This is a genomic window from Gottfriedia endophytica, from assembly GCF_017814275.1.
GTDB classification, from domain to species: domain Bacteria; phylum Bacillota; class Bacilli; order Bacillales; family Bacillaceae_G; genus Gottfriedia; species Gottfriedia endophytica.
This window is the reverse complement of the sequence record NZ_JAGIYQ010000002.1, coordinates 173,015-288,357: the sequence shown is the minus strand read 5'-3', so window position 1 is coordinate 288,357 and position 115,343 is coordinate 173,015. Positions and strand designations below refer to the sequence as shown.

The 115,343-nt window shown below is 32.7% G+C and carries 122 protein-coding genes and 2 riboswitches (2 of these 124 running past the window's edge); of the genes, 82 read left to right on the top strand and 40 right to left on the bottom strand.

Translation table 11 applies throughout. The annotated features are described in order from the left end of the window. From mce to J5Y03_RS04090, 3 genes are all read left to right on the top strand, one after another. Window positions 1–359: the 3' portion of a methylmalonyl-CoA epimerase gene (gene mce / locus J5Y03_RS04100; protein WP_209402803.1), read on the top strand. Its footprint begins 52 nt before the window's first position; the window shows 359 of its 411 coding nt (coding positions 53–411); the start codon falls outside the window, past its left edge; the stop codon is at window positions 357–359. Then, window positions 352–1,893, top strand: coding sequence for an acyl-CoA carboxylase subunit beta (locus J5Y03_RS04095; RefSeq protein WP_209402801.1), 1,542 nt, complete (start codon window positions 352–354; stop codon window positions 1,891–1,893). The genes mce and J5Y03_RS04095 overlap by 8 nt, the downstream gene beginning before the upstream one ends. Window positions 1,894–2,039: 146 nt before the next feature. Beyond that, a complete protein-coding gene (locus tag J5Y03_RS04090; protein WP_209402799.1) occupies window positions 2,040–3,158 on the top strand; it encodes a M20/M25/M40 family metallo-hydrolase in 1,119 nt (372 codons plus the stop codon). A 57-nt stretch (window positions 3,159–3,215) separates the two neighbouring features. On the opposite strand, the gene J5Y03_RS04085 is transcribed toward J5Y03_RS04090, so the two are convergent. After that, window positions 3,216–3,617 (bottom strand): thiol-disulfide oxidoreductase DCC family protein, encoded by a 402-nt coding sequence (locus tag J5Y03_RS04085; protein WP_209402797.1) that lies wholly within the window; start codon window positions 3,615–3,617, stop codon window positions 3,216–3,218. A 24-nt stretch (window positions 3,618–3,641) separates the two neighbouring features. Next, on the bottom strand, window positions 3,642–4,004 hold the full coding sequence (locus tag J5Y03_RS04080) for a globin domain-containing protein (RefSeq protein ID WP_209403138.1): 363 nt from the start codon (window positions 4,002–4,004) through the stop codon (window positions 3,642–3,644). Window positions 4,005–4,191: 187 nt separating this feature from the next. Here J5Y03_RS04080 and J5Y03_RS04075 point away from each other — a divergent pair, with 187 nt between their 5' ends. Further along, window positions 4,192–5,427, top strand: a complete 1,236-nt coding sequence (locus J5Y03_RS04075) for a DNA polymerase IV (RefSeq protein ID WP_209402795.1) — start codon at window positions 4,192–4,194, stop codon at window positions 5,425–5,427. A gap of 49 nt (window positions 5,428–5,476) precedes the next feature. Here the strand turns inward: J5Y03_RS04075 and J5Y03_RS04070 are convergent, their stop codons facing one another. Together J5Y03_RS04070 and J5Y03_RS04065 are read right to left on the bottom strand one after the other, a co-directional pair. Continuing rightward, the gene (locus J5Y03_RS04070) at window positions 5,477–6,085 is read right to left on the bottom strand and encodes a DsbA family oxidoreductase (RefSeq protein ID WP_209402793.1); all 609 of its coding nucleotides are present in this window, start codon (window positions 6,083–6,085) and stop codon (window positions 5,477–5,479) included. A gap of 880 nt (window positions 6,086–6,965) precedes the next feature. Continuing rightward, window positions 6,966–8,066 (bottom strand): BMP family lipoprotein, encoded by a 1,101-nt coding sequence (locus J5Y03_RS04065; RefSeq protein ID WP_209402791.1) that lies wholly within the window; start codon window positions 8,064–8,066, stop codon window positions 6,966–6,968. Between the two features lie 656 nt (window positions 8,067–8,722). Between J5Y03_RS04065 and rnz the strand changes: the two genes are divergently transcribed. The 4 genes from rnz (at window position 8,723) to J5Y03_RS04045 (ending at window position 11,726) form a co-directional block, all read left to right on the top strand. Then, window positions 8,723–9,646 (top strand): ribonuclease Z, encoded by a 924-nt coding sequence (gene rnz / locus J5Y03_RS04060; protein WP_209402789.1) that lies wholly within the window; start codon window positions 8,723–8,725, stop codon window positions 9,644–9,646. Window positions 9,647–9,718: 72 nt separating this feature from the next. Continuing rightward, on the top strand, window positions 9,719–10,465 hold the full coding sequence (locus J5Y03_RS04055) for a polysaccharide deacetylase family protein (protein WP_245208729.1): 747 nt from the start codon (window positions 9,719–9,721) through the stop codon (window positions 10,463–10,465). A 297-nt stretch (window positions 10,466–10,762) separates the two neighbouring features. Then, window positions 10,763–11,086, top strand: coding sequence for a lmo0954 family membrane protein (locus tag J5Y03_RS04050; protein ID WP_209402787.1), 324 nt, complete (start codon window positions 10,763–10,765; stop codon window positions 11,084–11,086). 19 nt (window positions 11,087–11,105) lie between these two features. Continuing rightward, complete coding sequence (locus J5Y03_RS04045) at window positions 11,106–11,726, top strand: PspA/IM30 family protein (RefSeq protein WP_209402785.1); 621 nt, start codon at window positions 11,106–11,108, stop codon at window positions 11,724–11,726. 270 nt (window positions 11,727–11,996) lie between these two features. On the opposite strand, the gene J5Y03_RS04040 is transcribed toward J5Y03_RS04045, so the two are convergent. Continuing rightward, on the bottom strand, window positions 11,997–12,200 hold the full coding sequence (locus J5Y03_RS04040; protein ID WP_209402783.1) for a hypothetical protein: 204 nt from the start codon (window positions 12,198–12,200) through the stop codon (window positions 11,997–11,999). A gap of 71 nt (window positions 12,201–12,271) precedes the next feature. Beyond that, complete coding sequence (gene proC / locus J5Y03_RS04035) at window positions 12,272–13,114, bottom strand: pyrroline-5-carboxylate reductase (protein ID WP_209402782.1); 843 nt, start codon at window positions 13,112–13,114, stop codon at window positions 12,272–12,274. A 279-nt stretch (window positions 13,115–13,393) separates the two neighbouring features. Here proC and J5Y03_RS04030 point away from each other — a divergent pair, with 279 nt between their 5' ends. Further along, window positions 13,394–14,365, top strand: a complete 972-nt coding sequence (locus J5Y03_RS04030) for an MBL fold metallo-hydrolase (RefSeq protein WP_209403134.1) — start codon at window positions 13,394–13,396, stop codon at window positions 14,363–14,365. 12 nt (window positions 14,366–14,377) lie between these two features. Beyond that, window positions 14,378–15,166 carry an SDR family NAD(P)-dependent oxidoreductase gene (locus J5Y03_RS04025; RefSeq protein ID WP_209402779.1) on the top strand — a complete coding sequence of 263 codons (789 nt, stop codon included), beginning with the start codon at window positions 14,378–14,380 and terminating at the stop codon, window positions 15,164–15,166. Window positions 15,167–15,417: 251 nt separating this feature from the next. Here the strand turns inward: J5Y03_RS04025 and J5Y03_RS04020 are convergent, their stop codons facing one another. The 3 genes from J5Y03_RS04020 to J5Y03_RS04010 form a co-directional block, all read right to left on the bottom strand. Further along, on the bottom strand, window positions 15,418–16,059 hold the full coding sequence (locus J5Y03_RS04020) for a polysaccharide deacetylase family protein (RefSeq protein ID WP_245208727.1): 642 nt from the start codon (window positions 16,057–16,059) through the stop codon (window positions 15,418–15,420). A gap of 93 nt (window positions 16,060–16,152) precedes the next feature. Further along, the gene (locus tag J5Y03_RS04015; protein ID WP_209402775.1) at window positions 16,153–17,328 is read right to left on the bottom strand and encodes an MGDG synthase family glycosyltransferase; all 1,176 of its coding nucleotides are present in this window, start codon (window positions 17,326–17,328) and stop codon (window positions 16,153–16,155) included. A gap of 32 nt (window positions 17,329–17,360) precedes the next feature. Beyond that, window positions 17,361–17,978, bottom strand: a complete 618-nt coding sequence (locus J5Y03_RS04010) for an undecaprenyl-diphosphatase (protein WP_209402773.1) — start codon at window positions 17,976–17,978, stop codon at window positions 17,361–17,363. A gap of 251 nt (window positions 17,979–18,229) precedes the next feature. On the opposite strand from J5Y03_RS04010, the gene J5Y03_RS04005 reads away from it, so the two are divergent. The 4 genes from J5Y03_RS04005 to J5Y03_RS03990 all read left to right on the top strand — a co-directional run bounded on the left by J5Y03_RS04005 (window position 18,230) and on the right by J5Y03_RS03990 (window position 22,587). Next, window positions 18,230–18,937 (top strand): response regulator transcription factor, encoded by a 708-nt coding sequence (locus J5Y03_RS04005; protein ID WP_209402771.1) that lies wholly within the window; start codon window positions 18,230–18,232, stop codon window positions 18,935–18,937. Further along, window positions 18,930–20,324 carry a sensor histidine kinase gene (locus tag J5Y03_RS04000; protein ID WP_209402769.1) on the top strand — a complete coding sequence of 465 codons (1,395 nt, stop codon included), beginning with the start codon at window positions 18,930–18,932 and terminating at the stop codon, window positions 20,322–20,324. The genes J5Y03_RS04005 and J5Y03_RS04000 overlap by 8 nt, the downstream gene beginning before the upstream one ends. A gap of 363 nt (window positions 20,325–20,687) precedes the next feature. After that, complete coding sequence (locus tag J5Y03_RS20085; protein ID WP_322099544.1) at window positions 20,688–21,167, top strand: PH domain-containing protein; 480 nt, start codon at window positions 20,688–20,690, stop codon at window positions 21,165–21,167. Beyond that, complete coding sequence (locus J5Y03_RS03990) at window positions 21,157–22,587, top strand: PH domain-containing protein (protein ID WP_209402764.1); 1,431 nt, start codon at window positions 21,157–21,159, stop codon at window positions 22,585–22,587. The genes J5Y03_RS20085 and J5Y03_RS03990 overlap by 11 nt, the downstream gene beginning before the upstream one ends. Before the next feature lie 185 nt (window positions 22,588–22,772). Here the strand turns inward: J5Y03_RS03990 and pdxK are convergent, their stop codons facing one another. Beyond that, entirely contained in the window at window positions 22,773–23,588 is an 816-nt protein-coding gene (gene pdxK / locus J5Y03_RS03985; RefSeq protein WP_209402762.1) for a pyridoxine/pyridoxal/pyridoxamine kinase, read from the bottom strand. Window positions 23,589–23,832: 244 nt separating this feature from the next. After that, window positions 23,833–24,010: riboswitch (Lysine riboswitch) on the top strand. 152 nt (window positions 24,011–24,162) lie between these two features. On the opposite strand from pdxK, the gene J5Y03_RS03980 reads away from it, so the two are divergent. Continuing rightward, window positions 24,163–25,635 (top strand): amino acid permease, encoded by a 1,473-nt coding sequence (locus J5Y03_RS03980; protein ID WP_209402760.1) that lies wholly within the window; start codon window positions 24,163–24,165, stop codon window positions 25,633–25,635. A 421-nt stretch (window positions 25,636–26,056) separates the two neighbouring features. Continuing rightward, complete coding sequence (locus J5Y03_RS03975) at window positions 26,057–26,563, top strand: GNAT family N-acetyltransferase (RefSeq protein WP_209402758.1); 507 nt, start codon at window positions 26,057–26,059, stop codon at window positions 26,561–26,563. Between the two features lie 69 nt (window positions 26,564–26,632). Here the strand turns inward: J5Y03_RS03975 and dltD are convergent, their stop codons facing one another. The 5 genes from dltD to dltX are packed head-to-tail and all read right to left on the bottom strand — an operon-like array spanning window position 26,633 to window position 30,932. After that, entirely contained in the window at window positions 26,633–27,856 is a 1,224-nt protein-coding gene (gene dltD, locus J5Y03_RS03970) for a D-alanyl-lipoteichoic acid biosynthesis protein DltD (protein ID WP_209402755.1), read from the bottom strand. Then, entirely contained in the window at window positions 27,853–28,092 is a 240-nt protein-coding gene (gene dltC, locus J5Y03_RS03965) for a D-alanine--poly(phosphoribitol) ligase subunit 2 (protein WP_209402753.1), read from the bottom strand. Before dltC ends, dltD begins: the two co-directional genes overlap by 4 nt. A gap of 12 nt (window positions 28,093–28,104) precedes the next feature. Further along, complete coding sequence (gene dltB / locus J5Y03_RS03960; RefSeq protein WP_209402751.1) at window positions 28,105–29,256, bottom strand: D-alanyl-lipoteichoic acid biosynthesis protein DltB; 1,152 nt, start codon at window positions 29,254–29,256, stop codon at window positions 28,105–28,107. Further along, complete coding sequence (dltA, locus tag J5Y03_RS03955; RefSeq protein WP_209403132.1) at window positions 29,253–30,770, bottom strand: D-alanine--poly(phosphoribitol) ligase subunit DltA; 1,518 nt, start codon at window positions 30,768–30,770, stop codon at window positions 29,253–29,255. The genes dltB and dltA overlap by 4 nt, the downstream gene beginning before the upstream one ends. Window positions 30,771–30,785: 15 nt before the next feature. Then, complete coding sequence (gene dltX, locus J5Y03_RS03950) at window positions 30,786–30,932, bottom strand: teichoic acid D-Ala incorporation-associated protein DltX (RefSeq protein ID WP_209402749.1); 147 nt, start codon at window positions 30,930–30,932, stop codon at window positions 30,786–30,788. A 314-nt stretch (window positions 30,933–31,246) separates the two neighbouring features. Here dltX and J5Y03_RS03945 point away from each other — a divergent pair, with 314 nt between their 5' ends. After that, on the top strand, window positions 31,247–32,404 hold the full coding sequence (locus J5Y03_RS03945) for a serine hydrolase domain-containing protein (RefSeq protein WP_209402747.1): 1,158 nt from the start codon (window positions 31,247–31,249) through the stop codon (window positions 32,402–32,404). A gap of 64 nt (window positions 32,405–32,468) precedes the next feature. On the opposite strand, the gene J5Y03_RS03940 is transcribed toward J5Y03_RS03945, so the two are convergent. The 3 genes from J5Y03_RS03940 to J5Y03_RS03930 form a co-directional block, all read right to left on the bottom strand. Further along, entirely contained in the window at window positions 32,469–32,846 is a 378-nt protein-coding gene (locus tag J5Y03_RS03940; RefSeq protein WP_245208725.1) for a VOC family protein, read from the bottom strand. 62 nt (window positions 32,847–32,908) lie between these two features. Beyond that, window positions 32,909–33,583, bottom strand: a complete 675-nt coding sequence (gene bshB2, locus J5Y03_RS03935) for a bacillithiol biosynthesis deacetylase BshB2 (protein WP_209402745.1) — start codon at window positions 33,581–33,583, stop codon at window positions 32,909–32,911. A 15-nt stretch (window positions 33,584–33,598) separates the two neighbouring features. Next, window positions 33,599–33,943 carry a YojF family protein gene (locus J5Y03_RS03930; protein ID WP_209402744.1) on the bottom strand — a complete coding sequence of 115 codons (345 nt, stop codon included), beginning with the start codon at window positions 33,941–33,943 and terminating at the stop codon, window positions 33,599–33,601. A 665-nt stretch (window positions 33,944–34,608) separates the two neighbouring features. Here J5Y03_RS03930 and J5Y03_RS20080 point away from each other — a divergent pair. Further along, a complete protein-coding gene (locus tag J5Y03_RS20080) occupies window positions 34,609–34,998 on the top strand; it encodes an FtsB family cell division protein (protein WP_209402742.1) in 390 nt (129 codons plus the stop codon). Between the two features lie 253 nt (window positions 34,999–35,251). Then, a complete protein-coding gene (locus J5Y03_RS03920; RefSeq protein ID WP_209402740.1) occupies window positions 35,252–35,572 on the top strand; it encodes a hypothetical protein in 321 nt (106 codons plus the stop codon). Between the two features lie 281 nt (window positions 35,573–35,853). Here J5Y03_RS03920 and tatC read toward each other — a convergent pair whose 3' ends face one another. Further along, entirely contained in the window at window positions 35,854–36,588 is a 735-nt protein-coding gene (gene tatC, locus J5Y03_RS03915) for a twin-arginine translocase subunit TatC (protein ID WP_209402738.1), read from the bottom strand. A 229-nt stretch (window positions 36,589–36,817) separates the two neighbouring features. On the opposite strand from tatC, the gene J5Y03_RS03910 reads away from it, so the two are divergent. From J5Y03_RS03910 to J5Y03_RS03900, 3 genes are read left to right on the top strand one after another with little or no spacing between them, the layout of a single operon-like run. Further along, the gene (locus J5Y03_RS03910) at window positions 36,818–37,420 is read left to right on the top strand and encodes a metal-dependent hydrolase (RefSeq protein ID WP_209402736.1); all 603 of its coding nucleotides are present in this window, start codon (window positions 36,818–36,820) and stop codon (window positions 37,418–37,420) included. A 46-nt stretch (window positions 37,421–37,466) separates the two neighbouring features. After that, window positions 37,467–37,949 (top strand): hypothetical protein, encoded by a 483-nt coding sequence (locus tag J5Y03_RS03905; protein ID WP_209402734.1) that lies wholly within the window; start codon window positions 37,467–37,469, stop codon window positions 37,947–37,949. A 12-nt stretch (window positions 37,950–37,961) separates the two neighbouring features. After that, entirely contained in the window at window positions 37,962–38,255 is a 294-nt protein-coding gene (locus J5Y03_RS03900; RefSeq protein ID WP_209402732.1) for a DUF2653 family protein, read from the top strand. Between the two features lie 392 nt (window positions 38,256–38,647). On the opposite strand, the gene J5Y03_RS03895 is transcribed toward J5Y03_RS03900, so the two are convergent. Next, complete coding sequence (locus J5Y03_RS03895; protein WP_209402730.1) at window positions 38,648–38,839, bottom strand: YqzH family protein; 192 nt, start codon at window positions 38,837–38,839, stop codon at window positions 38,648–38,650. Window positions 38,840–39,122: 283 nt separating this feature from the next. Here J5Y03_RS03895 and J5Y03_RS03890 point away from each other — a divergent pair, with 283 nt between their 5' ends. Together J5Y03_RS03890 and J5Y03_RS03885 are read left to right on the top strand one after the other, a co-directional pair. Continuing rightward, window positions 39,123–40,385: a Y-family DNA polymerase gene (locus J5Y03_RS03890; protein WP_209402728.1), complete on the top strand. Its 1,263-nt coding sequence runs from the start codon at window positions 39,123–39,125 to the stop codon at window positions 40,383–40,385. 85 nt (window positions 40,386–40,470) lie between these two features. Further along, on the top strand, window positions 40,471–40,806 hold the full coding sequence (locus tag J5Y03_RS03885) for a YolD-like family protein (RefSeq protein WP_209402726.1): 336 nt from the start codon (window positions 40,471–40,473) through the stop codon (window positions 40,804–40,806). Window positions 40,807–40,907: 101 nt separating this feature from the next. On the opposite strand, the gene J5Y03_RS03880 is transcribed toward J5Y03_RS03885, so the two are convergent. After that, on the bottom strand, window positions 40,908–41,072 hold the full coding sequence (locus J5Y03_RS03880) for a hypothetical protein (RefSeq protein WP_209402724.1): 165 nt from the start codon (window positions 41,070–41,072) through the stop codon (window positions 40,908–40,910). Between the two features lie 456 nt (window positions 41,073–41,528). On the opposite strand from J5Y03_RS03880, the gene J5Y03_RS03875 reads away from it, so the two are divergent. Next, window positions 41,529–42,365, top strand: a complete 837-nt coding sequence (locus J5Y03_RS03875; protein WP_209402722.1) for a Cof-type HAD-IIB family hydrolase — start codon at window positions 41,529–41,531, stop codon at window positions 42,363–42,365. 98 nt (window positions 42,366–42,463) lie between these two features. On the opposite strand, the gene J5Y03_RS03870 is transcribed toward J5Y03_RS03875, so the two are convergent. The 3 genes from J5Y03_RS03870 to J5Y03_RS03860 all read right to left on the bottom strand — a co-directional run bounded on the left by J5Y03_RS03870 (window position 42,464) and on the right by J5Y03_RS03860 (window position 44,727). Further along, window positions 42,464–42,976 (bottom strand): hypothetical protein, encoded by a 513-nt coding sequence (locus J5Y03_RS03870; protein WP_209402720.1) that lies wholly within the window; start codon window positions 42,974–42,976, stop codon window positions 42,464–42,466. Between the two features lie 151 nt (window positions 42,977–43,127). Further along, entirely contained in the window at window positions 43,128–43,733 is a 606-nt protein-coding gene (locus tag J5Y03_RS03865; RefSeq protein WP_209402718.1) for a class D sortase, read from the bottom strand. A gap of 4 nt (window positions 43,734–43,737) precedes the next feature. Beyond that, a complete protein-coding gene (locus tag J5Y03_RS03860; protein WP_209402716.1) occupies window positions 43,738–44,727 on the bottom strand; it encodes a processed acidic surface protein in 990 nt (329 codons plus the stop codon). 502 nt (window positions 44,728–45,229) lie between these two features. Here J5Y03_RS03860 and J5Y03_RS03855 point away from each other — a divergent pair. Further along, entirely contained in the window at window positions 45,230–45,826 is a 597-nt protein-coding gene (locus tag J5Y03_RS03855; RefSeq protein WP_209402714.1) for a GNAT family N-acetyltransferase, read from the top strand. A gap of 200 nt (window positions 45,827–46,026) precedes the next feature. On the opposite strand, the gene J5Y03_RS03850 is transcribed toward J5Y03_RS03855, so the two are convergent. Continuing rightward, window positions 46,027–46,470: a GNAT family N-acetyltransferase gene (locus J5Y03_RS03850; RefSeq protein WP_407648402.1), complete on the bottom strand. Its 444-nt coding sequence runs from the start codon at window positions 46,468–46,470 to the stop codon at window positions 46,027–46,029. 287 nt (window positions 46,471–46,757) lie between these two features. On the opposite strand from J5Y03_RS03850, the gene J5Y03_RS03845 reads away from it, so the two are divergent. Further along, window positions 46,758–47,921: an iron-containing alcohol dehydrogenase gene (locus J5Y03_RS03845; protein ID WP_209402712.1), complete on the top strand. Its 1,164-nt coding sequence runs from the start codon at window positions 46,758–46,760 to the stop codon at window positions 47,919–47,921. A 271-nt stretch (window positions 47,922–48,192) separates the two neighbouring features. Next, window positions 48,193–48,660 (top strand): DinB family protein, encoded by a 468-nt coding sequence (locus J5Y03_RS03840; RefSeq protein ID WP_209402710.1) that lies wholly within the window; start codon window positions 48,193–48,195, stop codon window positions 48,658–48,660. Window positions 48,661–48,776: 116 nt separating this feature from the next. Here J5Y03_RS03840 and J5Y03_RS03835 read toward each other — a convergent pair whose 3' ends face one another. Then, complete coding sequence (locus J5Y03_RS03835) at window positions 48,777–49,700, bottom strand: alpha/beta hydrolase (RefSeq protein WP_209402708.1); 924 nt, start codon at window positions 49,698–49,700, stop codon at window positions 48,777–48,779. Window positions 49,701–49,992: 292 nt separating this feature from the next. Between J5Y03_RS03835 and J5Y03_RS03830 the strand changes: the two genes are divergently transcribed. Then, window positions 49,993–50,244: a YqkE family protein gene (locus J5Y03_RS03830; protein WP_209402706.1), complete on the top strand. Its 252-nt coding sequence runs from the start codon at window positions 49,993–49,995 to the stop codon at window positions 50,242–50,244. A gap of 115 nt (window positions 50,245–50,359) precedes the next feature. Here the strand turns inward: J5Y03_RS03830 and J5Y03_RS03825 are convergent, their stop codons facing one another. From J5Y03_RS03825 to mciZ, 3 genes are all read right to left on the bottom strand, one after another. Beyond that, complete coding sequence (locus J5Y03_RS03825) at window positions 50,360–51,760, bottom strand: amino acid permease (protein WP_209402704.1); 1,401 nt, start codon at window positions 51,758–51,760, stop codon at window positions 50,360–50,362. A gap of 144 nt (window positions 51,761–51,904) precedes the next feature. After that, a complete protein-coding gene (locus J5Y03_RS03820; protein ID WP_209402702.1) occupies window positions 51,905–52,813 on the bottom strand; it encodes an aldo/keto reductase in 909 nt (302 codons plus the stop codon). 37 nt (window positions 52,814–52,850) lie between these two features. Continuing rightward, window positions 52,851–53,000 carry a Z-ring formation inhibitor MciZ gene (mciZ, locus tag J5Y03_RS03815; RefSeq protein WP_209402700.1) on the bottom strand — a complete coding sequence of 50 codons (150 nt, stop codon included), beginning with the start codon at window positions 52,998–53,000 and terminating at the stop codon, window positions 52,851–52,853. An 89-nt stretch (window positions 53,001–53,089) separates the two neighbouring features. Here mciZ and J5Y03_RS03810 point away from each other — a divergent pair, with 89 nt between their 5' ends. From J5Y03_RS03810 to J5Y03_RS03800, 3 genes are all read left to right on the top strand, one after another. Beyond that, window positions 53,090–53,629: an NUDIX domain-containing protein gene (locus J5Y03_RS03810; protein WP_209402698.1), complete on the top strand. Its 540-nt coding sequence runs from the start codon at window positions 53,090–53,092 to the stop codon at window positions 53,627–53,629. Between the two features lie 71 nt (window positions 53,630–53,700). After that, window positions 53,701–54,429, top strand: coding sequence for a DUF975 family protein (locus tag J5Y03_RS03805; RefSeq protein ID WP_209402696.1), 729 nt, complete (start codon window positions 53,701–53,703; stop codon window positions 54,427–54,429). A 174-nt stretch (window positions 54,430–54,603) separates the two neighbouring features. Continuing rightward, entirely contained in the window at window positions 54,604–55,449 is an 846-nt protein-coding gene (locus J5Y03_RS03800; protein ID WP_209402694.1) for an alpha/beta fold hydrolase, read from the top strand. A gap of 441 nt (window positions 55,450–55,890) precedes the next feature. On the opposite strand, the gene J5Y03_RS03795 is transcribed toward J5Y03_RS03800, so the two are convergent. Beyond that, complete coding sequence (locus J5Y03_RS03795) at window positions 55,891–57,174, bottom strand: methyl-accepting chemotaxis protein (protein ID WP_209402692.1); 1,284 nt, start codon at window positions 57,172–57,174, stop codon at window positions 55,891–55,893. Window positions 57,175–57,365: 191 nt separating this feature from the next. On the opposite strand from J5Y03_RS03795, the gene spoIIM reads away from it, so the two are divergent. The 10 genes from spoIIM (at window position 57,366) to J5Y03_RS03745 (ending at window position 67,186) form a co-directional block, all read left to right on the top strand. Continuing rightward, window positions 57,366–58,016, top strand: a complete 651-nt coding sequence (gene spoIIM, locus J5Y03_RS03790) for a stage II sporulation protein M (protein WP_209402690.1) — start codon at window positions 57,366–57,368, stop codon at window positions 58,014–58,016. A gap of 70 nt (window positions 58,017–58,086) precedes the next feature. Further along, entirely contained in the window at window positions 58,087–58,530 is a 444-nt protein-coding gene (fur, locus tag J5Y03_RS03785; protein ID WP_209402688.1) for a ferric iron uptake transcriptional regulator, read from the top strand. A 315-nt stretch (window positions 58,531–58,845) separates the two neighbouring features. After that, window positions 58,846–59,064 (top strand): YqzK family protein, encoded by a 219-nt coding sequence (locus tag J5Y03_RS03780; RefSeq protein ID WP_407648393.1) that lies wholly within the window; start codon window positions 58,846–58,848, stop codon window positions 59,062–59,064. A gap of 4 nt (window positions 59,065–59,068) precedes the next feature. Further along, window positions 59,069–59,995, top strand: coding sequence for a site-specific tyrosine recombinase XerD (xerD, locus tag J5Y03_RS03775; RefSeq protein WP_322099543.1), 927 nt, complete (start codon window positions 59,069–59,071; stop codon window positions 59,993–59,995). Window positions 59,996–60,118: 123 nt separating this feature from the next. Then, window positions 60,119–60,874 carry a type I methionyl aminopeptidase gene (map, locus tag J5Y03_RS03770; protein ID WP_209402684.1) on the top strand — a complete coding sequence of 252 codons (756 nt, stop codon included), beginning with the start codon at window positions 60,119–60,121 and terminating at the stop codon, window positions 60,872–60,874. Between the two features lie 169 nt (window positions 60,875–61,043). After that, complete coding sequence (locus tag J5Y03_RS03765) at window positions 61,044–61,745, top strand: TerC family protein (RefSeq protein WP_245208723.1); 702 nt, start codon at window positions 61,044–61,046, stop codon at window positions 61,743–61,745. Window positions 61,746–62,023: 278 nt separating this feature from the next. Continuing rightward, a complete protein-coding gene (locus tag J5Y03_RS03760) occupies window positions 62,024–62,728 on the top strand; it encodes a TerC family protein (RefSeq protein WP_209402682.1) in 705 nt (234 codons plus the stop codon). 638 nt (window positions 62,729–63,366) lie between these two features. Next, window positions 63,367–64,551 carry a phosphopentomutase gene (gene deoB, locus J5Y03_RS03755; protein ID WP_209402680.1) on the top strand — a complete coding sequence of 395 codons (1,185 nt, stop codon included), beginning with the start codon at window positions 63,367–63,369 and terminating at the stop codon, window positions 64,549–64,551. A gap of 13 nt (window positions 64,552–64,564) precedes the next feature. Further along, window positions 64,565–65,383, top strand: coding sequence for a purine-nucleoside phosphorylase (locus J5Y03_RS03750; protein WP_209402677.1), 819 nt, complete (start codon window positions 64,565–64,567; stop codon window positions 65,381–65,383). A 504-nt stretch (window positions 65,384–65,887) separates the two neighbouring features. Next, window positions 65,888–67,186 (top strand): NCS2 family permease, encoded by a 1,299-nt coding sequence (locus J5Y03_RS03745; protein ID WP_209402675.1) that lies wholly within the window; start codon window positions 65,888–65,890, stop codon window positions 67,184–67,186. A gap of 18 nt (window positions 67,187–67,204) precedes the next feature. Here the strand turns inward: J5Y03_RS03745 and J5Y03_RS03740 are convergent, their stop codons facing one another. From J5Y03_RS03740 to J5Y03_RS03720, 5 genes are all read right to left on the bottom strand, one after another. Continuing rightward, on the bottom strand, window positions 67,205–67,825 hold the full coding sequence (locus J5Y03_RS03740) for a DedA family protein (RefSeq protein ID WP_209402673.1): 621 nt from the start codon (window positions 67,823–67,825) through the stop codon (window positions 67,205–67,207). 530 nt (window positions 67,826–68,355) lie between these two features. Beyond that, complete coding sequence (locus J5Y03_RS03735) at window positions 68,356–68,625, bottom strand: YesK family protein (protein ID WP_209402671.1); 270 nt, start codon at window positions 68,623–68,625, stop codon at window positions 68,356–68,358. A 286-nt stretch (window positions 68,626–68,911) separates the two neighbouring features. Further along, window positions 68,912–69,913, bottom strand: a complete 1,002-nt coding sequence (locus tag J5Y03_RS03730) for an ABC transporter permease subunit (protein ID WP_209402669.1) — start codon at window positions 69,911–69,913, stop codon at window positions 68,912–68,914. After that, on the bottom strand, window positions 69,906–70,784 hold the full coding sequence (locus J5Y03_RS03725; protein WP_209402667.1) for an ABC transporter ATP-binding protein: 879 nt from the start codon (window positions 70,782–70,784) through the stop codon (window positions 69,906–69,908). The genes J5Y03_RS03730 and J5Y03_RS03725 overlap by 8 nt, the downstream gene beginning before the upstream one ends. Then, window positions 70,771–71,169 carry a GntR family transcriptional regulator gene (locus J5Y03_RS03720; RefSeq protein WP_209402665.1) on the bottom strand — a complete coding sequence of 133 codons (399 nt, stop codon included), beginning with the start codon at window positions 71,167–71,169 and terminating at the stop codon, window positions 70,771–70,773. Before J5Y03_RS03720 ends, J5Y03_RS03725 begins: the two co-directional genes overlap by 14 nt. A 185-nt stretch (window positions 71,170–71,354) precedes the next feature. On the opposite strand from J5Y03_RS03720, the gene J5Y03_RS03715 reads away from it, so the two are divergent. From J5Y03_RS03715 to J5Y03_RS03665, 11 genes are all read left to right on the top strand, one after another. After that, entirely contained in the window at window positions 71,355–72,518 is a 1,164-nt protein-coding gene (locus tag J5Y03_RS03715) for a D-alanyl-D-alanine carboxypeptidase family protein (RefSeq protein WP_209402663.1), read from the top strand. Window positions 72,519–72,658: 140 nt separating this feature from the next. Continuing rightward, window positions 72,659–73,009, top strand: a complete 351-nt coding sequence (gene spoIIAA, locus J5Y03_RS03710) for an anti-sigma F factor antagonist (protein ID WP_209402661.1) — start codon at window positions 72,659–72,661, stop codon at window positions 73,007–73,009. After that, window positions 73,009–73,449, top strand: coding sequence for an anti-sigma F factor (gene spoIIAB / locus J5Y03_RS03705; protein ID WP_209402659.1), 441 nt, complete (start codon window positions 73,009–73,011; stop codon window positions 73,447–73,449). The genes spoIIAA and spoIIAB overlap by 1 nt, the downstream gene beginning before the upstream one ends. 12 nt (window positions 73,450–73,461) lie before the next feature. Further along, window positions 73,462–74,220 carry an RNA polymerase sporulation sigma factor SigF gene (gene sigF, locus J5Y03_RS03700; protein WP_209402657.1) on the top strand — a complete coding sequence of 253 codons (759 nt, stop codon included), beginning with the start codon at window positions 73,462–73,464 and terminating at the stop codon, window positions 74,218–74,220. A 994-nt stretch (window positions 74,221–75,214) separates the two neighbouring features. After that, the gene (locus J5Y03_RS03695; RefSeq protein WP_209402655.1) at window positions 75,215–75,841 is read left to right on the top strand and encodes a stage V sporulation protein AA; all 627 of its coding nucleotides are present in this window, start codon (window positions 75,215–75,217) and stop codon (window positions 75,839–75,841) included. Further along, window positions 75,819–76,247, top strand: a complete 429-nt coding sequence (locus tag J5Y03_RS03690; RefSeq protein WP_209402653.1) for a stage V sporulation protein AB — start codon at window positions 75,819–75,821, stop codon at window positions 76,245–76,247. Before J5Y03_RS03695 ends, J5Y03_RS03690 begins: the two co-directional genes overlap by 23 nt. A gap of 20 nt (window positions 76,248–76,267) precedes the next feature. Continuing rightward, the gene (gene spoVAC / locus J5Y03_RS03685; RefSeq protein WP_209403124.1) at window positions 76,268–76,723 is read left to right on the top strand and encodes a stage V sporulation protein AC; all 456 of its coding nucleotides are present in this window, start codon (window positions 76,268–76,270) and stop codon (window positions 76,721–76,723) included. Window positions 76,724–76,739: 16 nt separating this feature from the next. Continuing rightward, window positions 76,740–77,747 (top strand): stage V sporulation protein AD, encoded by a 1,008-nt coding sequence (gene spoVAD / locus J5Y03_RS03680; protein ID WP_209402651.1) that lies wholly within the window; start codon window positions 76,740–76,742, stop codon window positions 77,745–77,747. Between the two features lie 11 nt (window positions 77,748–77,758). Next, window positions 77,759–78,109, top strand: coding sequence for a stage V sporulation protein AE (spoVAE, locus tag J5Y03_RS03675; protein WP_209402649.1), 351 nt, complete (start codon window positions 77,759–77,761; stop codon window positions 78,107–78,109). Window positions 78,110–78,115: 6 nt separating this feature from the next. Continuing rightward, window positions 78,116–78,685, top strand: coding sequence for a stage V sporulation protein AE (locus J5Y03_RS03670; RefSeq protein WP_209402647.1), 570 nt, complete (start codon window positions 78,116–78,118; stop codon window positions 78,683–78,685). Next, window positions 78,675–80,135, top strand: coding sequence for a spore germination protein (locus tag J5Y03_RS03665; protein ID WP_245208722.1), 1,461 nt, complete (start codon window positions 78,675–78,677; stop codon window positions 80,133–80,135). Before J5Y03_RS03670 ends, J5Y03_RS03665 begins: the two co-directional genes overlap by 11 nt. 475 nt (window positions 80,136–80,610) lie before the next feature. On the opposite strand, the gene J5Y03_RS03660 is transcribed toward J5Y03_RS03665, so the two are convergent. Then, the gene (locus J5Y03_RS03660; RefSeq protein WP_209402643.1) at window positions 80,611–81,480 is read right to left on the bottom strand and encodes a DUF1002 domain-containing protein; all 870 of its coding nucleotides are present in this window, start codon (window positions 81,478–81,480) and stop codon (window positions 80,611–80,613) included. Between the two features lie 182 nt (window positions 81,481–81,662). Between J5Y03_RS03660 and J5Y03_RS03655 the strand changes: the two genes are divergently transcribed. Then, window positions 81,663–82,100, top strand: coding sequence for a peptidylprolyl isomerase (locus tag J5Y03_RS03655; protein WP_209402640.1), 438 nt, complete (start codon window positions 81,663–81,665; stop codon window positions 82,098–82,100). A 246-nt stretch (window positions 82,101–82,346) separates the two neighbouring features. Then, window positions 82,347–82,706: a GNAT family N-acetyltransferase gene (locus J5Y03_RS03650; protein ID WP_209402638.1), complete on the top strand. Its 360-nt coding sequence runs from the start codon at window positions 82,347–82,349 to the stop codon at window positions 82,704–82,706. 301 nt (window positions 82,707–83,007) lie between these two features. On the opposite strand, the gene J5Y03_RS03645 is transcribed toward J5Y03_RS03650, so the two are convergent. Both J5Y03_RS03645 and J5Y03_RS03640 read right to left on the bottom strand, forming a co-directional pair. Next, complete coding sequence (locus J5Y03_RS03645; protein ID WP_209402636.1) at window positions 83,008–83,532, bottom strand: DUF309 domain-containing protein; 525 nt, start codon at window positions 83,530–83,532, stop codon at window positions 83,008–83,010. A 115-nt stretch (window positions 83,533–83,647) separates the two neighbouring features. Further along, window positions 83,648–83,767 carry a YjcZ family sporulation protein gene (locus tag J5Y03_RS03640; protein WP_209402634.1) on the bottom strand — a complete coding sequence of 40 codons (120 nt, stop codon included), beginning with the start codon at window positions 83,765–83,767 and terminating at the stop codon, window positions 83,648–83,650. Window positions 83,768–83,975: 208 nt separating this feature from the next. Between J5Y03_RS03640 and J5Y03_RS03635 the strand changes: the two genes are divergently transcribed. The 14 genes from J5Y03_RS03635 (at window position 83,976) to J5Y03_RS03570 (ending at window position 98,442) form a co-directional block, all read left to right on the top strand. Further along, window positions 83,976–84,746, top strand: a complete 771-nt coding sequence (locus J5Y03_RS03635) for a segregation/condensation protein A (protein WP_209402632.1) — start codon at window positions 83,976–83,978, stop codon at window positions 84,744–84,746. Next, window positions 84,746–85,327, top strand: coding sequence for an SMC-Scp complex subunit ScpB (scpB, locus tag J5Y03_RS03630; RefSeq protein ID WP_209402630.1), 582 nt, complete (start codon window positions 84,746–84,748; stop codon window positions 85,325–85,327). Before J5Y03_RS03635 ends, scpB begins: the two co-directional genes overlap by 1 nt. Window positions 85,328–85,401: 74 nt before the next feature. Next, a complete protein-coding gene (locus tag J5Y03_RS03625) occupies window positions 85,402–85,800 on the top strand; it encodes a hypothetical protein (RefSeq protein ID WP_209402628.1) in 399 nt (132 codons plus the stop codon). A gap of 210 nt (window positions 85,801–86,010) precedes the next feature. Beyond that, the gene (locus J5Y03_RS03620; protein WP_209402626.1) at window positions 86,011–86,970 is read left to right on the top strand and encodes an aromatic acid exporter family protein; all 960 of its coding nucleotides are present in this window, start codon (window positions 86,011–86,013) and stop codon (window positions 86,968–86,970) included. Between the two features lie 115 nt (window positions 86,971–87,085). Next, window positions 87,086–88,009, top strand: coding sequence for a superoxide dismutase (locus J5Y03_RS03615; RefSeq protein WP_209402624.1), 924 nt, complete (start codon window positions 87,086–87,088; stop codon window positions 88,007–88,009). 452 nt (window positions 88,010–88,461) lie between these two features. Then, window positions 88,462–89,592, top strand: coding sequence for a D-alanyl-D-alanine carboxypeptidase family protein (locus J5Y03_RS03610; protein ID WP_407648401.1), 1,131 nt, complete (start codon window positions 88,462–88,464; stop codon window positions 89,590–89,592). After that, on the top strand, window positions 89,585–90,178 hold the full coding sequence (locus J5Y03_RS03605) for a nucleoside recognition domain-containing protein (RefSeq protein WP_209402620.1): 594 nt from the start codon (window positions 89,585–89,587) through the stop codon (window positions 90,176–90,178). Before J5Y03_RS03610 ends, J5Y03_RS03605 begins: the two co-directional genes overlap by 8 nt. 1 nt (window position 90,179) lies before the next feature. Further along, a complete protein-coding gene (locus J5Y03_RS03600; protein ID WP_209402618.1) occupies window positions 90,180–90,713 on the top strand; it encodes a spore maturation protein in 534 nt (177 codons plus the stop codon). Between the two features lie 138 nt (window positions 90,714–90,851). Further along, complete coding sequence (locus tag J5Y03_RS03595; protein ID WP_209402616.1) at window positions 90,852–91,772, top strand: PLP-dependent cysteine synthase family protein; 921 nt, start codon at window positions 90,852–90,854, stop codon at window positions 91,770–91,772. A 1-nt stretch (window position 91,773) separates the two neighbouring features. Continuing rightward, window positions 91,774–92,910: a bifunctional cystathionine gamma-lyase/homocysteine desulfhydrase gene (locus J5Y03_RS03590; protein ID WP_209402614.1), complete on the top strand. Its 1,137-nt coding sequence runs from the start codon at window positions 91,774–91,776 to the stop codon at window positions 92,908–92,910. 18 nt (window positions 92,911–92,928) lie between these two features. Continuing rightward, on the top strand, window positions 92,929–93,570 hold the full coding sequence (locus J5Y03_RS03585; protein WP_209402612.1) for a class I SAM-dependent methyltransferase: 642 nt from the start codon (window positions 92,929–92,931) through the stop codon (window positions 93,568–93,570). Between the two features lie 26 nt (window positions 93,571–93,596). Then, window positions 93,597–94,070 carry an S-ribosylhomocysteine lyase gene (locus tag J5Y03_RS03580; protein WP_209402610.1) on the top strand — a complete coding sequence of 158 codons (474 nt, stop codon included), beginning with the start codon at window positions 93,597–93,599 and terminating at the stop codon, window positions 94,068–94,070. Window positions 94,071–94,457: 387 nt separating this feature from the next. Beyond that, entirely contained in the window at window positions 94,458–95,975 is a 1,518-nt protein-coding gene (exaC, locus tag J5Y03_RS03575; protein WP_209402608.1) for an acetaldehyde dehydrogenase ExaC, read from the top strand. A gap of 412 nt (window positions 95,976–96,387) precedes the next feature. Continuing rightward, window positions 96,388–98,442 carry a tetratricopeptide repeat protein gene (locus J5Y03_RS03570; protein WP_209402606.1) on the top strand — a complete coding sequence of 685 codons (2,055 nt, stop codon included), beginning with the start codon at window positions 96,388–96,390 and terminating at the stop codon, window positions 98,440–98,442. 97 nt (window positions 98,443–98,539) lie between these two features. Here J5Y03_RS03570 and J5Y03_RS03565 read toward each other — a convergent pair whose 3' ends face one another. Next, the gene (locus J5Y03_RS03565) at window positions 98,540–98,812 is read right to left on the bottom strand and encodes a hypothetical protein (RefSeq protein ID WP_209402604.1); all 273 of its coding nucleotides are present in this window, start codon (window positions 98,810–98,812) and stop codon (window positions 98,540–98,542) included. 70 nt (window positions 98,813–98,882) lie between these two features. Further along, window positions 98,883–99,083, bottom strand: a complete 201-nt coding sequence (locus J5Y03_RS03560; protein WP_209402602.1) for a hypothetical protein — start codon at window positions 99,081–99,083, stop codon at window positions 98,883–98,885. 448 nt (window positions 99,084–99,531) lie between these two features. Between J5Y03_RS03560 and rluB the strand changes: the two genes are divergently transcribed. The 13 genes from rluB to J5Y03_RS03495 all read left to right on the top strand — a co-directional run. Continuing rightward, the gene (gene rluB, locus J5Y03_RS03555; protein WP_209402600.1) at window positions 99,532–100,260 is read left to right on the top strand and encodes a 23S rRNA pseudouridine(2605) synthase RluB; all 729 of its coding nucleotides are present in this window, start codon (window positions 99,532–99,534) and stop codon (window positions 100,258–100,260) included. 655 nt (window positions 100,261–100,915) lie between these two features. Next, window positions 100,916–101,443 (top strand): thiol-disulfide oxidoreductase ResA, encoded by a 528-nt coding sequence (gene resA / locus J5Y03_RS03550; protein WP_209402598.1) that lies wholly within the window; start codon window positions 100,916–100,918, stop codon window positions 101,441–101,443. A gap of 19 nt (window positions 101,444–101,462) precedes the next feature. Then, a complete protein-coding gene (gene resB, locus J5Y03_RS03545; RefSeq protein ID WP_209402596.1) occupies window positions 101,463–103,112 on the top strand; it encodes a cytochrome c biogenesis protein ResB in 1,650 nt (549 codons plus the stop codon). Continuing rightward, window positions 103,099–104,265 (top strand): c-type cytochrome biogenesis protein CcsB, encoded by a 1,167-nt coding sequence (gene ccsB / locus J5Y03_RS03540; RefSeq protein ID WP_209402594.1) that lies wholly within the window; start codon window positions 103,099–103,101, stop codon window positions 104,263–104,265. The genes resB and ccsB overlap by 14 nt, the downstream gene beginning before the upstream one ends. A gap of 400 nt (window positions 104,266–104,665) precedes the next feature. Further along, window positions 104,666–105,385, top strand: a complete 720-nt coding sequence (locus tag J5Y03_RS03535; protein WP_209402593.1) for a response regulator transcription factor — start codon at window positions 104,666–104,668, stop codon at window positions 105,383–105,385. Beyond that, window positions 105,385–107,160 (top strand): ATP-binding protein, encoded by a 1,776-nt coding sequence (locus tag J5Y03_RS03530; RefSeq protein WP_209402591.1) that lies wholly within the window; start codon window positions 105,385–105,387, stop codon window positions 107,158–107,160. The genes J5Y03_RS03535 and J5Y03_RS03530 overlap by 1 nt, the downstream gene beginning before the upstream one ends. A 332-nt stretch (window positions 107,161–107,492) precedes the next feature. Further along, window positions 107,493–107,668: riboswitch (cobalamin riboswitch) on the top strand. A gap of 176 nt (window positions 107,669–107,844) precedes the next feature. Beyond that, the gene (locus J5Y03_RS03525) at window positions 107,845–108,813 is read left to right on the top strand and encodes an ABC transporter substrate-binding protein (RefSeq protein ID WP_209402589.1); all 969 of its coding nucleotides are present in this window, start codon (window positions 107,845–107,847) and stop codon (window positions 108,811–108,813) included. Further along, window positions 108,779–109,831 (top strand): FecCD family ABC transporter permease, encoded by a 1,053-nt coding sequence (locus J5Y03_RS03520; protein ID WP_209402587.1) that lies wholly within the window; start codon window positions 108,779–108,781, stop codon window positions 109,829–109,831. Before J5Y03_RS03525 ends, J5Y03_RS03520 begins: the two co-directional genes overlap by 35 nt. Then, window positions 109,828–110,616, top strand: coding sequence for an ABC transporter ATP-binding protein (locus tag J5Y03_RS03515; protein WP_209402585.1), 789 nt, complete (start codon window positions 109,828–109,830; stop codon window positions 110,614–110,616). Before J5Y03_RS03520 ends, J5Y03_RS03515 begins: the two co-directional genes overlap by 4 nt. A 43-nt stretch (window positions 110,617–110,659) precedes the next feature. Next, window positions 110,660–111,235: a cob(I)yrinic acid a,c-diamide adenosyltransferase gene (locus J5Y03_RS03510; protein WP_209402583.1), complete on the top strand. Its 576-nt coding sequence runs from the start codon at window positions 110,660–110,662 to the stop codon at window positions 111,233–111,235. Window positions 111,236–111,355: 120 nt separating this feature from the next. Further along, window positions 111,356–111,499, top strand: coding sequence for a hypothetical protein (locus J5Y03_RS03505; protein WP_209402581.1), 144 nt, complete (start codon window positions 111,356–111,358; stop codon window positions 111,497–111,499). A gap of 911 nt (window positions 111,500–112,410) precedes the next feature. Next, complete coding sequence (locus J5Y03_RS03500; protein WP_209402579.1) at window positions 112,411–113,679, top strand: S-layer homology domain-containing protein; 1,269 nt, start codon at window positions 112,411–112,413, stop codon at window positions 113,677–113,679. A 27-nt stretch (window positions 113,680–113,706) separates the two neighbouring features. Then, on the top strand, window positions 113,707–115,343 hold the 5' portion of the coding sequence (locus tag J5Y03_RS03495) for an ABC transporter substrate-binding protein (RefSeq protein WP_209402577.1). 10 nt of this gene lie beyond the right edge of the window; the window shows 1,637 of its 1,647 coding nt (coding positions 1–1,637); the start codon lies at window positions 113,707–113,709; the stop codon falls past the right edge of the window.

The window sequence follows — 115,343 nt, the reverse complement described above, 5'->3', positions numbered from 1 at the left end:
GTCTTTCACAATATGAAAAATTAGGTCTTAAATGTACACATCAAGAAACTGTTGACAGTCAAGGGGTTAATGTTGCATTTTTTCCTACAAATGGGACAAGTATTGAATTAATCGAACCATTTGAATGTAATAAATCCTTACAATCTTTTTTGCAAAAAAGAGGAGAAGGGTTACATCATATTGCATTTGAAGTTCAGAATATTGAAACAACAATTGTGGATTTAAAGGAAAAAGGTGTTCAACTGATTAATGAAACACCTCAAAAAGGAAGCCATGGATCTAAGATTGCATTTATTCATCCAAAAGCATTTGGCATGTTAATTGAACTTGTTGAAAAAGGGGATTTCCAAAATGAATAAGTACGAAGCTATTTATAATTTATATGATCGTAAAGCAGAAATAGAGTTAGGTGGCGGAATCGATCGAATTGCTAAGCAACATGAGCGTGGGAAATTTACAGCAAGAGAACGGATAGACATGTTATTAGATGAAGGATCATTTGTGGAACTCTATTCTTTTGTTCAGCATCGCTGTACAGAATTTGGTATGGCAGATCAAGACGGAGCTTGTGATGGAGTAGTAACCGGGTATGGAAAAATAAATGGTAGAACAGTTTTTGTTTTTTCCCAAGATTTTACTGTATTCGGTGGTGCACTTGGAGAAATGCACGCAAAAAAAATAAGCCAGTTAATGGATTTAGCAGTACAAAACAAAGCACCGATTATTGGACTGAATGATTCTGGAGGTGCAAGAATCCAAGAAGGCGTACTGTCATTAGATGGCTATGGACACGTCTTTTATCGTAATACAATTTATTCTGGCGTTGTTCCCCAAATATCTGTCATAATGGGACCTTGTGCTGGTGGAGCAGTATATTCTCCAGCAATTACTGATTTTGTCATCATGGTAAAAGAAAGTAGCCAAATGTTTATCACAGGACCTAAGGTTATCGAAAGTGTAACTGGAGAAATTATTTCTGCAGAAGAATTAGGTGGAGCAAAAGTACATAATGAAGTAAGCGGGAATGCTCATTTTCAAGCAAATAATGAACAGGAAGCTTTAGACTTAGTACGCGATCTTTTATCTTATTTACCTCAGCATTGGGAAGAAAGTTTACCGTTATCTGAAGAGAACCAAAAAGATTGTTCAGAATTGCTTAATCATATTCCAGAAGAATCCAATCGCCCATATGATGTTAAAAAGATCATAGGTGACTTAGTTGATGATGAGTCATTTTTAGAAGTACAAGAACATTTTGCGAAAAATTTAGTAGTCGGATTTGCTAGATTAAATGGAAAAGTAGTGGGACTTGTATGTAACCAACCAAAAGTAATGGCGGGTGGACTAGATTTACATTCATCTGATAAAGGTGCACGATTTATTCGTTTTTGTGACTCCTTCAATATTCCACTTATTACATTTGTTGATGTAACAGGTTTTTTCCCTGGTGTAAAACAAGAGCATGGTGGAATTATTAGACATGGAGCTAAGCTTTTATACGCTTATTCAGAGGCAACTGTTCCTAAAATAACTGTTATTACGCGAAAAGCGTACGGCGGGGCATACGTTGCTTTAAATAGTAAATCAATCGGTGCTGATATGGTCTTTGCATGGCCGAATGCAGAAATTGCAGTAATGGGCGGTGCTGGAGCAGTTAACATTCTTTATGGAAAAGATATTGAAAAAAGTGAAAATCCTAATCAGTTAAGAGAAGAGTGGATTCAAACATATACTGACACATTTTTAAACCCATATGTAGCGGCAAGTTATGGATTAGTAGATGATATCATTGATCCAGTTGAAACGAGAGAGAAATTGATTCAAGCATTAGATCTATTAAAAAATAAAAGTGAACATCGTCCTATGAAAAAGCACGGGAATATTCCGTTATAAGAATTTTGGAAAAGTCTAAATTTCGATATATTGTAAATTTTTAATGAATAACTTAAATAATGTTTTATACTGTATTATAAAGAATGCTATGTGTTATTATAGCATTATAAGATTTTTTACATACATATGATGGAGGCGTAGAAAACATGGTAAATGAACAACGCTTAGTTGATGAATTTTTAGAATTAGTACAAGTTGATTCTGAGACAAAATACGAGGCTGAAATTGCTAAGGTTTTAAAGAAAAAACTTGAAGATTTAGGGTTTAATGTTTTTGAGGATGACACAATGGGAATTACTGGTCACGGTGCTGGTAACTTGATTTGTACGATTCCTGCAACAAAAGAAGGAGTAGATGGTATCTTCTTCTCATGTCATATGGATACAGTAACTCCAGGTAAAGGAATTAAACCATCTATCGTTGACGGTAAAATTGTAACTGATGGTACAACAATTTTAGGTGCTGACGATAAAGCAGGAATTGCAGCTTTCCTTGAAGCAGCAAAAATTTTAAAAGAAAAAAATATTGAGCATGGTGAAATTCAATTCATTATTTCAGTTGGTGAAGAATCAGGACTTCACGGTGCAAAAGCAATTGATCCTAAATTAATTACAACTAAATTTGGTTATGCTTTAGATAGTGATGAAGAAGTAGGGAACATTATTGTTGCTGCTCCAACACAAGCTAAAGTAATTGCGAAAATTTATGGAAAAACTGCACATGCTGGTGTTGCACCTGAAAAAGGTGTTTCTGCAATTACAATTGCTTCAAAAGCGATTTCTAAAATGCCATTAGGTCGTATTGATGAAGAAACTACAGCAAATATTGGCCGTTTTGAAGGCGGATCTGCAACAAATATCGTATGCGATTACGTTCAAATCCTTGCAGAAGCTCGTTCATTAATTAATGAAAAAATGGAAGCCCAGGCTGCTAAAATGAAAGCTGCTTTTGAAGAAGCTGCAGCTGAAATGGGTGGCAAAGCTGAAGTGGAAGTTATTGTAATGTATCCAGGTTTCAAATTTGGAGAGGGAGATCATGTAGTTGAAGTAGCAAAACGTGCTGCTCAAAACATTGGTCGTACACCTGCATTAAAACATAGTGGTGGTGGATCTGATGCAAACATTTTTGCTGGCCACGGATTACCAATTGTAAACCTTGCTATTGGATACGAAGAAATTCATACTACAAATGAAAAAATGCCTGTTAAAGAGCTTGTGAAAACTGCTGAGTTAGTTATTTCGATCATTGAAGAAGTAGCTAAATAATTAAATAGTTCTACACAAAGAAACCCGTACTAGAAAATTACTAGTACGGGTTATTTACTATATTAAAAAGCGCTTTTTTATCTCTTTTGTAGGAACCATGCAAGTATCAATTTTACCGAACAGACGATAGCGATTTTTCGCTACTAGTTTATAAACAAAGTCTCTTATTGGCTTTGGAACTAAAATAAACGCATAAAGAAATTTCCATTTCCACTTTAACTGTTTAACAATTTTTAATGCAGCAGTTGAATAGATAAAATAATGTTCGTTTTCAAGTAAAACGAGAGAATCAACATTATTTAATTCTGGATGATTTTGAAGGAATTGACTACCAAATTCTGATTGTAATGGTGCAAAAAGAAATTTTTGTTTAACGTCTTGTTTAATGATAAAGTTAACGGATCCATTACAGAACTGGCATACTCCATCGAATAGAATGATCTTTCGACTTTCTTTCATATCATCTTCTCCAATTTTCTCTATCTATTCTTGGTTTACCATATGATATGCTACATTTTTTAACTGGCCTAATAAAGGGATTTTTATTTCATCTTCAAGTCCTACATCATTCATAGCTCTTTCCATACAATCAAGCCAATCATGTGCACGTTCGATCGTAATTGGAAATGGTAAATGGCGAGCTCTCATTCGTGGATGTCCTCGTTCCATGCTATAATATTGTGGTCCACCTAAATATTGAGTTAAAAACAGTTTTTGTTTTCTAGCAGTCTCTTCCCAATCGCCAGGAAAAATAGGAGATAATTTCTCGTGTTTTGAAACATATCCGTAAAAAGTATCAACAAGCTCCTCTAGTTTTTCTTTTCCTATATATTCATACATTGTCATATTTTGTTCATTACTCAAATGATTTCATTCCTTTCTATAAACAAACATATGTTATATCATCTATTTTAATTTAAAGTTATTATCTTTCAATTTTTTCTTTATTTATGCTACTTTAATAATACATACTCATCATATCTTTTTTTCGTTTTTAAGGAAAGGAAATAAACTTGTAAAAAGGAGGGGCATAATGAATTCCTGGGTACCAAAAAATGGTCGTGTAATATTACATGTTGATATGAATGCATTTTTTGCGTCCGTTGAGATTGCAAATGATCCTTCTTTAAAAGGAAAACCTTTAGTTATTGCAGGTAATGAAAAAGAGCGTAGAGGCATTATTGTTACAGCAAGTTATGAAGCTAGAGCATACGGTTTAAAAGCTACAATGCCACTTTGGGAGGCTCGAAAAAAATGCCCAAACATGGTTGTTAAACTACCTAACCATGAATTATATCGTAAGGTTTCACGACAAATGTTTGCAAAATTAGGTACGATCACACCTTTAGTAGAGGCTGCTTCAATTGACGAAGGATACTTGGATATAACTGATTGTAGAGATTTAGGTCATCCAATTGAAATCGCAAAAAAAATACAACAAATTCTATTGGATGAATTAGGGTTACCATGCAGTATTGGAATTGCACCCAATAAGTTTTTAGCCAAAACTGCCTCTGACATTAAAAAGCCACAAGGGATAACAATATTACGAAAAAGAGATGTTCCACTTACGTTATGGCCAAAGAAAATAAGAGAAATGCATGGAGTCGGACTAAAGACAGAAGAAAAATTAAATACAATTGGAATCTATACAATAGAAGATTTGGCGAAAAGTGATATAAATAAAATTCAGGCATTGTTAGGGAGTAATGGTATTTCGTTAAAGAATCATGCTAATGGAATTGATGAAAGGGAAGTAGATCCAAGTAGGATGTTATCCTATCGAACGATTGGGCATTCTTCAACTTTTTCAAGTGATGTTTCAGATGAACATATAATAGCATCTTCTTTTGAAAAATTATCGAATCGTGTTTGTGATAGGCTACGAAAAAAGGGATTAAACGCTGAAACAATCAGTATTACACTCCGCTTCAAAGATCGCAAAACTATCACACGAAGCATGACAACACAATCTCCTATCCAAGAAGGAAGTTCAATTTTTAAAGAAGTTATGAAGCTGTGGAAAAATAATTGGAATGGAGAACCCCTCAGGTTAATTGGGGTAACTACTTCGAATTTAGTTGCACATGATGAGGTAACGAAACAGTTAGATTTATTCTCATATGAACAAGATGCTAAGCAAGAGCCATTAATGGAAACGATTCAAAAATTAAAAAATAAGTTCGGTGAGGATATAATTGGTCTAGGGAGAAGTAAACAAAAAATTAATTCAAAAAATATTTTAGATGTCTTAAAAACGACAGAGTAAAAGGCTATCCACTAAATAGTGATGATAGCCTTTTTTATGTGGAAATGGATTAACAACCTTCTATTCCACAAAAATCTCCAGATTGTGGTGTACTTTGTTTTTTTAATGCATTTAAAAATGCTTCTTTACTTTGTGCACCTTGTAAAACTGTATCCCCAATGATAAAGGTTGGTACAGCATTTATGAATGAAGGATTTTGTATTTCAGAATCATTTGTAGTTTGATTAATTGCTTCTACAAATTCATTTGTAGGTAATCCGATTTCATTTGCAATATCAGTTAGAACATTGACATCTCCAATGTTTTTTTCGTATTTCCAAAATGCTGTTAATACTGCCTTTGCATAATCATCGCCTTTACCCTTCGATTGTGCAAATAAAAATCCTCTATGAGCAAGTAATGTTGATGGATGTGGATCCATTGAAGGTAAAACCATATCAACACCTAATTTTTCTGCAAGAGGTTTAACTCCAAAATTCCATCCTTGTTGAATATATGAACTTTTTGGGCTTAATGGTTCAGTTCCTTCAGGACGTAATTGAAATGGTTTCCACTCAACTTCAACTTCCTCATTTATTTCTTTTAAAGCATTTTCAAGTGATTGTTCCCCAAGATAACAAAATGGGCAAACATAATCAGAATATACAGTGACTTTCATTATTCTTCCTCCAATCTTATAACGAGAGTATAGTATGTAAATAAAAATTATACAATTAAAATGCTTATATTTTGTAATTTAATATATTTTTTAAAGCTACTATCGAATTGTAAGTATGACTGCCTTAATTTTTGGCTGTTTTTTTATTCATTGTTGTTAATTGTAGTATGTGTTAATTGATTGGAACGTAGGAATACTCATGCCATGCGGAAAGCGAGCAACCTGGAGTTGTAATTAACTACGTATTCTAAAATAACAACAATGTATACAAAAAAAACTTTATTTTAAGAGAAAAGGACAGCAGAATTATTTTTGCTGTCCTCTTTACGATAACTTATAGTACTGTTCAATTTACATAAGAGTTATTATTATTCCTCATCATCAATAAAAATATGGCTTGTATAAAAAGATTTCCGTCCTAACAGTGACAAAGTAAGAAAAATCAACACACTTATAAAGGCTAAAACTATTCCTATAACGATGCCTCCAAGAAAAATAAAAAAATTTAGATTGCTAATGAGGAATGTCCAAATATTAATCGAAAGAAGTCTGCAAAGTAAAAAAAGTAATATTACAAATATGAAGACATAAAAAGTGTTTTGTATTATTTTTGACAATGACTTGCACCTCATTAATTTCTTTCATAATGCTATGTTATGATACGAAATTAATGTGGTAGCAAATAAAAGAAAAAACAGGCTTGTTCTACTTGAAAATGACAAGCCTGTTTATCCCGCATTAACGGGCAATACCTCCTCACCTCAAGTTTGAGAGAGGTAAGGAAGAAGATTGTTGATTACTTCCCGTAAAAGCCCGATTGGAGGGGCTAACCATCAGTGGAGCTGAAGAACCTCCCCACTGATGGAAGTTTCACTTTATGTTATTTTTTTGGCTTTGTTTTTAGTTTTGGTTTAGGTTGTGGCTTAGTAGGTACAAAGTTTTGTAAATCTTTAGCTGTTTTTGGGACAACAATTGTGCCTGATCTAATGGTGTCTTTATAAAGGTTAATTTGTTTTAGTTCTTTTTCAGTTAGATTTTTATTTTCTTTTGGTAATCCTACTCCATGTTCCTTTATCCCAAAACGAAAAATTTTTCCTCCAGGGAAGTTTTCTTTTTTTGTGTTATTTATTACCTTTTTTAAGGCAATGTCAATATGCTTTACGGCAGAGGTTAATGTAACATTTTCAGGAAGACCTTCACCGTATTGATCACGGTCAACTCCGATAACCCATACTTGTTTTCCGATTCTCTTACGATTTTTAGCTTCTGTAAATACTCCATTTCCGGTAGCGCCAGCAGCTTGAAATATTACATCAGCCCCTTTATCATAAATTGAAGCAGCTAATGAAGTTCCTAGTTCAGGCTTATCAAAAGCATTTGCATAATTTGAAATAACTTTGATACCAGGGTCTATAGATTGAATACCTGCTTGAAATCCGTATTCAAATTTTTCAATTATGTCTGTTTTGACGCCACCGATAAAACCTATTTTGCGTGACTTCGTTTTGAGTGCTGCTGCAACTCCAGCTAGAAAAGATACTTCTTCTTCTTTAAAAGTGATGCTTGCAACGTTTGGTTTTTCAACAATACCATCAATAATAGCAAAATCAGCGTCCTTTTTTTGAGCAGCAACCTTTCTAAGTGAATCAATAAAAGGATAACCAACTCCGATAGTAAGATCATAGCCTTTACTTGAAAAATTTTTTAAATTTGGGATAAAGTCTTTACTAGATGTAGATACTATATATTTATAGTTTTTATTTTCTTTCCAACCATTTTTCGTTCCGATTTCTTTAATTCCTTCCCAGGTAGCTTGATTAAAAGATCGATCATCTATTCCTGTTTTATTTGTAACAATCCCAATACGAAACTTCTTTTCTTTATTCGGTTCATTGATATTATTAATTGATTTACCGCATCCCGTAAAAATTAAAACAATTACAAAAGATAATATGAATATGGAAAAAAACTTCTTTTTCATCTCCTCACCTCCGAATCACCGTATTATTGACTTTATCCTATATAAACGGGCTGTAAAAATCCTTACTTCAAGGTTGAGAGTGAAGATTGGAGAAGGATAACTGCCCGTAAAGCCCGATTGGTTTAACAAACCATCATTAAGGGATGAAGCTTCATACTGATGGAAGTTTCACTTTATCAACTAAATTTCCCTGAATTAATAGGTTTCATTCACTTCTTTGGTTAGAGAAGATTCAATATAAAGGCTATCCTGAAAATATTAAAGAACGATGATTAGGATGAATTCCTTATTTTCATAGGCCATCGTGCGAATGTTATAAGCATGGATGTCTCTTTTCTAAAAGGTTGTTGTTTTTTTAGATTTTGTTAAAACAGTTGATAATTAAGTTGATTGGAGAGGAAGGTGCGAGACTCCTATGGGAGCAGCGGGACAGGTGAGACCCCGCAGGAGCGATAGCGACGAGGAGGCTCACCGCCCGCCCCATGGAAAGCGAGCGTACTGGAGCGGAAATCAACTTAACACATTGTTAAATAGCAACATTGTTTACGAATACAGCCTATATAAAACATTTTAAGAAAGCTGATTGTTGGAATGATTGGCATTTCCTTTTACTCATGATAATGTAAATAAATAGATAGAATGATGGAGGAAATAGTGTGGAATTAGTATTTTTAGGAACAGGTGCAGGAATGCCTTCGAAATCAAGAAATGTAAGCAGTGTTGCTTTGCAATTATTAGAAGAAAGAGGGACTACTTGGTTATTTGATTGCGGTGAAGGAACTCAGCATCAAATTTTACATACAACAGTTAGACCTGGGAAAATCGAAAAAATTTTTATAACCCATTGTCATGGTGATCACTTATTTGGGTTACCTGGGTTATTAAGCAGTCGTACATTTTTGGGTGGTGATGAACCAGTAACAATCTATGGCCCAAAAGGAGTTAAAGAATTTGTAGAAACTTCATTTCAAGTGAGCCATACATATGTGAAATATCCAATTTCATTTATAGTGGTTGAAGAAGGAATCATATTTGAGGATGAAAAATTTAAAGTAGAATGTATTGAACTAGAGCATGGTATTCAATCATTTGGATACAGAATAATTGAAAAAGATTTGCCAGGAGAACTACTAGTTGAAGAATTAAAAAAGATTGGGATAAAGCCAGGACCTATATATAAATATCTTAAAGAAGGAAGAAAAATTACACTTGAAGATGGACGAATAATAGATGGAAATAACTTTTTAGGACAATCCAAGGCTGGTAGAAAGATTGCGATTGCAGGAGATACACGAATGACAAATAAAAGTAATCTCTTAGCTGAAGGAATGGATGTCCTTGTACATGAAGGTACTTTTTCAAAAGATGAAGCAAGGCATGCATACGATTATTTTCATAGTACAAGTACCCAAGTTGCAAATGTAGCACAATCGGAACAAATTAAATTGTTGATACTCACCCATATAAGCGCAAGATATCAAGGTGAAGATACTGAAATGTTACTTCAACAAGCGAAAGAAATTTTTTCAAATACTCAAATTGCAAAAGATTATGATCGAATTCCTATACCAAGGTATTAAGAGTATTTAAGGCATAAAATACGGCTTTCCGGTCAAAATAATTGTATTATGTATTAAAGGAAGGTCGCCTCATTGAAACAGATAATTTATCTTTTTTTAATTTTGTTATCCTGTAGCTTGATGCCAATTTCAACTGAAAAAGTGAATGCTTCTGAAAAGAATCGGTATTATTTTGAGAAAAAAGGAACGGCAATATGGGAAGTACCTGTCAAAGAAAAGGTCATTGCAATTACATTTGATGATGGGCCAAATGTTGAATATACCCCGCAAGTTTTAGATTTATTAAAACAATATAATGCCAAGGCAACCTTCTTTTTGATTGGTGAACACGTTCAGTTGCATCCGGAACTTGTCCAGCGTGAGATTGATGAAGGTCATGAGGTTGCAAATCATACTTATAATCACGCAAGATTAAAAAATTTAAATGAAAAGGAAATAAAAGAACAAATAAAGAAAACACATGATGCTATTGTTGAGGCGGTAAATGTAGAGCCAACTCTTTTTCGCCCACCTTACGGGTATTATAGTGAGCGTTCAATTAATGTGGTACATGAATTAGGTTACCTAACTGTAATGTGGTCTTGGCATCAGGATACTTTTGATTGGAAAAATCCTGGTGTTCAGAAAATTGTTTCAAAGGTTTTATCAGCAACGCGAAAAGGGGATATTGTGCTCTTTCATGATCATGGCGGTAATCGTAGGCAAACCATAGAAGCTTTAAAAAAAATCCTACCAGCTTTAACAAATAAAGGCTATGAATTTGTGACCGTATCACAATTATTACAAATAAAAGCAGGGGTAAAAATACCTAGCTTTTAAAAAGGCTCTGTATTTCAGTGAATCTGAGACATTCTGCAGATAAACAGACAGTAGAGATATTGAATGGAACGAATGACGAGGATTGTAAGTTCTTACGTAGAAGAGAGCGGATTACCTTGACTATCATTGTGAAGACTTTAAAAGAAGCTATCCAAAGAAAATTTTGGACAGCTTCTTTTTTTCATCACTGCATTATTAAACTCATCCTTAAGTCGTAGAAGAAACCATTCTAGAGGCCATTATTGGAGTAATCAAATGTGAGTAAAATAAGGATATAAGTTGAAAGGAGGCAATGTAATGAAGAAATTTTTATTCATTTTGCTAGTGTTAATTTTAATTGGCGTCACATTAGCGTCTCTAGGTGGGGTTATATCATTAGCGATCGGTTTAGTTATTGCATATTACAGCTTTAGACGTTTTATTCGTACAGATTCCTTATTTGTCAAAATTGTTTGGGTAATCATTGGATTAACTGGACTGTCAATTGCGATTAGTGGAATTCCATCCGTATTTGGAATAGCCGCGGCAATTCTACTTTATTATTTATACCAAGATTATCAAGAAAGAAAACATTGTGTAAAACATGATAAAGAATTTGAAGACAATTGGAAAACACTTTAATTAAAAGGGGATAGAAAAAATGACTAATTTATTTAAACGTATTAAAAATCAAATTTCTGCTGATTTAAATCACTTATTAGATGAGAAGGAACAAAAAAATCCAATTTCACAACTAAATTATTTTGTTAAGCAATCAGAGAATGAATTAAATAAAGTAAGAAACCTTTTAGAGCGTCATTATTCACTGAGAACGAAGTTTCAAGTAGAAAAAGAAAGTGCACTTCAATCTATTTTGAAAAGAGAAGGGCAATTAAAAATTGCAACTGAAGCAGAAGCCGAAGACTTAGTTAAACGTGCAAATGAAGATATACTTTTTTACCAAAATCAAGTAGATCAATTTTCTGCTCTTATCCAAAAAACGGAAGAAGAAATTCAATTTATGCATGAGCAAGTTGAACAAATTGAAAAAAAGTTGAAGGAGTTACACACAAAAAAATACGATCTTATGTCCCGTCAAAATATGGCACAGGCAACTAAAAAAATTAATGAAACAAACAATTTTTTAAATAGTAAAATGCCATCAATTGATGTAAATTACTTCGAAAAACAAATACGTGATCTTGAATTGCGTGTACGTTCTGAATTTGATCTTCAATCATTTGATTATAAGATTGAACAATTGAAACGAAAATTATCATAATTCTTTCTTAATCAGTATAAACAAACAGTACTTTTAGGTTTTGTTCCTATTAGTACTGTTTTTTATTGAAAATCGAGATAAGTTGATTTCCGCTCCAGGATGCTCGCTTTCCGTGGGGTGGGCGGTGAGTCTCCTGCGGGGTCTCACCTGTCCCGCTTCTCCCATAGGAGTCTCGCACCTTCCACTCCAATCAACTTATTTTTCATCAGTTTCTTATACCAAATCCTTTTAAAATAACAATCACATAGAAAAGAACCATTTTAGTTTAAATTAAACATTATCGCTAATATGATGCGATTTTAAAGAAGTGCTGACAAATAATACAGTTCTAATGAGAGGGTGTACAAGAGAATCTCCAACAAGATAACTAATTGTAACGATAAATATGAGGGCTAAAATGATTAGTATCACCGCAATTGTTGTAATGATTCTCTTAAAACTAGATAATAAGATGTCTTTACTTGCCCATTTCATAAATAAATTCCCCCTCAAAAGCCAATGTTTACTGATTAATTTTATTGTCTGGGAGAATACTTCATGACAAATTAAGTAGACTTCATCCATTTTTTATATTCAATTTCAATTTCCTCTGATCGCTCAGTAGCTCTTAAAAAACACCGTTGAAATGAATTAGAAACTTCATTATCCTCAAGGATCGAAATTCCTGCTTGAGTTGTTCCGTTTGGACTAGTTACCTTTTTTCGTAAAGTAAGTGGTGAATTGTTTGTTTCTTGAAGCATTGAAACTGCACCAACTAGTGTTTGTTGTATGAACGGCTTTGCAATATCTCTATGAACGCCAAGGCTCATCGCAGCTCGTTCAAATTGTTCTACAATATAATAAATATAGGCTGGTCCACTTCCGAAGAGTCCTGTCATCGCATGCAATTCTTCTTCTTCAACTTTTGCAGTGATTCCAACCTGTTTAAAAAGTTGTTCGACTAACTGCGCTTTTTCAAAGGCTACTTCATGATCAAAAGATAAAGCAGTTGCGGATTTCAATACAAATGATGAAGTTGTTGGCATAGCCCGAACAATATTTAAGTTGTCTTTACCTATTAAATTTCTTATCGTTTGGATTGAAACACCTGCTGCAAGAGATACGATTACTTGCTCCTCATGAAGGAAGTTTTTACAATCGTCAATTGTAACGGTTAGATCTTTTGGTTTTACTGCAAGAATAACAATATTTGCACCAGTTATAGCAAGTTCCTTGTTTGTTGTTGTTAATACTCCATAGTTTAAGTGAAGATGATTAAGACGTCCTAAATCCTCTCGATTTGAAACAACGATTTGTTCACTTTCTACAAATTCACTTTTCAATAATCCAGCTACGAGAGCTTCAGCAATAGCACCAGCACCAATAAATGCAATCTTTCCATCAAACATGGAATTCCTCCTAATCCATAAATGTGATAGATATTTATATTCACTTAGATGGTGAGTTATGCCTAGTATCATAAAAGCAATAGGTGAAAGATAACTTGTGGTATAATGTGGGAAAATCAACAAAGATTTAACTATATTTTTAATTGTTAATGATTCGAATAAAGGTTTTTTTATGTTAAAGATGGTAAAATAGTTTTTGAGAATTCGATTAATTATTCTTTTAATATGAAATAGTTTAAACTGACTTCATTAAATTTTAGGAGGTCATATATGATCCCAATAAATAAAATCCATTGTTTATCTATCCCAGTTCCATATTCAATGCAAACGGTAAATGTTTATTTGATTGAAGGAGACTGCTTGACGTTAATTGATACGGGAACGAATACAACTGAATCATTGGAAGGGTTAAAACTTGGTTTAAAAGAGTTAGGCTATAAAATAAGTGACGTAGAACAAGTTATTTTAACTCATCATCATCCTGATCATAGCGGACTTTTAGAAGTATTTCGTGATGATGCACTCATTATTGGTCATGACCGAAACATCCCTTATTTAATTCAGGAAGACTCTTTTTTAATTTCGTATGTTCACTTTTTTACGAATCTTGCAAGAAAATTAGGTGTACCAGAAGAATTTATAAAACTAATGCCTCGTTATGACCGGAAGATTCCTTATTCAAGTAAGAGAAAATTAACTCATACTGTGACTGAAGGAGATTCCCTTACTAGCTTAGAAGGATTTACTGTCATTTATACTCCTGGACATGCGACATCTCATATTGCACTTTATCGTGAAAGTGATGGGTTATTATTTGGTGGAGATTTACTGTTAGAAAAAATATCTTCAAATCCGCTTTTAGAGCCACCTTTAAATGGAGAGATACATCGTCCTAGACCATTACCACAATATAATCAATCACTTAAACGAATCGCTTCAATGCCGATTCAACAAATCTATACTGGTCATGGAAACCCTGTCGTAGACGTACAATCTTTAGTAGAATATAGATTGGAAAAACAACAGTTACGTGCTAATAAAGTATATGATTTATTAAAAGGAAGTCCTTTAACAGCTTATGAAGTATGTAAAGAAATTTTTCCAAAGGTTTATCAAAGACAGTTATCATTAACGATGTCTGAAACAGTAGGTCAACTTGACTACTTAGAAGACTTAGGGAAAATTAAATTAGAAGAACGTGAAGATGGAACGCTTGTTTATAAACCGAATGAGCATTCAGTCAGTAATTGAGGTGGAAAGTTTTTGGACTTGTTAGGTAAAACGATTGTGATAACAGGTGCTTCCAGTGGACTTGGAAGTGAACTTGCTTTTCAAGCTGCAGAAAAAGGAGCAAATCTTGCTTTACTTGCACGTCGTGAAGAGGAACTAAAAAGATTAAAGGAACGTTTAGTTGAGCAATTTCCAATTAAATGTCATTATTTTGTTGTTGATATTACGAACGAGCATAAACTTAGAGAAGTGTTTTTACAGATTGAAGATCAATTTAATGGAATTGATGTACTGATCAATAATGCAGGATATGGAGTGTTTGAAACGGTTGAGCAAACATCATTAGATGAAATGAAAAAAATGTTTGAAGTGAACGTTTTTGGACTAATTTCATGTAGTAAATTTTCAATTCCTTCAATGCGACTTAAAGGCAAAGGTCATATTATTAATATTGCTTCCATGGCAGGGAAAGTTGCAACTTCCAAAGCAGCTGCTTATGCATCAACAAAACATGCAGTTTTAGGTTTTAGTAATGCTTTACGCCAAGAATTAATAAATGATCATATCTTTGTTACAAATATCAACCCAGGACCAATGGATACACCTTTTTTTGAGATTGCAGATGATTCAGGTAGTTATGCAAAATCTGTGCGTAAAATTATGTTAGATCCTCAAAAGGTAGCAGGGAAGGTTATTTCCCTAATAGGTAAGAATGTTTTTGATGTTGATTTGCCTTGGTGGATGGGTACTGGTTCCAAATTGATGGCCTTATTCCCTAGGATTTCGAATAAACTTTTAATAAAATTTGGTAATAAAAAATAAATGCTATTTTCTAATGTGATTGTTTTTAGACCTTTTTTAAGATTATTCTTTTTGGTTCTGTAATTTAAAAGACAGAGGTTGATTGGAACGGAAGGGTGCCAGGCTCCTGTGGGAGCTCACGCCCCTAGGAAAGCGAGCAACCTGGAGTGGAAATCATACACATACTGAAATTGCAACAAAGTTTACGAAAACAGTCAAAATAAAAAACAAACATTGTTGAACAGTTTATTCCGTTCAATAATGTTTGTTTTTTATTTTTGTAGAAAATAGTCAAGACGAACAAATTCAAAGTCTTTTAAAACATTCTCATCAAGTAAATTCTCTAAAGCTTTAATCATTTGTCCAGGCGCATCTTGATCAGCCCCAAAAGTTTCACCACTATCATGTAAAACAATAATTGATCCATTTTTTATATTAGTTTTTAATTCGCTTTTAATTCGCTGACTACCACCTTTTAATTTCCAATCTCCTACCATAACAGACCATAATATTATTTTATATTTACTTGGAAAAATAAGATGATAAAGATTGAGTATCCCCCATGGAGGACGATAATAATTAGGGCTCTCTCCAGTTATTTCATTTATAAGTTTTGCCGTTTTGTCTATTTCATTTTTTGATCTTAATGGAGAGTTAAACCAATTAAACGTATGGTCGTAATTGTGTATCCCTATTAAATGTCCTTCGTTACTCATTCTTTTAATTATGTCAGGATACTTTTTAGCTTTCGCACCAACAATAAAAAAAGTCGCTTTAATCTTATATTTTTTTAATAGATCCAATAATAATGGGGTGTATATTGGATCTGGTCCATCATCAAAAGTCAATGTTATTTCATTTTCCGCTTTTGGGTTCTTTTTAACCACAAGGAAATTGAAAATGCGTGTTAACAAAAAAGGTAACACGCAATATAGAGTAAAAATAATAAGAATTATTTTAAATAGTGTTATTATCATAATTGTTTCCTTTTTTGATCAATAAACAAGTTATTTAGCATAAACAACCATTTCACCTTGGTTGTCGTAAAGTATTTGATCGATAGATCGCATTGAGCCTAATTGCAAATACCTTTTTAGAATATCAAGAGAAACAAGACTACTCTTAAGTTGCTTTGCTTTCATTTGCATTGAAATGAGCTTTTCTTTATTTTTAATTAGCTCATTTAAAGTTAGTTTTAAGTCATCATGGCTAGTTGCTAAAATTGCAATTCCTGATTCTGTTAGGAAAGAAGCGTTATCTTCTTCTTGCCCTGGTAGTGGATCAATTAAAAGCATTGGTAAGTCCATTGCGATCGCTTCTGATGAAGTGACCCCACCTGGTTTCGTAATTAATAAATCAGAGATTGCCATTAATTCATTTACATAAGTAACATACTTTTTAAGAATGATTCGATGTTTTGAATTTACAATTCTTTTCTTTAACCGATGAAACAGCTTTTGATTATGACCACAAACAATTATTATTTGAAGAGTTTTTTCAATTTCTTCTATTTTATCTAGAATTTTTAGATTCTGTCCAAAAAGACCACAACCTCCCCCCATTAAGAGGAGAGTTGGTGTCTTAGGATCTATACCGTGCTTTGCTTGTAATTCTTTAACAGAATACTGTTGTAAGAATTCACTTTTAACAGGAATACCTGATACTGTAATCTTTGACAGTGGTACTCCTTTTTTTTGTAAATTCTTCCTTACAGAATGTGAACCAACCAAGTAATGATCAGTAAATTGATTAATCCATGAACTATGATCAGTATAATCTGTAAGAGAAGTAATTGTTGGTATATTTATGAGATTTAATTCCTTTAGTCTTGATAAAATAGCCTCTGGATATGGAAATGTAGATACGATTAATGTTGGTTTAACTTCTTTTATTAATTGAAGCATTCGATCCATTTCAGATGAAATTAACCAATTAAGTCTTTTGCTAGATGAAGAGTAGCGTGTTTTTTGAAATACATATCCATAGAGACTGGGAAATAACTTTACACTATTCAGATAAAAATGTTGGATTGTACGAAATAATAAAGGATGTGACCATGCAATAAAATCAATAATGATAGGGTTACATGATTGATCTTGAACTTTTATTTTTTCGGCAATCGCTTTAGCAACTTGTTGGTGACCTTCACCGTATGAACTTGATAAAATTAATACGTTCTTCATAAAAATCACCTATCATTTCAAATTTTAAAAGATTAGTTTTTACTATTGTATTCAGTTTTATTTTTGTTTAAAACTCTTGAGAAAATACGTTCATATACAGTAATGATTTGAGAAATCATTTTTTGATAAAATTTATTATTTTGATTTAAATTGTAAAGGAACAGTGAAACAATAATTCCCACTAAAGCACCAGCAGTAACATCTAATGGATAATGTACGCCTACCCATACACGTGAAAATGCAATTCCACATGCTAAAAGTAACCAGCTAACTCCATGTTTTTTATTGTATAAAAAGAAGGTAGCTGCTATCGAAAATGCAAATACAGAATGGTCGCTAGGGAAAGAAGAATCAGCTGAATGCTGTATCAATTTATGAACATGATGACCTACAAATGGTCGAGCGCGATAAATAAAATGATGAAGAATGGCATTAACTCCTAATGAGAGGACAACTGATAAACCAGCCTGTATAACCATTATTCCATATTTATTTCGATTTATAAACCAATAAAATATAAATCCTAGGATTAAAAATATCACAGCGTCATTGGCCAAAAACTCCATAAATCGATCAAGCCAATGGTGAGTCCCTGCTAAATCATTTATATCCTTAAAAATGTGATAATCAAATTGATTAATTTTTGTCATGTGAAACTCCAATCTTACTATATTTTTTTTTTAAAGTACATATTTATGGTAGAATCTTATCAGATAAAGTATAAAGATTAGGAATTAAAAAATATGTAAATGTTTATTAGAAGAACATTAAAAAAGATTGTTTTTCTTTTCATGCTAGTTATGTTGGGTAATTTCTTGAAAATAGGTAAAATATATACAATAATTAATTATATTTTATTATATCAATAGTTAAAAAAGAAACATATAAAGGGGAGCTAAAATTGTCAAAAACATCGGTATTATTGGTTGAAGATGAAGAGAATGTCTCAACCTTTGTAGCACTAGAATTAAAATTTGAAGGATATGAGGTTGATGTAGCAGAAGATGGGGAAAAAGCTTTTCATTTCGCTCAAAATAAACAGTACGATATTATCTTATTAGATTGGATGATTCCAAAATTAGATGGTCTTGAAGTTTGTCGAAGAATTCGAAAGTCAAGTAATGTACCAATCATTTTATTAACTGCTAGAGATTATATAGGTGATAAAATTGCAGGCTTAGATGCTGGTGCAGATGATTACATTACAAAACCTTTTGAAATTGAGGAGCTATTAGCTCGCATTCGTGCTGTATTAAGACGTACTCAAAATGAACGAAATCGAGAAAATGCTGATATATTATCAATTGATACTTTATCAATTGATTTGAAAAAACGTTCAGTACAACGTGAAGGAAAGAATATTGAGCTGACTCAAAAAGAATTCGATTTACTATACTTGTTGATGCGTAATGAAGGTGAAGTTCTTTCTAGGGAACGCATTCTATCAGATGTATGGGGATATGACTTTATGGGTCAAACAAATGTAGTTGATGTATATATTCGTTACTTACGTAATAAAATTGAATTTGATCAACAAGCAAAACTAATTCATACTGTTCGCGGTATTGGATATGTTATTCGTTTTGCAGACGCTAAGGAAAATGAATAAATTCAGCTTAAATTCAGTTGATACATTAAAAAATAAAAAATCAAATTCTCTAATGTATCAATATACTTTTTGGTATGTTGTTGATTTATTACTTGTCGTTCTATTAATGGGTATAACATTAATTGTTGCAGTAAGTTTATTTTTATTTCAAGATCTGAAAAATGATATAACTGCTGTACAACCGGATCTTGTTAGAATTACAAATAAACCGTCAAACCAATGGGAAAAACAAATCAACTACCTATTATATCCTGAATTTACAAAATTTAATGTTGAAATGAAAGATACTAAAACTGGTGAAATAGCTCATTCTCAAGGATGGGAAAAAATAATTTCCAATGATAATAATAAATTTCATTATTTAAATATTAAAAATTTCTTGATTATAAAAGATCAGGGATTATTTTACAAACACCAGATTTCTTTTGGCCAAAATGGAAAAATAATCATTTTTGCTAAATTAAGTGTCATTACTGATTTTATTAAATTAATGGTAAATATCTTAATTGTCACTACACTTCTTGCACTAATTTTTGGAATATCTTTTATATTGTTTATTACGAAAAGAAATATAAGACCTTTACTTTCAATCACAACTGCAGTAAATGAAATAAAGAGTATTTCAAATTTATCTGGTGGAGTTCCCGTTCCAGAGAAACCACAAGAGCTTACAGATTTAGGAACATCGATTAATCGCTTATTATTCCAATTACATCTTCAAATTGAACGAGAAAAAGGATTTGTCTCAGATGCTTCTCATGAATTAAGAACGCCTCTTGCTGCCCTGCGTGGTCATATTAATTTGATAAAGAGAAGGGGAAAGGCTCATCCTGAAATTTTAGAACAATCGTTAACAGCGATAGACCAAGAATCTGAGAGAATGCAAAATTTGATTCATCAATTGTTGGCAATGGCACGTTCTGAGCATTATGAGTTGGAATTAGTAGATGTTAATATGTCTGAATTGGTAAGAGATGTTTTACGAACCTACTGGAAAGAAGATCGTAATATTACATTAGAGTTGAATATCGATAAAGATATACATCTAAATGGGGATGTAGGGCAGCTTAGTCAAATTTTAATAATACTAGTTGAAAATGCTCAAAAATATACAGAGAGTGGCGGGAAAGTTATTGTTGAATTAACGAAAAATAATAAAGAAGTTCATTTAACAGTAAAAGACACTGGTATTGGTATTCCAAAGGAGCATTTAGATAAAATTTTCCATCGGTTCTACCGAGTGCATAAAGACCGTTCACGTCAAACAGGAGGCTCCGGGTTAGGTCTTTCTATCGCCAAACAGCTGGTTGCCTTTAACGGAGGAGACATTTCTGTAAAAAGTGAAGTTGGAAAAGGTAGCGAATTTAAAGTGATTTTTAAAAAATAGTCACAGATCTATTTATGCTTGTTTTTTAGATAGCTTGATTAAAAGAATTTGTGAATCTTCTGGTGAAAAACCGACTTCCAAGACCCATTAGTGAAAAAAGAGTAAAGAGGCTTGGTAGTTCGTTCAAGGAAAGGGAGCAAATTCTCAAGAATATAAAAAATGTAGATTAACAAATCAACATAATAAATAACGTATAGGATAATCTTTCCTATACGTTATTTTATTATGTTCCGTTCTGGCTAGTTCAGTCTATTAGCCCTAAGTGCTTTTTAATATTTCGCTAAGTCGAAAATTTGGGTTTTCACTCGATGTGTGACGTATGGTATGATTAAAGAAAAAAAGAATTAATAGAAAGGTGATTAGATGAGGTCTGAACCATCACTAAGACCTTCCCCTAGAATGAGGTCTGTATGGAAAATAACAGCGCTTCTTAATAGCATAACACTACTTATTCTCCCAATAACATATTTTTACTTCATGAACCGATATCATTTACCAAGTATATGGCTAACCATATTATCCTGTTTCGTTTTTATTGATATAATCTTCCTAACTTGTTTTCTCCCTTCTTTACGAATGAAATATACAGCATACGAAATCTATGAAACAGAATTGGAGATTCAAACAGGAATATTTATTATTAAACGTGTAGTTATTCCAATGGTACGGGTTCAACATGTAACAACTGAAGTAGGTCCACTATTAAGAAAATACGGTTTATCGACTATTAATATTTCAACAGCAGCTACTGTTCATAAAATTGCAGGGTTAGAGCATGAAATTGCTGAAGAACTGAGAGATAAAATCATTTTCCTAGCGAGGATAAGTGAAGATGATGTGTGAACCAAAGAGACAACATCCATCCTATATTTTGATTGTATTTCTTGAACAGATTAAAAATGTTTTTATATCTCTACTAATTTTGCTATTACCTGGTCATAAGAGCCAGATGTTTCAATATATTTTTACAGCTCTGGTGATCATTTTACCTGTAGTAGCTGCTTTGATTAAATGGTATCGATTTACTTATATAGTGACAGATGATGAAATTCGTATTAAGTCAGGCTTGTTTGTAATCGAGAATACATTCATTAAAAAAGAGAGAATACAGTCTGTTTCAATAACAGAAGGTATTATTCAACAAATTTTTCGTGTAGTGAGTGTAAAAATAGAAGTTGCAGGCGGGAAAAAAACTGAATGCATAATCAATGCCATTTTAAAAGAAGATGCCAAAAAGCTTCTTAAACAATTGCATCTATCAAAAAAGATTCCAATCGACAAGGATATCGATACTAAGGAAAAGAAATTTGAGGTTGATTCAGATAATATAACATCAAATGCAGTTTTGTCTGTCAGTATAAAGAGGTTGATTTTAGCTGGTATAACTTCTTTTGAAGTAGGGATAGGTGCTGCAATTTTTGCCTCTATTTTTTCGAATATTGAGGATCTGATTCCAGCGGGTGTTTTCCGTTCAATTTATATTCAACTCCAGTCTTTTTCATTTCTTATGTTTTTTTTGTTATTTATCAGCTGTTTAGTTTTTGCATTGTGTTTTACAACTTTAAGGTATGTATTGAAATTTGCAAACTTTAAATTAAGCTTTTCTGGAACACATTTGAAAATTAGTCGTGGTTTGTTCGAGAAAAATGAATTTTCGTTATCTACAAAAAGAATTCACGGTATTGTTATTCAAGAGGGATTTTTTAGACAGTTGATCGGTTTTGCATCTGTCTATGTGGAGGCTGTTGGCGCTTCGGATACACAAGAAAACAAAAGGCATGTCATTCATCCTTTTATTAAAAAGAAAGATATTCCTATGTTCCTTCAGACATTTATCCCGATGATTGATTATACTGAGGCGATTCATTCTCCCCCGTCAAGAGCAAGAAAAGGGTATTATGGATGGACAGTAATAATTTTTTTCTTGATTTCCTTACTATTAGTGTCTATTCCATTTATTCATACATGGATATTTAGTATTTTGCTAGTTGGTTTATTTATTGGAGAAATTCGATATCGATATGCAGGATTCTCTCTAATTGGACGTACATTGATCTTAAGATCCGGATTTATTTCAAAAACAACTGCAATTATACCAAAAGATCGAATTCAAGTTCTTACCCAGCAACAAAGTATTCTTCAAAAAAATTCGAAGTTAAAAACAATTTCTGCAACTATTCTTTCAAGTCAATTTGGTCGAACTTATAAAGTAAGGAGCCTCGATGAACTCGATGTGAATAATATAATGAATTGGTTTAGTTAATATGGTCAAATTGCCTGGCGTTACCTCAGGGTGGACTAGCTCTACTGAGGGACGTCTTTTTTATTTTTAGGGAAATAAAAGAAAAGTGCATAATTTTATCTAAGGTAAGATAAAATTATGCACTAGTTAATCTGTTACAAATTAATTGAAAGTTAGACCCAAATATGAGAAGCCCAGTTTAGTGATTATTTTTCACCATATAAACGATATGCCATGTGGTTTGTTGGACCTACATACTCATTCAATGGGAATGAATGACGAATTGCTTCAGTTATAAATTTTTTCGCTGTATAAATTGCTTCTTTTGGTTCAGCACCTTTTGCTAATTCAGCTGCAATAGCTGCTGAGTAAGTACAACCAGCACCATGTGTGTATGTAGTTTCAATACGATCTGATTCTAATAATTCAATTGTTTCACCATCGAATAGGACATCAACTGCTTTTTCATGCTGAATTTTGCTTCCACCCTTTACAAGGACGTATTTAGCGCCATACGCATGAATTTTTCGTGCTGCTTCTTCCATTTGTTCTATTGTTGTGATTGGATTCATACCAGCTAGCTGAGCAGCTTCAAATAAGTTAGGAGTAACAACTGTAGCTTTTGGTACTAGAATTTTTCCTAAAGCTTCATCGATTTCTGGATGAAGAGCTTCATCAGCGCCTTTACATACCATTACTGGATCAACAACCACACGTTGAATGTTGTGTTTAGCAATCGTTTCTGCTGCCAACTCGATAATTTCAATTGATCCAAGCATTCCAGTCTTCATTGCATCAATTCCAACACCTACTATGATTGTTTCAAGTTGAGCTTTTATCGTTTCAATATCTATTGGAAATACTTGATGGTGCCAATTGTTATGAGGATCCATTGCAACAAGGGTTGTAATTGCGCTCATTCCATATACATTACGTTCTTCAAATGTTTTTAAATCAGCCTGTAAACCTGCTCCACCACTACTATCTGATCCAGCAAGAGTAAGTGCTTTATAAATAGTCATTATTTTTCCCCCTGTTAATAATTTATTTATGCTTAACTGCATTATGATGAATCAAAGAAAAAATAGCTACTTATTAACTATTCTACAGTCATTTTTTATTATATCAAAAATGATGCGGAAGTATATAAATGGAGTTTAAGATATTACCATCATTCTAATGAAATTTGATGATAGCTATTGACAAACTGATTTGCTAGATTGTATATTTATTATATTATTTTAAAAAAAATACAAATCTTTTATCTCAAAGGGTAGAGGAGCAGTTTACAACAGTACATGCTTAGAGGTTATGGGCCAATGAAAAGTATGGAAAGGGTAAACTGCCGAAGTGAGCAAGTTGCCATACAACTAGATTACTGGGCCTACAGCTGAACAAGCTTAGGACTGTCACAAGGTTATTATTGTGGAGGGCTATTGAAGAGATGTTGATGATGTTTGAGACTTTTTTATGTCTATTAAAACACGTGAGCATACTTCACGTGTTTTTTTGCATTTAAAAACACACGTCAATTTATTTTTCGACCAACCCTAATTCTTAGAAGAGTATGAAGAGAATATAGAGGAGGAACAACAAATGGGATTAGCTAATACCGAAAATACTGGTCAGCAATCAACATCAGGTCAACAAAATTCATTAAATAGAGGGTTAAAAGCACGTCATTTAACAATGATCTCTATTGGTGGATCAATTGGAACTGGCCTATTTTTAGCAAGTGGCGCTTCAATCAGTGAAGCTGGTCCAGGTGGAGCACTATTAGCATATGGATTAATCGGATTAATGGTTTACTTTTTAATGACAAGCTTAGGTGAAATGGCAACTTATTTACCAGTTTCAGGTTCATTTAGTACTTATGCGTCTCGTTACGTTGATCCAGCATTTGGTTTTGCAATGGGGTGGAACTATTGGTATAACTGGGCAATCACATTAGCATTTGAATTATCTGCTTCTGCAATGTTAATGAAATATTGGTTCCCTCATTCACCGGCTGTTTTATGGAGTGCAATTTTCTTAGTTATTATTTTAGGAATTAATTTATTATCAGTTAAAGCGTATGGAGAATCTGAATTTTGGTTCTCATTAATAAAAGTAGTTACTGTAGTTGTTTTTCTAGTAGTAGGAATTGCAATGATTTTTGGAATTATTGGAGGACACTCAGTAGGGTTTAAAAACTTTACAATTAAAGATGCTCCTTTCCATAATGGTTTCTTAGGGGTATTATCTATTTTTATTGTCGCTGGGTTTTCATTCCAAGGTACTGAACTTGTAGGTGTAGCAGCTGGAGAAACAGATAATCCGGAAAAAAATGTTCCTAAAGCCATTAAACAAGTATTTTGGCGTATTTTATTATTCTATGTTTTAGCAATTTTTGTTATTGGCTTATTAATTCCATTCACTGATTCAAGATTAATGCATGGAGACGTAGCTGTAAGTCCGTTTACATTAGTGTTTGAAAAATTAGGAGTTGCATTTGCTGCTTCTGTGATGAATGCAGTTATATTAACATCTGTATTATCTGCTGGAAACAGTGGAACATATGCATCAACACGTATGCTTTATACGTTGGCAGTTGAAGGGAAAGCACCAAAATTCTTAGCAAAAATAAATAAACGTGGTGTACCAATTTATGCATTAATTGCAACTCTTTTAGTAGGTTCATTAGCTTGCTTATCATCATTTTTTGGTGATGGTCAAGTTTATACTTGGCTATTAAATCTTTCAGGTCTATCTGGGTTTATCGCATGGTTAGGAATTGCAATTTCACACTATCGATTCCGTAGAGCATTTGTTGCACAAGGGAAAGATCTAAATGAATTACCATACCGAGCAAAACTATTCCCACTTGGACCAATACTAGCATTTCTAGCTTGTATGTTTATCGTACTAGCACAAAATTACCAAGCATTTACGGGGAAAGTAATTGACTGGCAAGGCATAATTGTTTCATATATTGGTATTCCTGTTTTCCTAGCGGTTTGGTTAGGCTATAAATTCATCAAAAAAACAAAAGTAGTACCATTAAAAGAAGTGGATTTAAGTAGAGAGTAGTAAGAAAAACGGAAGCACCTTGCTCACCTCCGACAGACATTGGAGCAAATACCAAGAGAAGTGTGTTTTTCACTTCACTTGGTATTTGTGAAATGGCCGAGGAGGTAGGTGCTGAAGTTAGACATGATAGAAAAGTGAAGAAGACTTGTTTAGCTCCGACCGACGTTGGAGCAAAAACCAAATGAAGTGTGCTTTTCACTTAAAAGAATTGCTTAATTACTAGGCGAACAACTCATAACAGGGTTGTTTGCCTTTTTGTTTAGCTAGAGAAGAAACTAGTAGATGTTACAAATATTTAATAAAATAATTTAAAAAATCAGAAAAATCTTGCTATAATGGAAATATATTACATAGTTTTTTGTAAATTGTAATACATCATTATTTTAATCGTATAGAAGATACCCATAATGAGGTGGTAATAGTGACAAGTACTGTAAAAATAGAAGAATTAATAATAATTGAAGAACATATAGATCAGCTTTCAGACCTTCTTGTAAAAGTAGTTGATGATGGTGCCTCAATTGGTTATTTACCACCACTTAAATTAGATGAAGCTAGAATATATTGGGAAACTTTATTAAAGCCTGAAGTTGTTTTATTTGTAGCTAAAATAGATGAAGAGATTGTAGGTAGTATACAATTACATTTATGTACTAAACAAAATGGTAGGCACAGAGGTGAAATTGCAAAATTAATGACACTTCCTACAATGAGACGAAATGGGATTGGTCGCTTATTAATGCTTGTAGCTGAAGAAAGAGCAAAAGAGGAGGGAATTTCTCTATTAGTTTTAGATACTAGGGAAGGGGATCCTTCAAATCAACTTTATATATCTTTAGGGTTTATTGAATTTGGGAGAATACCTTACTATGCCAAGTCTGCTAATGGAGAACTACATCCAACTGTTTTTTATTATAAATTACTATAATTACAATAGGTTATTAAAAATAAAAAATGGCTGTTAATATGTGTAGTTCACATATTAACAACCATTTTTTTAAAAAGCATCGCTTTGATAAGTTTTTCCTGCTGTATTAATTGGATGAGAACCTGTATAAAATTGATTTAATGAACGGTCAATATATACCCAGCCCTTCCAACCAATATGGATGGTGTCTTCTAAGAAATATTTATCATATTCATGATTTGAAAAGTCTGCTACTGGGAAACCAGCTTGCTCAACTTGTTTTTTAACTTTTTGATAATAAACTTCTCTTCCTTGTTTAGGGAAACCTGCATAGTCATACCATGCTCCATTTACAGGGACCGATACGAAAAGCGCTTTTGTGTGTTGTTTTTTTAGGATATCCAACACCATTTGTAAATCTCCGTATTCAGGAGATACACCATAACTACTATTACGTTTATAGTTTTTTAATGATAATAGTTGGTGTCCGATGTGCTTTTGGTAATATGAATCTAAAATACCAAATTGATTTGATTTTGTTGCCTGTTTACCCATTTCATCAGCTACTTGAATATCCTTATTCCAACATGAATGTTCATATTTCGATTTTTTTAAATTATATCGTTTACCTGGACTTTTAATTACAGTTTGGAAAAAGTCTTTCTTTTCAAGAACCTTTAAGTAGGTATAGGCTACTGGTTTTTCTAACTCAGCTTTAAGCTTGATTGCTTTGTTGTCAGTTGAAAGAGCTTTTAACTGTGTCACAAGCAGGGGATCCTTTTTTACAATTGATAATTGTAATAATCTGTTAGCTGCTTGTTTTTTTATTTTTGGATCAATCTCATTTGAAAGAACAAATGAATAAGTTTGTAAAGCTGAGTAATTTGGTGAAAAATGCTTATCGTCAATTCCACTTGGAATAAACCATTGTGGAGATAAAACAAATACGATTTTTCGATTTTTCAACTCATCTTGTACAGCTGCAAGGTCTAAGAAATGAACTAAACTTTGGGACCCACCACGTCCAATTAAAAAAGGTGTAAATTCATTTTTTTCATCCATAAAATATCTAGAAGGATGAAATGAATCTCTTCTAGATAGTTCAGAGGACCCGAAGATTGGTAAATATTTTGGATCCTTTAACATTTTTTCTTGAAGTAAAACTCCTTGAAACGTTTTAGGATTTAAGGAAGCTGCTGTATAATCTAATTTATTTTTTGTAATAAACAATTCATAAAAAGAATTTGGTAGATATAAAGCTATACCAAAAAGTAGAATAGCTGTCATCATTCCCCAAAAACGAGCCGTTTTCATCTTCTTGCCTCTAAGATAGAAATAATTTTATTTGGAGTCGCCCATTCTTCACGATCAAAATCCGAAATTGTAACTGGAATGTCTAAACGATCTTCAATTTCTACTAATAAGTTTACTGTTCCAAATGAATCTAATAATCCTTCTTCAAAAATTTGAATATCTGGATTATCTTTCACTTCATCCGTATTACATAAGTCTGCTAAAATTGTTAAAACTTCTTCACGTAAATTTTCCATTGTAATTCTCCTTTATTTGAATAAATGTCCTGAAAAGATTAAAAAGCCAAAACAGATAAAATGGAATGTAATAAGCACAGAAATTACATGTGTTACTTTATTGTTTTTCCAAATTTTTCTTTTTTTGTTGAATTGTTCAAACCAATCAAAGCTACACATTATGATCGCTTGGTACAATCCATAAACAATATAATTCCATTGTAATCCATGCCACAAGCCCATTAGTAAAAATAGAGTAAAATATCCAATATACGAAATCGCTTGTCGATTTTTTATAACTTTTTTCTTTGTTAAGAAAAATACCATTCGCATATAAACATAATCTCGGAACCAAAATGATAAACTCATATGCCATCTATTCCAAAAATCTTTTATATTTCGGCTAATAAATGGCATATTAAAGTTTTCTGGTGTTCGAACACCGATCAAATAACTAACTCCAATAGCAAAGCAACTGTAGCCAGCAAAATCAAAGAACAAGTATAGGCTATATGCATACATGTAAATGACGTTTGCTGAGAATGAATGGCCTGAAGCATAGCTTGAATGAATGATATGCTCATTTATTAAATAGCCAATAATATATTTGTATAAAAATCCTACAAAGATTTTATGAAGGCCAATCTCAAAAAACTCTCTATATTCTTCAGATGTTAACGTTTTTTGAGTATCTTTTTGAAATCTTCTAAAGCGATCAATTGGTCCAGAAGATATAGTTGGGAAAAATAATAGAAATCTTAAAAAATCCAATATTTTTATTTCTTTGATACTTTTATCACGTAGCTCAATAATGACTTGAGCTGATTTGAACGTTAAATAAGATATACCAAGAAATCCAATTAGACTATTAGTGTAAAATATAGGTGCTACTTTTACAACAATTAAAGGCAAAATAGATAGAATTAAACTAATGTAGTAAATTGCTGGTTCATTTGCTTTTTTTCGGTACGTACTATAGCACTTAACTAGTATGACTTCCCAAATAATATAACCAATTAAGTACAATGCTTGTTGTTTAGATGAAGAAAAAGTTACTGCCAAAAATACAAGTGTTAAGAAGGTTGAGTAAAGATTTGATTTTTTTCCAGAAAATCCTAAGACAACAACTGGAATGAGTAAAACTAATAAGATCTCAAAATAGGTAAAGGTACCATATGGAATCATTGATAAACCTGTTCCACTAATTTTTTACGATCAACTTTTCCGTTTGTTGTCATAGGTAAACTAGTTAGATAGCTAAATTTTCTTGGAATCATATAAGTTGGCATAAAATCACTTAACTGTTTCTTTAAATAGTTCGTTAACTGATACTCTTTTTCAAAATCATTCTCATCTACTACAACTAAACAGTGTAAATCAGTACACTTACCGTCTTTCATTTCTGGTATTACTACAACCGATTTTATTAGAGGAAGTTTTCGAATATTATTTTCGATATCTTCAATTTCAATTCTATATCCGTGTAGTTTTATTTGTAAATCAATTCTTCCATTGTAAAATAATTGCCCATTTTCAAAGTAACCAGAGTCCCCAGTTTTATAGGCTTTCATACCGTTAATTGTTTTAAAGGCAGCTTCTGTTTTTTCCTTATTTTGCAAGTAACCTTTACTTACACTAGGGCCAACAATCACAATTTCACCTTTTTCGCCTTCTGGTAAAGGAGTACCATTTTCATCCATAATAAAGATTTTAGTATCTTCTTTAGGAACTCCAATTGGCAATGTTGTATATTGATTAAGAATATCTTCAGTAATAGGTACAAATGTTACAGCTACAGTAGCTTCCGTTGGACCATACGTATTGAAGACAGTTGCATTAGGAAATCTAGTTGTTAATTGCTTTGCACTTTGAGAAGATAATACTTCGCCACAGAATAAGAATGTTTTCATGTTTGGAAGTAACTTTTCATTAAAATCAGGATTCATCATGCACATATCTGCAAAAGATGGAGTAGATGTCCATACTTCAATGTTACTTTCCGCTAAATATTGGAACAATACTTTAGGTCTTGAAATCATTGATTTTTCAATTGCAATAAGTGTTCCTCCAGTTACAAGTGAAGGATATAAATCCATTACAGATAAATCAAATGAGAAAGGTGCTTGATTTAAGAAGCGTTGACCTTGTTTTAATCCAAAATCTTTCTCCATCCAATTTACAAAGCTCTTTAAGCAGTTTTCTGTAATTTGTACACCTTTTGGGTCCCCGGTACTTCCTGATGTATAAATAATGTAGAAGTTGTCATCCTCTTTTACAAAATGTTCTTCTAAATTATTTGTAACAGAAGGAGTTTTAAAAATCATTTGTAACTCTTCATTATTCACCATTTCTATAGAATCGAAGTTTAATTCGATATCCGTACTAGGAGAGATGAGAAGCTTTGCTCCTGAATTTTGTATCATTTTCTGTAAGCGATCAGCTGGGATTGATTCATCAACAGGGATGTATGCACGCCCAGATTTTACACATCCTAAGAATGTTGAAATCATTTCTGTTTGCATATGACCAAAAACAATAATTGGCTCACTACCTGTTCCATAATTTGTAATAATCCACTTTGCTAGAAAATCAGACTGTTCTTTTAAATCCTTATACGAAATGGAGGTAGTACTATTTTGAAATGCAATTGTATTAGGCGATTTTTTTGCCCATTGATCAATTTTTTCTATAATTCTTATCATATTTTCACATCCCTAAAAGTCGTTATAGATGAAAGATCCTGAATACGCATCTTGAAATCCGTATAAATAGAGTAAACCTAATAAAATAGAAATGTAATATGTGGTATATAATACAAATCGTATCGAAGGTTTTGTAAGAAGAGTTTTTACTCTCTGCATTATGTTACACCCCTCTTTGTTTTTAGACAACAATGTTTCAAATATAGCATGACAGAAAGGGAATGAATACCATTTCTTCACTAAAAATCCATTAGAAGCTTATGATAGTTTCTTTAGAATTTTTTAATAATTCAAAGAAACTGGTGAGTCCCACCTGAATGTATAGTATGCTATGAGTTAATTATAAAAAAATTAGTTAAAAAGGTATAAGGAATTACATTAAAAAATATTCATGAAGTATTTATACAAGTAGATATATTCTTGATTGGATATTATGTAATATTATTACCTACAGACAATAGGTAGGTGTTCAGATGAAAACATTCAATTTTATAAAAATACAATTTGTATTTTTCTTTATTCTCTGTGCTTGTATTGTTGTTTTTGTAGTTAAAAACAATATCATACCGCTCGGTGAACAACATAAGGTAGATCATTCTTCAATGACAAAAGCTTCAAACATACAATTTACACAAAACCAAAATCAAAATAATTTGTTGAAAGCTGATGGTCCTTTAACTGGGAGCATGTCTAACAAAATTAATGAGCTTCTTCAGCGAATTCATTTTAATGGAGTTGTTTTAGTAAATAAAGATGGAGAAGACGTAATAAAAAAAGGGTATGGTTATAGGGATATAGCGAATAAACTACCGAACTCTCCTGAAACGAATTATGCAGTGGGTTCAATTTCTAAGTTTTTTGTATCAACTTCTTTAATGCAACTAAAAGAAAAAGGGTTAATTTCACTTAACGATCCAATTACAAAATATATCCCTAACTTTCCAAACGGATCTAAATTAACATTATTTCATCTTATGACTCACACTTCAGGAGTAAAAGGAGAAAAAGAATTATCTAATCCGATTTCTACAAAAAATTTAATTAATAAAATTATTCTTTTAAATAAAGGGTATAAACCTATTTTTAATTGGAAATATAATGATACAAACTATGTGTTATTAGCATATGTGGTTGAAAAAGTGACTGGGATGAGTTATCAAGAATATCTAAAAAGTCATGTATTAAATCCAGCAAATATTGATCAGCTAGGTGTTGGAGATCATTTTTACCAATTAAGTAATAGGGCAAAAGGATACCGTTTAATTTTAAATAATAATCAAACGCCACATTCAGTAACAATGCCAAGCTTTTCTTATATGTTAGGTTGTGGTGATATATATGGAACAGTAAATGGCTTACTACAAATGGATGAAGCGCTTGTTTCTAATAAACTAATTTCTACAGATAGTTTTAAACAGATGACTACACCTTTTAAACACTCTTATGGATACGGTTTGTATAATAAAGGGAAGTTTTTATATAATCACGGAGTTCTTCCTGGGGTTGATTGTATGAATTTATTTGATCCGAAATCAAAAACTTATGTAATTTTATTTACAAATAGTCAAAAGATGAAACCTAATACTTTTAAAGTTGCAGCTTCTATTTTTAATCTTGTAAGTTCAAATTAAAAACTCTAAAAAGAGCTTTCTCCCATTATTATAATAAATGGAAGAAAGTTCTTTTTTTGTTAGCTTATTCAACCCTACTACATATTTCTATGTAGTGTTGATCAGGATCTGCCACATATGCAACAGTTTGTCCCCAAGGCTTCTCGATTGGTTCTTTTATTATTTTCACTCCGTTTTCACGAAGTTTCTCTACCATGCCAATCACATCTTCAGTTACAAAGCCAAGTTCGAAAGTTTGTGATGAAATATCGGATGGCTTTGGTAAACCAGTCATCTCATTTACATTTTCCTTAAGGATCATCGCTAAAATCGTACTTCCAGTATCTAGCTCTATGTAAGATCCATGATTATTTCGAATGGATAATCCTAATTGATTACAGTAAAATGCAAGTGATTCTTCAAAATTTGAAACATAAATAATGACGTATTTCATTTGTAACATATTGTTACCTCCAAATTTCATTAATCACTTACATATTCTGTAAACTATAAATTATTTCCTTCTTATTCAAATTTGTACGTATAAAATGTTTCCTTACCAAAGAATCTTTTAATACGTTCATCGGTGATATGCTCGAAATCCTCAATAGAAGAAATATCTTTAAACATTGCTTCTGTTTGAGAGCGGTGTGATTTGATTGCACGTAATTTTTGGTTTGCTACATCTCTTACATCATTTTGAATGTCTGGCTTTCCGATTACATCAAATCGGTTATTTGTGATTGCTATACACCAAACTGTAGGGCGGTTATTTGAGTCTAATCGACGAATTGCTTCGATAGTAGCTCTTGATGTTGCGTCATGGTCTGGGTGAACGCCATGCTCTGGATAAAAAGTAATGACAAGAGTTGGTTTGATTTCATTAATTATATCTGTAATTTTTTTTATGGTGATTTCAGGATCTTCAAACTCAACTGTCTTATCATGGAAGCCTAACATTCTAACATCTTGAATACCCATTTCTTTACATGCATCACGTAATTCTTTTTTACGAATGTCGGGTAAAGATTCTCTGGTCGCAAAAAATGGGTTTCCCATATTTCTCCCCATTTGTCCTAATGTTAAACACGCATAAGTAACAGAGACCCCTCTGTTTGTAAATTGTGAAATTGTTCCTGCAGCTCCAAACGCTTCATCGTCTGGATGAGGAAACACAAGTAGTACTTTTTCTTCTTTCATTATTTGCGCTCCTCTCTAAAATGGTGAGTGACTTAATTGAAGGGCAATTGCAAGTTTTCCTTCCGGATTATGCCCAGCTAATAATAATTGATCTTTTTCGTTAATTTCCCAATCAGTCAATCCTTCTGATACAACCCAACCTTCTTCTAACTTTAAACCAACGCGATAAGGATTTTTTCCAACAATTGTTGCACGCTGGATTGTTACCTTAGCATTTCGAATAAAGGCATTTACTGTCATAACTTTCTCATTAAAGTGATTTGCATACGCACCATTTGTTGTTTCTAAATGAATATATACAGGCTTTTCAAGATACTTTTGAAGAGCAGCTTGAACAGCTTCAATTTGAATTTGTTGCATGTCGCATTCCTCCTATAGAAGTTATTATAAACTAACTAAAATCAAAATGGTAACGATGTGAATTGGCCATTAAATAAGGCTTTGTTAATTCAAACTTTCTAAAAAAATGGCTCTGAAAAACAAGATTGTTATTATTTGCTAAAATCCCCTCGCTCATCTCAGCGGGGGCAGGGCAGACTCGTTTTTCTGCCGGAGTTTCTCTTAAAACCGGTATTCATTAATTAAGAGCAAAAAAATTAACATAGACATCCTTGCGATAAACGCTCCACCATGGCGAATGGAAATGTACAATAGAGGTTATTTTCAGGGTAGACAAATAAAAAAAGATCCCTATCTATAAAGGATAGGGATTGGGGGGATGTGTAAAAACATGAATAATATTTTTAACTGTTTAAATTTTCAGTTAATTTAATATAACTATACATGATGTTTTATTTTTCGTCAATCATTTCTGAGAAAAAAATATTAAATGAATCATTTGATTTATTTAACAATTTTTTCTTATGTGAATTGTCATTGATACAAGTTCAATATTCGACATAATCCTATTAAATTAATGACTATTCTACTTAAAATTACTGTTTTTTCCTTTTTTCTCTTTTCTAATTTGACATTTCTTGATAAACTATGAACAAGCATACTTTATCAGAGAAGAGGGAAGATACGTGAGGGCAGAAGCACGAAAATTATATAATCCAGTTAGAGAAGTTACACAACCGAATATCCCTTTTCGTACTCCTGAGTTAAAATCGAAAAGTAGACTTAGAGTGCATCGATTAATATTGACCATAATGTATGGTACATTACTTCTTATTTGTTGTATCTATTTTTTTAGAATGAATGGTTTTGAGGCATCAAAAAATGAAGAGTTAAATAAGCTTAAAGCAGTACAAGTAAAACAGGTTAATATCGAAAAAGAATTAAATCGTCAAATTCGGTTACTAAATGATCCTGATTACATTGCAAATTATGCACGAAATGAATATTTGGTCTCAAAAGATGGAGAGACACTATATATTGTCCCGAAAGCCGAAGAAAATCATAATAAAAATTGATTCGTTCTACGATACATATAGTTTAAAAACACCTAATAGGTGTTTTTTTATTGCTTCTTTTTAATTATAGAACAATTGTTCTTTTTGTTCAATAGTAATTTTCAAAAAATAAGAACATTATGCGAACGAAGTGTGAGATTTTTTATTTTTTTCAAAATGGATTAAATATACTACGTAGTTTCAGAAAATTCCTACTATTTTTGGAAAAATATTTTTGATATAATCAAACTAATTCTAAAAGAGGGGGAATAATATGTTTAAGAAGTTGTTTACTGTTTCTTCTGTACTAATTGTTGAAGTAGTTTTAACTTATCTATTTAGTAGTACTTCAAAAACTTCACCTGGTAGTTGGGCAGTTTTTATTGGAATAATGACAACGCTTTTCTTGTTATTTAAAAATAATCGGCAACCAATTTATACACCTCTCCAACATTATCAGTGGCATCGAGTTGCTGGAATTGAATTAAAAGAAATGAATAATTACTTTGAACGTAATCTTGCACTTATAGCGTCTTTAAGTTTTACATGTATTGGACTAATCATTTCGGTCTATTCATTTAGTCAATTTTTCTAAATATAGTTAAATAGAAAATGTAGACAACCTGTATAACAATGGGCATCAATACTAAATGAAGTATGCTTATCACTTTGTTGTTGTGAAACGACCGAGAATCTAGTCTTTATAAATGGCTGTTTTCGTTTACATTGTTGCTATTTTAGAATGCGTAGTTGATTACAACTCTAGGATGCTCTCTTTCCGTTACGAATCTCAAAAGCATCAATCTTTTAAAAAAGAGCCTTATAAATAAACACAATAAAAAGAAACTGCATGCCTCTTACTGGCATGCAGTTTCTTTAATTACCACTCATATTCATTTGTTCTCTTTTAATTTTTTTCTTATATGTAAAGCTAGAAACAAAAATACTGCATTCATAGATTAAAATTAATGGAATACTTGTCATAATATGTGAAATAAATTCCGGTGGTGAAATCATTGATGCAATAATGACGAGAATAAAGTATGCATATCTTCTCATTTTTCTCATAAACATTGGAGTTAGCACGCCTATGCGAGTTAAAAATATAATTAATATAGGTAAATCAAAAAACAGTGCCATCGGTAAAACTAAGTTAAATAGAAAAGAGAAATAACGTTCTGCTGTAAAATTAATCTCTACTAATCCTTTACTCATTACTGTTAAAAAATGCAGTACATTAGGAAAGATAATAAAATATCCAAAGGCCATTCCACAGATAAATAAAATAAAGATTGCAGGAATATAGAGTAATGTTGTTCTTTGTTCGTTTTCATCTAATGCTGGCTTAACAAAAGACCAAATTTGGTAAGAAATAAACGGAATTGAACATGCAATGGCAAAAACTCCAGCAATTGCAAAATACAACCAAAATACATCACTTGGGCCTAATGCTAATAATGGTCTATGTAGGTCTTTAACTAAAAATGCATAAATATCTTTTGTGAAATATAATCCAATACCCAAAAAGAATAAAAAGGCTACAATTACTTTTATGATACGGTTTCTAAGCTCGTCTAAATGTTCAATAACACTCATTTCTTTTTCTTGCATAAAATTCCCCCGCTGTTTGCTATTAAAACGCTCCCATTTTCAACAATTTTAATAGTAAGTTTCACTTCATTTTGTCAAAAAAAATGAGATACGTCAACGGATTCATGATCAAATTCGAAAAACGCTCACATAATTTTCCAAATTAAGAATTTTTCTGTTTCACATTTTTCATTTTCATACTAAAATGAATGATACTGATGTAAATGATTGAATAAGGTAGGTAACAATTTTGGATGGAAAAAGTCATGTAATTGTAGGGTTATTCGCAACTGGTGTGACGATGTATGCAACAAAAAACGATGCAATGACAATTCCACTTGTCGTAGGTGCTATTAGTAGTTTAGTACCTGATCTTGATCATCAAAATAGCTCGTTAACAAAGAAAGTATCAACACCGCTTCGAGTATTTTTTAGTTTTCTATTTCTTTCTGTTTCATTATTTATTCTAATAAAGACAGGTAATTTAGTTAGTTCAGGTTCATGGGTTTACGCCATTGCACTTTGTTTAGGTTTTATTCTATGTGTAAGTTGGCTGAGGAATATTAAATCGATTTTATTTTTGACAGGTATACTAATTTCTTTAATAGGTTGGATGTTTTTTTATGGAAGTTGGTCAGTTGTTTGTATCGGTCTTTTTATTGCAGTTGCTTCTAGATTAAAACATAGAGGGCTTACACATTCAGTCTACTTTTTAGGATTTTGGACCGGTATTTCTTATTTATTACAGAAAGATATTGGTGTAAGTGGTATATGTCTAGCAGGTTTCGTTGGATATTTTTCACATTTATTAGGAGACAATTTCTTGACAAAAAGAAGAATTAAATGGCTATAATAGTGGAATAAATATTGAGCATATCCAGCTGAAAGAAGGGTTTCAATTGAAAAAAGTGATATCTTTTCTTATTATTATTGTATTATCACTAAGTGGATTAAGTAGTGTTAAAGCAAGTACAATACAAACCAACTCAAATTCAGGATTTCAGCATTTTCCTACTGAGTTAGTTAATTCTAATACTATACAAACAGGTTTAACTCAAGTTGCCTCATATCGCTCAAGTAGGGGAATGTCAAGTCACTATAGTTCAAGATCATATCGTTCTACTCGTAGCTATCGCCCTAGTTCTCCGAGCACAAATTATCGCTACCGTTCTTCAACGCGTTCAAGTAGTAGCTTTTGGAAGTATGCAGGGGCTTTTGGAGCTGGTGCATTCTTTGGTCACCTATTCCATCCTTTTGGTGGTTACTACGGTGGATATCACTATGGTTTTTCATTTTTTGGGTTACTAATCGATATCATAATGATCTTGATTATCATTCGATTAGTTAAATGGATCTTTGGAAACAAACGAAGAAACTATTAGTAGGGGCGGACAATGAAAATTTATTTAAATGAGCAAGATATTGCAAATGCTGTTTGTCTTTTTGTAGCAGATTTAGAGCGAATTAACCCTGAAAGTGTTCAAATGGAGTTCCAATATGAAGAGGGTGAAGAAATCTTTTGTGCAGTTAATGCAAGAGGTCAACACTTTCTATACAACGAGCAACGAATTTCTGATGCTATCGGTTTTTTATTGGAAGCAGAGCATAATTTTCTTACCAATACAATGGAAGTAGAAATTGGTTTCGAAGAGCAAGATGGGATCATCGCTTTTGTAACGTTTGATTGATAAATTAAACTCCTTAGTTCAAAATTTGAACTAAGGAGTTTTTTGTATTCTACAAATCTCACCAGTTATATAGACTAGTTCCCCGACATTTCACAAATACTAAGCAAAGAACACTCTCAACTTGTTATTTGCTCCAACGCCTTTTGGAGATAAGCTGGTTGCTTCCACTTTTCTTACTGTCTAGCTACGGCGCCTACCTCCTCGGCCATTTCACTTGTTATTTGCTCCAATGTCTTTCGGAGGTGGGCAAGTCGCCTTCGCATTTCTTATTTGTCCAGTTCCAGCAACCATCTCCTCGGTCGTTTCACAATAACCAATTGAAGTGAAAAATCGCACTTCATTTGGTTATTGCTCCAACGCCTTTCGGAGATAAGCGGGTTGCTTCCACTTTTCTACTTATTCGTTATGTAGTCATAAATGATGTCGTTGACTGCTTCGTGAAGTGGGGTGTTGTTCTGTTCGTGTTCGTGTAGAACTTGTTGACTTAGTTCATTTAGGGCTTCCTCAGTTATTAAGTCTTTATGTTCTCCTCCATATTGGATTAGATTTCGTTTAATCATGTGTTTGATAAATTGTACATCCATTGATTTCTATCCTCCTATTGCTGTTCTTAAGTATACCTAAAATTAACAATTCTTCAAAGTAGAGATTTTTATTGAATAAGAACGTATATTCGTTTAATATAATGGGTATAATAATAAAAATAAGAACAAAAGTTCTTGTTTTTGTGTGGTCTTTTATAAAAACAACGTTCTGTTCTATTTTAATATTGATTTTTAGATAGTTAACTTAGAGCGAAAGTCTGCAGAAGTGAAGCAGATTTTCGTCACTTGCAGAGATAAAAACAAAAAAGTTGAGGTGAAGGAAATGACAATTTGTTATGACAATTTACCACATCACCAAATTTTATGTATTGATATGAAAAGTTTTTATGCAAGCTGTTCAGCCGTTAAACTTGGTCTAGATCCTCTAACATGTTATTTAGCTGTTGTAGGAGATGTTGAACGCCAAGGGAGTATTGTGCTAGCAGCCTCTCCTCGTATGAAGGAGGAATTTGGGATTAAAACTGGTTCTCGTCTATTTGAAATTCCAAAAGATCCACGTATTCGAATTGTAAATCCAAAAATGAAGGAGTATTTAGAGACCTCTACAGAGATTATTAAACTTCTTAACACATATGTTCCACTCGAGGACTTGCATGTATACAGTGTCGATGAATGTTTTATTAAGGTTGATGGAGTTAAGCGGTTATGGGGAGATAAATGGGAAATTGCTAGGAAAATTAAGGATGACATTGCAAAAGAATTTGGATTACCATGCGCAATTGGAATTGGTCCAAATATGCTTTTATCAAAACTTTGTTTAGATTTAGAAGCGAAGAAAAAAGGAATTGCAGAATGGACATATAAGGATGTAGAAGATAAATTGTGGAAGGTTACTCCTCTTAATAAGATGTGGGGGATAGGGGGGCGACTTGAACGGACGTTAAATCGAATGGGGATTTATTCGGTAGGACAATTAGCTAATTATCCTTTACATGCACTTGAAAAGAAATTTGGTGTAATGGGTAATCAACTTTATCATCATGCATGGGGAGTCGATTTATCCGAATTAGGTGCCCCTATTTTAAATGGTCAAATCAGTTTTGGGAAGAGTCAAATCTTATTACGGGACTATACAAAAGAGGAAGAAGTTAAGCATGTTATTTTAGAAATGTGTGAAGAAGTAGCTAGAAGAGCACGTAACGCCAAAAAAGCTGGGCGCACGATTACGTTAGGGGTAGGGTATAGTCGTGAGGAATATGGAGGAGGTTTTTCTCATGCGTATACAATTGATGATCCAACAAACATCACCTCAGAATTATATAAAGTGTGTCTTCATTTATTTAATCAATATTATGAAAGGAAAACAGTCAGGCAGATTAGTATTTCACTTTCCAATATTGTAAATGACGAGAATATGCAGCTAAATTTGTTTGATGAGAAAAAGCCGTGCAAAAGAAATTTAGGTTATGTAATGGATCGGGTTCGTAAAAAGTATGGACATAATGCACTTCTTTGGGCAGTTTCTTATACAGAAGGTGGTACTGCTATACAGCGGAGTAAACTTGTAGGAGGACATAAAGCGTAAAAACATCCCGCTAAGCACGGAAAGCGAGCATCCTAGAGCGGAACAGAGCCATAAATAAGAAAAAAAAAATGAAAGGAGAAATAGAATGATTCGAGATCGAGGAACCATTAAATGGACATCAATGATGCTTCCTGAGCATGTAAAAATGTTACGTGACTGGAAAATAGAACAAACTTACGAAAATAAGCGTGAAGTTGATGAGCAGTTATTAGATGAAATGAATTTTCAGCTTCATCAAGCCATTCATGAAGACAGGGCAGTAACAATTACTTATTATAAAAATCATCATCACTACCAAGTAAATGGGAAAATATCCAAAATTAAATTATTAGAAAATCGAATCGCTGTAAAAGAAGATGAAGAGGAATATATGGAGTTATCACTTACAAATGTTGTAGATGTAAAACTATCGGAAGAATGAAATAGAACATAAGAGGCTGTCCAAAAATAGTATGAGGGGCAACCTCTTAATGAATTTAGATAAAAGTTCAAATAAAAAAGAAAAATCCTCGTAGAAACCAACTATTGAATTGCTGCTATATTAATCCCTTCAAAACGATGATCTTCAGTAAATAATTCATTGTATGCGTAATAATCAAATTTAGGAAAAACTTTTTCGATCGCTTTCATAAGTAGTCCAAAATTTTCTTCACTAATTTTGTTTAAATCATAAATTTTCTTTTGCAATATACCACCGCCTGTATATGTTATTTCCTTAATTTTAACATTAGCCTCTTTTCTATAGGATTGTTACTTTTGAGATTATAAATTTACAGACAGAAGTTGATTATAACGGAAGGTGCGAGACTCCTGAGGGAATAGTGGGAAGGCTGAGACCCCGCAGGAGCGATAGCGACGAGGAGGCTCAGCTCACGCCCCACGGAAAGGGAGCAACCTGGAGTTGTAATCAACTAACGTATTCTAAAGAAGCAACAATGTTTACGAAAACAGCCTTTATAAAAGATCAGTATAGTGTGTTATACTTAATTTATATGTAGAAAGTGATTTTCTACTAATAAAATAGTTTTAAATAGAATCAACTATTCAATGAAAGTAATGAAAAGAGATAGAATGTTATTTGTGGCATTTTCTTTCTAAAAAGACGTAAAATAATAGTAGACTAGTAGATAGGGAGAGAGAGACATGGCGCTAATAGCAATTGATATGGACGGAACTTTAATCAGTAATGAAAATATAATAACGAAAGAAAATGTAGAAAGCATAAAAGCGGCCCAAAGCGAAGGAATACATGTAGTGATCTCTACTGGTAGATTGTATGATAGTGCAAAAGAAACACTTGATGAAGTAGGAATTAATTGTCCAATTATTAGTTTAAATGGTTCAAAGATATGCGATCAAAATGGGAATGTCATTTTAAATAAAACAATGGATAAAGATGTGTTTTCTAGAGTGTTAGCGGAGTGCGAACGAGAAAATAATACATTTATTATCAGTACAAATAAAGGTTCATATACAAAAAATAGAGATGAATTATACGAAGAGTTTTTTACGGATAAACAAACAAAGAAACTAAAAAAGCTTACAACTACGTTAAAAAATATACGAAACTATCATTCTGTTGAAGATTTTACATTGCTTGATGTTTACAAAATATTATTTTTATCGAATGATCAAACAACAATTAGTAGATTAAGAAATAAATTAGCGAGAGAAGAAAAATTATTAGTTACTTCATCTCATTCAAATAACTTAGAAATAAATGCAGCAGGTATAAGTAAAGGAGCAGCGTTACTTTATTTAGCACCGATTTTAGGAGTTGATTTGCAACAAAGTATGGCGATTGGTGATAGCTTTAATGATGTATCAATGTTTAATCGAGTTGGATTTCCAGTAGCAATGGGGAATGCGACTGATGAATTAAAGCAGCATTGTGTATTTACGACGAAAACGAACAATGAATCAGGAGTAGCGCATGCTATTTATCATTTTATGGAGTTAAAGAAGAAGATTTCAAACTAAGCATTATAATAATGGCTGTTTTTGTAAATATTGTTGCTATTAAACTATTAGAAAAGACACTCTTATGAGTGTCTTTATTTTATAAAAAATAAATTCAATTAAAGCCAATTTTCAAGTAAATAAAGTTTTTTCTCCTTTGGATTTAGTATGAAAATAGCATATGCATATTGTTTTTCTTTATCGTGTTGTACGTAGTAATAACATTCGTTGTTAATAATAACTGGATTTTTTAATAGATTTTGTCTACTTTTTATTGAATGTACTGGATATTTTAAAATTGAATTATTATATTCAGTTAATTGTTGATTAAAACTTTTAATATTTTTGTTTGTTACTTTAATCCAATATGGTTTCTTTTTTAATTTTTGTATAGTTTCTCTATCGTATGTATACTGGGTATATAGTTGTCCATCATTACTCATTGGGCTAACTTCGTCTACTATAATTTTTGAATGTCTAGGCTGTTCAATATCAACGTGCCAATTTAGTCGAACAATTCCCTGTTCAGTAAAATAATGTTGATATATTTCATAACAACCTGCAAAGATAATTGCGATAGAAAATATGATTAAAAAAGGTAAGTAAACTTTTTTACTAATTTGTTTGTTCATTAAGTACACAACCTTAATAGTGTTTTAAAATTACAATTTGTTTAACATTTTTATAATTACTTTTGATTTTGCAAAAGTAGAAAAGCTGTCTCTATTACATGTGTTTTTTGCACATATGAGACAGCTTTTCTTTTGTTACAATATGTCGAAATTACCTTTTGGTATGCACTAAATTTGCAATTAATACATATCGTTGTGGTGCAGGTCCAATATATCGAAATGGATAGCAAGTACTAACGGTCAAGGTTGCTCTTGGTTTTGGAACGATAACTGTTCGATCATCTTTATCCACGATTCGAATCTTACGAACTTTATACGTAAAGGTTCCTGCAGATGTAGAAACTATTAATTTATCATCGATTTTAACTTCTCCTAAATGACGGAAAATCGTATCACGATGACCGGCAAGAACACTATTATCGTTTTCACCAGGTAATACAGACTTTGCATAATGACCAATTCCTTGTTCAAGCTCGTCCTCATTAGTTCCTTCATATATAGGTAACGTAGAATGAATTGTAGGAATTTTTAATGTTCCTATTTGTTCACCCATTTTTGGTTGATGCGAGTATAGAGGAACTTGCTTATCTATTAACTTTTTGGTTGCCTGCTTATCTAGTTGACGATGCCATTTATCATCAGTTTGTTTATAAATTAGATAGGCTTTTGCCATTTTATAAACATTCGTAGAAGTTAGATAAAATCCAAATAAAAAAAGAAGAAGAATGAGACCAGAATAAAATAATTTCTTTTTCATAATTTTAACGAGTAGTAAACATTTTTTTACGTAAAACGACTGAACCCAACATCAATAAAAGACCAACAATACTCCAATCTAGATAATGGCCAGCTGTTTTTGGAAGTTTTCCGCCTTTTTCTGTTTTAGGCACAAATGTAGTTGGTTTTGCTACTATTTTAGTTGTTTCTTTTGCAATGTCGTTGTAAAATCCGTCTTTAAATAGATCATCTGAAAGAATAGCGTCTAAAAGAAGTTCACCATCAGCGCTATAGATCTCAACAATAAACTTTTGGTTGTCTAGCGAATCCAATGATAGAAAATCCTTTAAGCTTAAATGTGTTTTAGTACCGTTTACATCTGTATAAACTTTAACATCGATTTTTAAAAGTGATTGTAACTCTTTTACAGTATGTGCAATTTGAGCAAGCATTTCCGGTGTTAAATCCTTAGTATCACTTACTTCAGTTAAGTTTTGTGATTGTTCCATTAGAGCTTCTAATTTCGATTGAATACTAGGATCTTGCTCTGTTACTTTTGTAAGGTATTCTGTCAGGTTGTTTAACTCTGTTTCAGTTACGCCAATTTTAGAGAAAATGTCAGAAAGGCCATCTGGAGAAAAAGCGCCCATATCAGACTGATCTAAAGTGATAATACTCTCGACATCAGATACAAAATAAAAAGTACCTAACAAAGTGTCCCCTTTTTCCATTTCGCCGTTTTCAATGGCAAGCTTAGTTACTTCTTGCTCAGTCATGTCATATTTAGCTAACAGTTTTTTTAAGGTTTGAGGTGTTAGTGGGTCACCTAAAGTTTCCTTTAATTCCTTTACTGATTTAAAATCATCAAGTGTTTCATCGTAATTGTAAGATAAATAATCTTCTAACTCACTTTGAGTCATTGAAATACTTTTTAAGTAAGTATTCAATTCTGCTTTGTTTGGAGCAGCATGAGCTGTAATACTAGGTGTTAAAATTGCTGCTGATAAGATAAATGATACTGCTAGTTTTTTCAAGATGTTTCCCCCTATGTATCTTTGTTTATATATTCAATACATTACATTGACGTAATGTGAAGAACCAAATTTAATTTAATGGAAATTATCTAGTATTCAGAATTTTAAACGTGAAAATAATGGACAATTAAAAACGAGGATGTGAAATAAGCTTTCTAGCTAATACACGGAGATCCTCGTTAAAAATATTCATCTATAGGTATTGAAATAGATCCATAATAAAAGTTCTCATCAATCCTATTAAACTATAAGGATACGATATAAATACTTCAAACACCATTAGGGAAAATTATACTACAAGAAGAATTTAGATGGAAAGGAAAATTAAAGAAAAATTAAAATTTTATATGATTCTTTTAATATGTCATGATGATATTTTAGTGTTTTTCATTCAAAAATGTGATCTTTATAACTTTTGTTCATTGAAGGGATTTTTCAGAAAAAGATGAAATTATGTTAGAATACATTAATGACAAAGAAAATAGGATGAGGAGAAGGTAAAGTGATTCGAATTGCAAAAAAAGAAGAGGCAAATCAAATTGCACCATTAATTATGCAGGCTATTGATGAAATAGCATTGATGTTAACAGGAACAAACACTTATGAACAAGCATATCCAATAATCGAGTCATATGTTGCTTCGGAATGTAATCGATTAGGTTATAAAAATTGCATAGTGAAAGAAAAAGAAGGGAAAATAGCTGGAGTAATAGTTGGTTATTTTATAAAAGATTTACCCATTTTAGATGCAGAAATGTTAGAAATCATAACAGCAAATTCTAGAAATTCTAAGGTAGTAGTTGAAAAAGAAGCAGAAGATAATGATTATTATATTGATACGGTATCTGTACACAGTGATTACCAAGGAGCTGGAATTGGTACTGAACTACTTAAGGGTGTAATTGATTATGCAATAAAAATCGGAGCTAATCGAATTACTTTAAATGTTGATCAAGCGAAGCCAGCCGTTCGTAGACTATATGAACGAAATGGTTTTGAGTTTGAAAGAGAGCGTTTGATTATGGAACACTCGTATGATTATTTAGTATACAAAAAGAAAAACAGTGTTAAAAAAGACTATAAAACTGCTGAAGTATAATAAAGTGAAACTTCCATCAGTGGGAGGTTCATCCCCTACTGATGGTTAGTTGAACCAATCGGGCTTTTACGGGCAGTTATTCCCCGACTATCTTCTTCGTCTCAACCTTGAGGTGGGGGTCTACTGCCCGTTAATGCGGGATAAAAAGGAGTAGGATTCTGCTCCTTACTAAAGTCCATTTGAAAAATGAGTTTTATCATTTAATTTCGAACATGACTATTTCTTTCAATACGATAGATTGCTTGTTCAGCTCCGAATCTCTTGACTTTTTTAGCTAACTTCATCCCTAACTTCTCTAATAAACGTCTAGATGATAAGTTTAATACTTGTGTCTCTGCAATTAAAATTAAAAGGTTTAATTCTGTAAATGCAAAATGAATGACTGAATTAACTGCTTCAGTAGCAAACCCATTTCCCCACCATTTAGGTAAAAGTTGATAGGACACTTCAGTGCAAGTACCATCATGGCTAGGGTGAAGAGAAATCAATCCGATAAATTCATTATTGCTATTCTCGCGGATTACCCAATTGAACGTATTTTCTTTCACTTGAAGCATATCTAAAAAATAGACCTCGAATGTTTTCTTATCAATAATTCCTCCAAGATATTTTCTTGCATCACAATTAATGTATAGTTTTTCTATATCGTTAAAATCAGTTTATTGTAATTGAATAAGTAAACATCTTTCCGTTTTAATCATAAAACCATTCCTTAAAATACAAATTTTTCACAAGTTTGAGTCTATCATATGTTATATTTTTTGAAAATAAATAAAATTGAAATTAAATTTATAAAAAAACTAAAGAAATGGGTTTAAATTAATTGCAAATGTCGTACATTAAATCATGGGAATTGAACGAATGTGATAAGGCATATTTGATGCAATCTACTATTCTTTTCGCTAATATAAAATTAAGGAGGGATTGACGAATGAATACGTTTATATTCAAAAATCCAGTAGAATTAATATTTGGGAAAGACACTGTTTCAAAATTAGCAGATAAAGTTAAGTTATATGGAAACAATGTATTACTTGTATACGGTGGCGGTAGCATTAAGAGTAATGGTCTATATGATCAAGTTACAGGCATTTTAAAAGAAGCAGGCAAAAATGTATTTGAGGTAAGTGGGGTAGAGCCAAATCCAAGATTAACAACTGTACATAAAGGTGTAAAGATTTGTAAAGAGGAAAACATTGATTTTATCTTAGCAGTTGGTGGCGGTTCTGTTATAGATTGTACAAAAGCAATTGCAGTAGGTGCGAAATTTGATGGAGACATGTGGGATGTTATTACTAAAAAAGCAGTTCCGACAGACGCACTTCCGTTTGGAACAATCTTAACTCTTGCAGCAACAGGTTCAGAAATGAACGCCGGTTCTGTAATTACAAACTGGGAAACAAATGAAAAACTAGGATGGGGATCTCCTTTTTCTTTCCCGCAATTTTCAATTTTAGATCCGCAAAATACATTTACAGTTCCGAAAAACCAAACAATCTATGGTTCTGTAGATATCATGTCTCATGTTATTGAGGATTACTTCCATCACGGAACAAATACGAAAGTACAAGACCGTTTTTGTGAAAGTGTTTTAAAAACGGTTATTGAAACAATTCCAACAGTGTTAGAAAATCTTGAGGATTATGACGGACGTGAAACATTAATGTATAGTGGTACAATGGCGTTAAATGGTTTTCTTCGTATGGGTACACTAGGAGATTGGGCAACTCATAATATTGAGCATGCCGTTTCAGCTATAACGGATATTCCGCATGGTGGAGGATTAGCAATTATTTTCCCTAACTGGATGAAACACGTTATGAATGAAAACCTAGACCGCTTCTGTCAATTTGCAAAAAATGTTTTTGACATTGAACAAGGAACAAAATCAAAAGAAGAGTGGGCACTATCAGGAATTAATGCACTTCGTGAATATTGGAATTCGATTGGAGCACCAAGTCGTTTAAGTGATTTTGGTATAACAAAAGATCAACTACCAGAAATGGCTGAAAAAACAGTTCGATTCGGGAATTTTGGAAGGTTTAAAGAATTAAATAAAGAGGATGCATTGCAAATACTAGAAGCATCATTATAAAAGAAGTGAAACAGGACAAGAGCAGGGCGCTCAATTTGTCCTGTTTTTTTATGCGGATGTGAACCTGTTTTGACTTAATAAGAAATAATTGTAGGAAGGAAAATTTACAGTTACCTCGAAACAATAAAGTGAAACTTCCATCAGTGGGGGGTTCCTTTATCCCCCACCTATCTTCTTAGCCTCTCTTAATCTTGAGGTGGGGTCTTACTGCCCGTTAATGCGGCATAAATAATCCTATTAAATATTGTTGAAATAATGGAGGTAATTAATTATGTTAATGTTTTTCCAATACAATTGGCAAGTAAGAAATGAATGGTTTGAATGGTGCAAGGAATTATCGGCAAATGAGTTAAAAGAAAAAAGAATAGGTGGAGTAGAGAATATCCTCAATACTCTCTTACATATTGTTGATGTAGAAACTAGCTGGATTCGTGCAATTCAAAATAAAAGAGATTATGTGATAAATTTTGATGAATATACGACTCTTGAAAAAGTAAAAGATCTTTCCGACCTAAACAGAAGAGAGATAGAAGAATACTTACTAACATGGTCAGCTGAAATTGAAAATGAAATCACAGTAGTGCCATGGAGTGGTGACCAATTCACTAAAGGTGAAATAGTCCGACATGTAATTGCTCATGAAATTCACCATATTGGTCAATTGTCTGTATGGGCAAGAGAGCTAGATCGAACTCCAGTATCTGCCAGCTTAATTGATAGAGGTTTATTAAGAAAATAAAGTGAAAATGTTATCAGTGGAGAACTGGGAAATTACGACCAATATGAATATCACCTAAACATAGTAGTTTCATCAGTACCTCCAATAAAGAAAAACTAGCTTCAAGAAAAAAGAAGCTAGTTTCTAGTGCTAATATTAATTTGCTTTAAAAATTCTTTAACAGCTTCATAATATTGTTGTTTGTTTAGGTTTAAGCTCATAGCATGGCCGCCGCGCTCTGCAAGAAATAATTTTTTAAAGCCTTTTCTCTTTGCTTTAAACAAAGTGACCGTATCTGTATAAGGAATATATAAGTCAGGTTTACTATGAATAAAGAGAATCGGTTTTTGGATGGTACGAACTGCATCAATTGGAGAAATATCATTAATAACATACTGATCACGAAACCGTAGCCATATATTTCCAATCGGTAAAATAGCCCATTTAGGAATTTTAAAGTCAACTTTTAATCGATAAGATAATTGTTGGCGAAATGTAGCGAAAGCACAATCCGAAACATAAAAATCAGCGGCATCCTCAAGAAATCCAGCAAATTGAAGCGTTGTACAGGCACCCATAGATTCACCATGAATCCCTACAATAATCTGTTCACCTTTAAGTTCTTTTAAAAAATGGAATATCGTTTGTAAATCATATTTTTCATAATAGCCATAGCTAGTTGTCGCTCCACCAGACTCGCCATGGCGACGATGGTCGTATGATAAAACGTTAAAGCCTAGCTTAACAAAAAGCTCGACATATTTAATTGAATTATTTTTATTCACAGTTACCCCGTGACAAAGGATCACCCATTTATTTTTTTGATATGGTTCATAAAGCACCCCATTCAAGTCATAGCCATATCGTGATGGTACTGAAAATGTTTTTTGTCCAATAGTTAGATAAAAATCTTCATCAAATCGCTGTTCTGCTAGCTCTCTTTCATAGATTGCTTCTAATGATTGAGTTTTTATATACATTACTTGTCTTGTGAAAAAATTACCAACCAATACAAAATAGGCTAATAATATAAAGCAAATAATAAAAATGGTTATGTACATAATAGGATACCTCTCAAGCTCTGTTAACCAAATATAGATCTAGTATTGTAGTTAATATTCCACGAGATTTACAAAAAAATCGGTCAAGTAAAGCTTGCTCAAATTTAGACATAAACATCCCTCCATATTAAATAATATCATATGAATCTTTATAAAATGGGTTATTATTCTAAAAAATTAGAAAATATATTTCGTCACAAATCTGCTCTTATCATGTTAAAATAATATGAAAAGCGAATCGGCTTGATTAGTTAAGGCAAATATCATATAAATAAATGTAGTAGGTGATATTATGAAAAAAAGAAAAGTACAACCAAAATCTCCATCATTTGAAGAAAAAGAAAAAATTTCTCTTGGCTCTTTAATGAATGAAGAAGTATTAAATAAACTTAAAAATACAAAAAAAGCTCTACAAGAAAAGGAAGTTAAACAAAAAGAAGCTGAAGAAGCAAAAATTCGTGAAGAAAAACGACTTCGTGAAAAAAATAAAAGCTTTGAAGAGCTATTAAATGAAAGTAACATGACTTGGAAAGATTTTAAATAATTGAAGTAAAGCTGTCTATTTTTGTTAATAAACAAATAATGAGACAGCTTTTTTATATTGGTCTAGGATCACGGACTAAAACAAAATGATATGTGATCTTCTTAAAGAGTATTTATTAACTAATCTTCGTTGAACGATGAAAAAACGGGTATAGAACAAATCCGAATAAAAATAGCCCAATTCCAAGGAAAAATGTTACAAGCTGTGCTGTTCCAGTAATAACAACCCAGCATGAATAAAGAAAAGCACAGATACTAATGAAGATTGTCATGTTACGCCCGGTCTGTTCATTTTTGAAGATTTCTCTAGTGTAAGCAATTTTCAATAGGAATAATGAAGAAATTAAGTAGGGCACTAAGTAAGCTAATGTAGAAACCTCAATTCCAAACATAAATGCTTGGTTAAGAGTCTTTGATAAGATTGAAAATAGAAATATCTGTGTGAATAGATTTGTAAGAGTTAACGATCGAACGGGACACCCATTTGGTGTGGTTTTTGCAAAGTACTCTGGCATGTATCCTTTTTGAGCAGCAATAAAGGGAACTTCGGTTGTTACAATTACCCAACCAACAACGGAACCTAATAAAGCTAAACATGCAATGAATGCAAGTATGTAGCTACCATTTCCTCCACCTATTGCACGATCAAAAGCGTCTACTAAAGGTGATGTAGAGTGCATAAGATCTTTCATCGGTAATGCACCGATTGTTAAAATTGTGATACCAATATAAATAACCAAGGCTACTACCAACCCTAGGATTGTTGCACGTTCTACGTCTTTTCCAGATTTTGCTCGATTATAAAGCATAATGGCAGACTCTATACCGATAAATGCCCACAAAGTTGAGATTGCACCGGAATTCATTTGGCCTAATATCCCATGTTTCACACCGTTAGGAGCAACTACTGGATAAGAAAAGGGAGTAAAATGAGATGATTGAAATGCGCTTAAGGCTACAATCATAAACAATACGAATCCCAATACCTTCATAATAGTAGGAAGTAGATTGATTTTTCCTGCATCTTTATAATTTAGCTGCAATATAAGCTGGATACCCCATAATAGGGCACTACTGACAAGAAAAGTAATCAAATTTCCTTCAATAATAGAAAAATTACCTAATGTAAATAATATTCTATTACTTTTTAAAACTGGAAAGAATGTAGATAAATAACCAGAAAAAGAAATAATAACAGCAGCAGAACTTGGCCAATTGGCTGCCCAGTAGCCCCAAACCATACTATATCCAGCAATATGTTTAGCTCTAGGCTTATTAAATAATGCTGCAGCATAATCCTGTGGACCATTTGAAAGTTCAGGTTTTAAAATAGCAAGTCTTCCAAAAACAATCGCAAGAAAAAAGACTCCAATTCCAGTAATCCCCCATGAAGCTATAATACCAAAAGGACTAGCCACTTGTGCTAATGTAGCAGGAAGTTGGAAAATACCACCACCAACCATATTACCAACAACAAATGCAGTTAAAAGTAATAAACCCCATTTTTGTTCTTTCATTTTTAAACTCCTTACCCTTTTAATTAATTCAATTAAAATAGACTTTTAGGATAAGTTTTTGTTGAAAATGGAAAATTATACTTAAAAATAGATAAAAAAAGCCTCACTGCACTACTGTGCAACAAGACTCGTAAATGAAATATACTAACGATGATCGACGTAAAGTTCTTTAGGTAAAACTTGATTAAGCGAGAGAATTTGGTGTTTGTCGATTGGATTTTTATAATAATGAATTAAATTATCTTTCAGTTGATTTGGATTCCTTGCACCAATAGCAAGTGAAGCAATTGCCTGATGAGATAAATAATAGTGTAGTGCTAAACTATGTAGAGTTTGATTCTCATCAAGGATAGATTCTATTTGGGAAATCAATCGAATACATTCATTTTTTGAATGCAATAAATATCCCTTATCAGATAACTTATTCATCCAATTTGATGTGAGAAGACCTTTTGCAATTGCTCCTCGCACTATGACAGATACTTGATGGTCTACCAAATATGAAAAGAATTCTTCAGGTCGACGATCAAGAAGGTTATATTGCATCATATTAGACTGAATTGAAGAATGTTCTACAAAACGATGGATAACATTAGGGCGGATAGAAGATATTCCATAATATCGAACAGTACCCTCTTTAACAAGTTCTTCAAATGCTTCTATTACTTGCTCAAAATCATCTTCTATCGTACCACCATGTAATTGGTATAAATCAATATAATCTGTTCCGAGACGACGTAGACTTTCTTTAACTTGTTCCTTAATGTAAGCTTTTGAAGGATCCCGAGTCCAACTTGTTTTTGACTCATTCCATCGATTTCCAACTTTTGTAGCAAGGATTACTTTATCTCTTCGTCCTTTTAAAGCTTTTCCAACAAGTTCCTCATTTTTACCGAAATCGTATAAATCTGCGGTGTCAAAGTAGTTAATTCCTTCATCGATTGCCATATGAATCGTTTGAATTGCGTCTTGTTCATCTGTACCAAGAGACATGCAGCCGAGTGAAAGTTCACTTACAGAAAGATCAGCTGATCCAAGTTTTCGAAATTTCATATAAATCCCTCCGCAAGTATTGTAAATGAAAAATTGATTATTTTACAAGGTATAGATGTTGAGCTTTCTCATGAGTAATCCATTCTTGAACAGTTTTAAATTGTTGGCTGGTCGATTGTAATGTTTTTAAAATCTCACTTTTTTTACCAACTAAAACAATCATCGAGCTTGTCCGAAGTGTTTTCATAAAGATTCTCCTATCCTTAAAGTAATTAAGAATAATTAGTGATAAAATATATGAAAGAACAATAGATATTAGAACAGGAGATAAGAGAAATGAAAAAATTTGAAGAAAAAACAATTAGTGAAGAAAAGATTTTTGAGGGAAGAGTTATTTCATTATTTTATCAACAGGTTGAATTACCAAATGGGAAAACAAGTACACGCGAAATTGTAAAACATCCTGGAGCGGTTGCGATTATTCCAGTGACAGATGAAGGGAAAATAGTATTAGTTGATCAATATCGAAAGCCAATGGAACGTGTATTACTTGAAATACCTGCTGGAAAATTAGAAAAGGGAGAAGAACCTTTGCGAACAGCTATACGAGAATTAGAGGAAGAAACAGGCTATGAAGCTGCAGAGTGGAATCATATTCAATCTTTTTATACTTCCCCTGGATTTGCTGATGAATATATACATATCTATTTAGCAACGGGATTACGCAAAAAAGAGAATAGTGCGAGTCTTGATGAAGATGAATTTGTGGAAGTTCGTGAACTATCACTTGAAGAATGTTTGTCTGAATTGCAAAAAGGTGCAATTCATGATGCAAAAACATGCTTTGCCATTCAATATTTGCAATTAAAAAAATAAAAGAAACTGTCGAAGTTTTTCTTTAAACATGCTAGTATATATTGGGAAAAACGAGAGGGGAATACATAAGAATGCAAATTTCTAGCCTTAAAAGGCAAGCAAAAGATAGTTTAGATGGATTCTGGTTCAGAACCATTGGAATCGTAATTTTATCTGGAATTATACAATTTATTGTACGGAGTGGTTTATCCGTTTTAGCAGGGACTGTAACAAATGAAGGGATAATTTTTAATCCAATTAAACTAGATTTGGATAGCTCTATCATTGTTGAAATTTTTTCTATGTTATTTAATATGGTATTAGGCTATGGAATCACTGTTTATTTTATTCGATTAACTCGTGGCGAGAACCCAGGTGTTAAGGAGTTATTTTATTATTTTGCTTCAGGAAGAAAAAGTATTAAAGTTATTATTACTCAGGTTTTAGTAACAATTTTTACAATTTTATGGTCAATATTATCCATTATTCCATGGATAGTGAAAGGCTATTCATTCATTACAATAATATTAACGTTAGTATTAATTATTCCAGGAATCATAAAAGGAATTGCATATATGTTAACTCCTTATATCATTTATGACAATCCAGAAATCAGTCCGCTACAAGCAATTACTTTAAGTAGAAGAATGATGGATGGATATAAATGGAAAGCGTTCTTAATTGTTTTGTCATTCATTGGATGGTTTTTACTAGTCTGCTTTACATTTCTATTAGCAGCTTTATTTGTAGCACCATATTATACAACGACACATGCAGAGTTCTATAACGAAGTAAAAAATACATACGAAAATAAAGAGTAAAAGACGCTGAATGCGTCTTTTTTTTTGATTGGTTTTTAAATCAAACTGTTGATAAAGAAGATGATTGGAGCGGAAGTAGTCTCTTTTACGAAATAATATCCTTAGGAGTTTAATAAATACATTTACAGATTCAGAATACACTAATTTAAAACAAGCTACTAATAGGGTGATCGAGTGTTTATTAAAGGAGAATTAGGTACATATTATGCAAAAATAGTTGGTGAAGGAAATAAGATCTTTTTATTAGAATCAGGAATGATGCATACACATCACCAATGGAAACAATTGCAAAAAGCTTTAAGTAAATATGGAACCATTATTTCTTATGATCGTCTTGGGTATGGATTAAGTGAGGAGAGTTTTTTAGAAAGATCATCAAATCAGCAAGCACTAGAGTGTATTGATTTTTTAAAAGCATTAAATATAAATAAGCCAATTAATATGATCGCTCATTCATTAGGCTCATATATTGCACTCTTAGCTCAAAAATATGTTCCAGATTGTTTTTTTACAATTATCTTATTAGATCCTACACATCCGCGAATCGAGGAAAATTATCAAAAAATTTACGAAAAAATTTTATATCAGTATTCAGAAATTATGTATTTTATTTCCAGAAAAAAGATACGTAAGTCTGTTTTATTTAGAAAAAATGATCAAAAAAATTTATCTAATAAGCCAAAGCATTGGAAAACAGTGTTGAATGAATGGGCTCATTTAAATGAAAACAACAAATTAATCAAAAAACTTTTGAGTGAAAAAATGAAGATTCAAACGCCAGTACTAGTTTTAACAGTAGGAAAGCAGAGTGGAATATTTTTATCAAGAAAAAGTAAAAATGCTTTTTTAAAAGAGGTAATTAAAGCCCATAGAGAATATGCTGATTTCTCCGTTCAAGGCAAACAAGTTATGATAGAAAATTTGAATCATAATAAGATCTGCGGATCAAATGAGAAATCATGTTGTATGGTTGAAAAAGAAATTATTAATTTTATAAATAGGGTAAACCCAAAAAACTAGGTAAATGACAGTATGAAAAGGGAGTGCAGTAATTAAAAGGGAAATGCACTTTTTTATTGTTTACCCTAATTCAACATATCTAAAGGAGTGTTATTTTTAAAAGGTTTTGTTAAAGTCTTGATAATAAAGTTGATTGGAGCAGAAGGTGCGAGACTCCTGTGGGAGAAGCGGGACAGGTGAGACCCCGCAGGAGCGATAGCGACGAGGAGGCTCACCGCCCGCCCCACGGAAAGCGAGCATCCTGGAGCGGAAATCAACTTATCGCATTCTTTGATAGCAACAAAGTACATATCCAAAGAAAATAACTAAGTAAATAAAAGTATAAAAAGAAAGGTGCAGAAGCCATGTGAGACAACTGCACCATTAATTGTAATTCGTGAGTTAAATAGTAAAGATTCTTAAAAAAACAACTATCATAAAAGAACATAACAATCCAAATGATTAGTTCTTACTTCTAGCAACATTCATTAAAGTTTCTGCAGAAGAAGTTACACGTTGAGTAGCTTGACCGATTTCTTCAATCGTATCAACAAGCTGATTAATTTCCTTTTGAGTTACTTCAACACCAAATATACTTTTGTTCATTTCTTTCACAATTGTTACGAATGAGTCTTGAGTAGAATCAGCATGAGTGCCACCTTCTAATACCATATTAGAAACTTCGTTTATTGAAGAAACAACATCAGTTAAGTAAGTGTTAGACGTTTCAATAATTTCTTCAATTTTTGAAATAGAGTTTTTCGTTTGTTCAGCCAATTTGCGAACCTCAAGTGCAACGACAGCAAATCCTTTTCCATGTTCCCCTGCACGCGCAGCTTCAATGGCAGAATTAAGGGACAATAAATTAGTTTGATCTGCAACACTTTGTACAATTTTAATAACATTCGCAATATCAGCATAAGAACTATTTAAATGCTGTACCATCGAAGTTACTTTTTCGGTATTATTCGTAATCACTTCTATACTAGCTGAAAGCTCTTTAACCCTTCCTTCACCTTCACCAGCAATTTCTTGTGTTTTTAATACCTGAACATTCGATTGGTGGACTTGATTTTTTACGTGTGAGCTTTGTTGAACTAACATTTCTACTGCTGCATTTGTTTGCTGTGTAAGTGAAACAAGTTCTTCTGCAATTTCTTGAATATTAGATTTCAATTCTACTTCAAATTGAATTCGTTTTTCAGTCTGTTCCTTAATACTTTCATTCACAAATTCAACATAAAGTTGTTGTTCAAAATTCATTGATTTCATTATAGCTGTGAAAAATTTCGTGCGTTCTTGAACGTTTTTTAACTCGATAAAAGCAACTCGTAGATATTCAGAAAGATAACATTGAATTAAACCGATATAATGCTCAGCATCATTCTGTGAATGTAATAGACTTAGACGTTTTATTGATGCAACATATTCAGAATCATATGTAGTGAGGAAATGCTTTTCAATTTGTAGACGAATGAGTTGTCTTGGATCTCCAAGATTATTTAATTGATCAAAAACATAGTGTAGACGGTCTCCAGATTTAGAAAGAATGTTATCAACAATCTCTTCCATATGATTTTTAATATATGAAAAAAAACAACCTTTAATTTGAATATCTTCCTTTGTATATGAAATCCATTTCAATTGTTCTAAATGTTTAGGTGTGAGGTCTAAAGTTACTTTTTGATTCTGATAATTTAGGATGGGCATGTCTTTATCACTATTTTTCTTTTTTAAGCCAAACATATAAATACCTCCAGTATTAGTCAAAAAATCCCCTTTTTTATATTTGTCGAGTATTTTTGTGGAATTTAAATAGGTTAATAGTAACAAAAATGATTGAAAACTTAAAAAATTAGAAATTTTTCAAGTAAAGAGCATAAAATACTTGTCCACTCATAAACTTGAAGTAGACGAATTGATAGGGAGATGAGTGTATGGCAAAAAACGGGATATTCGTAACTTTTAAACATCACTTAAAAGAGTACGCATCTCTATATATATTTGTAAGTGTGATATTACTTTTTGGAGTTATTTTTGGAGCTATTATCGTAAATAGTATGAATGTAAGTCAGAAACAAGATGTATTAACCTTTTTAACACAATTTTTTGGACAGGTACATAATGAGGGGTTTGTGAATGGGAAGGATGTATTTGTCACAAGCTATTCCACACATTTGAAATTTATAGCATTAATTTGGATATTAGGAATTTCAGTTATTGGTCTGCCTTTAATTATCATATTATTATTTTTAAAAGGATTAGTAATAGGTTTTACAGTAGGTTTTTTTGTGAATCAATTAGGGTGGAATGGGATGTTATTAGCATTTACAACAGTTTTTCCACAAAATATAATCGTTCTACCTTTTTATGTACTAATAACAGTCTTAGCAATTCAATTATCGATTCGAATGATTCAAAAGCAATTTCTTAAAAATGATAGAGAGCCAATCATAAAACAGTTAATTAGCTATACGATGATCTTTACGATTGCAGCAATGTCATTAAGTATTGCTAGTTTAATAGAAGCATATGGTTCAACTTATTTCTTAAAGGTAATTGGAGATCTAATTCTCAAGAAAAATTAAATAAAAAATATTTTTGACACTTTCTCTATCTTTGTTATAATTATTTACAAGTGGCGAGGGAGTGAAATAAATGGAAGAACGTATAGATCGAATAAAAAAACAACTACATATTGCAGGGTACAAATTAACACCACAACGTGAATCCACAGTGCGTGTTCTTTTAGAGAATGAGACAGATCACTTAAGTGCAGAAGATGTTTACCTCCTAGTAAAAGATAAATCGCCAGAAATTGGACTTGCTACAGTATACCGAACATTAGAATTATTAACTGAGTTAACAATTGTTGATAAAATAAATTTTGGTGATGGCGTGTCAAGGTACGACTTAAGACATGAGGGTGCTCAACATTTTCATCATCATTTAATTTGTATATCTTGTGGAGCAGTTGATGAAATTCATGAAAACCTTATATCAGATGCTGAAAAGGTTGTTGAGGAACGATATGGTTTTAAAATAAAAGATCATCGTTTAACATTTCATGGCATTTGTCACCGTTGCCAAGATAAAGAATAATGTACCTATGATCGGAGCTGTTCAAAAAAGGAATAGCTCTTTTTAATTGTGTTTCTTTGTCATTGCTCCAACGCCTTTCGGAGGTGAGCAAGGCTCCTCCGCATTTCGTGGTGTCTAGCTACGGCTCCCATCTCCTCAGTCGTTTCACAAATACAAAATGAAGTGAAAAAGCACACTTCCTTTTGTATTTGCTCCAACGCCTTTCGGAGATAAGCAGGGAGCCTCCGCTTTTCTGGGTATGTTTTGTCCTATTTTTGCATAGGATGGTTAAAAAAGAGTGCGGGTGGACATGTAGAGTTAGAGGAGGGCAATGGTGTGAAGAAGAATAGAGCAATGATAGTTATTGATGTTATTAAGGTAGCTATATTATTCATTGCTTGTACAATTCTTTTTTATTATGCAATACAGTGGATTCATTCTGAGTATGAAGATATGCATCGATATGATCGTCCTAAAGGCTCAATGCTTAAGGTTGATATGAAAAATAATGGAACACTTGCCCAAATAGTAAGGTTCTATCAAAATGGGGAGTAGAATAGTGGAAACGAAACTTACAACCTTTCAAAAAGAGTTTAGATTTGCCGCACAAGATTTTCGTCATTTTATTCAGATTGAAAAAGCATTATCTAAAAATACGATCCTATCTTATGATAAGGATTTAGAGAGCTATGAAAATTACTTACAACATGTTGAGCAAGTTAAAGATTTGCAAAGTATAACACGCATTCAAATAATTGGTTATTTGCGTTATTTAAAGGATAGAAATTTATCAGCAAGAACGATGGCAAGGCACTTAGCGACTATTCGCTCGTTCCATCAATTTCTTATTAGAGAAGTTGATGGCATAAAGGATGATCCTTCTTTACTTGTTGAAATTCCAAAAGCCCCTAGAATACTTCCAAAAGTATTATCTATACAAGAGGTTGAAGCTATTTTAGAGGCGCCGGATGGGACAACTATTTTTGGTATTCGTGATAAAGCTATGCTTGAATTATTGTATGCTACGGGTATGCGTGTGTCAGAACTACTTTCGTTAAATTTGTCAGATGCAAATTTAACAATGGGGTTTGTCAGGTGCATAGGCAAAGGAAGTAAAGAGAGAATTATTCCATTAGGCAAACTATCGATCAATGCGATTAAACATTACTTAACAAACGCAAGAACATCTTTAATAGGAAAACGTCAAAACGAGGCACTATTTTTAAATCATCATGGCAATCGTATGACACGACAAGGTTTTTGGAAAAACTTAAAAAAACTAGCTGAAAAGGCAAATATCGAGCATGAGTTAACTCCACATACATTGCGTCATTCATTTGCAACTCATTTGCTTGAGAATGGTGCAGATTTACGCTCAGTTCAAGAGATGTTAGGTCATGCAGACATTTCAACAACACAAATCTATACACATGTGACGAAAAGCCGATTAAAAGATGTATACAAAGAATTTCATCCAAGGGCATAGGCCCTTTTTTTGATGGTAATTTTAATTATATAGGTTGCGTTTTAAAGGAATGAAGTATACTATAAGTAATTGGATTTAGACGAAAATAGTAAATTTATAAAGTAAGTCGAGAGGATGAACGGTTTGATTACAATTAAAACAGAACGTGAAATAAATTTAATGCAAGAAGCTGGTAAATTATTAGCTGCTACTCATAAAGAGATTAGAAAGATGATTAAACCAGGCATAACTACTTGGGAAATTGATGAATTTGTTGAGAAATTTTTAAAAGAAAATGGAGCAACTCCAGAGCAAAAAGGCTTCCATGGATATAAATATGCTACATGTGCTTCTATAAATGATGAAATTTGTCATGGATTTCCACGTAAAGAACCTCTTAATGAGGGAGATATTGTCACAATCGATATGGTCGTGAATTTAAATGGAGGATTGGCTGACTCTGCATGGACTTATGGTGTTGGTGAAATTTCAAAGGAAGATGAAAAATTACTAGAAGTAACAAAAGAATGTCTTTATAAAGGAATTGAACAAGCAGTTGTAGGTAATCGTTTAGGTGATATTGGTCATGCAATTCAATCTTATGCAGAGCCTTTAGGATATTCGGTTGTTCGTGATTTTACTGGACATGGAATCGGACCTACTCTACATGAGGAGCCATTTGTACCGCACTATGGTTTACCAGGTAAAGGCTTAAGACTTAGAGAAGGAATGGTTATTACAATTGAACCGATGATTAATCTTGGTTCATGGCATGCTACAATGGGGAAAAATGGATGGACAGCAAGAACACGTGACGGAAAGAAATCTGCACAATATGAGCATACATTAGCAATAACAAGTGACGGTCCAAGAATTTTAACATTACAAGAAGATGAGTAAAAACTATAATTCTTGACGTGTACGATGAAAAGATTTATCATGTTTAATAAAGATAGTAATCATTAAAAAAATTTAATAAGTTAATAAGACCTTTACTATTGATTCAATTCTTTAGTAGGGGTCTTTTCTAATTTACTTATAGAAAGCAAAATAATTGGAGGAAGAAATTTTGGATATTTTCGGCATGAGTGTTGGAGTTCTACTACAAGTAATTCTAGTAGATATTTTATTAAGTGGCGATAATGCGGTCTTAATTGCATTAGCAGCTAAAAATTTGGAAGGATCACAGCGTAAAAAGGCAGTCGCATATGGTACTGTGGGCGCAGTTGCATTACGATTAGTATTTGCTTTTGTGATTGTATATCTACTAAAAATTCCTTTCATTCACGCTATTGGTGGAATTCTACTATTAAAAATTGCACTTGATTTAATCGTGCAAAACAGTGAAGATGGGCATGTTAAAAGTAGTACAACCTTATGGGGAGCAGTAAAAACAATTGTTTTAGCTGACGCCTTAATGAGTTTAGATAATGTTGTAGCTTTAGCAGGAATTGCACATGGATTTTTACCAATATTATGTGGGGTTATGATTTCAATACCTCTTATTGTATGGGGAAGTACTTATATAATGAAGTTAATGGACAAGTTTCCAGTTATTACTACAATTGGTGCGGCATTACTTGCATGGACTGCAGCGAGTATGATTGTACACGATGAAATGATTGGATTTATTTTCTCTTCAAAAATGATTAGTTATATTTTCCAAATCGTTGTAACGATTGGTCTTGTAGTAGTTGGACAAGTTATTAGTAAAAAACAAGCAAAAGTACAAGAAAACATCGAAGTTGAATCACAACGTCAATCAGTTTAATTGATTAATTAAAGTAATGTAAATAGATACTAAACTATTGACATAAAGTATAGTGAAACGTAATATAATAGTACAAACATTCGAATATCTCCAAAGGGGAGTAGCGTCAGGTTTACACCTGAAACAAAGTCGTCAATTCATGGGATTGTTTCCCATCGGCTTTGTTGGCATAATACTTATGCTTAGCAAGACCTTTGCCTTAGTAATTACTTACTGACGGCAGAGGTCTTTTTTGTTTGTTAAATGAACAAGTTACATAAAAATAAGGGGGAAGAAAAATGGATATTTTCGGGATGAGTGCCAGTGTTATTTTGAATGTAATTTTTATTGATTTAATTCTGAGTGGTGATAATGCAATATTAATTGCGTTAGCAGCTAAAAACCTACAAGATGGTCAAAAGAAAAAAGCGGTTCTTTTTGGGACAGCAGGTGCTATTTTATTACGTTTAGTATTTGCTGCAATCATCGTTTATTTATTAAAAATTCCTTTTATCTACGGGTTAGGTGGAATAATGTTGCTGTGGATTGCTTATAAATTACTAGCTAATGATACTGGTCATGGAGAAGTTAATGGAGGCACTACACTATGGAGTACAGTTAAAACGATAATAATTGCGGATGCTTTAATGAGTTTGGATAATGTATTAGCTTTAGCAGGTGTAGCACATGGTAGCCTTATAGCAATCATCGTGGGAATTATTGTTTCAATCCCGATTATCGTATGGGGAAGTTCCTTTTTAATGAAAATAATGAACAAATATCCAATTATTACCTTAATTGGGTCGGGAATACTTGCATGGACTGCTTCAGGTATGATCACACATGATCAAATGATAAAGCATTTTTTCGAAAGTTCCTTCATATCTGTTAGTTTTAAAATAGTAATAACTGTGGGTGTACTAATTTGTGGCATAATTGTTTCTAAGAATAGAAGGGAAAAAAATAACTTTGGAAATGATAAGAATCATCATCAACCTGCTTAAGAAAAAAAGATTACTAAAAATATTAAGTAGTTCATTATGTAATGTTTTTATTTTTCTTATCTAAACAAAATCATAGAAATTACTACGAAACATTTCTACCAAGACCTATCTGACCAGAATAAGCAAGGAAGTTTGTGAGGATGTTGTTATTTTAACTTTTTAAAAGATTTAACTGCTCATAAATAAGTTGATTGGAGCGGAAGGTGCGAGACTCCTGTGGGAGAAGCGGGACAGGTGAGACCCCGCAGGAGCGATAGCGACGAGGAGGCTCACCGCCCGCCCCACGGAAAGCGAGCAACCTGGAGCGGAAATCAACTTGTCGCCTTGCTAAATAGCAACAAAGTATAAGAAACAGTCTTAAATAAATTTATAAAATTTTGAAGTGATTTTAAGTGAATAAATATAATCATTGGTGTAGGACATAAAATATATCGATAAATATAGGAGCATTTTAAACTTAGAACCTTAAAAAGGATTTTAAAGTTAAATATTTATGTCAATTTTAATAACTTTTGAATGTAAAGAATGAACTTAGTAAATATTATTGTTGAAAACTCATAGGACAAAACGTATACTTTAGATGTCAGACATCTGACTGTATTAATGGATTAAAACGCTTTAATCATAGGAGGAAAGTAATGAGTAATTATAAATATAATCGAGTATTCCTAGTTGTTATGGATTCTGTAGGTATTGGTGAAGCACCTGATGCGGACAAATTTAATGATATTGGATCAGATACACTAGGGCATATTGCGGAAAAAATGAATGGATTACATATGCCTAACATGGCAAAGCTTGGATTAAGTAATATTCGTCAATTACAAGGGGTTGAAAAAGCTGACAAACCTCTTGCATACTATACGAAAATGGAAGAATCTTCAGTTGGTAAAGATACAATGACTGGTCACTGGGAAATGATGGGCCTACATATTGATAAACCATTTAGAGTTTTCCCAGAAGGATTTCCAGCAGAGTTAATTAATGAATTAGAGAGCCAATTTGGTCGTAAAATCATTGGAAACAAACCGGCATCTGGAACAGAGATTTTAGTTGAACTTGGAGAAGAACACATGAAAACAGGTTCTTTAATTGTTTATACTTCTGCTGATTCTGTTTTACAAATCGCTGCACATGAAGATGTTGTACCTTTAGAGGAATTATATCGCTGTTGTGAAATTGCTCGAAAATTAACACTTGATAACCCTTATATGATTGGTCGCATTATTGCTAGACCTTTTGTTGGAGAACCAGGTGATTTTAAACGTACTCCAAACCGTCATGACTATGCATTAAAACCATTTGGTCATACAGTTATGAACGAATTAAAAGATAGTAAATTTGATGTCATCTCAATTGGAAAAATTTCTGATATATTTGATGGTGAAGGAATTACTAAATCAATTCGAACTACTTCAAATATGGATGGTATGGATAAATTAGTAGAAACTGCTAAAACGGATTTTACAGGGTTAACTTTTATTAATCTTGTTGACTTTGATGCTGTCTATGGTCATCGTCGTGATCCACTTGGATACGGAAATGCATTACAAGAGTTTGATGCACGTTTACCAGAAATGTTTGATCAATTAAAAGATGATGATTTATTAATGATCACTGCTGACCATGGAAATGATCCTACTTTCCATGGAACTGACCATACTAGAGAATACGTACCATTACTTGTATATAGCCCAAGTATGAATGGTGGCGAAGAGCTATCTATTCCTAAAACGTTTGCAGATGTTGGAGCAACGATTGCTGATAATTTCAAAGTAAAACTTCCTTCACATGGAGAAAGTTTTTTACAAAATTTAAAGTGAGAGGTAATTTAAAATGAACAAAGAATTTATTGAAAAAGCAGGTTCTTACATAAAAGGAAAAATTAACGAGCAGCCTAAAATTGGTTTAATTTTAGGATCAGGACTTGGCATCTTAGTAGATGAGATTGAAAACCAAGTGAAAATTCCTTATAACGAAATACCAGAATTTCCAACTTCAACAGTTGAAGGACATGAAGGCCAACTAGTTTTCGGAACAATTCATGGTGTAAGTGTAGTAGCAATGCAAGGTCGTGTTCACTTTTATGAAGGATACGATATGGGAAAAGTAACATTCCCAGTTCGTGTTATGAAAGAAATTGGAGTTGAAACTTTAGTTGTTACAAATGCGGCAGGCGGAGTAAACACTTCATTCAACCCTGGTGACTTAATGTTAATTACAGACCACATCAACTTTACTGGAACAAGTCCATTAATTGGACCAAACAATCCTGAATTAGGAGTTCGTTTTGTTGATATGTCACAAGCTTATGACAAAGACTTACAAGCAGTAGCAAAAGAAGCTGCAAAAGAATTAAACGTGAATCTTCAAGAAGGTGTTTATGTTGCAGTTACAGGCCCAACATACGAAACACCAGCAGAAATCCGTATGTTCCGTACATTAGGTGCTGATGCAGTTGGAATGTCAACTGTTTCAGAAGTAATGGTAGCTCGTCATGCTGATTTAAAAGTTCTTGGAATTTCTTGTATCTCTAACATGGCTGCAGGAATCTTAGATCAACCATTAAATCACGAAGAGGTAATTGAAACAACTCAACGTGTTCGCACACAATTCCTATCACTTGTTAAAGAAATTGTGAATAAATTAAAATAATTTATAACAATTTATAACAACTAATATAAAATAGGCTTCTACATATTGTAGGGGTCTATTTTTTTATATTTTTGAAAGTAAAAAGTTATGGGCGAAATGGGACATCTTCATGCACAATGGTGATAATTTAGCACGGATGTCTCCTTTCTAAAAGATTTTTTTTGAGATTTTTAATTTTAAAGATTGAAGTTGATTAAAATGGAAGGTGCGAGACTCCTGTGGGAATAGCGGGAAGGCTGAGACCCCGCAGGCTTGCCGAGGAGGCTCAGCTCACGTCCCACGGAAAGGGAGCAACCTGGAGTTTTAATCAACTACTGCACTCTAAAATAGCAACAATGTACACGAAAACTTCCTTTTTATATTAGACTTTGGCATATTTTATTAAATGAAAAAATGCATTTTTTACTAATTAATTGTTTGAAAATACATTGAAATCTAGTATAATATTTAGGTGCCTTTTAGGCATGGGTGGGAGAGGGAGCCAGAAAAAAGAGAGGAATTTTTTTGAAGAAATTTATTGAACGTCAATTTAAAACATTGGAGAATGGCACGACCTTGAAAAAGGAGGTTATTGCAGGACTAGTATCATTTTTAACACTAGTGTATATTATTTCTGTAAATAGTACTATTCTTCATAACGCGGGAGTTTCATTCCAAGGAGCGATGATCGCAACAATTTTGTCTGCCTTTTTAGGCTGTATTGTATTAGGGTTTTGGAGTAATTCTCCACTCGTTATCGTTCCCGGTATGGGAATCAATGCATTATTTACTTACACAATGGTAAGTCAAATGGGAATGACTTGGCAGCAAGCCCTAGGAGTTGTTTTTGTAAGCGGGGTCATTTTAACAATTTTATCGTTTACAAAATTAATACAAAGATTAACCACTTCAATTCCAACATCCCTTAAAAGTGCAATTACTGTAGGGATCGGATTCTTTTTGACCTTTATTGGATTACAAGAAGGTGGACTAGTTGTTAAAAATGATCATACATTTGTATCGATCGCAAATTTTTCAAATCCTGAAGTGTTAGCAACTGTTTTAACACTAGCCATTGCGATTTTCTTATTTGTAAAAAATGTTCCAGCAAACTTTTTATTAACAGTCATTGCAGGAACGTTGATTTCATTTTGTTTACATGGTGGATTAGAAAAAGCACATGGCTCTACAACAATTTCAGTTGCAGCAGCAAAAAGTGTGATTGGTCAACTTTCTTTTTCTTCCATGATGGGCTTTTCATTTTGGATTGCTGTATTTTCATTAACAATGGTTATTTTATTTGAATCAATTGGAATAATACACGGACAATTAAGTATGATCAACCAAGAAAACAAGCAACAGAAAGTTATACAGAGTACTACTTTTAGCGTTATACTTTCTAGCTTGTTAGGAACTAGTCCAACAGTCATTGCAGTTGAAGGAAGTGCAGGTATAAGTTCAGGAGGAAGAACAGGACTTACGTCTATTGTTACAGGGCTTCTATTTTTAAGTTGTATCTTATTTATGCCCATTATTGCATATATTCCATCAACAGCTATTGCCCCAATTTTAATCATAATAGGTTCTTTGATGGTTAAAAGTATTACGGATATTCACTTGGATGATCCTACTGAAGCAATTCCAGCATTTCTAATATTAGCGTTTATTCCATTAACATATAGTATTGTAGACGGTATTGCATTTGGATTTATTGCATACCCATTAGTTAAACTTGCTGCTGGAAAAAAATCAGAGATAACACCTTATATGGTAGCTATTTCTGCGTTATTCTTTTTCAGATTCGCATTAAATTTTATTTCATAAAAAAATGGTGCTAGCTACTTATAAGTTGCTAGCACCATTTGCTATTTTAGAACTCTCTGTATTATTTTTTTTAGCTCTCATTTGTTTAATAAAAAAGAAATATGGAATAATGATCAAGACTGCAATCCCTATAATTAAATAAGAAATGTGTTCGCTTTTTCTTAGAAGATGCATAAAATAATGAATATCCCCAAGACTACCAACATATAAAAGAAGTGTTATCCAAGGGAAAATACCAATAAAACTATAGATGTAAAATTTTAAAGGATGAATTTTGCTCATACCAGATACATAGGAGATATACGATGAAATAGGAGTTGGCCTTGAGAAAATGATTGCTAAAGAGCCGTATCGATTGAACCATTTTTGAGCTTTATCAATTTTTTGTTTGCCAAATATTCTATTAACGCTATTCTCAAGTTTAGATCCGATAAAGAATGGAACTAAACTAAAAGTTACATAAACTAAACTGTTTATAAATGATATAAACAAAAGATGTTTAAAATTCCAGTCCATTATAAATCCATATAGTAAAGTAGCTAAATTTCCAGGTAAAGGAATCGACATTGCTTCTAAAGAGGTTAGTAAAAATAATCCAAAAGGCCCTCCCAGTTGTAAAAAAAATATAATTGATTTCATAGTTCCCCCTAAAGGTGTATGGTAAACAGCTAATTCTACCAATTTTAATCATAACATTCTAATTATAACAATAAATAATTTACTTTTAAAAGGAAATTAGAAATATTTCAATTATCAGTTATTAAAAAAGTTTAATAAATAGAGTTGATCTTACTTTTAATAAACTAAAGTAGAACATTTCTAATATTTTTTGTAAGAAAAAATAAGGCTGCTTTCGTATACATTGTTGCTATTTCAGTATGTGTTAGCTGATTTCCACTCCAGGATGCTCGCTTTCCTTGGGGCGTGAGATGAGCCTCCTCGTCGCATATGCTCCTGTGGGGTCTTAGCCTTCTTGCATCTCCCACAGGAGCCCTTCACCCTTCCGTTCCAATCAACTTCTGTTTTTTAACTTACATAACCTAAAAGCAACAATCTTTAAAAAAAGAGCCAAAAATAAAAACAAGACAAAAAATATGTCTTGTTAATTCCTCCAAATGGTTTTATGTAAAATTAAAAGCAAAACGAAATTTCTCGTTTTGCTTTTTTTATTAGTGAGAAGTTGATTTTTGTAATTTTGAGACTAGAGTTCCAAACAACGAACCTACTAAAACGCTAATGAACAGAAAGAAGAAGCTCATTGATTCCCAGCCGTCGAGTGTAAAGTACGAAATTACAGCTACTATGAAAGAAATTACTGTTAATAATGCACCCGTAACCCAAGTTAAACAATGATTCTTTTTACGTAGGATGGATGAAAATACAGAAACAACAATAACAACAATAACTGTAGCAATAAATAGATATACGAAGTTTTGCACGACTTCAGTTCCTTTTAAAGTATTTAGTAGAAAAATTTTCGCTTATTAAAAAGTGATTTTAAAATGGCTCTTTTCATTGCTTTTGAGATAACTAATTTTAAAGACAGAAGTTGATTACAATGGAAGGAGCGAGACTCCTGTGGGAATAGCGGGAAGGCTGAGACCCCGCAGGAGCGATAGCGACGAGGAGGCTCAGCTCACGCACCACGGAAAGGGAGCATCCTGGAGTAGTAATCAACTAAGGCATTCTAAAATAGCAACTATATTTACGAAAAAAGCCTTAAAATTAATCAAAAAACTTATTTAATCTCTTATAGAATAAATGCCCCACGATTAGTCCAATACATAATCCAATCAAGTAAATAACCGTTCTTGAAGTTTCAGTAATCGCAGAAGTCAATAAAGCAATACCTGTTGCAATTAAATAGATGAAAATGAATTGCATAATATATCCAAACTTTTTATAAAGAAATAGTTTACCGTTATTCTCATTTGCTTTTCGGTTAAAGCATAATAGTCCAACTATGAAGAAAATAATAATATAGCAAATCATTCCTATAATATTTGTTAAATCAATCGGTTCAATATTAACTTTGTTTGTTCCTAAATCAAGATAGATATTTGTAGAAGTTAATGAAATGGGTAAAGTGATCTTAGGCAAAAATCTTTCGATAGCAATATTGTGAAAATCATAGTTTAATAGGCCTTTTATATTTGCAAAAACACTAAAATAAAGAGTGATTATAGAAATTAATGTAAAACCTGTTAATAAAACTTGAGAAAAGTAATGTCCTGTTACTGTACCAATTGCTAATGATGTTGTGAAAAAAGCTACTGAATAAAGAAAGAGAATAATAAAGATTTTAAAGAAAATAGTCCAAGTAATATATTGATGTAAATCTGTTGTAAAATGAATTATGATAACAAGTATAAATGTACAAAGGTATGCAGCGATGAGGTGGGAAATTCCATAAATCCATTTTGAGAAAAATAATTGCTTTGGAGTAAAAGGTAATGAAAATTGAAAATCAATCCCTCCTGAATTTCGTTCGATCCCAATTAATAAAATTGCAAATGCGATCATTAGAAAAGCTGAAAAGAAACCTAACATCGAAAATTCCCCAATATAAATGCCTTTATATTGTTCAACACTGTTTATTTGTTCCTTTAAAACAATTGATTTATTAAAATAGCTAAATGGAATAATTACTAGATGAAGAAGATACATCAGTATAAGGACAAGTTTAGATTGCTTAGAATTTTTTAGCCATAAAGCCTGATTAAACATAAAGTTCTCCTCCATCCTTTAAATAAAATAAATCTTCTAATGTAAGAGGTAACTCTTCAAGGAGAAGTGGTTTGGCGCCTTGGAGTTGCGTAATGATCTCTTCTTTTTGTCTTTTTACAATTAAAATTGATACTTTTCCTGTTTGTGAGAGTATAAAGATGTCTTGATGTTCTTTAAATTGTGATGGTAACTCATCTTGAAAAGCAACTTGAAGTTTGCAATAATCTGTAAAACTTTCTTCTAGAGAGGAATTAGATTCAATTAAACCATCTTTTAAAAACAAATAGTGGTCAATGATTTTTTCTAATTCAGCTAAATGGTGAGAGGATATAAGTACACCAACTTCACCACTACTAACGTATTCAATGATCAGTTGTAATACTGTTCGTTTTACAATTGGGTCTAATCCATTCGTTGGTTCATCTAAAATGACATAGCTAGCCCCTGAAGAGAAAGTTAATAATAGATAAAGCAAAGTTTTCATCCCTTTTGAGTATCTACGAAGGGAACTATTTGGTAATTTGTATTTTTCGAGGGATTCATAAAAACTAGATTTATTAAAGTTTGGATATGCATTTTCGTAGATTGATACAAGTTCCTTTACAGTAAACTGCTTAATAAAATTTGTTGTGTCCGCCATAAAAACAATTTGAGTTCTTAGAGCTTCATTTGAAAAGATATTTTCCCCATCAATTGTGACGTTCCCCTCATTTTTATCTAAAATGCCAACAATTGTTCTAATTAAAGTTGTTTTTCCAGCACCGTTTCGACCAATTAAACCTGTTATTGAACCTTTGTGTATTTCAAATGAAATATTTTGAAGTACGTTTTTATCCTCAAGACGTTTTGATAAGCTTTCAATTTTTAACATTTTTCTTCTCCTTCCCGTCTATAAAGTATGAATCGATCCATTGGTAGATTGTTTCTTTCTTTATTCCTTCAATAGAGCAATCCGACAAAAGTGTATGAAGTCTTATTTTAAGTTTGTCTATTGTCTCTGTTGATGGAGCAGGATGATACTCATCAGATACAAATGTTCCTTTTCCGCGAATTGTTTCAATTATTCCTTGACGTTCAAGTTCTTGATAAGCTCGACTAACTGTATTTGGGTTAATTACTAGTGTAGTAGCTAATTCTCGAACAGAAGGTAATTTCTCTCCTTGTGAAAGGATTCCTTTCACAATATTTTCTTTTGTATGAAAAACAATTTGTTCCCATATAGAAAGCGGACTTTTAGCATCTATCGAAATAATCACAAGCTCACCACCTTTTAAATTGGGTAAAGTGTGTATAGTGTATGAATACGATTAATACACTTTTTTTACATCATATGTGAAAATAATTGAAAATACAACCATATTTTGGAAATATTTTTCAATTCTATCTGTTTAAACACTCTTCATTTGGCAAAAATAGGGAGGAATAGAATGGAGGGTTATGGATGAGAAAGGTTTTACTAACCATTTTTACGAGTGTAATAGCACTTTCGTTTACTTTACAGATCGTTAATGCTAAAGAGCCAGAAGTGGAGTTAGCGAAAAGCGCATTATCTTCTGTAGTGATAGAACAAGATACAGGAAAAGTTTTATATGAAAAAGATGCGAATAAAGAATTACCGCCAGCAAGTATGACAAAAATTATGACAATGCTTTTAATTATGGAACAAATCAATAAAGGAAAATTAAAGTTGTCAGATAAGGTAATGACAAGTGAATATGCAGCATCAATGGGAGGATCACAAATATTTTTAGAGCCAGGAGAAGAAATGACTGTTGATGAAATGCTGAAAGGGATTGCAATAGCATCTGGAAATGACGCATCAGTAGCGATGGCTGAAAAAGTTGCAGGGACAGAAGAAGCATTTGTTTCAATGATGAATAAAGAAGCAAAGAAATTAGGTTTAAAGCATACCCATTTTAAAAATACAACTGGGCTACCTGCTCCAGGACACTATTCTTCTGCATATGATATGGCCGTTATGGGAAGAGAATTATTAAAATATCCATTAATTACGAAATATACAGGAACTTATGAAGATTATCTTCGCCAAAAAACAGACAAACAATTTTGGCTAGTTAATACAAATAAGCTTGTCAAGTTCTATCCAGGTGCAGATGGATTAAAAACAGGCTATACATCTGAAGCTAAATATTGTTTAACTGCAACTGCAAAGAAAAATAATATGCGTGTCGTCAGTGTCATAATGGGAGCGCCTACATCAAAAGATCGAAATGCCCAAATGACAAAGTTATTAGACTACTCGTTTAATCAATTTCATGTGAAGTCCTTAATTAAAAAAGGTGAAAAAGTCAATCAATTGAAAATTAGTAAAGGTAAGCAAAAAGCGGTAGATGTGGTAACAAAAAATCCAGTAACAGTTGTTATGAAAAAAGGAGATAGCTTGAGCAAAGTTTCAAAAGATATCTCACTTTTAAAGAATATCCAAGCACCTGTTAAAAAAGGTCAAGTTCTTGGTCAATTAAAATTAATAAAAGATGGTAAAACATTAATGAAAACGGACCTTGTAGCAAAAATAACAGTCGAAAAAGCTAGCTTCTTTGACTTGTTAAAGAGAACGATTGGGAAGTTTTGTAATACTCCATAGTTTTTATATCGACAGCTATTTTATTGAGTATTGATTAAAATAAAAGATTTGTAAGAATAGCACTAGTTTTGTCATCGAGAAGGAAATTGAAATGGCTGCATAGAAACTCTCAATAACCGCACAAAAGGGAGGTTGTTGGAGTGAGTCTTTTTATCGAATTAGAAGTGAAAGAAAATATCTTATGTGTGAGACTAGCTGGCGAGTTAGATCACCACACCGCTGAAGATTTACGATTACAAGTAAACGAAGTTCTGGAAAAGGAAAGCATTCAGCATATTCTTTTAAACCTTGAACAACTTACGTTTATGGATAGTTCAGGATTAGGAGTTATATTAGGACGATATAAAGTAATTAGAAATAAAGGAGGAGAAATGGTCGTTTGCTCGATTTCTCCATCTATTAAACGTTTACTTGATATGTCAGGTTTATTCAAAATTGTTCATCTTGCTGAAGATGAAATGAATGGCTTATCAGTTTTGGGGGTGGCATAATGCGTAACGAAATGAACCTTCAATTTTCTGCACTAAGTCAGAATGAATCTTTTGCAAGGGTAACAGTTGCAGCGTTTATAACTCAATTAGACCCTACTCTTGATGATTTGACAGAAATTAAAACAGTGGTTTCCGAAGCCGTAACGAATGCCATTATACATGGATATGAAAATAATCCTGAAGGCATTGTTTATATTTCAGTCGTTTTAGAAGAGCAATGTGTAACCTTAACAATTCGCGATGAAGGTGTGGGAATTGCTGATTTAGATGAAGCTATGCAGCCACTTTTTACATCGAAACCTGAGCTTGAACGATCAGGAATGGGATTTACCATAATTGAGAATTTTATGGATCAATGTGAAGTCTCATCTACTGTAAATGTTGGAACAACGATTACTGTAAAAAAATATTTAAAAAATAGTAATGCCTTATGTAATTAAGGAGAATAGCCTATGGACGTAGAAGTCAAGCAAGATCAAAGCCGTGCGCAATTAAAAGATAGCGAATTAAAAGCATTAATAAAGCGCAGTCAGGAAGGCGATCAATTGGCTAGAGACAGCATAGTAGGGCACAACATGAGACTCGTGTGGTCAGTTGTTCAACGCTTTATTAATCGTGGTTATGAGCCAGATGATTTGTTTCAAATAGGATGTATCGGTTTATTAAAATCGGTTGATAAATTTGATTTATCATATGACGTTCGTTTTTCAACCTATGCTGTTCCAATGATTATTGGAGAAATCCAACGATTTATTCGAGATGATGGAACTGTAAAAGTAAGTCGATCTTTAAAAGAGACAAATAATAAAATTCGTAAAGCAAAAGAGGAACTGAGTAAATCTTTAGGTCGTATTCCAACAATAAATGAGATAGCTTCATTTATGGAAATTACTCCTGAAGATGTTGTACTGGCTCAAGAAGCAAGTAGGTCCCCTTCATCTATTCATGAAACGGTATATGAAAATGATGGCGACCCAATTACTCTACTTGATCAAATAGCTGATAATCACGAAACAAATTGGTTTGAAAAATTTGCACTAAAAGAAGCGATCAAACAGCTCGATGAACGTGAAAGACTTATTGTATATTTACGTTACTATAAAGACCAAACACAGTCAGAAGTTGCCGAAAGACTAGGTATTTCACAAGTGCAAGTATCTAGACTTGAGAAAAAAATATTGAATCAAATGAAAGACCGTATTGAAGGGTAATCCTTTAATACGGTTTTTTATTTTGGCTATTTTCGTATATATTGTTGCTATTTTAGAATGCGTTAGTTGATAACAACTCCAGGTTGCTCCCTTTCCGTGGGGCGTGAGCTGAGCCTCCTCGGCAAGCCTGCGGGGTCTCAGCCTTCCCGCTAATCCCACAGGAGTCTCGCACCTTCCGTTGTAATCAACTTCTGTCTTTAAAATAATAAATCTCAAAAGCAACAATCTTTTAGAAAAGAGACATCAATGCTAATACGTTCGCACTATGACTAATGAAAATAAGGATTCATCCTATAATTATTGTATTTTAAGATATTATTTTCAAGGCAGCCATTATTTTTAAGTTCTGTCTTCTATGTTACAAAAAATGTTATCGAAATGACAGCACTGTTCTTCAAATCAAGCATCTGTTTGTTAATACCAATATGTCTATAAATAGACCTAAATTGCCAGAATTATATCGGTTTTGCTTTTTAAACAAGATAACATTTATAAAAAATTTTTGAATCCCTTACTTACTTACTTATCAGTCATATCCTTCTCTTTTAAAGAAAAGATGACCTATATGACGTTTCGAATTTATTAATAGCATAAACCTATGCAGTCTATCGATTTACAATACTCTTTAGCTTATTTGTAAAAGTTTCTTTCCAATTTTTTCATCTGAAAGATTGTTGTTCTAAAAACGCTTTGTCATTGAAAAACATTGATAATGTAGTTGATTGGAACGGAAGGTTGCTCGACTCCTGTGGGAGATGCGGGAAGGCTGAGACCCCACAGGAGCGATAGCGACGAGGAGGCTCAGCTCACGCCCCTAGGAAAGCGAGCATCCTGGAGTGGAAATCAACTTACAACATCTAAAATAGCAACAAAGTATAAGGAAACAGCACTTTTAGTAGTACCATAAACATCAAAAAATGAGTAAATTCTGGTAGTTGATACATACTATTAAAAAATTAGTTTGTATTGTGAAGTCATTTTTGGAGGGGATGGTTTGAAAAAGGTTTTGTACATCAAACTTTTAAATAGAAGAAGAGTGGTGGAAAACTCGATTGTTCGTTTAGGGGATGTAGCGAAAATTAGAGGAAATGAAATAGATGTTAGTCAGTTAAATGAGATTATCATTCATCAGATTCAAAAATCGGATGGAAGTCATGTAATGATTGATATCTTAGACCTTGTACCTTTGATTCAAGAAGTTGAACCTGATTTATCAATCGAAATAGTTGGTGTAACAATGTGCATTTTAGAAATAATCCCCTTAAAGAAAAACGAAAACAAGCTATTTTTTTGGTTTGTCTGGATTCTTTTATTTGTTGGCTCTTCTCTAGCAATCATCTATTTTCATGAGGATGTCAGTATGCAGAAAGTACAACAACGTATTCATTATATGATTACAGGAAACTATAGTAGAAAACCACTTTTGTTTCAAGTCCCTTATTCATTAGGATTAGGAATTGGAATGGTACTTTTTTTCAATCATTGGTTTAAAAAGAGATTAAATGAAGAACCAAGTCCTCTTGAAGTCGAGATGTTTCAATACCAACGATCATTGGATGAATTTATGATGATTAACGAAAATAAAAGAAGTGATGAAGATGATCTTAAACATCACACGTGATGTCATAACAGCATTTGTAGGATTCTCTGGTGGAATAGCTGTTGGTACTGGGTTTGTAGCATTTCTTTCAGTCGTAGGAATAATTCCGAGACTTACACAAATAACAAAAACTATATCAAAATTGCGTTCATTCGAAAGATCTGTTTTATTTGGAAGTTTATTTGGATGTTGGATTAGCTTACGCGATACAGTTTTATACCTTCCTAACATCTTTCTTGTCATAATTGGAGGAATATCTGGGATATTTATTGGCATGCTTGCAGCTGCCTTAACAGAAGTATTAAACGTATTTCCCATCCTAGCAAAAAGAGTAGGTATTCAAAAGAAAATAGTTTATTTATTAATGGCTATAGCCCTTGGAAAAGTGTTTGGTTCTCTATTTCATTGGATTTATTTTGTACCTTAAATCTTTAATAGAAGGTGACAATAGTGGAAGGAAAGCTAAAGGACAATTATAAGAATGAAATTAAAAAATATCAGCCGAAGCCAAAATTGCTTCTTAATTGTATAAGGGCTTTTTTAGTGGGGGGGCTTATCTGTCTACTTGGTGAAGTAATTACAAAAATTTTTATAGGTTATTTTGGGTTTACTGAAAAAAATGCTGGTAATCCTACAGTTGCTACGCTTGTATTGCTTTCTACACTACTAACAGGTATAGGAGTTTATGACAAGATTGGACAATACGCGGGTGCTGGTTCATTAGTTCCTGTAACAGGTTTTGCAAATTCAATGGCAAGTGCTGCAATTGAACATCGAAGTGAAGGACTTGTTCTAGGAGTTGCTACAAATATGTTTAAGCTTGCTGGAAGTGTCATTGTATTTGGAGTTGTATCTGCATATATTGTTGGTTTAATAAGATATGCATATAGGGTGTTTTTTTAGGAGTGTGATTTAATCAATGGCATTAGTAGGAAAACAAACATGGGAATTCACAAATGGTGTATATGTACAATCCACAGGTACTGCTGTCGGCCCAACGGAAAAAGAAGGACCTTTAAGTGAAACCTTTGACTATTCATTTAATAATCTACACTGTGATGAAGAGAACTGGGAGTTAGCAGAAAGAGCATTAATGAGAAAAGCAATTCAAATTTGTATAGATAAAAGTGGTAAAAATACTGATGATATCGATGTGTTTCTTGCTGGTGATTTATTGAATCAAAATATTACTGCTAATTTTATGGCGAGAGAAATACAAAGACCATTTCTATGTTTGTTTGGTGCATGTTCTACTTCGATGGAAACGACTGGTGTAGCTGCATCTTTAATAGATAACGGATATGCAAATATTGCATTAGCAGCCACTAGCAGCCACAATTCTACTGCTGAGAGGCAGTATCGTTATCCTACGGAATATGGTGGCCAAAAACCTGATACTGCTACATTTACAGTGACAGGTTCAGGTTGTTTATTACTATCAAGAGAAGTAGCAAGCATTCGAGTGAAATATGCAACAATCGGAACGGTACAAGATTTAGGAATAAAAAATCCATTTGACATGGGTTCAGCGATGGCACCAGCTGCAGCTTATACAATCGTTCAACATTTTAAAGATACGAATACAATGCCTCATGATTACGACTTAATTGTCACTGGAGATTTATCAGCAGTGGGAGCTCCGATTTGTCGTCAATTAGTAAAAGACGAAGGGTATGATGTTAGTAAAGTTTACGATGATTGCGGATTATTAATTTTTGATAGGGAACATCAAAAGGTTTTTTCTGGTGGGAGTGGCTGTGGTTGCTCAGCGGTAGTAACATATGGACACTTGTTTCAAGAAATGAACAGAGGTACATATAAAAGGATTTTAGTAGTAGCAACAGGAGCGCTTTTAAGTCCTACAATGATTCAGCAAAAAGAGTCTATCCCAACAATTGCTCATGCAGTTGTATTTGAGAGCACTTAGGAGGTGGTCTTATGATCTTTATGAATGCATTTATAATAGGGGGACTAATCTGTGTAATTGGACAGTTATTATTAGATGTAGTAAAACTAACTCCTGCGCACTTGATGAGTTTGTTTGTAGTGATTGGTTCTATTTTAGATGGTTTTGGTTTGTATGATAAATTAATTAATTTCGCAGGAGCAGGTGCTACTGTTCCAATAACTAGCTTTGGTCACTCGTTATTACATGGTGCAATGGCTGAAGCAAAAGACCACGGATTAATTGGAATTAGTATGGGAATGTTCTCGTTAACTTCCACAGGTATATCAGCTGCTATCTTATTTTCTTTTTTAGCATCACTTATTTTTAAACCAAAAGGATAATCAATTATGAAAAGAAAAAAAATCATTATTGTAACTGATGGAGATGTCTATGCTCACCGTACTATTCAGTCTTTAGCAAAGGAATTTGGAGGGTGTACAATTTCCTTATCACAAGGGAATCCAACTTCATTTTCAGGTAAACGAATGGTAGAAATCATAATGCAAGCAAATAAAGAACCTATTTTTGTTCTATTTGACGATAGTGGTTACATGGGGGAAGGTCCAGGAGAAAGGGCTTTAAAATATGTTGCTAAAGATAAAAATATAGAAGTATTAGGAATTTTAGCTGTAGCATCAAATGCGCATCATATGGAATGGACGAAAGTAGATGTAAGTATGGATAATGAAGGCAATTTAACATCGTATGGTGTAGATAAATATGGAGTACCAGATGTTGAGTTTGGAAGAATAAATGGAGATACTGTTTATTGTTTAGATCAGATAAATGCCCCTTTGGTTGTTGGAATAGGGGACATTGGGAAAATGAATGGCAAAGATGACATTGAGATTGGTTCCCCAATCACGAGAAAAGCAATTGAGTATATTCTTGAAAGGAGTGGATTCCTTGACGAATGATCAAAAAGGAACTAATTTGTATCCGAAAATAATCGATAATGCAAATGTATTTAAGAAACGATTAGGTTTAGGTGTAAGTTTTGATGCAGGTAATCGAGTTTTTCATATTAATTCAACTGAAGTAAATCTTTATTATGTGAGCGGTTTAACAAATACATTTTATATTCAAATGATTTTAGAGGAATTAATGTCATTAGATAATTTTGAAACAGATAAAACTGTATTTCAACTTGTTGAAGAGAAAATCGTTAACCAATCTGTTTTAATTGTTAAAACATTTGAAGAGGCAATTCGATTCATTTTTTCAGGGCTCATCGTTATTATTGTAGATGGTGAGGATAAAGCATTTGTTGTTGATGTTCGAAGCTATCCAGGTAGAAATCCAGCAGAACCCGACACAGAAAGAGTTGTAAGAGGTTCTAGGGACGGATTCATCGAAAATATCGTTATAAATACAGCCCTGCTTCGACGTAGAATTCGAGATGAAAATTTACGACATGAACTGATTAGGGTTGGAACAAGTTCACAGATGGATATTTGTATAGCATATATTGAAGGCATCGCAAATAAAGATTTGGTTGACGAAATTCGTAATCGTATAAACTCCATTAATGTAGATGGTTTATCGATGTCAGAGAAGAAGTTAGAAGAATTTATAATGGAGCAAAATTATAACCCTTTTCCACTTGTGCGTTATTCGGAACGACCTGATGTTGTTTCAAATCATTTGATTGAAGGGCATGTTGCAATTATCGTAGATACATCTCCTAGTGTAATGATCACACCGATCACATATTATCATCTTTTACAGCATGCAGAGGAATTCAGGCAAACACCTGCTGTAGGAACCTTTTTAAGATGGGTACGCTATATGGGCGTATTTATGTCCTTGTTTTTATTACCAATATGGTTATTACTTTGTATGCATCCAGAAATTTTGCCATCAGGATTATCGTATATAGGGCCAAAGGAAACGAGTAATATTCCTATTTTTTTACAGTTAATAATCGCTGACATTGGAATTGAATTTTTACGAATGGCAAGTATTCATACACCAAATGCGGTATCTACTTCAATGGGAATTATAGCAGCAATTTTAATTGGACAAGTCGCAATTGCAGTAGGCTTATTTCAATCAGAAGTCGTACTATATACAGCCATTTCAATGATTGGTTCATATTCTACTCCTAGCTATGAGCTAGCTCTAGCAAATAAATTAGCAAAATTTATTATTTTAGTCGTAACAGCTATATTTGGTATCAAAGGTTTTATGGTTAGTTCAACAGTATTTATCTTATTTTTAGTGAGTTTAAAAACATTGAACACACCATATATGTGGCCATTTATCCCATTTGATGCAAGAGCATTTTTCCACTTTGTAATTCGAACAAAAGCAAGTGAAAACAAAAAGAAAAAAGGTGGCAAAACAATAGGAGACGCAACTTTGTAGCTCGAAAAGTGTAGTAGGCTTGCTTAGCTCTGAAGGACATTGGAGCGAATAACAAAAGGAAGTGTGCATTTCACTTCCGTTGTTATTTGCGAAATGGCCGAAGAGCTAGCCTACGGAACTAGACAGACAGAAAAGCGGAGGCAACCCGGTTATCTCCGAAAGGCGTTGGAGCACCAAGCAAATGAAGTGTGGTTTTCACTTCAATTGCTTGGTGTGAAACGACCGAGGAGATGGTTGCGGGAGCTAGACAATAAGAAAAGAGTAGTAGGCTTGCTTGGCTCTGAAAGACATTGGAGCGAATAACAAAAGGAAGTGTGGTTTTCACTTCAATTGCTTGGTGTGAAACGACCGAGGAGATGGTTACAGGAGCTAGACAGACAGAAAAACGGATGCAACCTGGTTATCTCCAAAGTCATTTAAGGAAAACAACAAAAAACCGTATAGGATTTAATATCCTATACGGTATTCATAAGCTTTAATTGAATATTGATAAAATGGCATTAAATAAAGCAGAGAAAAATTCTTTTAATTTCTGAATAAAGGATTTTCCTTCATCAGAATGTAAGAATGCAGAAATATGATCTTTTGCTTTTGTTAATTGGTTACCAACTTGGTCCCAGTTAATATTTAAGTTTTTCATTTTATCAAATAAATTTACTAAGCTATCTATTTGAGCATCAGTCAATGTAATGCCTAATTCTTTAGCTAGTTTTTTAATAAGTGTACGAAGGTCATCATCAGACATATTTGGATTTTTAGCAACAGCTTCTTTTACTTTTGCTACAAGTTGAACTGCTTTATCATTACCAACTGAATCACCTAATTTAGCTGTTTGAACCATTTCTTCATTCGCAACTTTTTTAACTGCATCAGAAATAGGTTTTCCAGAACTAATTTCATAGGCTTTCATAATACCAGTAAGTGCTGCAGTCCCTGAAACCGGGAATGGAGCAGTTATGTAGATGTTCGCATCTTTTAACCCAGCAGTTATAAGAGCATTTGTATACATTGCTTCTGTTACCCAAGTGATATTTTTAGTTTGTACGACAAGACCTGTATTTTTTTCACCGATTGTTACCTTCGCAGAGGATAGTGATCGAGTTCCGATTTGTGAATTAGGAACTGTGCCATCTAAATATTTATGTTCTTCCTGATTAGTTACTGTAACCATTTGTGCATCTGAAGGTGCATTCATTTCTTTAAGAATCATATTTTTTTGAGATTCAGATAAATTTTGTCCAAGTGTAACGATTGTGTCACCAGGTGCCGAGTCAGCTAATACGCTGCTATATGGCATAGCGATTATTCCTAGTGTTAAAGCACATGCAAGTAATTTTTGTTTCAAAAGAGAAACACTCCTTCTAAAAAAAAGATTTAAAACTATATATTTATTATAGTCTTTTTTAAAAACTTGTCATCATTTTTTCTTTTTTGTATGATTAAGTATGCAATTCTATCATATTCGGGTATGATGGTTAATAGGACAAAGTGTCTAAAAATACATAAATTTAATTGGAGGTTTTTCAATTGAAAAAAGCTAGTATTACTTTTGAAAATGGAGAACAAATACTTATTGAACTTTACCCCGAGCATGCTCCTGGTACTGTTGAAAATTTCGAAAAATTAATCAAGCAAGGATTTTATAATGGATTAACTTTTCACCGTGTAATTCCTGGTTTTGTTAGCCAAGGGGGAGACCCAAATGGAAATGGAACTGGTGGTCCAGGATACACAATTAAATGTGAAACAGTAGGAAATCCAATGAAACATAAAGCTGGCGCATTATCAATGGCACATGCTGGTCGTGATACTGGTGGTAGCCAATTCTTTATCGTTCATGATCCACAGCCTCATTTAGATGGTGTACATACTGTATTTGGTCAAGTAATCGAAGGAATTGATACAGTATTAAGAATGCGTAATGGTGACGTAATGCAAGAAGTTAAAGTTTGGGACGAAGAATAGTTCAAAAGAAATAACTTTGCACTCTCTACATCGTAGAGAGTGTTTTAAAATTCAGATAAGAAATCGCTTTCTTTTGTCAAATTTCAGCTATTGACACGGGAAAAGTTAAAATATATATTGGAAATATTGAAATATTTGTAACGGTTTTTTAGAGGAATAATAGAATAATAGTAATGATGAGTAATCATAATTTTTCAGCGTCAAATTGACTGTAAGAATCAATTTGATTATCTAAGAGGGGTAAACATGTTAATAAGGTATAAAAAAACGTATGAAAAAATTGCAATGGGCCTGCTTTCGTTTATGCCAAATGAAAAAGATGTTAAAAAGCTGATGAACACCATTAAAGATTACGAAACGAATGATCAATACCAGCTATTTTTATGGAAGCAAGACGATGTAGTAGGTATTATTGGAATTGAGATTTTGGCGAATAATAGTATCCTAATTAAACATCTAAGCGTTAACCCTTCCTTTCGTAACCAGGGAATTGCAACTTCTATTTATGAAGAAATTCAAAAAATGTATAAAAATTACACGTTTCAATTTACTGATGAAATTAAGTCATTTATTGAACATTGCAATATTGGCATAAATACATTATAAAATAATAAAAGAGCTATCTCATATTACAATAATCTGACCCAATAAACATTAGGTCAACAAATTGTAAGAGATAGCTCTTTTATTTTGGATCTTTTCTAAAAGATTGTTGCTATTAAGATTTAAATACAGAAGTTGATTCGGGCGGAAGGTGCGAAACTCCTATGGGAATAGCGAAGGATGAGACACCTCAGGCTTTCCGAGGAGGTTCAAGCTTCGCCCCACGGAAAGGGAGCATCCTGGAGTTGTACTCAACTAACGCATTCTAATACAGCAACAATGATACGAAAACAGCCTATATTTTTTAATGTTTTTCTTTCATTAGATGACGGACAAGTAAATTCTTTTCTCGTTCATTAATCACTTCTGTTCGATCTCTTAACGCATGCTTATGTACAATTGAATCGGGAACAACTTCAAAGACGGTAAATTGTTCCTTTATTCGATGAAAATTATTCTCGAGTGTTTTGTTTTCAATTGGCAATGAAATCGGAATAAAAGGTAAATTATGATCAATTCTTTCTTTTAATAATTGAACTGTCTTCATAAATTCATTAAAATTTAAGCCCACTTGTTCTACTAAAATTCTGTTTTGTGCAAAATTAACTACATGTCTCATTAATTTTGTTGCGCCAACTAAATTTCCTCGTCTTTGATGATATAAAACGACCGATAATCGAATTAAACCTAACCATGAAGGTTTGAAGGATTCGTTTAATTCACATTTCCATTGGTCCTCTAATACCTCATGACACTCAAAATAATCATAACTATAATTGAAAAAACCTAAATACTGAAGGTAACGTTGATTTTTTGTAAAATGTCCCACTATTACGATCCCACCTATCTATTTACTAAAAGTGTATCAAAAAATAGATAGTAGAAAAAGAAGAAAGCTTAAGACCCATTCTCAAGCTTTCAAAGTGTTTTAATTTACAGTTAAATTAGCAAAAGCTGATACATGCGCATCCAACAATGATTAACAAAATAAATAAGACAACTATTAACGCAAAGTTACCGATGTGATGGTGATGAAACGATTCAACTCCGACCTTTCCCCCCATGTTAACTCCTCCTTGAAATCGTATTAAAAACCTACACTAATATCATATGTAAAAAGGGTAAAACGTGTATAGGCGTTTGACGATATCCAATTTCGTACAATCAGAAAATATAAAATAAAACTGAAGTCTATATTGTTTCAAAGGATTTTACTATATACTATAGTAGAGAAAATATACATGAATTATAGAAAAGTTGGTTGGTGAAAGTATGAAGCACTATGAGGTGAAGATTGATGCATTTGAAGGCCCTTTGGACCTGCTTTTACATTTAATCCAGCGCTATGAAATAGATATATATGATATACCTGTATCAGTCATTACGGATCAATATGTTTCGTATATTCATACAATGAAGATACTAGAATTAGATATAGCTAGTGAGTATCTTGTAATGGCGGCAGAGCTGCTTGCGATGAAAAGTAAAAGTATTCTTCCGAATCATGATGAACAGGCAGATTGGGATGCTGTTTTTGAAGAAGATCCAAGGGAAGAATTAATGAATCGATTAATTAAATATAAACAATTTAAAGAGGTTGCAGTTACTTTACATGAACGTGAAGAAGAAAGGGCAAAAGTATTTACTAGAACTCCTGTAGATTTAACGGAATATTACCCTAGTCACGATAATATAGCTTTACCTACGGATATTACCATTTACGATATGCTTGGAGCATTACAGAAGTTAATGAAGAGGAAAAAAATTCAAGAACCTCTTCAAACGAAAATTGTAAGGGAAGAAATTTCAATTGAACGTCGCATGGACGAAATAGTGCGGTATTTAACGCAAATAAAAGATCGAACAAGCTTTATGGACCTATTCCCATATGGAGATAAAGAAAGCATTGTTGTAACTTTTTTAGCGTTGTTAGAGTTGATGAAAACTAAAAAAATAGTTGTTGAACAAGTAGATAATTTCGACGATATCTTCATCACATCAAAAGATGTATACGAGGAGAGACAAATGGAGGTATTAACATAATGGATGACAAAAATCAATTAGTCGGAGTAATAGAAGGGTTACTCTTTGTTGCAGGTGATGAAGGCCTTTCGGTAACTGAGCTTGCGGAAACATTAGAAATAAGTAAAGATGAAGTAGTAAATTTAATTGAAAGATTAAGAGATGGATATAGTGATGAATCGAGAGGATTACAAGTAACAATCCTTGCAAATCGATATAAGCTTACAACAAAACGGAGTCATGGTGAATTCTTTCAAAAGTTAATAGAAAGCCCGACAAACTCAACTTTATCACAAGCTGCTTTAGAAACCTTAGCAATTGTAGCTTATCAACAACCGATTACTCGAACTGAAATAGAGGATATCCGCGGAGTTAAAACTGAAAAACCACTTCAAACGCTTGCTTCTAAATTCTTGATAAAAGAAGTTGGACGAGCTGAAGGGACTGGACGTGCTATTCTATATGGCACAACTTCAGAGTTCTTAGATTATTTTGGTTTAAAATCAATCCAAGAGCTTCCACCACTACCAGATGATTTGAAAATAGAAGATGTGGCAGAAGAAGCTGATCTATTTTTTAGTAAATTCGAGAAAGATAAATAATTGAAAATTGTATAATAATATACCTGTTACTTATGTTACAATTAATTTATTGAAACATTTGTGGGGTGGAAAGATTGATTATTTATGAGAGCAAAGGATATGAATTAGAAAAAGCACAATCAAACACGTCAGAGGATTTTTTTAATCGATCTGAAGTAATATATGAAGTAAATGGTGTGAAACATAAAACAGCTGTACTTTATTTACGATATTTTGAAGAGCAATTATCAACGTTTTCTGATCTTACAGACGTTACGCTTTATGAAAATGGTGATGAGTCAATCTATTTCTGTGATACTGTTGCGCTTGCAATGGTGTTAAAGAATCCAAACTTTATTGGTCGTAAACGCATCTATATCAATGAAATGACTCAATTTTCAAAAGAACTTGAAGGTGTGAATTACGAACAATTAGTACAGTACATTCGTGGAACAAAACAAAATGCTAATAAAAAAGTACACATTAATGATTAATTAGATGTTGAATAATTTTAAAATGGAAAACTAAAGGATTGGGCAATTGCTGCAGTCCTTTTTTCTTTTGCTTTTTTCATTCAATCGAAAAAAGTGTAATGAAATCCATAATAATCTAATCAAATAATTGGAGAAACTAGCAAATAGATGTTAGTCTTTTTTAGGTAACTTTATTTAGAGTTATCAATACGTCAAATGGGATGTGTAATTGTGAAAGGAAGTTTTTTGATCGGTCAACGAACGATGAAAACTGCACTTGGGAGCGGCATTTCATTGTTTATAGCAGAGTCTTTACATCTGCAAAATTATAGTACTGCTGCAGTTATTACTTTGTTAAGTATTCAAAACACGAAAAAGAAATCATTTAGTGTAGCAATTCAGCGTTTTGTTGCTTCTATTATTGCCATGCTGATTGGATGGTTTTTATTTGAGGAATTAAACTATTCACCAATCACAGTTGTAATTTATTTTTTAATTACGATTCCACTGTTAGTTAAACTTAAGCTCAGGGAAGGTGTTGTTCCAAGCTCAGTAATTGTTCTCCAACTTTATATTACTCAAAACGTGAAATTTACATATTTTTTAAACGAAATTGCCATTTTAGCAATTGGAATCTCGATTGCTCTAATAGTCAATTCATATATGCCGAGTATTGAAGAAACAATGATTAACTCAAAGGAACAGATTGAACAAAATTTTAAAATGATTTTATTCTTCATTGCGTTGTATATGAAAGAAAAAGAACAGTCTCCTCCGCAAAAAATGACTTTAGAAACAATGGAATTAATAAAAAAAGCTAAAACATTAGCATTTACTGAAGTAGAAAATAGTTATTTTAGAGCGAACTCTTATTATATTGATTACTTTGAAATGCGTGAAAAGCAATTTGAAATCATACAAGTAAAAATACTGCCATTGTTACAAAGAATCGATTGTTCTTATCCTCAAGCATCTATGGTTGCAACTTTTATTGAGGATACTGGTGTTTACTTAAAGGAAAAATCGACAGGAGCAGAATTGATCCTGAAGTTACACCTGATGAAGGAAGAATTTGAAACAATGCCATTACCAGCCTCAAGGCATGAATTTGAGACAAGGGCAAATTTATTAATGATTGTGAATGATTTAGAGAGTTTATTGAATATTAAAGCAGAATTCAGTAAGAAATAAGTTTTTAGTCGCTCAGGATATCAAGGATGTTATTTGGTGAAGGTTATATAGCCAAGATATACCTCATACAATTGTTGATAGAGATGGATAAAATTCTCTGTTATGGAGGTGTATAATGGTTAACCAACTTGAATTAGTAACATATTTCCAAGAAGTTGAAGACTGGTGTGGGAATGTATTACAGTTACTATCTGAAAGATATGATGAACTTCAAGAAAAAGAATTATTAGAATACAAGGTACGACTTCTATTAAATCGTATGGAAACGACAAGTTACTATATTGACCAAGTGTCTTTTTTAGATGAAATTAGCACTGATGTAGATGATATTCAAGGTAGGTTGTTAGCTCTCCTAAATGAGGAAGAATATGATGATAGCTACAGTTACAGAGCTGTAACGAGTGAAGAGAAAATTGAACCAGGAAAGCATGAATTACCTCCTTTACCTTATCCATATAATGCACTTGAACCATATATTTCAAAGGAAATTATGATGTTACACCATGATAAACATCACAAGAGCTATGTTGATGGATTAAATAGGGCAGAAATAGAAATTGTAAATGCAAGAAAAACTAAGCAGTATGATTTAATAAAGCATTGGGAAAGAGAACTAGCCTTTCATGGATCAGGACACTATCTTCATACCATTTTTTGGAGTATTTTAAATAAGGATGGTGGAGGCAAACCAACTGGCCCTTTACTAACCCAAATATTAAATGATTTCGGTAGTTTTGAAGACTTTAAGGATTTTTTCACTCAAGTAACAAAAAAAGTTGAAGGTGTTGGTTGGGCAATTCTTGTTTGGGTGCCAAGAGCAAATCGTTTAGAAGTATTGCAAACAGAAAAACATCAACTCTTTACTCAATGGGATACAATTCCTTTACTCGTATTAGATGTTTGGGAACATGCGTATTATTTACAATATAAATTTGACAAAGATTCATACATTAATAATTTCTGGAACATTGTAGATTGGAAGGAAGTTAGTTATCGCTTTGAATATGCAGGGCAGTTAAAATGGCAGCCATATTATTAATATTACATCATACAGTCCACTAAACAGTGGGCTATTTCTTTTGTCTTTAATTTGGTGATTAAGAACAACCGATCATTTAGATTATTTTTTTATTTGGAAAAGATTAACTAAATACTAGAGTCTATTCTAAAGGCTCATTTCTAAAAGATTGTTGCTTTTGAGATGATTAATTTTATAGACAGAAGTTGATTACAATGGAAGGTGCGAGACTCCTGTGGGAATAGCGGGAAGGCTGAGACCCCGCAGGAGCGATAGCGACGAGGAGGCTCAGCTCACGCCCCAAGGAAAGGGAGCAACCTGGAGTTGTAATCAACTAACGCATTCTAAAATAGCAAAAATGTTTACGAAATAACTAATTACTTAAAACAATATTTTGTCATGTTTCACTGAAAAGCTTCGTACACTTATTACTAATAAGGACGAACTGTGAGGTAGATACAAACATGAGAAAGTTGTTACTAATTTGTTTAACCATAATATTAATTTTAATAGGTACTTTTAAATCCCAAACAAATTATGTAAAAGCAATCGGTGGAATTAGTGCTAGAGATGTTGTATTAATGGAGGAAAAAACTGGACGAGTATTATATGGGAAAAACATTCACCAATCAGAGAAAATAGCAAGTATTACAAAAATAATGACGGCAATTTTAGCTATTGAATCAGGAAAGATGAAAAAAACTGTAACAGTTAGTTGGAATGCAGTAAGGACAGAAGGTTCCTCGATCTATTTGAAAACTGGACAAAAAATTAAACTAGAAGATTTAGTTTATGGACTAATGCTTCGATCTGGTAACGATGCAGCAAATGCTATAGCTGAGGCTGTCGGTGGTAGTGTAGAAGGATTTGTTTATTTAATGAATGAAAAGGCGAAAGAAATTGGAATGAAAGATACGTATTTTAGTAATCCATCCGGTTTAGATGAAAAAGGTAAAGAGCATTACTCATCAGCATATGATATGGCATTATTAACTAGATACGCAATGCATAATCCGATCTATCAAAAAATAGCAGGGACTAAAATTTATCGGTCTGATTCGTGGGATTATAGTTGGAAAAACAAAAATAAGCTTCTAACATCAATGTATAAATTCAGTACTGGAGGAAAAACAGGATTTACAAAAAAAGCTGGACGTACACTTGTTTCAACAGCTTCTAAAAACAATATGAATTTAATTGTTGTAACATTAAACGCTCCGAGTGATTGGCAAGACCATATGCAACTATTTGAATATGGATTTGAAAATTATCCCCAAACAAAAGTATTAAAAATGGGCGGGATTAAGGAAGTCAAACATAAAATTTATAAAAATCATGTGTTTATAAAAAATAACTTTGAATATCCGCTTAGTAATGAAGAGGAGAAGGAAGTAACCATTCTCTATCAAATGAAAAAACCTACAAAAGACAACCCTCAAGATGGTCAAATTGTTGGAAAAGCAATCATTAAACTTGAAGGGAAAGAGATTGGATATAGAAATATTTTCTACAGTAATAGCTCCGTAAAAATACTATCTAAAGAAATCATCGAACAGACAAAACAGTTATTCCTTCATTTTATAGGTGAAAAATTCAATGGTTAATCTAATTTGGGTTGCGATGACGATTATTGGGTTTGTTTTTGCGATGGTAAATGGAACAATGGATGAGGTCAATAAAGCTGTTTTCGATGGTGGAAAACAAGCAGTTACAATTTGTATTGGTTTAGTAAGTGTTCTTGTTTTTTGGCTTGGATTAATGAAAATTGCTGAGGAATCAGGTTTGTTGAAACTTTTTTCTAAACTATTTCAACCGTTTTTAAGTTTACTATTTCCTAGAATTCCGAAAGATCATCCAGCGTTTGGTTATATTTTATCTAATATGGTTGCAAATTTATTTGGATTAGGAAATGCAGCAACACCATTAGGTATTAAAGCTATGGAACAACTAAAGAAATTAAATAAAGATAGCCAAGAAGCAAGTGATGAAATGATTACATTTTTAACTTTAAATACTTCTGCTATTACGTTAATTCCTACTACTGTAATCGGAATAAGGATGGCTTACAATTCAAACAATCCTACTGAAATAGTAGGAGTAACAATACTAGCACAAATTGTTTCGTTTATTGGTGGACTTATGATTAATAGTTATTTTGCTCGGAAACGTAAAAGGAAGGGTGGGAAATAAGATGGCGTTTATGAATACATTTTCACTCTATTTAATTCCGTTTATTATCGCCATTATTTTAATATATGGAACGGTTAAAAAAGTACCGACGTATGAAACGTTTGTTGAAGGTGGGAAAGAAGGAGTAACCATAGCTGTTCAGCTAATTCCTTTTTTAGTCGGAATGTTGATTTCAATTTCTATTTTTCGTGCATCAGGGGCGCTAGATTTCTGCGTAGATCTCATGCGCCCCTTTTTAAGTCGTATTGGAGTGCCTTCAGAGATTGTTCCTCTTGCGATAATTCGCCCAGTATCAGGTTCGGCAGCTCTTGGGATTATGACAGATTTAATAAAGACACATGGTCCAGATTCATTTATTGGGCGATTAGCCTCTACCATGCAAGGTAGTACAGATACCACTCTTTATGTTCTAACAGTTTATTTTGGAGCTGTTGGAATACGGAAAATGGGGGATGCTTTAAAAGTAGGATTATTAGCAGATGCATTAAGTATCATATTTTCGATCATTTTTGTGTCAGTTTTATTTGCGAAATAAGAGTGTAAGTTTTTTTTATTGCACATTATAATTTAATAACATATAATACCTATAAGAATAGTTGGTATTTAAAATACCGAAATATATCATAGTTATTGATCACTATTTTTAGTAAGTAGTCTGTAAGGGGAAATGTACATGAAGGTTGTAAAATCAGTTCATGAACTTATTGGAAATACGCCATTAATTGAAATAACGTCATATCCTTTACCAAAAGGAACGAGGTTGTTTGCAAAACTTGAATTTTTCAACCCTGGTGGGAGCGTAAAAGATAGGTTAGGAATGGAATTAATTGAAGATGCGTTTGAAAAGGGACTACTTAAAGAAGGTGGTACAGTAATTGAACCGACTGCTGGGAATACTGGTATTGGACTTGCAATTGCTGCTAACAGGAGAAATGTAAATGTCATGTTTGTTGTTCCTGAGAAATTTAGTCAGGAAAAACAAGCGTTAATGAGGGCTCTTGGTGCAACTGTGGTAAACACTCCTACATCTGAGGGGATGACAGGTGCGATTGAAAAAGCAAAAAAATTAGTCGAAGAGATACCAAATTCTTATTTACCTCTTCAATTTCAAAATCCAGCTAATCCAAGCACCTATTACAAAACACTTGGGCCAGAATTAGTGGAGCAATTAAATGGGAAAATAGATGTATTTGTAGCAGGTGCGGGTAGCGGTGGGACCTTTGCTGGGACTGCACAATACTTAAAAGATCATTTGCCAGAAGTAAAAACAGTCATTGTCGAACCTGAAGGCTCAATTTTAAATGGAGGAAAACCAGGTCCACATGATACAGAAGGAATTGGGATGGAATTTATACCATCATTTTTATATCAATCATTAATGGACAAAATTTATACTGTGTCAGATGATAATGCATTTATGTGTGTAAGAGAATTAGCACTTAAAGAAGGTCTTTTAGTTGGAAGCTCATCGGGTGCTGCATTTTATGCAAGTTTAAAAGAGGCAGAAAATGCAAAACCAGGTAGCACCATTGTAACTATCTTTCCAGATAGTAGTGATCGTTATTTAAGTAAAAATATATATGGAGAGAGATAAAATGAAGAAAAAAACAGCGTTAATTCATGGAGGAATTAGTAAAGATGAAGCAACTGGTGCGGTCAGTGTTCCGATATACCAAGTTAGTACGTATGGGCAAGATGCTGTTGGTAAACATCGTGGATATGAATATTCAAGAACCGGCAATCCAACACGTTTTGCGCTTGAAGAATTAATGAAGGATTTAGAAAATGGTGTAGCGGGATTTGCATTTGGATCAGGTATGGCAGCTATCCATACCGTTTTCAGCCTATTAAGAAGCGGTGATCATATTGTTGTTGGAAATGATGTATATGGTGGTACTTACAGACTTCTAACAAAAGTACTTGCGAATGTAGGAATTGAAGCTACGTTTGTAGATACTAGTGATCTAAATTCAGTAAAAGATGCAATCACACCAAACACAAAGGCCATTCATATTGAAACACCAAGTAATCCACTGTTGCAAATTACGGATATTGAAGCAATCTCAAAAATCGCAAAAGAAAACGGACTTATGACAATTGTTGATAATACATTTGCCACACCTTATTGGCAACAACCTTTAGATCTAGGTGCAGACATTGTTGTTCATAGTGCAACAAAATACTTAGGCGGTCATAGTGATGTAGTTGCTGGAGTAGTTGTTACGAATAGTGAAGAGTTAGCAGAGCAAATAGCATTTTACCAAAATTCAATTGGTGGCGTATTAGGACCAAATGATAGCTGGCTTTTACAACGTGGGATCAAAACATTAGGAGTTCGTATGGAAGAGCATGAACGTAATACACGAGAAATTGTTCAATTTTTAAGTGAACATCCAAATGTTAAGAAAGTTTTTTATCCAGGACTTGAAAACCATCCTAATCATGAGATTGCAAAAAAACAAAGTAGTGGATTTGGCGGTATGCTTTCATTTGAATTAAAAGAAGGATTGGATCCTGAAGTATTTGTAAGCAAACTGAAATGGTTTACACTTGCAGAAAGCTTAGGAGCAGTTGAAAGTTTAGTTGGAATTCCTTCTAAAATGACTCATGCATCTATACCAAGAGAAAAACGCTTAGAATCTGGTATTTCAGATGAACTAATTCGATTATCAGTTGGATTAGAAGATATTGAGGATTTAATTGAAGATTTACACACTGCATTAAAATTTTAGCATCAAGGGTGAGAAATGATGGGGAGAGAATTTCTAGATGTATTTACTGGTTGGGCAGATGAGTACGATTCATTTGTTAAAGGACATGATGAGCAATATAAAGAAGTATTTCGTAGATATGATGAAATCCTGCAAGAAATTGTAAAACGTAGTGGGGACGCGGTTTTGGAATTTGGGATAGGAACTGGAAATTTAACAAAAATGCTGTTAGATGAGTACAAACAAGTATTTGCTGTAGAACCTTCACCTGAGATGAGAGCTATTGCTCAAAAAAAATTAGGTGAACAGTTTCCAATTCACGATGGAGATTTAATGACTTATCCATTACCTGATGAAGAAATAAATAGTATTGTAAGTTCTTATGTATTTCACCACTTAACTGATGATGAAAAAATGGCAGCAGTGGGGCAGTATAGTAACTTGTTAAAATCAGGTGGAAAGATCATCTTTGCAGATACAATGTTTGCTAGCAAAGAATCATTTCAAAATGAAATCAATAAAGCTGATCGCCTTGGTTTTATTGAATTAAGAGATGATTTAAACAGAGAGTATTACCCTCAAATTTCTGTAATGAAAAACATATTTGAGACAAATGGATTTGATGTTTCATTTGAACAATATAATGACTTTGTTTGGATTGTAGAAGCTATCAAAAAATAGTGAGAGAGAAATAGGAGGAAATAAATATGCCATCAGTAGAAAGTTTTGAACTAGATCATACAAAGGTAGTTGCACCTTATATCCGTCATTGTGGAACACATCAAATCGGTACAGACGGAGTTGTAACGAAATATGATATTCGTTTTTGTCAGCCAAATAAACAAGCATTACAACCTGCAACAATTCACACATTAGAACATTTATTAGCTCTTAATGTTCGTGAAGCAGTGCCATCAAATGAGCCTTTTAAAATTATTGACCTATCACCAATGGGATGCCAAACAGGCTTCTACTTAATCATTGCCGGTGAACCTTCTATTCAAGAAGTTATTAATCTTCTACGTAATACAGCGGAATTAGCAGTTCAAGCAGAGGAAGTACCTGCCGCAACTGAATTACAGTGCGGTCAAGCAAAGTTACACGATCTTGAAGGAGCTAAAAAATGGTTACATTACTGGATTTCTCAAAGTGATGAAAAACTAGCAAGTGTTTTTGCATAAATCAAAGTGTTAAAAAGCAAGAAGATGTCTTTTAATGGCGTTTTCTTGCTTTTTTTGTTGGATCTCTTTTGTATTGTTGAAAATGAGCAACCCTAAGTTCCAATCAACTATTTACGAAAACAGCCTTTAAAATAAAGGCTCTAATTTTTAAGATTGTTGTTTTTAGGTTTGTAATTTAAAAGACAGAAGTTGATTGGAATGGAAGGGTGCTCAGCTCACGCACCTAGGAAAGCGAGCATCCTGGAGTGGAAATCAACTTACACATACTAAAATAGCAATAATGTATATAAAAACAGCCCCAAAAAATAAAAACCATCTTTCCTATTCTAAGATTGTATCCGCTTACATAGAAATATAAAGAGACAAGCTTAGGAGGAGGAATGTTAAATGGTTTATGCATCACCAGGTCAAAAGGATTCTCTGATTACTTTCAAAAAGAGATATGATAATTTCATTGGTGGAGAATGGGTATCACCAGTCCGTGGTGAATATTTTAACAATGTTACACCTGTAACTGGACAAATTTTTTGTGAGGTTGCCCGTTCATCAGAAGAAGATATTAATTTAGCATTAGATGCAGCACATACAGCAAAAGACAAATGGGGAAGAATGTCTGTTACAGAACGCTCTATTTTGTTAAATAAAATTGCAGATCGAATGGAAGAAAATAAAGAGCTATTAGCTATAGCAGAAACTTGGGAAAATGGAAAACCAGTCCGTGAAACGTTAGCAGCCGATATTCCGTTAGCAATTGATCATTTCCGTTATTTTGCTGGATGTATTCGATCTCAAGAAGGATCACTTGGAGAAATTGATGGAGATACAGTTTCTTATCATTATAAAGAACCACTTGGAGTAGTAGGACAAATCATTCCTTGGAATTTCCCGATATTAATGGCTGTTTGGAAATTAGCTCCAGCACTTGCAGCTGGAAACTGTGTAGTCCTTAAACCTGCAGAACAAACGCCAACTTCTGTATTAGTGTTAATGGAATTAATTCAGGATTTAATTCCACCTGGAGTTGTGAATGTAGTAAATGGATTTGGCTTAGAAGCAGGTAAACCACTAGCTTCAAGTAATCGAATCGCAAAAATTGCGTTTACTGGTGAAACAACAACGGGCCGTTTAATTATGCAATATGCATCTAAAAATTTAATTCCTGTCACACTTGAACTAGGAGGGAAATCTCCGAATATCTTTTTTGAGGATATAGTAGGGGATGAAGTATTTTTTGATAAAGCACTTGAAGGGTTTACAATGTTTTCTTTAAATCAAGGAGAAGTATGTACATGCCCATCTCGTGCACTTATTCATGAATCAATTTATGATGAATTCATGGAAAAAGCTATTAAACGTGTTGCTGCCATTAAACAAGGAAATCCTCTAGATCCTGAAACAATGATAGGATCTCAAGCTTCAGCTGAACAATTGAATAAGATCTTATCCTATATCGAAATAGGGAAAGGTGAAGGTGCTGAAGTATTAATCGGTGGTGGACGAAATGAACTTGATGGAGAACTTCGTAATGGGTACTATGTAAAACCAACAGTATTCAAAGGAAGTAATGATATGCGTATTTTCCAAGAAGAAATTTTTGGACCTGTTTTATCTGTTACTACATTTAAAACGAAGGAAGAAGCGCTACAAATTGCGAATGATACTTCCTATGGATTAGGTGCGGGTGTATGGACTCGTGATATGGATACGGCATATCGATTTGGAAGAAACCTTGAAGCAGGTCGTGTGTGGGTCAATAACTATCATGCTTACCCAGCACATGCTGCTTTCGGAGGATATAAAAATTCAGGTATTGGCCGTGAAAATCATAAAATGATGCTTGATCATTATCAAAATACGAAAAATTTATTAGTAAGTTATTCACCTAATAAGCTAGGATTTTTCTAAGATTAAACTAAAGAGGATACTATTTTGAAAAAAGTATAGATAAAGTAGAATGTCACTACTTTATCTATACTTCTTGTCGCATTTTTAAATAGTAACAAAGTTAAATGATGTAATTGAAGTAATGAAGTAAATTTAATAGTAAGACTCATTTATGGAAGTTTTTCCATGAATGAGTCTATTTTTATAGTAATAAAGTTTTGTTTTAAATTGATCAAATTATGTTAAATAAGGAATATGTAACAAAAATATAGAAATAATTTAATAATTAATACCATTTTGTTGTAAAAATGTCATATAACCTTCGTGAATTAAAGTTGTTTTTTTGGTAAAATAGTATGACAGGCAATTAAGGAAAAGTAATCTAATTTTCTTAATTTGATAGAAAATTACTCATACATAGTAGGTGGACAGCATGACATTTGAAAAACAATTAATACAAAAGAATTTCTACAAAAATTTTGGGACACAAAATGAATTACAAGAGCATCCTATTTTAAGATTAGCAAATTTACTATTACAACCCGAGGAAGAATTAGATGAATCCTCAATCCGTTTTGCTCAAGGTGAAGTTTATTTTGAGAATAATGATTACGAGACGGCTATTTTTAAATGGACAAAAGTAAATAATGAGCTAAAAGATTGGGCGACAAAAAATATCGCAGATGCATATTTTGAACAAAAAATTTATTCTGTAGCAGAAGAAACTTATAAATCTATTAAACCAGAGAGTCCTACTTTAAAATCGGAGATCTTTTTACAATTATTTTCTTTATTTGGTGAGCAAAATAAGAATGGATTAGCAGATCAGGTGATTAAAGAAGCGGTTAAATTTAATCCGGATTATCCAAGTGTAACCAATTTTGCACGTGAATTTTATGAAGAACAAGAAGATTTTAAAAGTGCTATTGAACTAGCAGTTAATGAATCAATTAGAACGGAAGAGTTAAGTTGGTATAGAACATTAACTAGTTATATTCGTAATGGATGGACAATAGAATGGGCTCCTACCTATTTTGTAGAAACGCTTATCTCATTAGCAAGAGTAGATTATACGCAATTTGAAGAAATGGTAGAAGCGCTTTGGAATAGTTATGAACAAGAAGAGGTTTATATTTCATGGTTAGATACATTTAACCAAACATTATTCCAAATTAATGTTGAAACTGGTATGGAATGGGGAATCTTACCTTCGCTTTATGAAAATACATATCTAACTTTAATTGAAGGAAGATACTTAGTTGAAGATATAAAAGAAATGTTACCGAATTTCTTAGCAAACTGGTTACGAATTACAGATGGAAAAAGTGCAATATTCGCAGCGACATCAACTTTAGCGTGGAATGAACAGTTTCCATCAAGCTTAGAATCAACGCTAGTAAATGATGCACAAGAGCTTTATCAACATATTCAAAACTCACCTAATAACATTGAGGAACTTAAATTTTTATATGTTTCCTTACTTGATTGGGCTATGAGACAAAATGTAGATTTGAATGATTCATTCATGAATACAAACAAAAATGCGGATCAATACCTTGTTGATAGTAAAAATATTATTAACTTATTAATTGAAACTCGAATTGAAAAAGAAAACGAACTTCTTTCTTTAAAAGAATGGAATGAAGTTTTAGACCAAAATCTTAATAGTCAACTTCACACGTTAAAAGATCGTGAAATGGACCACATTCAAAAAATTTCTAATGCTTATTCTGATATGAAAGTTGAAATTATGTATGAATTAAAACTTGGAATTCCAGGGATTCTTCGTGAATGCCAGGCGATGGTAAAAGAAGATAGTGATTTTTCTACTATTCTTGAAGATATAAATCATGAAATGAATGTAAGAATTCATCGTTATTTAGAAGAAACAATCCTTCCGAAATTAAATGCTTCTCTTTTACAATGGATTGGTAATTCAGGGGTTATATTAGATAGCACTCAAGAATTCATAATTGAAATTTGTCATTCAATAAATGAATATATGCGAGAAGAACGATTAGTTTTAGAAGGGGATATGAAGTTACTTGAAGATTGGCGTCGAGATGTTGACAGAATGACAAGTTTAGTTCAGCTTGAAGAAATTGATATTTTAATTCAATCATCACCATCTCAGTTTATCTTAAAGAGCACTGGTGGTTTATTCGGTTTATTTTCTAAGGCTTCACAAGTTGCTCAGTATCAAAAACATATTGACGGTATAAATTATGACGAAGTATCATCTACGATTATTAGTAAATTCTTTTTACAATATGAGATGTTTGAGAAGTCTTTACAAAGAGATATTCTACTATTCTTAAGAAGTCCTTACCACTATTTACATGAACTAGTTGATGAAACAAGAAATTCAATCCATCAATATTCAACTACATTAGGTGAAATGAAATCGAACCCAGAGTTATTTTTTGATCCAATCAACTTTTATTCAGTCCGAGTAATACAACAGGAATTAATTAGAAATAAGAACTAACTTAAAAACGAGGAAAATGCCGATTTTCATGTCGGACTTTCCTCGTTTTCTTTTTATTTCATATTAATAGGGAAGGATACCACTTATGGATGCCTGTTTATCGAACAACTAATAATAGATTTTCGCTAGGTACTGTAAATTTTACTTTTCCAATATTTTCTTCTATATCTTCAAGTGTTGGAAGTTCATCAAAACTTTGAATTGAAATTGCATTATCTAAACATAGTAATATATAAGGATACTTTGTTTCAGTAGAGTCATAAATAATTTTGTAAGCTGATGATGGTTCATCATCTGTGAAAAAAACGTCACCTAATTTGAAATTGCCAATGGCTTTATATTTTATCAAAGTGCCAAATGAGTAGTCCATTTTTCAGTCCCCTTATTATCTGATATGACAATTCATCCCATTAGAAGAATTGATTATGTATTTCTTAGTTTTATGAAAAATTTAAATGAAGTGTTAATTTGTTACTCGGAGCTACAATTTTGACTTCACCAATCCATGATTCTATTTGTTCAATTGTTGGAATATCTTCATAATTTTGTACTAACCTTGCATTTGAAAGATTAATTAAGACATAAGGAAACTCTTCTTCGTCTTCTTCTAAAGCAACTAAGAAAATTTGTTCCTTTTCCATTGTGATTACTATTTCTCCAGGCCTTACTTTCCTAGTGTTTTCGTATTTTTTCTGATACCGAATTGTGTAGTTCAACTATTTTCCTCTTTTCTACTATTTCTACTAATAGAATATGAAAATAATATAAAATTAGACTATTACATAGATGATAGATAGAAAATATTTATGTAATTGGTGAGTAAAAAACACACTAAAAATTTATTAACTAAGAAAAAAACTACAACTTGGTATTGATGCTAGAAGTACAGGGAATAATCTAATTATTGAGATTTAAATTAAATTTGTTGAGAACTTTAATAATGACTGGAAAGTGTTCTTTTCATTAGCTTTTATTTTGGTGTAAAATTTCGATTATTAAAATATTGTCTAACATTTGATTTGAATTGTGATTAGGCTTGTATTCCGTATTAGATATCTGTATGATGGTTGAAGAGGTGAATACAGTAGAATGGAACGTTTACAGAAAGTAATTGCGAATGCAGGGATTGCATCTCGTCGAAAAGCTGAAGAATTAATAAAAGAAGGTCGTGTGAAAGTTAACGGTAAAGTTGTTACTGAGCTTGGGGTAAAAGTTAGTGGAAATGATCAAGTTGAAGTAGATGAAATTCCGATTGATAAAGAAGAGCCAATTTATTTCATTTTATATAAACCGTCTGGCGTAATTTCAAGCGTTAGTGATGATAAAGGTCGAAAAGTTGTAACAGACTTTTTTCCAATGATCAAACAACGTATTTATCCGATTGGTCGTTTAGATTACGATACATCTGGTATTATTCTATTAACAAATGATGGAGAATTTTCAAATTTACTTCAACATCCTAAATATGAAATTAATAAAGAGTATATCGCGAAAGTTAAAGGGATTCCTACGAAAGAAGCTATAAGAAAACTTGAACGTGGTATTCAACTAGAAGATGGTAAAACTGCTCCTGCACAGGTAAAGATTATGTCAATGGATAATAAGAAAAACACTGCAATTGTTCGCTTAATTATTCATGAAGGTCGTAATCGTCAAGTAAAACGAATGCTAGAAGCAATCGGAACTCCAGTATTAAAATTAAAACGTGAGCGTTATGCATTTTTAGATTTATCTGGATTACGTTCAGGAGATGCAAGAGAGCTTTCTCCACATGAGGTGAAGCAACTTCGTGCATTAGCTTCAACAAAACATAGATAATAGTAGAAAAAATTGTTGGCCAGTTTAGCTAACAATTTTTTTTATTGTTTAGAAAAAAACAGGGCAAAGATTTTTGAGATTAATAAAAAAGTTTTTATATTTGATTACCTGAAAATAACAACTTAAAAGACAATCATTATAGGATGAATTCCTTATATTCATACGTCATGGTGAGAATTTTATTAGCATTGATGTCTCTATTTTAAAAGATTATTGCTTTTGAGATTATTAATTTTGGGTCTTTTTTAAGATTGTTGCTTCTAGGTTTTGTAAATTAAAAGACAGAAGTTGATTGGAACGGAAGGGTGCTCGACTCCTGTGGGAATAGCGGGAAGGCTGAGACCCCACAGGAGCGATTGCGACGAGGAGGCTCAGCTCACGCCCCTAGGAAAGCGAGCATCCTGGAGTGGAAATCAACTTACACATACTAAAATACTTTAGAAGAAGAGGAACTTCATTTCTTATGAATATAATATTTTTCTGAATAGGAAAGGGTATCCAAAGTAACAAATCAATAGCATTTATACATTAATAGAAAAGTTAAATTACGTTAAACACAAATTGTAATCAGAATATTCTTTTTATTCTTAACTATATCAAATTTCTATCCAAGAATAGGAATTGATGTTATATTATGCAATGGGAGGGGAAATTTATGAAAAAAAATAGATTAGTAGTCCGTACAGCAATTTTAGCGATTTTGATTGCTGCGATAGGATATACATTTTACATAAATTTTTTCAAAAAAGATGAAGTTATCGCAGTTAATGATAACGCTATTAATTTTGAAATGAAAGATATAAATACAAAGAAAACTTATACTTTATCAGATCAAAAGGGAAAAGGCGTTGTTATCAATTTTTGGGGTTCATGGTGTGATCCTTGCAAGCATGAAATGCCTTTTATCAATAAAGTATATCAAGAATATAAAGATAAAGGGATTCAGTTATTAGCATTAGATGCAAATGAATCTCCATTTGCAGTAAGCAAATTTGTTTCCGACTATGGTTTAACATTCCCTGTAGGAATAGATAAAGATCAAAATTTAATAGATTTGTATGGAGTTGGTCCTTTACCTACAACATTCTTCGTTTCTCCAAATGGGAAAATTAAACGTATTGCAATTGGTGAAATGACAGAGGAGAACTTTAGAGAATACGTAAAAGAAATATTACCAAATTAGTGAACTAAGGGGAAACGATATGGAAAATTTCAAATGTGAATGTGGGCACATGAACCCTATTGGAACGGTAATATGTGAGTCATGTGGAAAACCACAAGATGAAAATAGTAATTTACTAGATATGAAATATGAAGGTACTGCAAGGCGTTCAATCGTAAAAAATAAAACGATTATAGACAAAATATGGAACTTTTTTTCATCCGTTAAAATTGCAATTGTTATTATTCTTATTACATTAATAGCTTCAGCTTTAGGTACTATTTTTCCTCAGAGAGACTTATTGCCACCAACTGCCAATCCGGATACTTTTTACAAAGATAATTATGGAATATTTGGACAAATTTATGATTGGCTTGGATTAGACAACACATTTCAATCTTGGTGGTTCATGTTATTAATCTCTTCAATTGGTGTTTCACTTGTAATCTGTAGTTTAGATCGTATTATCCCTCTTTATCGTGCTTTAAAAAATCAAAGAGTTACAAGACATCCAAACTTCTTAAAAAGACAACGGTTGTTTAACATTTCTTCTGTTACAAATGAAGAAGAGCAACTAAAAGTAGTTAAAGAAAGACTAGAAAAAAAGAAATATAAAGTAAGAGAAGAAAATGGTAATTTACTTGCAGAAAAAGGTAGATTCTCCCGTTGGGGCCCATATGTTAACCACATAGGATTAATTATTTTTTTATTTGGAGTTCTCCTACGTTATGTGCCTGGTATGTACATGGATAAGGCAATGTGGGTACAAGAAGGGCAAACTAAAGAAGTCCCTGGATCAAACGGTAGCTATTATGTTCAATTACATAAATTTATTTTTGAAACCTATGATGTAAAAACAGAAAATAAAATCTTTAGAAAATCAATCGAACGAATTGGAAATGATCGAATACCTAAAAATTATCAAGCTAACGTGACTCTGTATAAAAGAGTAGGAAATCCAATACCTGGTGTAGATCCAAAACTTAAAAAAGTAAAAGATTACAGTATTAAAGTAAATGAGCCTCTACAATTTAATGGAATTTCATTATATCAAGTTGATTATCGCTTGAATGAAATGACGGCGTTTTCTTTTGACCTTATGAATAAAAAAACTGGTGAACTATTTGGTCCGATTAAAGTGGATTTATTAAATCCAAAAGCAATCTATCAAATAAAACCAGGCTATAAAATAGAATTGAAAAGCTATTTTCCTGATTTTTATTTTAATAAAGCAGGAGAGCCTGATACAAGAACTAAAAATCCGAATAATCCAGCCTTCGTTTTTAAAATGACAACACCTGAAACACCACAAGGGGAAGTTGCTTTTGTTGCGATTAAACAGAATATTGAACCGAATGGTCAGAATAAATACAAAATGGCCTTTGCTGGTCTAGAAACAAAAAATTCGACTGGATTATCTGTTAATAAAGACTATACGTTATGGGTACTAAGTATTGGCGGGGCAATCTTTATGATTGGTTTAATTCAAGGGATGTATTGGTATCATAGAAGAATTTGGATTCAGCGTCAAAATGGGGAAATATGGGTAGCTGGTTTTACAAATAAAAATTATTATGGATTTAAACAAGAACTAAAGAAAATCTTTAACGATACAGATATATTAATGCCCGAAGATCAAGTTCTTGCTAAAAATAGTATAAAAACGGGGGGAGAACATGTATCAAATTAGTAGTAATCTTTTATTCTTTTCATTTATTACATATTTAATAGCAACATTCTTTTTCGGTGGTGCAATAAAGAGTCAAAAAGAAGGAAAAAATAAATCAGCTATGATTGGTATTACAATAACAATCATTGGTTTTATATCAAATGTTGGATATTTTGTAACTAGATGGATTGCTGCAGGACAAGCACCAGTAAATAACATGTTCGAATTTGTAACATTTTTTGGAATGATGATTATTGGTGCATTCATACTAATCTACTTTATCTATCGATTAAATATTTTGGGCTTATTTGCACTTCCGATTGCAATTATTATTATTGCTTATGCTAGTGTGTTCCCGCGTGAAATTAAGCCACTTGTACCTTCTTTAAAAAGCTACTGGTTACAGATTCATGTAACAACGGCAGCATTAGGAGAAGCTATTCTTGCAGTTAGTTTTATTGTTGGATTAATTTATTTAATCAAAAATATTGATCAAAAGGTTAGTAATAAAAAAACATTTTGGTTAGAAGCTGTTTTATATTTTCTTGTAACAGTTATTGGATTTGTCATTATTTCAACTGCATTTAGCGTTAGTGGCTATGAGGCAGATTATAAATGGATTGATAAAAACGGTATGGAACAAAAAGCAGTTTATAATTTACCATCATTAGTTGCACCACACAAAGGTGAATTATTGACAAAAGATAAACTTGAAGCACCTTTCGAAGTTCCTGCCGTTATAAATGCAAAAAAATTAAATTCTGTTATTTGGTCAATTTTTGCTGGTGCTGTTTTATATGGATTAATCCGATTAATCATTAGAAAGAGAATTGGTGCGTTTTTACAACCTTTCGTTCAAAAAGTTGATGATGACTTAATGGATGAAATTGGCTATCGATCTGTTGCAATTGGTTTCCCAGTATTTACGCTTGGTGGATTAATTTTTGCGATGATTTGGGCTCAAATTGCATGGACTAAATTTTGGAGCTGGGACCCGAAAGAGGATTGGGCGCTTATTACATGGTTATTCTATGCTGCCTACTTACATTTACGATTTAATCGAAATTGGACAGGCGAAAAATCAGCATGGCTAGCTGTTATTGGATTTGCAATTATCATGTTTAACTTAGTTGCAGTAAATCTAATCATTGCTGGACTACATTCATACGCATAATGATTAAATTTAAAGACAGTGTGTTTTTTCGCACTGTCTTTTTATCGTTGAAATTTTTGAGATATAAATTAGGCTCTGCTTGATAGGCTCATTTTTTAAAGACTGTTGCTTTTAGCTTTTGTAATTTAAAAGAGAGAAGTTGATTGGAACGGAAGGGTGACAGGCTTCTGTGGGAGATGCGTGAAGGCTGAGACCCCCCAGGAGTGTATGCGACGAGGAGGCTCAGCTCACGCCCCACGGAAAGGGAGCAACCTGGAGTTGTAATCAACTAACACATTCTAATATAGGAACAATGTATAAGAAAACATTCTTAAATTATGTAAAAATGTTCACAGATTGGACTAGAATGCTTTACCTTTATTAGGTAAAATTAAAATTAGAATTATAGGAGGTTGTTAAGATGGCACAAGATATAAAAATATTGATAGTTGATGATGAAGACCGCATAAGAAGATTACTGAGAATGTATCTTGAGCGTGAAAATTATATGATTGATGAGGCAAGTAATGGAGAAGAGGCACTTGAGCTATCTTTGAATAACGATTATTCATTAATCTTATTAGATTTAATGATGCCTGGTTTAGATGGGCTTGAGGTTTGTCGTGAATTAAGAAAACAAAAGACTACCCCAATCATTATGCTTACTGCGAAGGGTGAAGAATCAAACCGTGTACAAGGATTTGAGGTTGGAACAGATGACTATATCATTAAACCTTTTAGTCCCCGTGAAGTAGTGTTACGTGTTAAGGCATTACTAAGACGTTCTTCTACAATTCCGTTATTTACTGTTGACTCTACAACAGCAAAAGATGTTGTTGTTTTTCCTCATTTAGTAATCGATAATGATGCACATCGTGTGATTGTAAATCGTGAAGAAATTAGCTTAACTCCAAAAGAATATGAATTGTTATTATTTTTGGCAAAATCTCCAGACAAAGTTTTTGACAGAGAGACACTTTTGAAATCTGTTTGGCAATATGATTATTTTGGAGACTTGAGAACGGTTGATACACATGTAAAAAGATTACGTGAGAAAATAAGTAAAAGTTCTGAAGAAGCCGCAAAAATGATTGTAACAGTATGGGGAGTAGGATATAAATTTGAAGTAGGTCAAAATTAATGATACTAAGAAGTTTAGTTGGAAAACTTTGGCTAACAATTATCTTGTTAGTCTCACTTGTTTTATCATTTTTAACATTTGTATTAATTGGCTTCTTTGAAAAATTTTATATTGAACTTCAAGTACAAAATATGACAGACAATGCAATAAAAATCTCTCATATAATAGAAGAAAATAAACCACAATCAGATGTTGAATATTTAGTTAATAATATTGTAAGTCGCTATGCGCAAGTATGTATTTCAACTGATGGACAAAATGCTTGGTACTCTTCTGATCGAAAGGGACTTCAAGAGATCCCATTTAATCTGATAAAAAAAGACGAAATTTTAAATGATGCTATATATGATAAAAAAAATGTAAGCAAACGTTTGATGTTTAAAAATCAAGAAAGTATAGTGGTTGGAATCCCAATAAAAAATGATCAAAAAAATGGATCAGTTTACATTTACCAGACATTAGAACCAGTCAAACTTATGATTCATCAAACAACTAATTTTGTTCTTCTAGCTGCTTCGATTGGATTTATTTTAACAACATTTTTCTCGTTTTTCCTTTCATCCAAAATTACTGCACCTCTTCGTAAAATGAGAGAAGTTGTAAGTGGAATGATGAAAGGTAAATTTGATATGAAGGTGCCGATTCAAACAATGGACGAAATAGGAGAATTAGCGCATTCTTTTAATCAGATGAGCAGGCAACTAAACTTTAATATCAATGCATTAACTCAAGAGAAAGAAACCGTAACAAATATTATTTCTAGTATGGTGGATGGAGTAATTAGTTTAGATCATGAAGGTAATATTGGGACAACAAACGCTCAGGCTGTAAGATTTCTGCGTAATTTATATAATGAAAAAAATAGTCATATTACAGAGTTAACATTAACGGAAGAATTACACGATTTATTCAAATTAGTAGTAGAAACTGAGAAGAAACAATTCATGGAAGTCAATTTGGATCAAAGTAATTGGCAAATATTAATGTCACCATTATATAACCAAACTAAGATTCGCGGAGCAGTAGCAGTAATTCGAGATGTAACAGAACAGTATCGTCTTGAAAAAATGAGGAAAGATTTTATTGCAAACGTTTCGCATGAATTACGTACACCAATTTCAATGCTTCAAGGGTACAGTGAAGCAATCGTTGATGGAGTTGCAGATTCAATAGAAGAAATGCAAGAGTTGTCACAAATTATTCATGATGAATCGTTACGTATGGGACGGTTAGTTAATGACTTATTAGATTTAGCAAGAATGGAAAGTGGATTTACTGAATTAAATTGTCAAGAAGTAGATATCATTCCATATTTAGAACGTATTATACGCAAATTCAAAAATTTACAGCATGATAAAGACATTGAAATATTCGGAGAGATTGGTAAAGTCTATAATCAACATCTTCTTGTTGATGTTGATCGAATTGAGCAAGTACTTACGAACTTAATTGATAATGCAATAAGGCATTCAAAAGAAAATGGCTTAATCATAGTAAAGTTTTATCAAACAGAAGACTCAACTTTTATTGAAGTGTCTGACTCAGGAGTAGGAATTGCAAAAGAGGAGATTCCGTTCCTTTTTGACCGTTTTTATAAGGTAGATAAAGCTAGAACGAGGGGCAGAAGTGGAACAGGGCTTGGACTATCGATCGTTAAAAATATCGTTTATGCCCATGGAGGGAAAATAACAGTAACGAGTGAAGTAGGACAAGGTACGACATTTACTGCTAAATTTCCTAATGATTTGATTGTTTTTAAAAATAATGTTGAGTAATCTTGTTTCATATTAAACAAAAGCTCTATTCTATAAGTATGTTGTTTTTAAAAAGATTTTGTTAAAACAAACAGTTGATAATTAAGTTGATTGGAACGGAAGGTGCGAGACTCCTATGGGAGCAGCGGGACAGGTGAGACCCCACAGGAGCGATAGCGACGAGGAGGCTCACCGCCCGCCCCAAGGAAAGCGAGCAACCTGGAGTGGAAATCAACTTATCACAATCTTAAATAGCAACAAAATTTTCGGAAAAAGAGTAACAAAAAAATAAATAATAAAGAATTTTCGAAAAAATAATTGTAATTTTTCCAAAATTATTTTACGATAAAAGTAATAAAATACGATATAAAAGGTGTGTAATACACTTAATAGGGAATTTGGTGTAAAACCAAAGCTGTCCCCGCAACTGTAATGTGGACGAAACGGAATACCACTATTCTTTTTAGAATGGGAAGGTCGGAGTAGGATGAAACAAAGCCAGTAGACCTGCCTTTTTATCATGTTTTCAATTCTTCGGGGAGTAAGAATTAGGAGCAGCAAGTACATACTTTTCGATGTGTATATTTTTATTGTTGTTTCAACTAGTTGCCTATTTGTCTAGCACTCTCCTTAAAAAGTAGATTGCTATTCATAATTCTGGCAACTTTTTTCATGCTCTTCCGGACATTTCAAGGAGGAAAGAAAATGAAAGGTTCTAAAAAGCTCTTATTTAGTCTTATTTCTTTATTAGTAGTATTTGTAGTAGCATGTAGCAGTTTTCATGTTGGGAAGGCTAGTAATGGAAAGAAAACTACGACGACTCAACAAGCTGCATTTCCAGTAACAGTAACGGATGCTACAAAAAGCAAATTCACGATCAAAAAAGAACCAAAACGAATTGTATCTCTAATGCCAAGTAATACAGAAATTCTTTTTGCACTTAATAAGGGGAAAGATGTTGTAGGTGTTACAGACTATGATAACTATCCAACGAGTGTAAGTAAAATTGCTAAAGTTAGTGGAAAAAACATGACATTTAACGTTGAGAAAATCATTTCATTAAAGCCTGATTTAGTTTTAGCTCATCAATCTAGTTTAGCAACAGCTGGTGACGCATTTAAGCAATTGAAAGATGCCCGTATTCCAGTATATGTTGTGAAAGATGCAGAAACATTTGATAGTGTTTATGGTACTATTTTAGATATCGGAAAAGTAACAGGTAAAGTCAAAGAGGCAAATTCTGTTATTAATAAAATGAAAACCAATTTAAAGAAAGTTCAAGATAAAGTAGCAAAAAGTAAAGTACATCCTTCAGTGTATGTTGAAGTATCAGGACCTCCTCAAATTTATACACCTGGAAATGGTACGTTCATAAACGAAATGCTTAACAAGATTGGTGCAAAAAATATTGCAAGTAATCAAAAAGGTTGGATTCAATATAGTGAAGAAGCAGTCATTAAAGCAAATCCAGATGTAATTATCACAACTTACGGATATTACGAAAAAGATTTACCGAAAAAAATAGTAGCTAGACAAAATTGGGGAACAATTAAAGCTGTTCAAAACAAACGTGTGTATGATGTTAATTCAGATACGACTTCTAGACCAGGACCAAGATTAGTTGAAGGAGTAGAGGAGCTTGCTAAAGCAATTTATCCAGAGCTCTATAAATAAATATTTAGTTATCTATATCAGTTCATTCATATTATTAATTGTACTGTTTGTATTAGGGGTATCGATAGGTTCAACGTCGATCCCTTTTCGTTTTGTACTTAGTAGTATATATGATCAATTTGTAGGGACGCATCATACACCAGATGACATAAGAACAATCATAATAGGGATTAGATTGCCGAGAGTGCTTTTAGCATTTCTTGTAGGTTCAGCATTGTCTTTAGCAGGTACAACTTTTCAAGGCGTTTTGAAAAATCCACTTGCAGATCCTTTTACCTTAGGGGTTTCCTCGGGAGCATCAGTAGGTGCCGTTATAGTAATATTTTTTCAAATCAGTTTACCCGTTTTATCTACTTTTACATTGCCAGTTGTTAGCATACTAGCTGGTTTTTTAACATTATTATTTCTTCTTTACTTTGTTTCAATATTAAGTAAAGATTTAAATGTTGAGTCGATTATTCTCGGTGGGATAATCATTAGTTCTTTTTGTTCAGCACTTCTATCATTTATCATTTCGCTATCCAATAATGAGCTACGTGAGGTAATGGGATGGTTAATGGGAAGTTTAGGTAGCCGAGGATATACATATTCACTCTTACTATTGCCTTTTTTAATTGTAGGATGTATAACAATTCTAAGTGTAAGTAGACAATTGGATGCGTTAACTTTTGGACAAACATCTGCACAGCATTTAGGTGTGAATGTAAAAAAACTAACGTATTTGTTACTTTTCACAGCTAGTTGTTTAACTGGTGCAGCAGTAGCTGTTTCAGGAACGATTGGATTTGTTGGACTTGTGGTTCCACATTTTACCCGTAAATTAGTTGGGCCATTGCATAAACACCTTTTGATATTAACAATGTTACATGGTGGAATTTTTTTAATGGCTACAGACCTAATTTCTAGAACAATTTTAGCGCCTAGTGAACTACCTGTTGGAGTAGTGACATCATTAATTGGAGCACCAATTTTTGCAATTATTCTCATACGAATGAAAAAAGGGAGAGTAAAAAATTGATTAGTTGTAAGAATGCAACATTTACATATACAGGTAGAGATGTTGGGATAAAAAATATCTCTCTTACAGTAAATAAAGGTGAGTGGATTGGCATTATTGGTGCTAATGGAAGTGGTAAATCTACTTTATTAAATATAATTAGTGGAATCATTATTCCTGATTCTGGTTCTATTGAGCTTTGTGGGCAATCTCTATCAAAGTTTTCTAAAAAAGAATTAGCAAAAAATATGTCAGTATTGTCACAACATCAACAATTTACATATGAGTATACTGTAAAAGAAACAATAAAATTGGGCAGACTTGTTCATCAATCGTCACTTTTTTCTAGGTGGAGTCAAGAAGATGAAGATGCAGTTCAACGTGCAATGGAATGGACGAATACCCAACTGTTTGAACAAAATTTATTAAATGAAATAAGCGGAGGGGAGAGGCAACGTGTTTTTCTAGCGCAATGCCTTGCGCAAGAATCTCCATGTATTTTGCTAGATGAACCGAGCAATCATTTAGATATTTCTCAAACGATTCAAATTCTTGATCTACTAAAAAAGCTTCAAAATGAACACCAAAAAACAATTGTAACGATTTTCCATGATTTAAATTTAGCAAGCTTATATTGTGATCGAATAGTAGCAATAAAAGACGGAGAAAAAATTATGGAAGCCAAGGCAGACGTGCTTTTAAATGAAGATGCTCTTTTTTCGATCTTTCAAACACCATTTACTGTTTTAAATCATCCAAATACAAATCATAAAATAATTGCTTATAAAAGTAATGTAGTATTATAGATAGTAACTGTATTTTAAAAATTCATTTCATGGGGTGTATTAAATGAAAATTTATACAAAAACAGGTGACAAAGGTACTACTAGTTTAGTAGGCAAGCGAGTAGACAAGGACCATCTTAGAGTTGAAGCATATGGAACCATTGATGAATTAAATTCAATTATTGGTTATGCTATGACCTATTTGGACTCGAATGAAACGAACAATTTATATGGTGAATTACAAAGAATACAACATGAGCTTTTTGATTGTGGCGGGGATCTGGCAATTGTGAAAGATGGTATTCCATTCAAAACAACAAATAAAATGATTGAGGACTTAGAATTGAAAATTGATGAATTTATGGAATCTACACCTCCTTTAAAACGATTTATTTTACCTGGAGGCTCAAAGGCTGCTGCTGTCATTCATCAAGCAAGAGCTGTTGCTCGTCGTGCTGAACGATGTGTTGTTTCTTTAATGAAGGATGAAAATATACATGAGCCAGTATTAATGTATTTGAATAGATTGTCTGATTACTTATTTGCATTAGCAAGAGTAATTAATGTTATTGCTGATGTAAAAGATATTGAATACGAACGTGGTGCAATCGTATTTAGAACTTCCCAAAAAGAAGAATAAAGTAAATGTAAAAACCTTTGTTTAAAAAAAGACAAAGGTTTTTATTATTTATTGTCATATTTTACAAAAAGTTTCATAGGATAAAAAGGTGTGAGAAAGGAATAAAACGGAGGGAAAAAAATGTTTGATTACATAAAGCGCTTCGCAATCGTATTAGTATTTGTCCTAACAATCGCTTTACTATTCATTGGAGCAAACAAAACTCAAATCCAAAATTTCTTAAAAAAGAACAACTCATCATTTGTCCTAACAAATGGGAAATAGTAAAGAGGAAGCTAAATGTTTACCGAATGTAGTAGTTGGAGCAAAAAGCAATAGAAGTTCACTTCAATTGCTTTTTGTTAAACGACTTAGGAGATGTGGGGTTCAACTAGTAAGAAAAGCGGAACTATGCTGTTCCAAAGATAATATATAAAATTATAAATTAAAATAACTGAAAATTCAGAAAAAGTATATAACTTCCATAATTCAAAATTAACCAGATGAAAAATTTAGTTGCAAAAATTTTAAATAAATTTAAATCATAAAGAATATCCATATGAATTATTATTTTTTTATTCCTTTGATAATGAAAGGTTCTTAATTGAGTTACAACAAATGCAAAATAGTATATTTTGCAAGAAGATTATAAGAAAACTAAAAACTAAAATAAAATAATTAAAGTAATAGTTAGGATTATTACTAAAACGTGTTAAAAATTTGATGGATAAATTTGAAAATAGTAACATATATGTATTCGTAATTGATAGATTTTAGTTTTTATAGGTATAAATAAGTTGTTAAAAGTAATTTAAAAAGGCTTAAGAACTACAAAAGTTTACAAAAAATCAGATATCATTACAGAAAAGTCTATTTTGTATATGAAAAATTCCACAAAAAAATACGCAGAAATACGACGAAAGTCGACAAAAACAACCTTTTCTTTACAAAAAAATAACAAAAATTAGGAAAAAAATATCATAAAATAAGTTGTAATTATAATATTTTGAATTTTGTAAATAAATTGTTAGATTTTTGTTAGTTTTATTTACCTAAATATGTGTTATAAATTTGTTAGAAATATTTAAGTTTTCTAATATTTCTTTCTATTTTGGATTAGGGGGTATGTAATCTACTAAGATTGAAAGATGAAAAGTTTTAGAATTCACACTTTAAAAGAATGGGGAGGTATTTCAATGAGAGATCTTCGAAAGTTAGTTGTTTCTGGCGTTGTTGCTACTAGCTTAATATTGGGTAGCGGATCTGTATTCGCTGCATCATTTGATGATGTAAGTGGATCACAGAGTGAAATGGCTATTACAAAATTAGTTTCTTTAGGATACATCGTAAATAAAGGATCTAATTTTAATCCAGATAGTGGGTTATCAAGATTAGAATTTGCAGATATTGCAAATAAAATCATTAACCTTGGGAAACCAGCTACTGTAAAAATTAAAGATTTAACTACTTCAGGTGGAAAAAACGCTAATGCAGTAAAACTAGTTAAAGGTGGATTTATTCAGTTAACTAAAAAAGGCGAGTTCTTACCAAAGAAAGCAGTTACATACGCTGAGCTAAGTAAGGTATTAGCTACTGGATTAGGATTTAAACAAAGCTGGTCTAACCGTCCAATCGATTTCTTATTCTTCTTAGATCGTAAAGGTGTTTTGGATATCGGTACAAACTTAGATGCGGCAGTAACAAAAGAAAATGCTGCAGTTGCAATCGATAAGTATTTAGAAGTAAAAAATGTATATAAAGATGTAGTGGGTGTTATACAAGATTCTTCACCAACAAGTATTACATTAAAAACTAAAGCTGGTTTAAAAGTTTATAAAATTGCTTCAAATAGTTCCCTATTCATAAATGATGATGCAACTGACACAGATGCTCTTGGATTAGGAACAGAAGCACATCTTATTTTAGATAATTCAGGAAAAGTAGCGTTTGTTGATGCAGTTGGAATTGATTCCGTAGAAGGAACATTAGGGTATGCTGGAGGAAAAATAACAATAAATTCAAATCCATATAATGTGAATTTAAATGTAATTGTTCCGAACTTACCATCCGGTACTAGTGATTTTACATTCAAAGATTTTTCAGCCTATACTGCATCTGGAGTAACGTTTAAAGGTAGTTGCTACACAAATCTTCAAACTGATTGGGTAACAGCACTAAATGCGTATATTTATAAAGTTGATAATAGAAGTATCACTGTTTCTCCAACTGGAGGGGTTGTATTTGACTTCTCTGATGTTGCATTAAATAACCTTTCTTTCGCTACAGATACAGCTAAAATATCTGTAACAATTGGTGATAAAACAACTGATTCATCAGTAGCTGATTTGTCTGCGCTACAACAACAAGGTTATAAAATGACTGCATCACTTGAAGCTGGTGCAGATGGAGCAGTGACAAAATTAAATGTAACTGCTACGGCACCAGCACCAACACCAACAAAATAACAATATAAATAAAGGAGGAAAATTCAGATGAAAAAAATGAAACAGAAATTATTTTCAACAGCTTTAGTTACATCACTTGTTTTTGCTGGCCTACCAGCATTACATTCTAACGCTGCAAGCAATTTACGACCAGGATTTGATCCAAAAAAAGTTGGTGGTAAGCTTGTTAGGTCATCTTTTTCAGATGCAGTAAGCTTAACACCATTAAATTCTTCAGATTCAGCTTCTATTGATATTATGGCTCGAATCTTTGATGCGCTTGTTAACACAAATGATAAAGGAGCTCCTGTACCTGATTTAGCAACTAGCTGGAAATATGATAAAAAATCATTAACTTATACATTCACATTACGTAAAGGTGTAAAATGGCATGATGGAGTACCATTTACAGCTCAAGACGTAAAGTTTTCATATGATGTATACATGAATCCAAAAGCTCATAATAACTATTCAGCATTATTCGATGCAATTAAATCAACTAGTGCACCAAACGACTATACATTTATTATTAAATTAAAAGAAAAAGACGTATTGTTTTTAGAAAATTCAGCTGCTGGAATTCCAATTTTTTCGAAACATCAATATAAAAACGGTGTAGATGATTACAATAATAGTAACAAAATTCATCGTAATCCAATTGGTACTGGTCCATTCAAATTTAATTCATGGAAAACAAATGAACGTATCGTAATAGATGCAAACAAAGATTATTTCGCTGGTCGTCCATACTTAGATCAAATTATTACTAAAGTTTTACCTGATGCAAATGTTGAGGCATTAAATTTAATTAATGGTGATATTGACTTTGTTCAATCTATTACACCAGGTTTAAAATCTCAAGTTGCTAAAGATAAAAATGTCCAAATGAAAGCTTATGATCAAGGACGTTTTGATTTCGTCGGATTTAATGAAGCAACAAAACCGTTTAATAATGAAAATTTCCGTAAAGCATTAGCTTATGGATTAGATCGCAAAGCGATTGTATCCAAAGTAATGTTAGGAAATGCCTATTTAGCTAGCGGACCGATGCATCCGAAAATTCCACAAAATAATCCTGATGTAAAAGCATTACCATACGATGTAAATAAAGCTATGGATTACTTAGGTAAAGCTGGTTACAAGAAAAAAGGCGATACCCTATATGATCCAGACGGTAAGCCAGTAACACTTGAATTTGCTTACAATAACGGTAATAAAGTTCGTCAAACAATTGCATTAGTTGCACAGCAAAACTGGGCTAAGCTAGGAATTAAAGTAACTCCACGTGCATATGAATGGTCAATTTTCTTAGATAAATATGCTAAAGGTGAGTTAGATTGCTTTGTATTAGGATGGAGCGGTTATGATGCGAATGTAGACCATTATCAATTCTTCCATTCATCTGGTATTCCAACAAAAGAAAACCCAGGTTTATCAAATAGAAACCGTGTAAATGATCCAAATATTGATAGAATGCTAGAACAATATAAACAAGAAGAAGATCGTAACAAACGTATTAAAATCTATCAAGCATTACACAAATATATGTCAGATCATGAAACATTAATTTGGACTTATCATCCAAAAAGTACAATGGCATTTAATAAAGATCTTTCTGGTATCAAAACATCACTAGGGACTATCTGGTATAACGTTGAAGACTGGTACTGGAAAAATCCAAGTAA

What these genes read in the sequence shown, in the direction of transcription:
- J5Y03_RS03605 (WP_209402620.1), top strand. Translation starts at nt 89,585, where the DNA reads ATGGTTAATCTAATTTGGGTTGCGATGACGATTATTGGGTTTGTTTTT.
- J5Y03_RS03500 (WP_209402579.1), top strand. Translation starts at nt 112,411, where the DNA reads ATGAGAGATCTTCGAAAGTTAGTTGTTTCTGGCGTTGTTGCTACTAGC.
- J5Y03_RS04065 (WP_209402791.1), bottom strand. Translation starts at nt 8,066, where the DNA reads ATGAAAAAGAAGTTTTTTTCCATATTCATATTATCTTTTGTAATTGTT.
- J5Y03_RS03535 (WP_209402593.1), top strand. Translation starts at nt 104,666, where the DNA reads ATGGCACAAGATATAAAAATATTGATAGTTGATGATGAAGACCGCATA.
- resB (WP_209402596.1), top strand. Translation starts at nt 101,463, where the DNA reads ATGGAAAATTTCAAATGTGAATGTGGGCACATGAACCCTATTGGAACG.
- J5Y03_RS03805 (WP_209402696.1), top strand. Translation starts at nt 53,701, where the DNA reads ATGCAAATTTCTAGCCTTAAAAGGCAAGCAAAAGATAGTTTAGATGGA.
- J5Y03_RS03725 (WP_209402667.1), bottom strand. Translation starts at nt 70,784, where the DNA reads ATGTTAAAAATTGAAAGCTTATCAAAACGTCTTGAGGATAAAAACGTA.
- J5Y03_RS03525 (WP_209402589.1), top strand. Translation starts at nt 107,845, where the DNA reads ATGAAAGGTTCTAAAAAGCTCTTATTTAGTCTTATTTCTTTATTAGTA.
- J5Y03_RS03875 (WP_209402722.1), top strand. Translation starts at nt 41,529, where the DNA reads ATGGCGCTAATAGCAATTGATATGGACGGAACTTTAATCAGTAATGAA.
- J5Y03_RS03505 (WP_209402581.1), top strand. Translation starts at nt 111,356, where the DNA reads ATGTTTGATTACATAAAGCGCTTCGCAATCGTATTAGTATTTGTCCTA.
- resA (WP_209402598.1), top strand. Translation starts at nt 100,916, where the DNA reads ATGAAAAAAAATAGATTAGTAGTCCGTACAGCAATTTTAGCGATTTTG.
- J5Y03_RS03825 (WP_209402704.1), bottom strand. Translation starts at nt 51,760, where the DNA reads ATGAAAGAACAAAAATGGGGTTTATTACTTTTAACTGCATTTGTTGTT.
- J5Y03_RS03600 (WP_209402618.1), top strand. Translation starts at nt 90,180, where the DNA reads ATGGCGTTTATGAATACATTTTCACTCTATTTAATTCCGTTTATTATC.
- J5Y03_RS03820 (WP_209402702.1), bottom strand. Translation starts at nt 52,813, where the DNA reads ATGAAATTTCGAAAACTTGGATCAGCTGATCTTTCTGTAAGTGAACTT.
- J5Y03_RS03580 (WP_209402610.1), top strand. Translation starts at nt 93,597, where the DNA reads ATGCCATCAGTAGAAAGTTTTGAACTAGATCATACAAAGGTAGTTGCA.
- J5Y03_RS03595 (WP_209402616.1), top strand. Translation starts at nt 90,852, where the DNA reads ATGAAGGTTGTAAAATCAGTTCATGAACTTATTGGAAATACGCCATTA.
- J5Y03_RS03990 (WP_209402764.1), top strand. Translation starts at nt 21,157, where the DNA reads ATGATGTGTGAACCAAAGAGACAACATCCATCCTATATTTTGATTGTA.
- J5Y03_RS03830 (WP_209402706.1), top strand. Translation starts at nt 49,993, where the DNA reads ATGAAAAAAAGAAAAGTACAACCAAAATCTCCATCATTTGAAGAAAAA.
- J5Y03_RS03750 (WP_209402677.1), top strand. Translation starts at nt 64,565, where the DNA reads ATGAACAAAGAATTTATTGAAAAAGCAGGTTCTTACATAAAAGGAAAA.
- J5Y03_RS03635 (WP_209402632.1), top strand. Translation starts at nt 83,976, where the DNA reads ATGAAGCACTATGAGGTGAAGATTGATGCATTTGAAGGCCCTTTGGAC.
- J5Y03_RS03845 (WP_209402712.1), top strand. Translation starts at nt 46,758, where the DNA reads ATGAATACGTTTATATTCAAAAATCCAGTAGAATTAATATTTGGGAAA.
- fur (WP_209402688.1), top strand. Translation starts at nt 58,087, where the DNA reads ATGGAAGAACGTATAGATCGAATAAAAAAACAACTACATATTGCAGGG.
- spoIIM (WP_209402690.1), top strand. Translation starts at nt 57,366, where the DNA reads ATGGCAAAAAACGGGATATTCGTAACTTTTAAACATCACTTAAAAGAG.
- J5Y03_RS04045 (WP_209402785.1), top strand. Translation starts at nt 11,106, where the DNA reads ATGACTAATTTATTTAAACGTATTAAAAATCAAATTTCTGCTGATTTA.
- J5Y03_RS03870 (WP_209402720.1), bottom strand. Translation starts at nt 42,976, where the DNA reads ATGAACAAACAAATTAGTAAAAAAGTTTACTTACCTTTTTTAATCATA.
- J5Y03_RS03980 (WP_209402760.1), top strand. Translation starts at nt 24,163, where the DNA reads ATGGGATTAGCTAATACCGAAAATACTGGTCAGCAATCAACATCAGGT.
- J5Y03_RS03760 (WP_209402682.1), top strand. Translation starts at nt 62,024, where the DNA reads ATGGATATTTTCGGGATGAGTGCCAGTGTTATTTTGAATGTAATTTTT.
- J5Y03_RS03510 (WP_209402583.1), top strand. Translation starts at nt 110,660, where the DNA reads ATGAAAATTTATACAAAAACAGGTGACAAAGGTACTACTAGTTTAGTA.
- ccsB (WP_209402594.1), top strand. Translation starts at nt 103,099, where the DNA reads ATGTATCAAATTAGTAGTAATCTTTTATTCTTTTCATTTATTACATAT.
- J5Y03_RS04075 (WP_209402795.1), top strand. Translation starts at nt 4,192, where the DNA reads ATGAATTCCTGGGTACCAAAAAATGGTCGTGTAATATTACATGTTGAT.
- J5Y03_RS04085 (WP_209402797.1), bottom strand. Translation starts at nt 3,617, where the DNA reads ATGAAAGAAAGTCGAAAGATCATTCTATTCGATGGAGTATGCCAGTTC.
- bshB2 (WP_209402745.1), bottom strand. Translation starts at nt 33,583, where the DNA reads ATGAAAGAAGAAAAAGTACTACTTGTGTTTCCTCATCCAGACGATGAA.
- J5Y03_RS03900 (WP_209402732.1), top strand. Translation starts at nt 37,962, where the DNA reads ATGAAAATTTATTTAAATGAGCAAGATATTGCAAATGCTGTTTGTCTT.
- J5Y03_RS03590 (WP_209402614.1), top strand. Translation starts at nt 91,774, where the DNA reads ATGAAGAAAAAAACAGCGTTAATTCATGGAGGAATTAGTAAAGATGAA.
- J5Y03_RS04010 (WP_209402773.1), bottom strand. Translation starts at nt 17,978, where the DNA reads ATGACAAAAATTAATCAATTTGATTATCACATTTTTAAGGATATAAAT.
- J5Y03_RS03920 (WP_209402740.1), top strand. Translation starts at nt 35,252, where the DNA reads ATGTTTAAGAAGTTGTTTACTGTTTCTTCTGTACTAATTGTTGAAGTA.
- J5Y03_RS03795 (WP_209402692.1), bottom strand. Translation starts at nt 57,174, where the DNA reads ATGTTTGGCTTAAAAAAGAAAAATAGTGATAAAGACATGCCCATCCTA.
- J5Y03_RS03895 (WP_209402730.1), bottom strand. Translation starts at nt 38,839, where the DNA reads ATGGATGTACAATTTATCAAACACATGATTAAACGAAATCTAATCCAA.
- J5Y03_RS03615 (WP_209402624.1), top strand. Translation starts at nt 87,086, where the DNA reads ATGGTTAACCAACTTGAATTAGTAACATATTTCCAAGAAGTTGAAGAC.
- J5Y03_RS03640 (WP_209402634.1), bottom strand. Translation starts at nt 83,767, where the DNA reads ATGGGGGGAAAGGTCGGAGTTGAATCGTTTCATCACCATCACATCGGT.
- spoIIAB (WP_209402659.1), top strand. Translation starts at nt 73,009, where the DNA reads ATGCGTAACGAAATGAACCTTCAATTTTCTGCACTAAGTCAGAATGAA.
- J5Y03_RS03865 (WP_209402718.1), bottom strand. Translation starts at nt 43,733, where the DNA reads ATGAAAAAGAAATTATTTTATTCTGGTCTCATTCTTCTTCTTTTTTTA.
- J5Y03_RS04000 (WP_209402769.1), top strand. Translation starts at nt 18,930, where the DNA reads ATGAATAAATTCAGCTTAAATTCAGTTGATACATTAAAAAATAAAAAA.
- J5Y03_RS03810 (WP_209402698.1), top strand. Translation starts at nt 53,090, where the DNA reads ATGAAAAAATTTGAAGAAAAAACAATTAGTGAAGAAAAGATTTTTGAG.
- pdxK (WP_209402762.1), bottom strand. Translation starts at nt 23,588, where the DNA reads ATGACTATTTATAAAGCACTTACTCTTGCTGGATCAGATAGTAGTGGT.
- J5Y03_RS03530 (WP_209402591.1), top strand. Translation starts at nt 105,385, where the DNA reads ATGATACTAAGAAGTTTAGTTGGAAAACTTTGGCTAACAATTATCTTG.
- exaC (WP_209402608.1), top strand. Translation starts at nt 94,458, where the DNA reads ATGGTTTATGCATCACCAGGTCAAAAGGATTCTCTGATTACTTTCAAA.
- dltX (WP_209402749.1), bottom strand. Translation starts at nt 30,932, where the DNA reads ATGCAGAGAGTAAAAACTCTTCTTACAAAACCTTCGATACGATTTGTA.
- dltC (WP_209402753.1), bottom strand. Translation starts at nt 28,092, where the DNA reads ATGGAAAATTTACGTGAAGAAGTTTTAACAATTTTAGCAGACTTATGT.
- rluB (WP_209402600.1), top strand. Translation starts at nt 99,532, where the DNA reads ATGGAACGTTTACAGAAAGTAATTGCGAATGCAGGGATTGCATCTCGT.
- J5Y03_RS03570 (WP_209402606.1), top strand. Translation starts at nt 96,388, where the DNA reads ATGACATTTGAAAAACAATTAATACAAAAGAATTTCTACAAAAATTTT.
- sigF (WP_209402657.1), top strand. Translation starts at nt 73,462, where the DNA reads ATGGACGTAGAAGTCAAGCAAGATCAAAGCCGTGCGCAATTAAAAGAT.
- J5Y03_RS03565 (WP_209402604.1), bottom strand. Translation starts at nt 98,812, where the DNA reads ATGGACTACTCATTTGGCACTTTGATAAAATATAAAGCCATTGGCAAT.
- J5Y03_RS03840 (WP_209402710.1), top strand. Translation starts at nt 48,193, where the DNA reads ATGTTAATGTTTTTCCAATACAATTGGCAAGTAAGAAATGAATGGTTT.
- scpB (WP_209402630.1), top strand. Translation starts at nt 84,746, where the DNA reads ATGGATGACAAAAATCAATTAGTCGGAGTAATAGAAGGGTTACTCTTT.
- J5Y03_RS03730 (WP_209402669.1), bottom strand. Translation starts at nt 69,913, where the DNA reads ATGTTTAATCAGGCTTTATGGCTAAAAAATTCTAAGCAATCTAAACTT.
- spoVAD (WP_209402651.1), top strand. Translation starts at nt 76,740, where the DNA reads ATGGCATTAGTAGGAAAACAAACATGGGAATTCACAAATGGTGTATAT.
- J5Y03_RS03715 (WP_209402663.1), top strand. Translation starts at nt 71,355, where the DNA reads ATGAGAAAGGTTTTACTAACCATTTTTACGAGTGTAATAGCACTTTCG.
- J5Y03_RS04015 (WP_209402775.1), bottom strand. Translation starts at nt 17,328, where the DNA reads ATGAAGAACGTATTAATTTTATCAAGTTCATACGGTGAAGGTCACCAA.
- J5Y03_RS03740 (WP_209402673.1), bottom strand. Translation starts at nt 67,825, where the DNA reads ATGAAATCAATTATATTTTTTTTACAACTGGGAGGGCCTTTTGGATTA.
- J5Y03_RS04070 (WP_209402793.1), bottom strand. Translation starts at nt 6,085, where the DNA reads ATGAAAGTCACTGTATATTCTGATTATGTTTGCCCATTTTGTTATCTT.
- J5Y03_RS04050 (WP_209402787.1), top strand. Translation starts at nt 10,763, where the DNA reads ATGAAGAAATTTTTATTCATTTTGCTAGTGTTAATTTTAATTGGCGTC.
- deoB (WP_209402680.1), top strand. Translation starts at nt 63,367, where the DNA reads ATGAGTAATTATAAATATAATCGAGTATTCCTAGTTGTTATGGATTCT.
- J5Y03_RS03670 (WP_209402647.1), top strand. Translation starts at nt 78,116, where the DNA reads ATGAAAAGAAAAAAAATCATTATTGTAACTGATGGAGATGTCTATGCT.
- J5Y03_RS03890 (WP_209402728.1), top strand. Translation starts at nt 39,123, where the DNA reads ATGACAATTTGTTATGACAATTTACCACATCACCAAATTTTATGTATT.
- proC (WP_209402782.1), bottom strand. Translation starts at nt 13,114, where the DNA reads ATGTTTGATGGAAAGATTGCATTTATTGGTGCTGGTGCTATTGCTGAA.
- J5Y03_RS03650 (WP_209402638.1), top strand. Translation starts at nt 82,347, where the DNA reads ATGTTAATAAGGTATAAAAAAACGTATGAAAAAATTGCAATGGGCCTG.
- J5Y03_RS03945 (WP_209402747.1), top strand. Translation starts at nt 31,247, where the DNA reads ATGAAAACATTCAATTTTATAAAAATACAATTTGTATTTTTCTTTATT.
- dltD (WP_209402755.1), bottom strand. Translation starts at nt 27,856, where the DNA reads ATGAAAACGGCTCGTTTTTGGGGAATGATGACAGCTATTCTACTTTTT.
- J5Y03_RS03560 (WP_209402602.1), bottom strand. Translation starts at nt 99,083, where the DNA reads ATGGAAAAGGAACAAATTTTCTTAGTTGCTTTAGAAGAAGACGAAGAA.
- J5Y03_RS04095 (WP_209402801.1), top strand. Translation starts at nt 352, where the DNA reads ATGAATAAGTACGAAGCTATTTATAATTTATATGATCGTAAAGCAGAA.
- mciZ (WP_209402700.1), bottom strand. Translation starts at nt 53,000, where the DNA reads ATGAAAACACTTCGGACAAGCTCGATGATTGTTTTAGTTGGTAAAAAA.
- J5Y03_RS03585 (WP_209402612.1), top strand. Translation starts at nt 92,929, where the DNA reads ATGGGGAGAGAATTTCTAGATGTATTTACTGGTTGGGCAGATGAGTAC.
- J5Y03_RS20085 (WP_322099544.1), top strand. Translation starts at nt 20,688, where the DNA reads ATGAGGTCTGAACCATCACTAAGACCTTCCCCTAGAATGAGGTCTGTA.
- J5Y03_RS03835 (WP_209402708.1), bottom strand. Translation starts at nt 49,700, where the DNA reads ATGTACATAACCATTTTTATTATTTGCTTTATATTATTAGCCTATTTT.
- J5Y03_RS03940 (WP_245208725.1), bottom strand. Translation starts at nt 32,846, where the DNA reads ATGTTACAAATGAAATACGTCATTATTTATGTTTCAAATTTTGAAGAA.
- J5Y03_RS03885 (WP_209402726.1), top strand. Translation starts at nt 40,471, where the DNA reads ATGATTCGAGATCGAGGAACCATTAAATGGACATCAATGATGCTTCCT.
- J5Y03_RS03930 (WP_209402744.1), bottom strand. Translation starts at nt 33,943, where the DNA reads ATGCAACAAATTCAAATTGAAGCTGTTCAAGCTGCTCTTCAAAAGTAT.
- J5Y03_RS03690 (WP_209402653.1), top strand. Translation starts at nt 75,819, where the DNA reads ATGATCTTAAACATCACACGTGATGTCATAACAGCATTTGTAGGATTC.
- dltB (WP_209402751.1), bottom strand. Translation starts at nt 29,256, where the DNA reads ATGATTCCATATGGTACCTTTACCTATTTTGAGATCTTATTAGTTTTA.
- J5Y03_RS04080 (WP_209403138.1), bottom strand. Translation starts at nt 4,004, where the DNA reads ATGACAATGTATGAATATATAGGAAAAGAAAAACTAGAGGAGCTTGTT.
- tatC (WP_209402738.1), bottom strand. Translation starts at nt 36,588, where the DNA reads ATGCAAGAAAAAGAAATGAGTGTTATTGAACATTTAGACGAGCTTAGA.
- spoVAE (WP_209402649.1), top strand. Translation starts at nt 77,759, where the DNA reads ATGATCTTTATGAATGCATTTATAATAGGGGGACTAATCTGTGTAATT.
- J5Y03_RS04090 (WP_209402799.1), top strand. Translation starts at nt 2,040, where the DNA reads ATGGTAAATGAACAACGCTTAGTTGATGAATTTTTAGAATTAGTACAA.
- J5Y03_RS04040 (WP_209402783.1), bottom strand. Translation starts at nt 12,200, where the DNA reads ATGAAATGGGCAAGTAAAGACATCTTATTATCTAGTTTTAAGAGAATC.